At 70.5% G+C, this 113364-nt stretch carries 99 protein-coding genes and 8 tRNA genes (2 of these 107 running past the window's edge); 43 read left to right on the forward strand and 64 right to left on the reverse strand.

What is annotated here, in order from left to right:
- The 7 genes from QC818_RS07495 to QC818_RS07525 all read right to left on the reverse strand — a co-directional run.
- Positions 1-827, reverse strand: partial view of an NADPH-dependent 2,4-dienoyl-CoA reductase gene (locus QC818_RS07495; RefSeq protein WP_309652224.1) — the 5' end (the start) only. The gene continues 1186 nt to the left of window position 1, outside the view; only the first 827 of its 2013 coding nucleotides appear in the window; its start codon is at positions 825-827; its stop codon lies off the left edge, out of view.
- 159 nt (positions 828-986) lie between these two features.
- A tRNA-Asp gene (locus QC818_RS07500) sits at positions 987-1063 on the reverse strand.
- 3 nt (positions 1064-1066) lie between these two features.
- Positions 1067-1143 (reverse strand) — tRNA-Val (locus tag QC818_RS07505).
- 32 nt (positions 1144-1175) lie between these two features.
- Positions 1176-1252, reverse strand: a tRNA-Asp gene (locus tag QC818_RS07510).
- A 26-nt stretch (positions 1253-1278) separates the two neighbouring features.
- A tRNA-Asp gene (locus QC818_RS07515) sits at positions 1279-1355 on the reverse strand.
- A gap of 40 nt (positions 1356-1395) precedes the next feature.
- Positions 1396-1471 (reverse strand) — tRNA-Val (locus tag QC818_RS07520).
- Between the two features lie 86 nt (positions 1472-1557).
- Positions 1558-2304, reverse strand: a complete 747-nt coding sequence (locus tag QC818_RS07525; RefSeq protein ID WP_309652225.1) for an alpha/beta family hydrolase — start codon at positions 2302-2304, stop codon at positions 1558-1560.
- Between the two features lie 163 nt (positions 2305-2467).
- Between QC818_RS07525 and ccoN the strand changes: the two genes are divergently transcribed.
- From ccoN to fnr, 11 genes are all read left to right on the forward strand, one after another.
- Positions 2468-3892, forward strand: coding sequence for a cytochrome-c oxidase, cbb3-type subunit I (gene ccoN / locus QC818_RS07530; RefSeq protein ID WP_309652226.1), 1425 nt, complete (start codon positions 2468-2470; stop codon positions 3890-3892).
- Positions 3893-3914: 22 nt separating this feature from the next.
- On the forward strand, positions 3915-4523 hold the full coding sequence (ccoO, locus tag QC818_RS07535; protein WP_309652227.1) for a cytochrome-c oxidase, cbb3-type subunit II: 609 nt from the start codon (positions 3915-3917) through the stop codon (positions 4521-4523).
- A gap of 2 nt (positions 4524-4525) precedes the next feature.
- Positions 4526-4738 carry a cbb3-type cytochrome oxidase subunit 3 gene (locus QC818_RS07540; protein WP_309652228.1) on the forward strand — a complete coding sequence of 71 codons (213 nt, stop codon included), beginning with the start codon at positions 4526-4528 and terminating at the stop codon, positions 4736-4738.
- Positions 4735-5664: a cytochrome-c oxidase, cbb3-type subunit III gene (ccoP, locus tag QC818_RS07545; RefSeq protein ID WP_309652229.1), complete on the forward strand. Its 930-nt coding sequence runs from the start codon at positions 4735-4737 to the stop codon at positions 5662-5664. The genes QC818_RS07540 and ccoP overlap by 4 nt, the downstream gene beginning before the upstream one ends.
- Positions 5665-5797: 133 nt before the next feature.
- Positions 5798-7234: a cytochrome c oxidase accessory protein CcoG gene (gene ccoG, locus QC818_RS07550; RefSeq protein WP_309652230.1), complete on the forward strand. Its 1437-nt coding sequence runs from the start codon at positions 5798-5800 to the stop codon at positions 7232-7234.
- Positions 7234-7746, forward strand: coding sequence for a FixH family protein (locus tag QC818_RS07555; RefSeq protein ID WP_309652231.1), 513 nt, complete (start codon positions 7234-7236; stop codon positions 7744-7746). Before ccoG ends, QC818_RS07555 begins: the two co-directional genes overlap by 1 nt.
- Before the next feature lie 6 nt (positions 7747-7752).
- Positions 7753-10215: a heavy metal translocating P-type ATPase gene (locus QC818_RS07560; RefSeq protein WP_309652232.1), complete on the forward strand. Its 2463-nt coding sequence runs from the start codon at positions 7753-7755 to the stop codon at positions 10213-10215.
- Positions 10212-10436 carry a cbb3-type cytochrome oxidase assembly protein CcoS gene (gene ccoS / locus QC818_RS07565; protein WP_309652233.1) on the forward strand — a complete coding sequence of 75 codons (225 nt, stop codon included), beginning with the start codon at positions 10212-10214 and terminating at the stop codon, positions 10434-10436. Before QC818_RS07560 ends, ccoS begins: the two co-directional genes overlap by 4 nt.
- Positions 10436-11134, forward strand: a complete 699-nt coding sequence (locus tag QC818_RS07570) for a sulfite exporter TauE/SafE family protein (protein WP_309652234.1) — start codon at positions 10436-10438, stop codon at positions 11132-11134. Before ccoS ends, QC818_RS07570 begins: the two co-directional genes overlap by 1 nt.
- Before the next feature lie 88 nt (positions 11135-11222).
- The gene (locus QC818_RS07575) at positions 11223-12224 is read left to right on the forward strand and encodes a radical SAM protein (protein WP_309652235.1); all 1002 of its coding nucleotides are present in this window, start codon (positions 11223-11225) and stop codon (positions 12222-12224) included.
- A gap of 68 nt (positions 12225-12292) precedes the next feature.
- Complete coding sequence (gene fnr, locus QC818_RS07580) at positions 12293-13036, forward strand: fumarate/nitrate reduction transcriptional regulator Fnr (RefSeq protein ID WP_309652236.1); 744 nt, start codon at positions 12293-12295, stop codon at positions 13034-13036.
- 220 nt (positions 13037-13256) lie between these two features.
- Here fnr and ttcA read toward each other — a convergent pair whose 3' ends face one another.
- The 3 genes from ttcA to QC818_RS07595 all read right to left on the reverse strand — a co-directional run bounded on the left by ttcA (position 13257) and on the right by QC818_RS07595 (position 16743).
- On the reverse strand, positions 13257-14168 hold the full coding sequence (gene ttcA, locus QC818_RS07585) for a tRNA 2-thiocytidine(32) synthetase TtcA (protein ID WP_309652237.1): 912 nt from the start codon (positions 14166-14168) through the stop codon (positions 13257-13259).
- 94 nt (positions 14169-14262) lie between these two features.
- Complete coding sequence (locus tag QC818_RS07590; protein ID WP_309652238.1) at positions 14263-14886, reverse strand: exonuclease domain-containing protein; 624 nt, start codon at positions 14884-14886, stop codon at positions 14263-14265.
- A gap of 33 nt (positions 14887-14919) precedes the next feature.
- The gene (locus tag QC818_RS07595) at positions 14920-16743 is read right to left on the reverse strand and encodes a putative nucleotidyltransferase substrate binding domain-containing protein (protein WP_309652239.1); all 1824 of its coding nucleotides are present in this window, start codon (positions 16741-16743) and stop codon (positions 14920-14922) included.
- A 708-nt stretch (positions 16744-17451) separates the two neighbouring features.
- Between QC818_RS07595 and QC818_RS07600 the strand changes: the two genes are divergently transcribed.
- The 4 genes from QC818_RS07600 to QC818_RS07615 all read left to right on the forward strand — a co-directional run bounded on the left by QC818_RS07600 (position 17452) and on the right by QC818_RS07615 (position 24269).
- Complete coding sequence (locus QC818_RS07600; protein WP_309652240.1) at positions 17452-17712, forward strand: DUF4212 domain-containing protein; 261 nt, start codon at positions 17452-17454, stop codon at positions 17710-17712.
- A gap of 6 nt (positions 17713-17718) precedes the next feature.
- Complete coding sequence (locus QC818_RS07605) at positions 17719-19512, forward strand: sodium:solute symporter family protein (protein ID WP_309652241.1); 1794 nt, start codon at positions 17719-17721, stop codon at positions 19510-19512.
- Positions 19513-19606: 94 nt separating this feature from the next.
- Positions 19607-20122: a hypothetical protein gene (locus QC818_RS07610; protein WP_309652242.1), complete on the forward strand. Its 516-nt coding sequence runs from the start codon at positions 19607-19609 to the stop codon at positions 20120-20122.
- A gap of 202 nt (positions 20123-20324) precedes the next feature.
- Entirely contained in the window at positions 20325-24269 is a 3945-nt protein-coding gene (locus tag QC818_RS07615) for a hybrid sensor histidine kinase/response regulator (RefSeq protein WP_309652243.1), read from the forward strand.
- A gap of 149 nt (positions 24270-24418) precedes the next feature.
- Here the strand turns inward: QC818_RS07615 and QC818_RS07620 are convergent, their stop codons facing one another.
- The 3 genes from QC818_RS07620 to QC818_RS07630 form a co-directional block, all read right to left on the reverse strand.
- Positions 24419-25081 carry a response regulator transcription factor gene (locus QC818_RS07620; RefSeq protein WP_309652244.1) on the reverse strand — a complete coding sequence of 221 codons (663 nt, stop codon included), beginning with the start codon at positions 25079-25081 and terminating at the stop codon, positions 24419-24421.
- A 205-nt stretch (positions 25082-25286) separates the two neighbouring features.
- A complete protein-coding gene (gene acs, locus QC818_RS07625; RefSeq protein ID WP_309652245.1) occupies positions 25287-27236 on the reverse strand; it encodes an acetate--CoA ligase in 1950 nt (649 codons plus the stop codon).
- A 176-nt stretch (positions 27237-27412) separates the two neighbouring features.
- Entirely contained in the window at positions 27413-27961 is a 549-nt protein-coding gene (locus tag QC818_RS07630; RefSeq protein ID WP_309652246.1) for a SprT family zinc-dependent metalloprotease, read from the reverse strand.
- Positions 27962-28029: 68 nt separating this feature from the next.
- Between QC818_RS07630 and QC818_RS07635 the strand changes: the two genes are divergently transcribed.
- A complete protein-coding gene (locus QC818_RS07635) occupies positions 28030-28680 on the forward strand; it encodes a YecA/YgfB family protein (RefSeq protein ID WP_309652247.1) in 651 nt (216 codons plus the stop codon).
- 137 nt (positions 28681-28817) lie between these two features.
- On the opposite strand, the gene QC818_RS07640 is transcribed toward QC818_RS07635, so the two are convergent.
- Positions 28818-29939 carry a phospholipase D-like domain-containing protein gene (locus tag QC818_RS07640; RefSeq protein WP_309652248.1) on the reverse strand — a complete coding sequence of 374 codons (1122 nt, stop codon included), beginning with the start codon at positions 29937-29939 and terminating at the stop codon, positions 28818-28820.
- A 127-nt stretch (positions 29940-30066) separates the two neighbouring features.
- Here QC818_RS07640 and plsB point away from each other — a divergent pair, with 127 nt between their 5' ends.
- Positions 30067-32469, forward strand: coding sequence for a glycerol-3-phosphate 1-O-acyltransferase PlsB (gene plsB / locus QC818_RS07645; protein WP_309652249.1), 2403 nt, complete (start codon positions 30067-30069; stop codon positions 32467-32469).
- A gap of 11 nt (positions 32470-32480) precedes the next feature.
- Here plsB and QC818_RS07650 read toward each other — a convergent pair whose 3' ends face one another.
- From QC818_RS07650 to ampD, 6 genes are all read right to left on the reverse strand, one after another.
- On the reverse strand, positions 32481-33242 hold the full coding sequence (locus QC818_RS07650) for a class I SAM-dependent methyltransferase (RefSeq protein WP_309652250.1): 762 nt from the start codon (positions 33240-33242) through the stop codon (positions 32481-32483).
- On the reverse strand, positions 33239-33943 hold the full coding sequence (gene tsaB / locus QC818_RS07655; protein ID WP_309652251.1) for a tRNA (adenosine(37)-N6)-threonylcarbamoyltransferase complex dimerization subunit type 1 TsaB: 705 nt from the start codon (positions 33941-33943) through the stop codon (positions 33239-33241). Before tsaB ends, QC818_RS07650 begins: the two co-directional genes overlap by 4 nt.
- Positions 33944-34108: 165 nt before the next feature.
- Positions 34109-34765: an adenylate kinase gene (adk, locus tag QC818_RS07660; RefSeq protein WP_309652252.1), complete on the reverse strand. Its 657-nt coding sequence runs from the start codon at positions 34763-34765 to the stop codon at positions 34109-34111.
- Positions 34766-34994: 229 nt separating this feature from the next.
- Entirely contained in the window at positions 34995-36995 is a 2001-nt protein-coding gene (aceF, locus tag QC818_RS07665) for a dihydrolipoyllysine-residue acetyltransferase (RefSeq protein WP_309652253.1), read from the reverse strand.
- Between the two features lie 71 nt (positions 36996-37066).
- Entirely contained in the window at positions 37067-39736 is a 2670-nt protein-coding gene (gene aceE, locus QC818_RS07670) for a pyruvate dehydrogenase (acetyl-transferring), homodimeric type (RefSeq protein ID WP_309652254.1), read from the reverse strand.
- 341 nt (positions 39737-40077) lie between these two features.
- Positions 40078-40647, reverse strand: a complete 570-nt coding sequence (gene ampD / locus QC818_RS07675) for a 1,6-anhydro-N-acetylmuramyl-L-alanine amidase AmpD (protein WP_309652255.1) — start codon at positions 40645-40647, stop codon at positions 40078-40080.
- Positions 40648-40724: 77 nt separating this feature from the next.
- Here ampD and nadC point away from each other — a divergent pair, with 77 nt between their 5' ends.
- Positions 40725-41573 (forward strand): carboxylating nicotinate-nucleotide diphosphorylase, encoded by an 849-nt coding sequence (nadC, locus tag QC818_RS07680; RefSeq protein ID WP_309652256.1) that lies wholly within the window; start codon positions 40725-40727, stop codon positions 41571-41573.
- A gap of 11 nt (positions 41574-41584) precedes the next feature.
- Here the strand turns inward: nadC and QC818_RS07685 are convergent, their stop codons facing one another.
- Positions 41585-42115, reverse strand: a complete 531-nt coding sequence (locus tag QC818_RS07685; protein ID WP_309652257.1) for a GNAT family N-acetyltransferase — start codon at positions 42113-42115, stop codon at positions 41585-41587.
- 91 nt (positions 42116-42206) lie between these two features.
- On the opposite strand from QC818_RS07685, the gene tsaA reads away from it, so the two are divergent.
- On the forward strand, positions 42207-42935 hold the full coding sequence (gene tsaA, locus QC818_RS07690; protein ID WP_309652258.1) for a tRNA (N6-threonylcarbamoyladenosine(37)-N6)-methyltransferase TrmO: 729 nt from the start codon (positions 42207-42209) through the stop codon (positions 42933-42935).
- Between the two features lie 47 nt (positions 42936-42982).
- Here tsaA and purC read toward each other — a convergent pair whose 3' ends face one another.
- The 4 genes from purC to dapA all read right to left on the reverse strand — a co-directional run bounded on the left by purC (position 42983) and on the right by dapA (position 46481).
- Positions 42983-43696: a phosphoribosylaminoimidazolesuccinocarboxamide synthase gene (purC, locus tag QC818_RS07695; protein WP_309652259.1), complete on the reverse strand. Its 714-nt coding sequence runs from the start codon at positions 43694-43696 to the stop codon at positions 42983-42985.
- A gap of 41 nt (positions 43697-43737) precedes the next feature.
- Positions 43738-44538, reverse strand: a complete 801-nt coding sequence (locus QC818_RS07700) for an MBL fold metallo-hydrolase (protein ID WP_309652260.1) — start codon at positions 44536-44538, stop codon at positions 43738-43740.
- Positions 44538-45497 carry a lipoprotein-34 gene (locus QC818_RS07705; protein ID WP_309652261.1) on the reverse strand — a complete coding sequence of 320 codons (960 nt, stop codon included), beginning with the start codon at positions 45495-45497 and terminating at the stop codon, positions 44538-44540. The genes QC818_RS07700 and QC818_RS07705 overlap by 1 nt, the downstream gene beginning before the upstream one ends.
- 99 nt (positions 45498-45596) lie before the next feature.
- Entirely contained in the window at positions 45597-46481 is an 885-nt protein-coding gene (dapA, locus tag QC818_RS07710) for a 4-hydroxy-tetrahydrodipicolinate synthase (protein ID WP_309652262.1), read from the reverse strand.
- Between the two features lie 193 nt (positions 46482-46674).
- Between dapA and QC818_RS07715 the strand changes: the two genes are divergently transcribed.
- On the forward strand, positions 46675-47151 hold the full coding sequence (locus QC818_RS07715; RefSeq protein WP_309652263.1) for a peroxiredoxin: 477 nt from the start codon (positions 46675-46677) through the stop codon (positions 47149-47151).
- Between the two features lie 40 nt (positions 47152-47191).
- Here the strand turns inward: QC818_RS07715 and QC818_RS07720 are convergent, their stop codons facing one another.
- Both QC818_RS07720 and QC818_RS07725 read right to left on the reverse strand, forming a co-directional pair.
- Positions 47192-48304 (reverse strand): AI-2E family transporter, encoded by a 1113-nt coding sequence (locus QC818_RS07720; RefSeq protein ID WP_309652264.1) that lies wholly within the window; start codon positions 48302-48304, stop codon positions 47192-47194.
- On the reverse strand, positions 48301-48549 hold the full coding sequence (locus QC818_RS07725; protein ID WP_309652265.1) for a sulfurtransferase TusA family protein: 249 nt from the start codon (positions 48547-48549) through the stop codon (positions 48301-48303). Before QC818_RS07725 ends, QC818_RS07720 begins: the two co-directional genes overlap by 4 nt.
- Positions 48550-48691: 142 nt before the next feature.
- Between QC818_RS07725 and QC818_RS07730 the strand changes: the two genes are divergently transcribed.
- A complete protein-coding gene (locus tag QC818_RS07730; protein ID WP_309652266.1) occupies positions 48692-50197 on the forward strand; it encodes a M48 family metalloprotease in 1506 nt (501 codons plus the stop codon).
- A gap of 222 nt (positions 50198-50419) precedes the next feature.
- Here the strand turns inward: QC818_RS07730 and nadA are convergent, their stop codons facing one another.
- The 9 genes from nadA to QC818_RS07775 all read right to left on the reverse strand — a co-directional run bounded on the left by nadA (position 50420) and on the right by QC818_RS07775 (position 58054).
- On the reverse strand, positions 50420-51448 hold the full coding sequence (gene nadA, locus QC818_RS07735; RefSeq protein ID WP_309652267.1) for a quinolinate synthase NadA: 1029 nt from the start codon (positions 51446-51448) through the stop codon (positions 50420-50422).
- A 277-nt stretch (positions 51449-51725) separates the two neighbouring features.
- Positions 51726-51801, reverse strand: a tRNA-Lys gene (locus QC818_RS07740).
- 41 nt (positions 51802-51842) lie between these two features.
- A tRNA-Lys gene (locus tag QC818_RS07745) sits at positions 51843-51918 on the reverse strand.
- A gap of 118 nt (positions 51919-52036) precedes the next feature.
- Positions 52037-52888 (reverse strand): 23S rRNA pseudouridine(2605) synthase RluB, encoded by an 852-nt coding sequence (gene rluB, locus QC818_RS07750; RefSeq protein WP_309652268.1) that lies wholly within the window; start codon positions 52886-52888, stop codon positions 52037-52039.
- A complete protein-coding gene (scpB, locus tag QC818_RS07755) occupies positions 52888-53772 on the reverse strand; it encodes an SMC-Scp complex subunit ScpB (protein WP_309652269.1) in 885 nt (294 codons plus the stop codon). The genes rluB and scpB overlap by 1 nt, the downstream gene beginning before the upstream one ends.
- Positions 53769-54746, reverse strand: a complete 978-nt coding sequence (locus QC818_RS07760; protein ID WP_374710063.1) for a segregation and condensation protein A — start codon at positions 54744-54746, stop codon at positions 53769-53771. Before QC818_RS07760 ends, scpB begins: the two co-directional genes overlap by 4 nt.
- Positions 54747-54830: 84 nt before the next feature.
- Complete coding sequence (locus QC818_RS07765; protein WP_309652270.1) at positions 54831-56603, reverse strand: DEAD/DEAH box helicase; 1773 nt, start codon at positions 56601-56603, stop codon at positions 54831-54833.
- 53 nt (positions 56604-56656) lie between these two features.
- A complete protein-coding gene (locus QC818_RS07770; protein ID WP_309652271.1) occupies positions 56657-57448 on the reverse strand; it encodes an enoyl-CoA hydratase-related protein in 792 nt (263 codons plus the stop codon).
- Positions 57449-57538: 90 nt separating this feature from the next.
- Positions 57539-58054: an AmiS/UreI family transporter gene (locus QC818_RS07775; protein ID WP_309652272.1), complete on the reverse strand. Its 516-nt coding sequence runs from the start codon at positions 58052-58054 to the stop codon at positions 57539-57541.
- Positions 58055-58278: 224 nt separating this feature from the next.
- On the opposite strand from QC818_RS07775, the gene QC818_RS07780 reads away from it, so the two are divergent.
- Positions 58279-58494 carry a hypothetical protein gene (locus QC818_RS07780; RefSeq protein ID WP_309652273.1) on the forward strand — a complete coding sequence of 72 codons (216 nt, stop codon included), beginning with the start codon at positions 58279-58281 and terminating at the stop codon, positions 58492-58494.
- 64 nt (positions 58495-58558) lie between these two features.
- Here QC818_RS07780 and purL read toward each other — a convergent pair whose 3' ends face one another.
- A complete protein-coding gene (purL, locus tag QC818_RS07785; protein ID WP_309652274.1) occupies positions 58559-62497 on the reverse strand; it encodes a phosphoribosylformylglycinamidine synthase in 3939 nt (1312 codons plus the stop codon).
- A gap of 168 nt (positions 62498-62665) precedes the next feature.
- On the opposite strand from purL, the gene mltF (QC818_RS07790) reads away from it, so the two are divergent.
- Both mltF (QC818_RS07790) and QC818_RS07795 read left to right on the forward strand, forming a co-directional pair.
- Positions 62666-64129 carry a membrane-bound lytic murein transglycosylase MltF gene (gene mltF, locus QC818_RS07790; RefSeq protein WP_309652275.1) on the forward strand — a complete coding sequence of 488 codons (1464 nt, stop codon included), beginning with the start codon at positions 62666-62668 and terminating at the stop codon, positions 64127-64129.
- Positions 64130-64138: 9 nt separating this feature from the next.
- The gene (locus QC818_RS07795; RefSeq protein WP_309652276.1) at positions 64139-66118 is read left to right on the forward strand and encodes a GGDEF domain-containing protein; all 1980 of its coding nucleotides are present in this window, start codon (positions 64139-64141) and stop codon (positions 66116-66118) included.
- Here the strand turns inward: QC818_RS07795 and tadA are convergent.
- Positions 66098-66568 carry a tRNA adenosine(34) deaminase TadA gene (gene tadA / locus QC818_RS07800; protein ID WP_309652364.1) on the reverse strand — a complete coding sequence of 157 codons (471 nt, stop codon included), beginning with the start codon at positions 66566-66568 and terminating at the stop codon, positions 66098-66100. The genes QC818_RS07795 and tadA overlap by 21 nt on opposite strands.
- 90 nt (positions 66569-66658) lie before the next feature.
- On the opposite strand from tadA, the gene QC818_RS07805 reads away from it, so the two are divergent.
- From QC818_RS07805 to QC818_RS07815, 3 genes are all read left to right on the forward strand, one after another.
- Positions 66659-67468, forward strand: a complete 810-nt coding sequence (locus QC818_RS07805; RefSeq protein WP_309652277.1) for an acyl-CoA thioesterase — start codon at positions 66659-66661, stop codon at positions 67466-67468.
- 224 nt (positions 67469-67692) lie between these two features.
- Complete coding sequence (locus tag QC818_RS07810; RefSeq protein ID WP_309652278.1) at positions 67693-69012, forward strand: glycine cleavage T C-terminal barrel domain-containing protein; 1320 nt, start codon at positions 67693-67695, stop codon at positions 69010-69012.
- Between the two features lie 71 nt (positions 69013-69083).
- Positions 69084-69159 (forward strand) — tRNA-Thr (locus QC818_RS07815).
- 84 nt (positions 69160-69243) lie between these two features.
- Here QC818_RS07815 and QC818_RS07820 read toward each other — a convergent pair.
- From QC818_RS07820 to QC818_RS07850, 7 genes are all read right to left on the reverse strand, one after another.
- Positions 69244-70095: an IS3 family transposase gene (locus QC818_RS07820; protein ID WP_309652279.1), complete on the reverse strand. Its 852-nt coding sequence runs from the start codon at positions 70093-70095 to the stop codon at positions 69244-69246.
- The gene (locus QC818_RS07825) at positions 70059-70370 is read right to left on the reverse strand and encodes a DUF1153 domain-containing protein (protein ID WP_309651289.1); all 312 of its coding nucleotides are present in this window, start codon (positions 70368-70370) and stop codon (positions 70059-70061) included. The genes QC818_RS07820 and QC818_RS07825 overlap by 37 nt, the downstream gene beginning before the upstream one ends.
- Positions 70371-70613: 243 nt before the next feature.
- Positions 70614-71096, reverse strand: a complete 483-nt coding sequence (locus QC818_RS07830) for a hypothetical protein (protein ID WP_309652280.1) — start codon at positions 71094-71096, stop codon at positions 70614-70616.
- A 427-nt stretch (positions 71097-71523) separates the two neighbouring features.
- Entirely contained in the window at positions 71524-72720 is a 1197-nt protein-coding gene (locus QC818_RS07835; protein ID WP_309652281.1) for an N-acetylmuramoyl-L-alanine amidase, read from the reverse strand.
- Positions 72721-72750: 30 nt separating this feature from the next.
- Positions 72751-73956, reverse strand: coding sequence for a benzoate/H(+) symporter BenE family transporter (locus QC818_RS07840; protein WP_309652282.1), 1206 nt, complete (start codon positions 73954-73956; stop codon positions 72751-72753).
- A 59-nt stretch (positions 73957-74015) separates the two neighbouring features.
- On the reverse strand, positions 74016-75290 hold the full coding sequence (locus QC818_RS07845; protein ID WP_309652283.1) for a Y-family DNA polymerase: 1275 nt from the start codon (positions 75288-75290) through the stop codon (positions 74016-74018).
- Positions 75287-75745, reverse strand: coding sequence for a LexA family protein (locus QC818_RS07850; RefSeq protein ID WP_309652284.1), 459 nt, complete (start codon positions 75743-75745; stop codon positions 75287-75289). Before QC818_RS07850 ends, QC818_RS07845 begins: the two co-directional genes overlap by 4 nt.
- Positions 75746-75986: 241 nt before the next feature.
- Here QC818_RS07850 and betT point away from each other — a divergent pair, with 241 nt between their 5' ends.
- From betT to QC818_RS07865, 3 genes are all read left to right on the forward strand, one after another.
- Entirely contained in the window at positions 75987-78050 is a 2064-nt protein-coding gene (gene betT / locus QC818_RS07855) for a choline BCCT transporter BetT (RefSeq protein WP_309652285.1), read from the forward strand.
- 22 nt (positions 78051-78072) lie between these two features.
- Positions 78073-79770: a choline dehydrogenase gene (betA, locus tag QC818_RS07860; protein WP_309652286.1), complete on the forward strand. Its 1698-nt coding sequence runs from the start codon at positions 78073-78075 to the stop codon at positions 79768-79770.
- 94 nt (positions 79771-79864) lie between these two features.
- The gene (locus QC818_RS07865) at positions 79865-81151 is read left to right on the forward strand and encodes an MgtC/SapB family protein (protein ID WP_309652287.1); all 1287 of its coding nucleotides are present in this window, start codon (positions 79865-79867) and stop codon (positions 81149-81151) included.
- Between the two features lie 6 nt (positions 81152-81157).
- On the opposite strand, the gene QC818_RS07870 is transcribed toward QC818_RS07865, so the two are convergent.
- The 3 genes from QC818_RS07870 to pdxR all read right to left on the reverse strand — a co-directional run bounded on the left by QC818_RS07870 (position 81158) and on the right by pdxR (position 84100).
- Entirely contained in the window at positions 81158-81613 is a 456-nt protein-coding gene (locus QC818_RS07870; protein WP_309652288.1) for an aminoacyl-tRNA deacylase, read from the reverse strand.
- Positions 81614-81679: 66 nt separating this feature from the next.
- Entirely contained in the window at positions 81680-82468 is a 789-nt protein-coding gene (locus QC818_RS07875; protein WP_309652289.1) for a TIGR01458 family HAD-type hydrolase, read from the reverse strand.
- A 126-nt stretch (positions 82469-82594) separates the two neighbouring features.
- On the reverse strand, positions 82595-84100 hold the full coding sequence (gene pdxR, locus QC818_RS07880; protein WP_309652290.1) for a MocR-like pyridoxine biosynthesis transcription factor PdxR: 1506 nt from the start codon (positions 84098-84100) through the stop codon (positions 82595-82597).
- Between the two features lie 88 nt (positions 84101-84188).
- Here pdxR and QC818_RS07885 point away from each other — a divergent pair, with 88 nt between their 5' ends.
- Together QC818_RS07885 and QC818_RS07890 are read left to right on the forward strand one after the other, a co-directional pair.
- Entirely contained in the window at positions 84189-84659 is a 471-nt protein-coding gene (locus tag QC818_RS07885) for a GNAT family N-acetyltransferase (protein ID WP_309652291.1), read from the forward strand.
- Positions 84643-85278 (forward strand): FMN-binding negative transcriptional regulator, encoded by a 636-nt coding sequence (locus QC818_RS07890; RefSeq protein WP_309652292.1) that lies wholly within the window; start codon positions 84643-84645, stop codon positions 85276-85278. Before QC818_RS07885 ends, QC818_RS07890 begins: the two co-directional genes overlap by 17 nt.
- Positions 85279-85306: 28 nt before the next feature.
- Here QC818_RS07890 and QC818_RS07895 read toward each other — a convergent pair whose 3' ends face one another.
- From QC818_RS07895 to QC818_RS07905, 3 genes are all read right to left on the reverse strand, one after another.
- Positions 85307-87199: an ABC transporter ATP-binding protein gene (locus tag QC818_RS07895; RefSeq protein ID WP_309652293.1), complete on the reverse strand. Its 1893-nt coding sequence runs from the start codon at positions 87197-87199 to the stop codon at positions 85307-85309.
- A gap of 157 nt (positions 87200-87356) precedes the next feature.
- Complete coding sequence (locus tag QC818_RS07900; RefSeq protein WP_309652294.1) at positions 87357-87578, reverse strand: hypothetical protein; 222 nt, start codon at positions 87576-87578, stop codon at positions 87357-87359.
- A gap of 70 nt (positions 87579-87648) precedes the next feature.
- Positions 87649-88836: a M24 family metallopeptidase gene (locus QC818_RS07905; protein WP_309652295.1), complete on the reverse strand. Its 1188-nt coding sequence runs from the start codon at positions 88834-88836 to the stop codon at positions 87649-87651.
- Between the two features lie 136 nt (positions 88837-88972).
- Between QC818_RS07905 and QC818_RS07910 the strand changes: the two genes are divergently transcribed.
- Together QC818_RS07910 and QC818_RS07915 are read left to right on the forward strand one after the other, a co-directional pair.
- A complete protein-coding gene (locus QC818_RS07910; protein WP_309652296.1) occupies positions 88973-89692 on the forward strand; it encodes a YebC/PmpR family DNA-binding transcriptional regulator in 720 nt (239 codons plus the stop codon).
- 56 nt (positions 89693-89748) lie between these two features.
- A complete protein-coding gene (locus QC818_RS07915; RefSeq protein WP_309652297.1) occupies positions 89749-90816 on the forward strand; it encodes a GGDEF domain-containing protein in 1068 nt (355 codons plus the stop codon).
- Positions 90817-90869: 53 nt separating this feature from the next.
- Here QC818_RS07915 and QC818_RS07920 read toward each other — a convergent pair whose 3' ends face one another.
- The 4 genes from QC818_RS07920 to QC818_RS07935 form a co-directional block, all read right to left on the reverse strand.
- Complete coding sequence (locus QC818_RS07920) at positions 90870-91640, reverse strand: META domain-containing protein (RefSeq protein ID WP_309652298.1); 771 nt, start codon at positions 91638-91640, stop codon at positions 90870-90872.
- 73 nt (positions 91641-91713) lie between these two features.
- Entirely contained in the window at positions 91714-92154 is a 441-nt protein-coding gene (locus QC818_RS07925) for a DUF4399 domain-containing protein (RefSeq protein WP_309652299.1), read from the reverse strand.
- A 74-nt stretch (positions 92155-92228) separates the two neighbouring features.
- Positions 92229-95267: an EAL domain-containing protein gene (locus QC818_RS07930; RefSeq protein ID WP_309652300.1), complete on the reverse strand. Its 3039-nt coding sequence runs from the start codon at positions 95265-95267 to the stop codon at positions 92229-92231.
- On the reverse strand, positions 95268-96338 hold the full coding sequence (locus QC818_RS07935; protein ID WP_309652301.1) for a substrate-binding domain-containing protein: 1071 nt from the start codon (positions 96336-96338) through the stop codon (positions 95268-95270).
- A gap of 286 nt (positions 96339-96624) precedes the next feature.
- Between QC818_RS07935 and mltF (QC818_RS07940) the strand changes: the two genes are divergently transcribed.
- A complete protein-coding gene (gene mltF, locus QC818_RS07940; RefSeq protein WP_309652302.1) occupies positions 96625-98055 on the forward strand; it encodes a membrane-bound lytic murein transglycosylase MltF in 1431 nt (476 codons plus the stop codon).
- A gap of 6 nt (positions 98056-98061) precedes the next feature.
- Here mltF (QC818_RS07940) and QC818_RS07945 read toward each other — a convergent pair whose 3' ends face one another.
- Complete coding sequence (locus QC818_RS07945) at positions 98062-98679, reverse strand: LysE/ArgO family amino acid transporter (RefSeq protein WP_309652303.1); 618 nt, start codon at positions 98677-98679, stop codon at positions 98062-98064.
- A gap of 118 nt (positions 98680-98797) precedes the next feature.
- Between QC818_RS07945 and QC818_RS07950 the strand changes: the two genes are divergently transcribed.
- Together QC818_RS07950 and QC818_RS07955 are read left to right on the forward strand one after the other, a co-directional pair.
- On the forward strand, positions 98798-99667 hold the full coding sequence (locus tag QC818_RS07950) for a LysR family transcriptional regulator ArgP (RefSeq protein ID WP_309652304.1): 870 nt from the start codon (positions 98798-98800) through the stop codon (positions 99665-99667).
- 113 nt (positions 99668-99780) lie between these two features.
- Positions 99781-100107 carry a hypothetical protein gene (locus QC818_RS07955; protein WP_309652305.1) on the forward strand — a complete coding sequence of 109 codons (327 nt, stop codon included), beginning with the start codon at positions 99781-99783 and terminating at the stop codon, positions 100105-100107.
- An 81-nt stretch (positions 100108-100188) separates the two neighbouring features.
- Here the strand turns inward: QC818_RS07955 and QC818_RS07960 are convergent, their stop codons facing one another.
- The gene (locus tag QC818_RS07960; protein ID WP_309652306.1) at positions 100189-100530 is read right to left on the reverse strand and encodes a thioredoxin family protein; all 342 of its coding nucleotides are present in this window, start codon (positions 100528-100530) and stop codon (positions 100189-100191) included.
- A 103-nt stretch (positions 100531-100633) separates the two neighbouring features.
- Between QC818_RS07960 and QC818_RS07965 the strand changes: the two genes are divergently transcribed.
- Complete coding sequence (locus QC818_RS07965) at positions 100634-101521, forward strand: S66 peptidase family protein (RefSeq protein WP_309652307.1); 888 nt, start codon at positions 100634-100636, stop codon at positions 101519-101521.
- A gap of 479 nt (positions 101522-102000) precedes the next feature.
- Here QC818_RS07965 and QC818_RS07970 read toward each other — a convergent pair whose 3' ends face one another.
- A complete protein-coding gene (locus QC818_RS07970; protein ID WP_309652308.1) occupies positions 102001-104028 on the reverse strand; it encodes a TonB-dependent siderophore receptor in 2028 nt (675 codons plus the stop codon).
- Positions 104029-104191: 163 nt separating this feature from the next.
- Between QC818_RS07970 and QC818_RS07975 the strand changes: the two genes are divergently transcribed.
- A complete protein-coding gene (locus tag QC818_RS07975) occupies positions 104192-105244 on the forward strand; it encodes a helix-turn-helix transcriptional regulator (protein ID WP_309652309.1) in 1053 nt (350 codons plus the stop codon).
- A gap of 55 nt (positions 105245-105299) precedes the next feature.
- Positions 105300-106532, forward strand: a complete 1233-nt coding sequence (locus tag QC818_RS07980) for an MFS transporter (protein WP_309652310.1) — start codon at positions 105300-105302, stop codon at positions 106530-106532.
- A 35-nt stretch (positions 106533-106567) separates the two neighbouring features.
- Here QC818_RS07980 and QC818_RS07985 read toward each other — a convergent pair whose 3' ends face one another.
- Entirely contained in the window at positions 106568-107017 is a 450-nt protein-coding gene (locus QC818_RS07985) for a DUF6789 family protein (protein WP_309652311.1), read from the reverse strand.
- A gap of 123 nt (positions 107018-107140) precedes the next feature.
- Positions 107141-107692 carry a cytochrome P460 family protein gene (locus QC818_RS07990; RefSeq protein WP_309652312.1) on the reverse strand — a complete coding sequence of 184 codons (552 nt, stop codon included), beginning with the start codon at positions 107690-107692 and terminating at the stop codon, positions 107141-107143.
- A 112-nt stretch (positions 107693-107804) separates the two neighbouring features.
- Here QC818_RS07990 and QC818_RS07995 point away from each other — a divergent pair, with 112 nt between their 5' ends.
- Positions 107805-108737 carry an AraC family transcriptional regulator gene (locus QC818_RS07995; protein WP_309652313.1) on the forward strand — a complete coding sequence of 311 codons (933 nt, stop codon included), beginning with the start codon at positions 107805-107807 and terminating at the stop codon, positions 108735-108737.
- Positions 108738-108922: 185 nt separating this feature from the next.
- Entirely contained in the window at positions 108923-109129 is a 207-nt protein-coding gene (locus tag QC818_RS08000; RefSeq protein WP_309652314.1) for a cold-shock protein, read from the forward strand.
- A 224-nt stretch (positions 109130-109353) separates the two neighbouring features.
- Here the strand turns inward: QC818_RS08000 and yghU are convergent, their stop codons facing one another.
- From yghU to QC818_RS08015, 3 genes are all read right to left on the reverse strand, one after another.
- The gene (yghU, locus tag QC818_RS08005) at positions 109354-110229 is read right to left on the reverse strand and encodes a glutathione-dependent disulfide-bond oxidoreductase (protein WP_309652315.1); all 876 of its coding nucleotides are present in this window, start codon (positions 110227-110229) and stop codon (positions 109354-109356) included.
- Between the two features lie 204 nt (positions 110230-110433).
- Positions 110434-111390, reverse strand: a complete 957-nt coding sequence (locus QC818_RS08010) for a DNA glycosylase AlkZ-like family protein (RefSeq protein WP_309652365.1) — start codon at positions 111388-111390, stop codon at positions 110434-110436.
- Between the two features lie 6 nt (positions 111391-111396).
- On the reverse strand, positions 111397-111645 hold the full coding sequence (locus QC818_RS08015; protein ID WP_309652316.1) for a hypothetical protein: 249 nt from the start codon (positions 111643-111645) through the stop codon (positions 111397-111399).
- 492 nt (positions 111646-112137) lie between these two features.
- Between QC818_RS08015 and QC818_RS08020 the strand changes: the two genes are divergently transcribed.
- Positions 112138-112302, forward strand: a complete 165-nt coding sequence (locus QC818_RS08020; RefSeq protein ID WP_309652317.1) for a hypothetical protein — start codon at positions 112138-112140, stop codon at positions 112300-112302.
- Between the two features lie 468 nt (positions 112303-112770).
- Here the strand turns inward: QC818_RS08020 and QC818_RS08025 are convergent, their stop codons facing one another.
- A protein-coding gene (locus QC818_RS08025) for a hypothetical protein (protein WP_309652318.1) crosses the window boundary here: on the reverse strand, positions 112771-113364 show its 3' portion. The gene runs 177 nt beyond the window's last position; the window shows 594 of its 771 coding nt (coding positions 178-771); its start codon lies beyond the right edge, outside the window; its stop codon occupies positions 112771-112773.

A 113364-nucleotide genomic window follows, 5' to 3' on the forward strand; every position in this document is an offset into this window, starting at 1 on the left:
CGCCGGGTGACCTCGGCGAAGGCCGCCCGCGGCACGCTGGTGACGATGGTCGGCACCCGGGCCTCATGCCAGCCGATCCCGGTGTTGATGACGTCGGCGCCGGCGGCCTCGATGGCACGCCCCAGGGCCACCACCTCCTCGAAGGTGCTGCCCTCCTCCACCAGGTCGATCATCGACAGCCGGAAGATGATCAGGAAGTCCGGCCCCAGGGCCTCGCGGATGCGCCGCACGGCCTCCACCGGGAAGCGGATGCGTCCCTCGAAGCTGCCGCCCCAGGCGTCCCGGCGATGGTTGGTGCGCCGGCAGACGAACTGGTTGATCAGGTAGCCCTCCGAGCCCATCACCTCGACGCCGTCGTAGCCGGCCTCCCGGGCCAGGCTCGCGCAGCGCACGTAGTCGTCGAGGGTCCGCTCGATCTCCGCCTCCTCCAGCGCCCGGGGCGCGCGGGGGTTGATCGGCGCCTGGATCGCCGAGGGCGCCACCGGGGCGGCGGTGTAGGCATAGCGGCCGGCATGCAGGATCTGCAGGCAGATGTGCCCGCCCGCCTCGTGCACCGCCCCGGTGACCCGCCGGTGGTCGGCCACCTGTTCGGGACGCTCCAGGGTCGAGGCGCCCTCGAAGACCGCCCCCTCCGCGTTGGGGGCGATGCCGCCGCCGACGATCAGCGCGACGCCGGCGCGGACCCGTTCGGCATAGAAGGCGGCCAGGCGGGCGAAGCCGTCGGGGGCTTCCTCCAGGTTGGTGTGCATCGAGCCCATCAGGACCCGGTTGGGCAGGGTCAGGGGGCCGAGCGTCAGGGGGCGAAACAGGTGGGGATAGGCGGTCACGGCAGACTCCTCGAGGTCGGATGCCCAGAATTCAAACAACTGTATGATAGTTGTTCCGGATCCGCAAAGGGCCGCGTCCAGCATCCTCCAGGGCGTCGCGTCGGGCAACACGAAAAAGCCCCGAGGCGGAACCTCGGGGCTTTTGGAATTCGGTGCAGATGGCGGACCGGACGGGACTCGAACCCGCGACCTCCGGCGTGACAGGCCGGCATTCTAACCAACTGAACTACCGGTCCGCGTGGTGGGCGATACTGGACTCGAACCAGTGACCCCCAGCATGTGAGGCTGGTGCTCTAACCAACTGAGCTAATCGCCCACGCGTTACTGCATAGATTGTGTGCGTCATCGTGGCGGACCGGACGGGACTCGAACCCGCGACCTCCGGCGTGACAGGCCGGCATTCTAACCAACTGAACTACCGGTCCGCAAGATGATGCGGTGCAGAAAGCGCTGGCGGACCGGACGGGACTCGAACCCGCGACCTCCGGCGTGACAGGCCGGCATTCTAACCAACTGAACTACCGGTCCGCTTCCGCTTCTGCGACGTGATCGGGCCAGTGCGAGGCACTGGTGGGTGGTACAGGGATCGAACCTGTGACCCCCAGCTTGTAAGGCTGGTGCTCTCCCGGCTGAGCTAACCACCCCCGGTCACGTGGCGCTGCATTCTACAGGGGTCGGTGCCATTGTCAACGCGTTTTTTCATCTCGGCGATCGCGGAAGGCCAGGGCATTCATCCACTTGGCCGCGCCTGGCCGGCACCGTGAGCGGCCATGGCCTCGGCGATGCGCCGCGCGCCCTCGGCGATCAGCCCCGCCTGGTCGCGCCCCGAGGCGCGCCTCGGCTTCCAGTCGTGATCGCCATCCTCCAGCCAGTGCAGCTCGGCGCATCCCGGCAGGGCATAGCCGGCCACCTCGTCGCGGGTGCCGAAGGGATCGCGGGTCCCCTGCACCACCAGGGTCGGGCAGGCCAGCCGCGGCCAATGGTCGAGGCGCAGCGAATCGGGCTTGCGGGGCGGATGGAAGGGGTAGCCGCAGAGCACCAGGCCGGGGGCGCCGTCGCGGGCCGCCAGCAGGCTGGCGACCCGGCCGCCCATGGACTTGCCGCCCAGCCACAGGGGGGTGGGCGAGACCTGCGACACGCTGTCGCACCAGACGGCGAGTTCCTCGACCAGCCCCGCGACCTTCGGAGGGGGGCGACGGCGCCCCGCCTCGCGCATCCGCCGCAGGTAGTCGAACTCCACGGCCAGGGTCTGGACGCCGGCCCTCGCCAGCGCCCGGCGCAGGGCGAGCAGGAAGGGAGAATCCTGGCCAGCCCCGGCACCATGGGTCAGCAGCAGGCGTCCCGCGCTGCCGTCGCCCTGGAGGTCGAGCGGGCCGAGGCCCTCGACCTGCCAGGTGCCCGGGCGGCCTTCGCCGAGGTAGCGGCCCAGATCGGGAAGGGGGATGGGTGAAGCGAAGTGGTAACCATTATCGGACAACGGATTCATTCCTTGGTTCAACATCGGGGGGATCGCCAGTTCAGGTTGTCCCATCGCTGCGCTAGAATCCGGGGAGGTTTTTGACCTGCATCATCCTGTGGGAGGTCGTTTCGGGGCAGAATGCCGCGGGCCACCCCCAAACCGCGTTCGATGGGAACCTGACATGAGCACAGCATTGGAACACCCGACCTACAACTACAAGGTAGTTCGGCAGTTCGCGATCATGACGGTGGTGTGGGGCATCGTGGGCATGGCCCTCGGTGTCACCATCGCCGCCCAGCTGGTATGGCCGGAACTGAACCTGGGACTGCCGTGGACGAGCTTCGGCCGCCTGCGCCCCCTGCACACCAACGCCGTCATCTTCGCCTTCGGCGGCTCGGCGCTGTTCGCCACCTCGTACTACGTGGTGCAGCGAACCTGCCAGACGCGCCTGATCTCCGACAAGCTGGCCGCCTTCACCTTCTGGGGCTGGCAGGCGGTGATCCTGTCGGCGGTGGTGACCCTGCCCATGGGCTACACCACCACCAAGGAGTATGCCGAGCTCGAGTGGCCGATCAACATCCTGATCGCGGTGGTGTGGATCAGCTATGCCATCGTCTTCCTGGGCACCATCAAGCAGCGCAAGACCTCCCACATCTACGTGGCCAACTGGTTCTTCGCCGCCTTCATCCTCACCGTGGCGGTGCTGCATATCGTCAACAACGCCGCCCTGCCGGTGTCGGCGATGTACTCGATTTCCATCTACTCCGGCGCCATCGACGCCATGACCCAGTGGTGGTACGGCCACAACGCGGTGGGCTTCTTCCTGACCGCCGGCTTCCTGGGCATGATGTACTACTTCGTGCCCAAGCAGGCCGAGCGCCCGGTCTATTCCTATCGCCTGTCCATCGTCCACTTCTGGGCGCTGATCATGGTCTACATGTGGGCCGGCCCGCACCACCTGCACTACACCGCCCTGCCCAACTGGGCCCAGTCGCTGGGCATGATCATGTCGATCATCCTGCTGGCGCCGAGCTGGGGCGGCATGATCAACGGCATGATGACCCTTTCCGGGGCCTGGCATAAGCTGCGCACCGACCCCACCCTGCGTTTCCTGGTGGTGGCGCTGTCCTTCTACGGCATGTCCACCTTCGAGGGGCCGATGATGGCGGTGAAGACCGTCAACGCCCTGTCCCACTACACCGACTGGACCATCGGCCACGTCCACGCCGGCGCCCTGGGCTGGGTGGCGATGATCACCATCGGCTCCATGTACCACCTGATCCCGCGCCTGTTCGGCCGTACCGAGATGTACTCCAACGGCCTGATCGCCGTGCACTTCTGGCTGGCGACCATCGGCACCGTGCTGTATATCGCCGCCATGTGGGTCAACGGCATCCTGCAGGGCCTGATGTGGCGCGCCGTGAACCCCGACGGCACCCTGATGTACACCTTCGTCGAGTCCGTCGAGGCCAGCGGGCCGGGCTACATCGTGCGGATGATCGGCGGCCTGTGCTGGGTGGTCGGCATGCTGATCATGGCCTTCAACGTCTTCATGACCGTGCGCCGCCAGGAAAGCGTCCGGCAGCCGATTCCGCAGTCCGCCTGAGCCAACAGGGAACGAAACACCAATGAGACACGAGATAGTCGAAAAGAACGTCGGCCTGCTCGCCGTGCTGATCCTGGTGGTGATCAGTTTCGGCGGCCTCGCCGAGGTGGTGCCGCTGTTCTTCCAGAAGAAGACGACCGAGCCGGTGGAAGGCCTCGAGCCGCTCTCCGCCCTGGAACTGGCCGGCCGCGACGTCTACCGGCGCGAGGGCTGCGTCGGCTGCCACTCGCAGATGGTCCGTCCCTTCCGCGCCGAGACCGAGCGCTACGGCCACTACAGCGTGGCCGGCGAGTCGGTGTACGAGCACAACTTCCTGTGGGGCTCCAAGCGCACCGGGCCCGACCTGGCCCGGGTCGGCGGTCGCTACAGCGACGACTGGCACCGCGCCCACCTCTACAACCCCCGCGACGTGGTGCCCGAGTCGGTGATGCCGGCCTATCCCTGGCTGTTCGAGAACACCCTGGACGGCGAGCACATCGCCGACAAGATGCGCACCATGCGCAGCCTGGGCGTGCCCTACACCGACGAGCAGATCGCCAATGCGCGCGACGAGGTGCGCGGCGAGCGTGAGATCACGGCCCTGGTGGCCTACCTGCAACAACTCGGCACCGTGCTCAAGGACACGCGCTGACCATGGATATCGGGACCGTCCGCGGCATCATCACCGGCCTGCTGATCGTCGCCTTCCTGGGGCTCGTCTGGTGGGCCTACTCGAAGCGCCGCAAGCCGGACTTCGACGAGGCGGCGAACCTGCCCTTCGCCGACGAGGATGAGCGACCGAACCGTGACACGAGCGCCTCCGACGAGGCCGATTCCCGACAGAACAAGGGAGACAGGAACGCATGAATAATCTCTGGGGTGACTCCCTTTCCGGCTTCTGGAGCGCCTGGATCATCGTCATCACGCTGGGCACCATCGCCATCAGTGCCTGGCTGCTGTTCGCCAACCGCAAGACCGACAAGGCGCCGGACGCGGAGGGCAATGTCGAGACCACCGGGCACGCCGCCGACGAGATCGAGGAGTACGACAACCCGCTGCCGCGCTGGTGGTTCCAGCTCTACGTGGGGACCGTGATCTTCTCCCTGGGCTATCTGGTGCTCTACCCGGGCCTGGGCAACTTCGCCGGCCTGCTGGGCTGGACCCAGGAGGGCCAGTGGGAGAAGGAGGTGGCCCGCGCCGAGGAGCAGTACGCGCCGATCTTCGCCCAGTACGAGGAGGTGCCGATTCCCGAGCTGGCCCAGGACGGCGAGGCCATGCAGGTCGCCGAGCGCATCTTCCTCAACAACTGCGCCATCTGCCACGGCTCCAACGCCCAGGGCGGCTACGGCTTCCCCAACCTGACCGACGACGCCTGGCTCTACGGCGGCGCGCCGGAGAACATCGTCCAGACCCTGACCAACGGGCGTAACGGCCTGATGCCCTCCTGGCAGCAGCTCGGCGAGGAGAACATCGCCAACCTGACCCAGCACGTCATGTCGCTGTCCGGCCAGGCCACCGACGCCGAGCGGGCCGAGGAAGGCGCCGCGGTCTACGCCTCCGTCTGCGCGGCCTGCCACATGCCCGACGGCACCGGCAACCAGGCCCTGGGCGCGCCCAACCTGACCGACGACGCCTGGCTCTACCGCCGGCCCGGCCAGCCGCTGGACGAGGCCATCACCCAGACCCTGCGCAACGGCCGCAACGGCCACATGCCGGCCCAGGCCGCCTACATCGGCGAGGACAAGGTCCACCTGGTCGCCGCCTATGTGTACAGTCTGAGCCGTCAGGACTGACCCGCCCCATCCCGGGGTCGAGGAAGGGTGTGGCCCGGGGTCGCACCCTTTCTCGTTGCGGCCCCCGCTCGCTACAATCGACGCATCAGACAGGGGCCCACCCTGCCCTCTCCTTGCCTGCCGTGAGCCTGCCATGAGCGAGAAGATCCCGACCCGCGACGTCACCCCGGATCCCGTGCAACATCACGCGCCGGAGGCGACCGTCACCCAGGAGATGTACGCCAGCCGGCGCCACATCTATGTTCGCGAGATCAAGGGCGTCTTCCAGCGCCTGCGGCGCAGCGCCAACTGGGCCCTGATGCTGGCCTTCTTCCTGATCCCCTGGATTCCCTGGGGCGACCGCCCGGCGGTGTGGTTCGACCTGCCCGGCCGCGAGTTCCATATCTTCGGGGCGACCTTCTATCCCCAGGAGTTCATGCTGCTCTCCTGGCTGCTGATCATCTGCGCCTTCGGGCTGTTCTTCATCACGGTGTTCGCCGGCCGCGTGTGGTGCGGCTACACCTGCCCGCAGAGCGTCTGGACCTTCCTGTTCATCTGGGTCGAGCACCGCACCGAGGGCCCGCGCAACCGGCGCATCAAGCTCGACAAGCGCGGCCTGGACGCCGACAAGGCCCGGCGCAAGGCCGCCAAGCACCTCATCTGGCTGGCCATCGCCGCCGCCACCGGCCTGACCTTCGTCGGCTACTTCACGCCGATCCGCGAGCTGGTGGTGGAGCTGCCCACCCTGGAGGCCCACGGCTGGTCCTACTTCTGGGTGGGCTTCTTCACCCTGTTCACCTACCTCAACGCCGGCTGGCTGCGCGAGCAGGTGTGCATCTACATGTGCCCCTATGCCCGCTTCCAGTCGGTGATGTTCGATCGCGACACCCTTATCGTCTCCTACGACGCCGACCGCGGCGAGCCCCGCGGGCCGCGCAAGAAGCGCCTGAGCCACGAGGAGGCCCGCGCCGCCGGCCACGGCGACTGCATCGACTGCGACCTCTGCGTCCAGGTCTGCCCCACCGGCATCGACATCCGCGACGGCCTGCAGTACGAGTGCATCACCTGCGCGGCCTGCATCGACGCCTGCGACAGCGTCATGGACAAGATGGGCTATCCCCGCGGCCTGATCCGCTACACCACCGAGAACGCCCTGGAGGGCAAGCCGACCCATATCCTGCGCCCGCGCCTGCTCGGCTACCTGGCGGCGCTGCTGGTGATGATCGGCCTGTTCGTGTGGGCGGTGGGCGACCGCGCCGCGGTAGGCTTCGAGGTGGAGCGCGACCGCAACCAGCTGTTCCAGATGACGCGGGACGGCGAGATCAGTAACGTCTACACCCTGATCGTGCGCAACCTCGACAAGCAGGATCACACCTACCGCCTCGAGGGCTCCGGCCTGCCGGGTCTGGCGCTGGACACCGAGAGGGTCAGCGTCCCCGCCGGCGAGTCCCGCCAGCTGGTGATCGAGGCCACCGTGCCCCCCGCGTCCATCGAGTTGCCCAGCCACGAGATCCTGCTGCGCCTGGAGGCGGTCGACGATCCCGACATCCGCCTCGAGCGCGACAGCCGCTTCATAGGAGAGACCCGCTGATGACGGCGGAACACGAGTCCATCCCGCCCTGGTACAAGCAGTTCTGGCCCTGGTTCCTGATCGGCCTGCTGGGGTCCTCGGTGACCTTCAGCCTGGTCTACTTGGCCTTCTCGCTGCACTACTACGACGGCACCGTGGCCCAGGACTACTACAAGGAAGGCCTGGCCATCAACGAGCAGATCGCCAAGCAGGAGCAGGCCCAGGCGCTGGGCCTGGCGGCGACCCTGCGCGCCGACCCGGCCACCGGCGACCTGGTCGTCGACCTGGCCGGCGAGCAGCACCCGGAGCGCCTGGTGCTCAAGCTGATCTTCCCCACCGAGAGCGCCCGGGACCGCACCCTCGAGCTCGAGCACGTGCGCGCCGGGCGCTACGTGACCATGCTCGAGGAGCCACTGCGCTATCGCTGGTACCTGCATCTGCAGCCCGCCGAGGGCCAGCAGGCCGACTGGCGGCTGACCGGCGAGGCCCGCTTCCCCACCGAGGACGAGATCGCCCTGGTCCCCGGGATCTGACGCCCCATGACCACCACCACGCTCGCGGCCGACTCGGCCCCCGGCTGCTATCACTGCGGCAGCCGGGTGCCCGAGGACGCCCCCTGGACGATCACCCTGGACGACGCCGTCCACCCACTGTGCTGCCCGGGCTGCGAGGCGGTGGCCCACGCCATCGTCGACGGCGGGCTGGCCAGCTACTACCGCTTCCGCACCGAGCTCCCGGAGCGCCCGGACGACCGCCAGGCGGCCCGCGCCGAGACCTGGGCGGTGTTCGACGACCCGGGCCTGCAGGCACGCTTCGTCCACCCCGAGCCGGACGGCGGCGTCCACGCCACCCTGGCGGTGGAGGGCATCACCTGCGCGGCCTGCGCCTGGCTGATCGAGCACCGCCTCAACGCCCTGGCGGGGGTCACCGCCAGCGCCGTCAACCTCACCCATCACCGGGTGCGGGTCAGCTGGGATCCCGCCCGGCTGGCCTTCTCGCGGATCCTCGCCGAGATGGCCGCCATCGGCTACCAGGCCCAGCCCTACGAGCCCGACGCCGCCCAGCACCGCCTGCGCCGCGAGGAGCGCATGAACGTGCGACGGCTGATCGTCGCCGCGGTGGGGATGATGCAGGTGATGATGTTCTCCATCCCCCTCTACGTGGCCGGCGAGGATGGCCTGGGCGCCGACTTCGACGCCCTCTTCCACTGGCTGGCCTTCGCCCTGACCACCCCGGTGGTGCTGTTCTCGGCCCAGCCGTTCTTCGCCGGCGCCTGGCGCGACCTGCAAACCCGCCAGCTGGGCATGGACGTCCCGGTGTCGCTGGCCATCGGCTCGGCCTACCTGGCCAGCGCCTGGGCGGTGATCGCCGGCCACGGCGACGTCTACTTCGACTCGGCGGCGATGTTCACCTTCTTCCTGCTATTCGGGCGCTATGTGGAGATGCGCGCCCGGCGTCGCAGCGGGCGCGCCGGCAACGCCCTGGCCGACGCCCTGCCCCTCTCGGCCATCCGCCTCGCCGAGGACGGCGCGGAGCGCATCCTGCCGTCCAGCGAGCTCGCCGCCGGCGACCGGGTGCTGGTGCGCCCCGGCCACGGCGTGCCCGCCGACGGAGTCATCGAGAGCGGCGCGTCCAGCCTCGACGAGTCGATGCTCACCGGCGAGACCCTGCCGGTGACCCGCGGCGTCGGCGAGGCCGTCACCGGCGGCAGCCAGAACATCGAGAGCCCGCTCACGGTGCGTGTCACCCGGGCCGGCCGCGACGCCCGGGCGGCCAGCCTGGTGGACCTCACCGACCGCGCCTTCGCCAGCCGCCCGCGCATCGCCCGGGTCACCGCCCGCCTGGCGCACCACTTCGTGCTCCAGGTACTGCTGATCGCCGCCGCGGTGGCGCTGGCCTGGTGGTTCATCGACCCCGCCCGGGCCTTCTGGGTGACCCTCTCGGTGCTGGTGGTCACCTGCCCCTGCGCCCTGGCGCTGGCCACCCCCACCGCGGTGACCGCCGGCCATGGCCAGCTGCACCGCCGCGGCGTGCTGCTGACCCGGGCCGATGCCCTGGAGACCCTGGCCGGCCTCGACCGGGTGATCCTCGACAAGACCGGCACCCTCACCGCCGGCGAGATCAGCCTGGCCCGGGTGCGGCCCCTGGACGGCGGCGACGAGGCCCGCCTGGCGGCGGTGGCCGCCGCCCTGGAGGCCCACTCCGAGCATCCCATCGCCCGGGCCTTCCGGCCCTACCGGCGGGTCGGGCTGAACGCCGAGGACGTGGTCAGCCGCCCCGGCCGGGGCCTGGAGGGCCGCCTCGACGGCCGGGCCTGGCGGCTCGGCACGCCCGAGTTCGCCGCCCCCGAGGCCCGCCCGGCCCCGCCCGACGACGGCCACTGGCTGCTGCTGGCCGAGGCCGGCACGCCGCGGGCCTGGTTCGCCCTGCGCGATCGGCTGCGCGACGACGCCGCCGAGGCCATCGCCGCCTTCCGGGCCCGGGGCCTGGCGGTGGAGCTGCTGTCCGGCGACACCGAAGCGGCCACCCGCGCGCTCGCCGAGCGCCTGGGCATCGCGACATGGCACGCCAAGGCGAGCCCCGAGGACAAGCTCGACCGGCTGCGCGCCGCCCAGGCCGGCGGCGACCGGGTGGCCATGGTCGGCGACGGCATCAACGACGTGCCGGTGCTGGCCGGCGCCGACCTGGCCATCGCCATGAACGGCGCCACCGACCTGGCCCGCACCCGGGCCGACGCCGTCTTGCTGGGCCCGCGCCTCGCGCGTATCGTCGAGGCCATCGACATCGGCCGGGCCACCCGGCGGATCATCCGCCAGAACCTGGCCTGGGCGCTGATCTACAACCTGGCCGCCCTGCCGCTGGCCGCCATGGGCTGGGTGCCGCCCTGGCTGGCCGCCCTGGGCATGTCGGCCAGCTCACTGGTGGTGGTCGGCAACGCCCTGCGCCTGGCGCGCTGGACGCCCGAGGCCGCCGTCCCCGCTGGGAGAGCCGAGACCCCATGAAGATCCTCTATCTGCTGATTCCCCTGTCGCTGATCCTGCTGGGCCTGGCCGTCTGGGCCTTCTTCTGGGCGGTCAAGCACGATCAGTTCGAGGACCTGGAAGGGCCGGCCCACCGCATCCTCTTCGACGAGGACGACAACGACCTGCCCCCCGAGGAGCGCGCCCGGCGTCGCGGCGAGTCCGACGCGCCGGCCGACGACGAGGACCACCGGACGCGCTGATGGATCCCACCGGACTCGACCTGCCGCCGCTGGCCGCGGCCTTCGTCTTCGGCCTGCTGGGCGGCGCCCACTGCATCGGCATGTGCGGCGGCATCATGAGCGCCCTGACCTTCGCGGTGCCGCCCAGCATGCGCCACCCGGCGCGGCTGTCCGGCCTGCTGCTGGGCTACAACCTGGGCCGCATCGCCAGCTACATGGCCGCCGGCGCCCTGGTGGCCGGGCTGGGCACCCTGATCGGCGTCGCCCCGGGGGCGCGCCTGGCCTTGCAGGCCCTGGCCGCGGTGATGCTGATCCTGATGGCGCTCTACATCGCCGACTGGTGGAAGGGGCTGCTGCGGGTCGAGGCCCTGGGCCGGCGCCTGTGGCGCCACCTGGAGCCGCTCGGCCGGCGGCTGATGCCGGTGGTGAAGGTGCCCCAGGCGGTGGCCCTGGGGGCGGTGTGGGGCTGGCTGCCCTGCGGGCTGGTGTATTCCATGCTGGCCTGGAGCCTGGCGATCGCCGAGCCGGCCCGGGGGGCGGCGCTGATGGGCGCCTTCGGCCTGGGCACCCTGCCGGCGCTGCTGGTCACCGGCCTGGCCGCCCGCCAGCTCGGCGCCCTGATCCGCCATCCGGCCACCCGCACCCTGGCCGCCACCGCGATCATCGGCTTCGCGCTGTGGCAGCTGTGGGCCCTGCTGCCCGCCGCGGGCCATCACTGAGCCACGAACCGCGGCCCGCTTGATCCAGCGCAACGCCCGCCGGCTGCCGGGGCACTAGCATGAAGGCATTCCGACCCGGAGCCTCATCATGCCCGTTCGCGCCCCGCGCCGCTTCGGCGCCGACGATTTCGAGACCGCCCTGGCGGCCAGCAACGCCGTCGGCCGCCCCCTCTCGGTTCGCCTGGCCCTGCCGTTCTGCCGCCAGGCCTGCCGGCACTGCGCCCGGCCGGTCGCCGGCGACGCCACCGGCATCCCCGAGGCCTACCTGACACGACTCGACCGCGAGATGGTGCTGGTGCGCCGGCCACTGGATCCGGCGCGACGGGTCCAGGCCCTGCACTGGGGCGGCGGCACCCCGTCGCTGCTGCGCCTGGACCAGATGAGCGACCTCATCGACCGCCTGGCGGCCCGCTTCTCCCTGGAAAGCGGCCCGAGCCGGGACTTCGCCATCGAGCTCGACCCCCGGGAGGCCGATGTCCTCACCCTGCGCCACCTGGAGGCGCTGGGCTTCAATCGCCTGCGCCTGACGGTGCTGGACCTGACGCCCCGGGTGCAGGCCGCCGTGGGTCGCCCCTGCCCCCGGCCCCTGATCGAGCCGCTGCTCGACGAGGCGGACCGGCTGGGCTTCCGCTCGCTGGCCGTGGAGCTGGCCCTGGGCCTGCCCCACCAGAGCGGCGAACGCCTCGCCGACACCCTGAGCCAGGTGGCGGCCATGGCCCCACCGCGGATCCTGCTGCATCGCGCCTCGCCGCCGGTCGCCGGAGCGCCGGATGCGGACGACCTCGAGGCGAGGGCCGAGCGCCTGCTGGCGGAGGCCGGCTACGCGGCCTGGCGGCCGGGGCACTATGCCCGGCGCGGCCCGGCCCTCGACGACGCCCGCGCCCAGGCCGACCGCGAGGCGCGGCGCGATCGCCTGGGCCTGGGCGTGGGCGCCCACTCCCGGCTCCCCGATGCCGAGGCGCGCAACGCCACCACGCTGGCCGACTACGCGGCGGCCCTGGACGCCGGCCGACTGGCCACCGCCTCGGGGCAGTGGCGGTCGCGCCCCGTCGACCCGCCCCCTCACCGGGCCGACGGGGGTATCACCTAAGGGATGCTATGCCTCGACGCGGTTCATCCTCCATAATGTCGCCCAGAGTCGACATCAAGGAGGACACCATGGCCGATACCGCAGCCGGCCGGCGACGTTCGCTGTTGAACGAGACCCGCTGCCGGACGTGCAGCCTGAGCTCGCTGTGCCTGCCCCTGGCCCTCGAGCTCGAGGACATGGATCAGTTCGACGCCATCATCCGCCGCCGCGCGCCGCTCAAGAAGGGCGAGTCGCTGTTCCGGCAGGGCAGCCCCTTCACCAGCGTCTACGCGGTGCGCTCGGGCAGCCTCAAGCAGGTCACCAGCGAGGGCAGCGGGGCCGACCAGCTCACCAACTTCTACCTGCCCAGCGAGCTGGTGGGCCTCGACGGCATCGACGAGACGACCTACCCGGGGTCGGTGATCGCCCTGGAGACCACCACGGTCTGCGAGATCCCCTTCGATCGCCTGGACGCCCTCTCGGAGCGCCTGCCGGAGCTTCGCAACCAGCTGTACCGCAGCATGAGCAAGGAGATGCGCGACGACCGCCGCATGATGCGCCTGCTGTCGCGCAAGACCGCCGATCAGCGACTGGCCACCTTCTTCGCCAGCCTCTCCGACCGCTTCCGGCGCCGCGGCTACTCCCCCTACAGCTTCCGGCTCTCCATGTCCCGGGCGGACATCGGCAACTACCTGGGCCTGGCGGTGGAGACGGTCAGCCGTATCCTGAGCCGCTTCCAGCAGCAGGGCTTGGTGGCCGTGTCGGGGCGCGAGGTCAACATCCTCGACCTGGATGCCCTGGTCGAGCTGGCCGAGGAGGAAGGCTGCCGCTGACACGCTATCGCGTGAGCTGGAAGCTGGAAGCTGGAAGCTGGAAGCTGGAAGCTGGAAGCTGGAAGCTGGAAGCTGGAAGCTGGAAGGCAGCGTAAACCGAACCGCCCCTATGGCAAAAGCCTAGGGGCGGTTTTGCTTCCGGCTTAGGTCCGCGCAGCGTACGACCTTCCAACTTCCCGGCGAAGCCGGAGACTTCCAGCTTCAAGCTTATGGCTTACGGCTACTCGTTATGGAGCTCGATGCGGTCGGCCTGCAGGCGCGCCTGCTTGTCCTCGAGGCCGGCGAAGTCGAACAGCTCGCGGTCGGCCAGCTGGGACGGCGCGACGTTGGTCACCGCCTTGAACATGCTCTCGAGCCGCCCCGGGTGCTTGGCCTCCCACTCGGCCAGCATCTCCTTGACCACCTGGCGCTGGAGGTTCGGCTGGGAGCCGCACAGGTTGCAGGGAATGATCGGGAAGGCCATCTGCCGGGCGAACTCGGCGATGTCCGCCTCCCGGCAGTAGGCCAGCGGCCGGATGACGATGTTCTTGCCGTCGTCGGAGAGCAGCTTGGGCGGCATCGACTTGAGGCTGCCGCCGTAGAACATGTTGAGGAACAGCGTCTCGAGGATGTCCTCGCGGTGGTGGCCCAGGGCGATCTTGGTGGCGCCGATCTCCTCGGCGTAGCCGTAGAGGGAGCCGCGCCGCAGCCGCGAACACAGCGCGCAGGTGGTCTTGCCCTCCGGGGTCTTCTCCTTGACCACCGAGTAGGTGTCGCGCTCGAGGATGTGGTAGTCCACGCCGATGCCGTCCAGGTACTCGGGCAGCACGTGCTCGGGAAAGCCGGGTTGCTTCTGATCCAGGTTGACCGCCACCAGCGAGAAGTCCACCGGGGCGTTGCGCTGCAGGCTGCGCAGGATCTCGAGCATGGTGTAGCTGTCCTTGCCGCCGGACAGACAGACCATCACCTTGTCGCCGTCGCGGATCATGCCGAAGTCGATGATGGCGTTGCCGACCTGGCGCCGCAGGCGCTTCTGCAGCTTGTTGAACTCGCGCTTGGCCTTGGCGTCCGGGCCAGCGGTCGCGGAGGCCGACGTCTCGGCGGGGGGCGCGTCCTCGGCGGGACGGGGATCGAACATCATGGCGTCTTGCATGGTCGGGGCACTGCCAGGGCATCGGGAATGAACGGCCGCCCATCCTACCACCCTCGTCCGGCACTGGCGATGCAGGCCGCGCCAGCCGGGGCTCTCAGCCGCTCAGGGGCAGCTCGGCCCGACGCGCCATGCGCAGCTGCATCAGGGCCGTGGTCACCGCCTTGCCCAGGGCGCTCTGGCGCCCCATCAGCGGCACGCCGAGACGCTCGGCGACCTCGTCGAAGCGCGGCGAGGACATGAAGTGGGGATGCTGATGCCGCTGTCGGCGCTGGTAGCGCTGAGCCAGGTCGATGCCGGCGTTGGGCAGCGCGAAGCCGAGGTGGCGACGCAGCATGCGGTTGAGCAGCGCCAGGTCGCGATCCAGCCGCCAGCCGACCAGCGGCCGGTTGCCGACGAACTCCAGCAGCCGGCCCAGGGCCTCGTCCATCGCCAGGCCCTCGTCCAGGTCGATGCCGCGCAGGCCATGATGACGCACGGCGTCCCCGGCCAGCGTCTCCGGGCGCGCCAGCCGCAGCTCCAGGGACTCGCTGGTCAGCACCCGGTCCCCGCGCAGGCGCACCGCGGCGATGGCCAGCGGCTCGGCGTGGCGAGGATCCGGCCCGCTCGCCTGCACCGCGATCGCCACCATCTCCTCCCCCGTGTAGGGGCGGAAGAGCCAGCCGTAGCGGCCATGGGCATGGCGGTGGCGATCCACCACCCGGCGCAGGGTCTTGAGCATCCGAGCCTCCTCAGCTTGGCGGGGACGGGGCCCTCACGAGTATTCGAGGTGATAGCGATGAGACAGTCGCTGCTTGAAGTCCTTGACGATATGCAGCGCCTCACGCAGCAGATCGCGCTCCAGGGACGACAGCTCCTGGACCACGACGCGATCCGGGTCGTCCGCCTGCTGGCCGGTGCCGTCGAGGCGGGCCACCTGCTGCTTGAGACGCAGCTCGGTGAACAGCGACAGCGCCTCGCCCAGGTCCTCGGCGAAACGTGCCTCCAGCCGGCCGTCCTCGACCAGCGCATCCAGGCGGTCGAGGGTCCCGGTGGCGGCGATCCGCCGCTCCAGGGCCATCACCCGCACGCCGTGGACGATGGGGAAGATGCCGCCCTTCTTGATGTCGATGCCGTGCTGGGGCTTCTTCAGGGAGCCGAACAGGGTCAGCGGGGTGGAGAAGTGCAGCGCCGGCCGGGCGAAGTAGGACAGCAGCAGCTCGTCGCCGGAGGCCGCCTCGAACAGGGCCTCCCGGACCCGCTCGAGCAGGGCCGGGGCGCCGGCCACGGCATGGGCATCGAGCATGATCGCCAGCTTCATCAGGCTGTCGCCGTCGCGGCGCTCCAGCCAGCGCGCGATCCGCGCCTTCCACTGGCTCACCGTGCCCACCCAGTCGGGATTGGAGACCATGATGTCGCCGGGACAGCGCGGATAGCCCAGGGCCACCAGGGTCTCGGTGAACGCCTGCATCTGCTCGGCGCAGTCGGGCCAGTCCAGGGCGTCGTCGAGGATCAGGCCGTTGTCCTGGTCGGTCTTGAGGATCTGCTCGCCGCGCCCCTCGCTGCCCATCACCATCAGGCAGCTGTCGCGGCGATAGCGCTCGTCGATCCGGAAGCTCCAGGCCTTGTGGATGATGCGGCCGTTCAGCGCCGCCAGCAGGCCCATGGCGAAGCGCAGCTTGACGCCCTGAGCCATCAGCGCCCGCACCAGCTCCGGGGTGCGGCGGCTGGCGGCGGCCAGGGCCTCCAGGTCCTCGGCCTGCTCCACCTGCAGGCTGACCACATAGCTGCGGCTGGAGAAGTAGCTGAGCACGTCGGTGAGCTCGACCACCCCGCTCGGGGCCCCGTCGTCCATCACCACGACGCGCTCGACCCGATGACGGGTCATCAGCACCAGCACCTCGAAGAGATACTGGTCGGGCCGGGCCGTGATCAGCGAGAAGTGCGCTAGGTCCGACAGCACGGCGTCCTGGGGCTTCCCGGCGAGCACCAGGGCGTCGAGCAGATCGGTCTTGGTGATCATGCCCGGCCCCGCCTCGCCGCGCACCAGCAGGCTGTCGGCATGGCCGTCGTGCAGGGTACGCACCGCCTCGGCGACGGTGGCCGACCCCGGCAGGCACAGCGGCGGACGCATGCACTCCTCGACCCGCGCCAGCATGAAGCCGGCCATGGTCACCCCTCCGGCGGCGCGCTGCTCGGTCAGCAGCCGGGCCTTGTGGGCCAGGCGCTGGCGGAAGAACTCGGCGAAGGCCGGGTAGTCATCGCACAGCCGCAGGAAGAGCGCGCCGGGCATGAGATAGCAGAGGGTCTCCTCCTCGGCCCGGAAGCGATAGCGGCTCTTGCCGTTGAGCACGCTGATCGCGCCGAACAGGTCGCCGCCGGTGTAGTGCCCGATGCGCTCGCGGCTGCCCGGCTGGGTGGCGTCCAGCTCGGCCACCTCTCCCTTGTGGATGAGGTAGACGTACTCGCCGTCCTGGCCGGCCTCGAGGATGATCTCGTCGCGATCGAAGTAGGCGAGATCGATCCCGTGACGCACCCGATCGCGCCCAGCCTCGTCGAGGAAGCTGAAGGGCGGCTGGGAGAGATCGACGTCGACCATGGCGAGGTCCTCGTGTCGGGAGGGGCCCGTACCGGCATGCGCCGACCGCGACACGCGGCCGACGGCAGGGTACGGAACCGAAGGATCAATGGCAGAGTAGCAAAGCCCGCCCCCGGTCAAGAATCTAGACCATGGTTCAAGGTGACGCCCTCGGCTTCGCCACCCGCTCCGCCCATTGCGACCAAGGTCCCATGCGGATTCTCCCGGCGACAAGCCGCTTCGACTTTCGGCGGCATACCAAGGTCAAAACCGCGCCTCCCGGGTCATCAACCTCGCCGATAACCGACATAGACGATCGTCAAACCTTCGCGACCTCCTCCCGGCACCTATCCTTCATAAGTCTCACAAACCATTGTTTATAAAAAACAACTTACATCCGTTTGATTGCGTTTTCCGCTAATGATACGAAAGTCTGCGATGTTTTTTCGGGCATTGTTGACCAGCATTACCCAGGCGAGGCGAGCGACCTCTCTCGCCTGATGACGAGGCCATACAACAAGCACAAGGAGGGTGACCCGGACCCGGGAACGACCGTCGGCCAGTGCCGGCCGAACGCCAAGCCCCGCCGAAAGGCGGCCGCATGACGGATCGCTTCTCGAACGCCCGCCACCCACCACCTTTGCGCAGAACGGTCTGCCGGTCGGGGGAAGCCCTTGCGGTGACCTCGATGTGACTTCCCGATCCCAACAACAAGTGGAGAGCAACGCCATGGCAGAAGAGAACCCCAATGCCGAAGCCTACTGGGCGGCAAACCTGCGACTGATCGCCGGTTGCCTGGTGGTCTGGGCGGCCGTGTCCTACGGCTGCGCCATCCTGCTGCGCCCGCTGCTGGCGGGCATTCCCGTGGGCGGTACCGACCTGGGCTTCTGGTTCGCCCAGCAGGGCTCCATCCTGACCTTCATCGGCCTGATCTTCTTCTACGCCTGGAAGATGAACCGGCTGGACAAGCAATTCGGGCTCGGGGAGTAAGCCAGCATGAGTCAATTCGCCATCAACGTCCTTTTCGTGGGGGCCTCCTTCGCCCTCTACATCGGCATCGCCATCTGGGCGAAGGCCGGCTCCACCAAGGACTTCTACGTCGCCGGCGGCGGGGTGCACCCGATCACCAACGGCATGGCCATCGGCGCCGACTGGATGTCCGCCGCCTCCTTCATCTCCATGGCCGGCCTGATCGCGGCCGGCGGCTACGCCAACTCCACCTTCCTGATGGGCTGGACCGGCGGCTACGTGCTGCTGGCCATGCTGCTGGCGCCCTACCTGCGCAAGTTCGGCAAGTTCACCGTGCCGGAGTTCATCGGTGACCGCTTCTACAGCAAGCAGGCGCGCATGGTCGCGGTGATCTGCCTGATCGTGGCCTCGGTGACCTACGTCATCGGCCAGATGGCCGGCGCCGGGGTGGCCTTCTCGCGCTTCCTGGAAGTCGACGCCACCACCGGCCTGATCATCGCCGCCGTGGTGATCTTCTTCTACTCCGTGCTGGGTGGCATGAAGGGCATCACCTACACCCAGGTGGCCCAGTACATCGTGCTGATCATCGCCTACACCATCCCGGCGGTGTTCATCTCCCTGGAGCTGACCGGCAACCCGATTCCGGCGCTGGGCCTGTTCTCCGAGCACAGCGAATCCGGCATGCCGCTGCTGGCCAAGCTCAACGAGGTGGTCACCGCGCTGGGCTTCAACGAGTACACCGCGGACGTCGACAACAAGCTGAACATGGTGCTGTTCACCCTGTCGCTGATGATCGGCACCGCCGGCCTGCCCCACGTCATCATCCGCTTCTTCACCGTGCCCAAGGTCGCCGACGCGCGCTGGTCCGCCGGCTGGGCCCTGGTGTTCATCGGCCTGCTGTACCTGACCGCGCCGGCCGTGGCCTCCATGGCGCGCCTCAACATCGCGACCACCGTCTATCCCGACATGGCCGGGCAGGTGGAGAACGTCGCGGACGCCACCACCAACCCGATCCTCTACGAGGAGCGCCCCAGCTGGATCCGCACCTGGGAAGAGACCGGCCTGATCCAGTACGAGGACAAGAACGGCGACGGTCGCATCCAGATCTACAACGACACCGAGGCCTTCGCCCCGACCGCCGAGGCGCGTGGCTGGGAAGGCAACGAGCTCTCGGTCAACAACGACATCCTGGTGCTGGCCAACCCCGAGATCGCCAACCTGCCCGGCTGGGTCATCGGCCTGATCGCCGCCGGCGGTCTGGCGGCGGCGCTGTCCACCGCGGCGGGCCTGCTGCTGGCGATCTCCTCGGCGATCAGCCATGACCTGATCAAGGGCTCGATCAACCCCAACATCTCCGAGAAGGGCGAGCTGATGGCGGCGCGGATCTCCATGACCGTCGCCATCATCGTGGCCACCTACCTGGGGGCCAACCCGCCGGGCTTCGCCGCCCAGGTGGTGGCACTGGCCTTCGGCATCGCCGGCGCCTCGCTGTTCCCGGCGCTGATGATGGGGATCTTCTCCAAGCGGGTGAACAACAAGGGCGCCATCGCCGGCATGCTCACCGGCCTGGCCTTCACCCTGGTGTACATCTTCGTCTACAAGGGCTGGTTCTTCATCCCGGGCACCAACAACCTGGCGGACATCCCGGAGAACTGGGTGCTGGGCATCTCGCCGCTGTCCATCGGCGCGATCGGCGCGATCATCAACTTCGCCGTGGCCTTCGGCGTCTCCAAGGCGACCGATGCGCCGCCCAAGGAGATCCAGGACCTGGTCGAGAGCGTGCGCTACCCGAAGGGCGCTGGCATGGCCACCGACCACTGAGCCATAATCACCTGCCGGCGTCCCCGCGTCGCCGGCCCCAACCCCACGCATCGGGCTTCCCACGGGAAGCCCGATGGTCGTCAGGAAGCCCCTCATGATTTGGCACTTGATTGCGGCGATCTTCGCCGGACTGGGCGCGGCGGGCATCGGCCTGCTGCTGCGCACCCTGAGCCGGGGCCGACTGCCTCGCTGGATCGTCCCGGTGTTCGCCGGGCTCGGCATGCTCGGCTACCAGATCCACCACGAGTACACCTGGTTCGATCACAAGCGCACCCAACTGCCGGACTCGGCCCGGGTGGTCGCCAGCGAGCAGCGCCCCGCCTTCTGGCGCCCCTGGACCTATGCCTTCCCGCTGACCACGGCCTTCACGGTGATCGACGAGGACGGCCTGTCCCGTTCCCGCGCCGACGGCCAGCCGCTGGTCGAGTTCATCCTCTACCGCTTCGAGATGGGGGCGGCCGACCGGCTCGAGCATCGCCCCCACCTGCTGAACTGCGCCACCGGCGAGCTGGTGCCGCTCGACGGCGAGAGCGGCCGCCCGCAGACCGAGACCCTGCGCCGGCTCGACGACGGCGACCCGCTGCGCGAGGCGCTCTGCCCCGGCGCCTGAACGCCAACCCGACGGAGTATGCGGCGAGGCGCCGTGGACAAGCCGAGGCGGAGCGCCTGCGTCAGGGGCGAGGCGCCCGGGCTTGTCGACGGATCGGCCTCGCACCACATCGCCGCCCGCCGCATCCCCGGCATCCTCTCCACCGAGCATGGACAGCATCCCGCCTGGCCTTAGAATGGACGGGAACCCGAGGGAGAAGCTCATGTTCGCTGGCTGGCTGCTGATCGCCGTTTCGCTGCTGTATATCGCCGTGCTGTTCGCCATCGCCTGGCGCGGCGACCGCCTGGCGCGCCTCCACGGCGCCAGCCGCCGGCGGCCGGTGATCTACAGCCTGGCGCTGGCCATCTACTGCACCTCCTGGACCTTCCACGGCGCCGTGGGCCAGGCCGCCACCTCGGGCTGGTCCTTCGCCAGCATCTTCGTCGGCCCCATCCTCACGCTGCTGCTGTTCTGGCCGGTGCTGGCCAAGATGATCCGCGTCGCCAAGCACCAGAACGTCACCTCCATCGCCGACTTCATCGCCTCGCGCTACGGCAAGACCCAGTCGCTGGCGGCCTTCGCCAGCCTGGTGGCATTGATCGGCACCCTGCCCTACATCGTGCTGCAGCTGAAGGCGGTGGCCACCTCCTTCAGCGTGCTGACCGATGCCTCGGACATCACCCGGGCGCCGCTGTTCGGCGATACCGCCTTCTACGTGGCGCTGGTGATGGCGGCCTTCGCCATCCTCTTCGGCACCCGTCACACCGACGCCACCGAGCACCACGAGGGCCTGATCCACGCCGTGGCCTTCGAGTCGCTGGTCAAGCTGGCGGCCTTCCTGATCCTCGGCGCCTACGTCACCTGGGGGATGTTCGACGGCCTCGGCGACCTGCTGGCCTTCGCCGACATCCAGCTCGAGCTGCAGCGCCAGCTGGCCCAGCAGGACTTCGGCCAGAGCTTCTGGGCCCAGACCCTGCTGGCGATGCTGGCGATCCTCTGCCTGCCCCGCCAGTTCCACGTGGCGGTGGTGGAGAACACCCACCGCGACGACGCCGCCAAGGCCCGCTGGCTGTTCCCGCTCTACCTGGTGGCCTTCGCCTTCTTCGTGCTGCCGCTGGCCGCCGCCGGCCTGACGGTGTTCGCCGACGGCAGCGTCGATCCCGACAGCTACGTGCTGGCCCTGCCCATGGCCGCGGGCAGCGAGTGGCTGGCCCTGCTGACCTTCATCGGCGGCTTCTCGGCCTCCACCGGCATGGTGATCGTCGCCGCGGTAGCGGTGTCGATCATGATCTCCAACGAGATCGTGATTCCCGCGCTGTTCCGGCTGCGCTGGTTCGACACCAAGGCCCGCGACTACGGCCGCCTGGTGCTGCGCGCCCGACGCATCACCATCGCGGCGATCCTGGCCCTGGCCTACGGCGCCTACCAGCTGATCGGCGACTTCAGCTCGCTCGCCGCCATCGGCATGCTGTCCTTCGCCGCCGCCGCCCAGTTCGCCCCGGCGCTGATCGGCGGCCTCTACTGGAAGCGCGGCAACCGCCTGGGGGTGATCGTCGGCATGAACGCCGGCTTCGCCATCTGGGCCTACAGCCTGCTGATGCCGGCGATGATCTCCGCCGGGGTGCTGCCGGCGGCCTGGCTCGACGGCGGGCCGTTGGGCATCGGCTGGCTGTCGCCCACGGCGCTGTTCGGCCTCAACGTCGGCGATGGCTTCACCCACGGCGTGATGCTGTCGCTGGGGGTCAACCTGGTGAGCTACATCTTCGTCTCCCAGATGACGCCCCAACGGGTGGTGGAGCGCATCCAGGCCTCGCTGTTCGTCGACAGCGTCGAGACCCGCCAGACCTCGGTGAATCGCCCCTGGACCGGGGCCACCACGGTGGGCGACCTCAAGGTGCTGTGCGAGCGCTTCCTGGGCGCCGACCAGGTGGCCCGCGCCTTCGACGACTATGCCCGGCGCACCGGCACCCCGCTGGACGACAACACCCGGGCCTCGATCGACGTCATCCAGTTCACCGAGCGCTTCCTGGCCTCGGTGCTGGGGGCCTCCTCGGCGCGCATCGTCGTCAACTCGGCGCTGCAGGGCCGGGGGATCGGCATCTCCGACGTGATCTCGATCGTCGACGAGGCCTCCCAGGTGCTGGAGTTCAACCGCGCCCTGCTCCAGGCCACCATCGAGAACATCAACCAGGGCATCAGCGTGGTCGACCAGCACCTGCGCCTGGTAGTCTGGAACCAGCGCTACCTGGAACTGTTCCGCTTCCCCGACCACCTGATCCGGGTCGGCGCCCCGGTCGACCGCATCTTCCGCTACAACGCCCACAACGGCGAGTACGGCCCCGGCGACCCCGAGGAGCACGTCCAGCTGCTGCTCGACAACATCCGCGACGGCCAGCCCCACCGCTACGTGCGCTATCGCCAGGACGGCAGCGTGCTGGAGGTCCAGGGCAACCCCATGCCCGGCGGCGGCTTCGTCTACACCTACCAGGACATCACCCAGCAGAAGCGCACCGAGGAGGCGCTGATCCGCTCGGAGAACAACATCCGCATCTACACCGACAACGTGCCGGCGCTGATCGCCTACTTCGACAAGGACCGCCGCTACCTCTTCACCAACCGGGCCTACGAGCAGGCCTTCGGCATCGATCGCCACGCGGTGATCGGCCAGCCCATCCAGGAGGTGATCCCCGCGGCCCTGGCCCGGGAGCGCGAGCCCTGGATCGCCCGGGCCCTGGCCGGCGAGCGGGTCAGCTTCGAGGTCTCGCTCACCCTCGCCGAGGGCATCCGCTACATGCTGGTCACCTACACCCCGCACTTCGGCGACAGCGGCGCGATCCTGGGCTTCTTCGCCCTCTACCAGGACATCACCGAGCGCCGGCGCGCCGAGATCGCCCTCCAGGAGACCAACGAGACCCTGGAGGAGCGCGTGCGCGAGCGCACCCAGGCGCTGTCTGAGGCAAACGCCGCCCTGCGCCAGGAGAACCGGGTGCGGGCCGAGGCCGAGCAGGCCCTGCGCCAGGCCAAGCAGGTCGCCGAGGACGCCAACGCCTCCAAGACCCGCTTCCTGGCCGCGGCCAGCCACGACCTGCTGCAGCCGCTCAACGCCGCCCGGTTGTTCACCTCGGCGCTGTCCCAGGACATGCAGGCCGAGGAGATGCGCCGCACCATCGGCCATATCGACAACTCGCTGCAGGCCGCCGAAGAGCTGCTCGGCACCCTGCTCGACATCTCCAAGCTCGACGCCGGCGCCCTGACCCCGCGGCGCAGCCACTTCGCCCTGGCCGAAATCTTCCAGCCGCTGCGCGCCGAGTTCGAGGTGATGGCCGAGGAACGCGGCCTGGACCTGGTGGTGGTGCCGACCCGCGCCTGGGTCGACAGCGACGCCCAGATGCTCAGGCGCATCGTGCAGAACTTCCTGTCCAACGCCATCCGCTACACCCAGGAGGGGCGGGTGCTGCTGGGCTGCCGCCGGCGGGGCGAGCGGCTGTCGATCGAGGTCTGGGACTCGGGCCCCGGCATCCCCGAGGCCAAGCAGGCCGAGATCTTCCAGGAGTTCCGCCGGCTGGACCAGGCCTCGCGGCACAAGGAGAGCGAGAAGGGCCTGGGCCTGGGGCTGTCGATCGCCGACCGCATGAGCCGGGTGCTGGATCACCCCATCCGGGTGCGCTCCTGGGAGGGCGTGGGCACCGTCTTCGCGGTCAGCGTGCCGGTGGTGGCGGCCCGGCAGGAGGCCGCCCCGGAAGCGGCCAAGCCGCGGCGCGCCGGCAACAAGCTGGCCGGCAAGCGCATCCTGTGCATCGACAACGAGTCGCTGATCCTCGAAGGCATGAAGGCGATGCTCTCCGGCTGGGGCTGCGAGGTCTTCACCGCCACCTCCATCGGCGGGGCCAAGTCGGTGCTGCGCCATCTGGACGCCGATCCGGACGCGATACTGGCCGACTACCACCTGGACAACGAGGTCACCGGCCTGATGGCCATGGAAGCCCTCGCCGAGCGACTGGACGGTCCGGTGCCGGGCATCGTGATCACCGCCGACCGCACCGAGGAGGTCGCCGAGGAGATCAAGCGCGCCGGCTACCAGCTGCTGCTCAAGCCGGTGCGCCCCGCCGCCCTGCGTGCCCTGCTGACCCGCACCCTGCAGGCCAGCCGCGCCGTTCGCGAGCAATAAGCTGGAAGCTGGAAGCTGGAAGCTGGAAGCTGGAAGCTGGAAGCTGGAAGGCAGCGTAAATGAAACCGCCCCCACGGCAAGGCCATGGGGGCGGTTTTTCTTCCAGCTTCAAGCTTATGGCTTCAAGCTACTGAGCCGACTCCGCCGGCTCAGGATTCGACCTTGGGCGGCTCCACCTCGAGCTTCTGGGCGGCGATCACCGCCTGGGTGCGGGAATGCACGCCGAGCTTGCGCAGGATGGCGGTCACGTGAGCCTTGATGGTGGCCTCGGAGACATTGAGCTCGTAGGCGATCTGCTTGTTGAGCAGCCCCTCGGTGAGCATGTTGAGGACCCGGAACTGCTGGGGGGTCAGCGAGGCGATGGCCTCGGCGAAGCGGCTGTCCTCCTCGTCGGCCTCGCCCAGGGCGTCGGCCATCTCGGCGGGCAGCCACACCTCGCCGTCGAGGATCTCGCCCACCGCCTCGGCGATCAGCGGCAGCGACGAGGACTTGGGGATGAAGCCGGAGGCGCCGTAGTCGATGGCGCGGCGCACCACGTGCAGCTCGTCGCTGCCGGAGATCACCGCCACCGGGATGTCCGGCGTCTGGCCGCGCAGCTGGATCAGGCCGGAGAAGCCATGGGCGCCGGGCATGTGCAGGTCCAGCAGGATAAGGTCGGCGTCCGGGTGGCGGGTCACCACCTCGGTGGTGGCCTCCATGGTGTCGGATTCGACGATCTCGGCCTGGGGTGCCACCTGGCGCAGCGCCTGGGTCAGGGCCGCGCGGAACAGCGGATGGTCATCGGCGACGATGAATTTCTGGGCAAAGGCCATGGTATTCCTCCGGTTCCGGGAGCAGCGGGGCCGACCGCCGCCTGCGGGACGCTTTAGTCTTTTACGGCATGTTACCCCATGGCCGAGGCGATGCCCAAGCACCCGAGCGGCATTGTCGACAGCGAGGCACGGCGGACAAAAAAGCCGGCCCCTCGGGCCGGCTGGAATGTCCCTGACCAGGGGCCGTGCGGCCGGCCCCGAGCGATCACTTGTTGGCGCGATGCTCGATCAGATCCTCCACCACGGACGGATCCGCCAGGGTGCTGGTGTCGCCCAGGCCGTCGCACTCGTTGGCGGCGATCTTGCGCAGGATGCGGCGCATGATCTTGCCCGAGCGCGTCTTGGGCAGGCTCGGCGCCCACTGGATGACGTCCGGCGAGGCGATCGGCCCGATGTCCTTGCGCACCCACTGGGTGAGCTCCTTCTTGAGCGCGTCGCTGGGCTCGTGCTCGTCGTCCAGGGTCACGTAGATGTAGATGCCCTGCCCCTTGATGTCGTGGGGGAAGCCCACCACGGCGGCCTCGGCCACGGCCTCGTGAGCCACCAGCGAGGACTCGATCTCGGCGGTGCCCATGCGGTGGCCGGAGACATTGAGCACGTCGTCGACCCGGCCGGTGATCCAGTAGTAGCCGTCCTCGTCGCGGCGGCAGCCGTCACCGGTGAAGTACATCCCCTTGTAGGTGGAGAAGTAGGTCTGGATGAAGCGCTCGTGGTTGTTCCAGATGGTCCGCGCCTGGCCGGGCCAGGAATCCAGGATCACCAGGTTACCGTCGGTGGCGCCCTCGAGGATGTTGCCCTCGTTGTCGACCAGGGCCGGCATCACGCCGAAGAACGGCAGGGTGGCGGAGCCCGGCTTGAGGTCGGTGGCGCCGGGCAGCGGGGCGATCATGATGCCGCCGGTCTCGGTCTGCCACCAGGTGTCGACGATGGGGCAGCGCTCCTTGCCGATCACCCGGTAGAACCACTCCCAGGCTTCGGGGTTGATGGGCTCGCCCACCGAGCCCAGCAGGCGCAGGCTGTCCCGGGAGCTGGAGTCCATGACGTTGTCGCCATGGGCCATCAGGGCGCGCACCGCCGTCGGCGCGGTGTACAGGATGTTGACCTTGTGCTTGTCGACCACCTCGCCCATGCGGCCGTTGGTCGGGTAGCTGGGCACGCCCTCGAACATCAGGGTGGTGGCGCCGTTGGCCAGCGGACCGTAGACGATGTAGCTGTGGCCGGTCACCCAGCCCACGTCGGCGGTGCACCAGTAGACCTCGCCGTCCTGGTAGTCGAAGACGTACTGGTGGGTCAGGGCGGCGTGCAGCAGGTAGCCGCCGGTGGTGTGCTTGAGGCCCTTGGGCGCCCCGGTGGAGCCGGAGGTGTAGAGGATGAACAGCGGATCCTCGGCGTTCATCTCCTCGGCCGGGCACTCGGTGGCCTGCTGGTCGACCAGCTCGTGGAACCAGACGTCACGGCCGTCCTTCCAGTCGATGTCGCCGCCGGTGCGCTGCACCACCAGCACCTTCTCGGCGACCTCGGTGCCGTCGCGGGTCAGGGCCGCGTCGACGTTGTCCTTGAGCGGGACGTGCTTGCCGCCGCGCACCGACTCGTCGGCGGTGATCACCACCCGCGAGCCGGCGTCCTTGACCCGCTGGGCCAGGGCGTCCGGGGAGAAGCCGCCGAACACCACCGAGTGGATGGCGCCGATGCGGGCGCAGGCCAGCATCGCCATGGCGGCCTCGGGCACCATCGGCATGTAGAGGGTGACGGTGTCGCCCTTGCCGACCCCCAGCGCCTTGAGGGCGTTGGCCAGCTGGCAGGTGCGCTCATAGACCTGGCGATAGGTCAGGGTCTTGGAATCCTGGGGATCGTCGCCCTCCCAGATGATGGCGGGCTGGTCGCCGCGGGTCGCCAGGTGGCGATCCAGGCAGTTGACGCTGGCGTTGAGACGACCGTCCTCGAACCAGCGGATGTCGACCTGATGGGTATCGAAGACGGTGTGCTTGATCCTGGTGGGTGCCTGGAACCAGTCGAGGCGCTCGGCCTGCTCGGCCCAGAAGCCTTCCGGATCATCCAGCGAGCGCTGGTACATGGCCTGGTAGGTCGCCTTGTCGGCCCAAGCCTTGGCGGCGAAGTCCTCGCGTACCGGATGCAGGTGCGGTTGCTCACTCATGGAATTGCCTCTGTCCTCGGGGTGGCCCCTTCAGGTTGATGAAGCCGGTCGTCATTGTCGTTGGCTCGGCCGGCGCCATTAAGCTGAGTTCAGCATAAACCCCCGACGCCCCGCCTTCCCCTTAGACATTGGTATGAACAATTTTCTTTTTTATAACAATACCTTAAGAGGCATTTTCAAACACCGACCGAGCCCTGATAGACCAAGGTCTGAGCGCAGTGGCGGCAGCGATAGGCCCGTCCGCGGCGCGCCTGGGCATGGCGCCGGGCGCTGAAGGCATGCTCCCGGCAGGCGCAGCGGTAGCGATGCGGCGCCGGGCTCGACCGGGCGGTATCGAAGGCGTGGGTGGTGCGGGGGGCGATCCCGAACAGCTCGCGCATGACCGTGCGCCACTCGCGGCCGTGGGGCCGGGCCCGGTGCCCGTCCGCGAGGTGATGCACCAGCCAGTGGGCCATCTCGTGGGGCACCACCTCGACCAGGAAGGGATGGCGATTCTCGTCGTAGAGCACCGGGTTGAAGCGCAGCCCGCCGCGCCCGAAGTGAGCCTGGCCGGCGGCCTTGCCGCGCAGGTCCAGCCACACGGCCGGGCGCGGCAGGGTGTCGTGGACCTCGCGGCACAGCGACCAGGCCGCCTCGACCCGCTCGCGCAGCACCCGCTGGCTGGCCGTCCGGTCGAGGGCGGCCAGCCAGCGGGCATCGGGGTCGGGCAAGGCGGGGGACGTCATGGGGTGCTAGAATGGCGCCCCGTTGTGACGGCGTAAAGCCCCGCGCGAGACACCTGCGAGTGAGAGACATGTCAGACGACAAGCCCCAGCCCCACCCCCTGCTCGACGACGAGGCCCTGGAGCGGCTCGACGACTTCCTGGAGTCCGACCGGGTCGACGGCGACGCCCTGGACCTGATCGGGGCCCACGGCTTCCTGGTCGCCCTGGCCGTGGCCCCCCGGGACGTGGCCCCCGCCACCTGGGTGGCGGAACTCTTCCACGGCGAGCCCGCCTTCGACGACGACGCCGAGCGCGAGGCGATCCTGGCGCTGCTCGAGCGACTGCGCGGCAACGCCATGGAGGTCCTGGAAGGCGGCGGCCTGCCGGAGCTTCCCTTCGACCTGGAGCTCGGCGGCCTGGCCCCGGAGGAGACGCCCATCGGCGACTGGTGCGCCGGCTTCATGGAGGGCGTCTTCCTCGACGAGGCCGCCTGGTTCGCCGAGGACGAGGAGGCCGCGGCCACCCTGCTGCTGCCGTTCATGCTGCTCTCGGGGCTGTTCGCCGAGGAGCCGGACATGGCCGAGCTGGCCAGCGACGGCCAGCGCCTGGAGAGCCTGGTGGCCCAGCTCCCGGAGCTGGTGCTGGACCTCTACCTGCACTACCGGGTGCCCCCGGAGGCGCCCAAGCCCAAGCCGCGTCGCAAGAAGCCCGCCGGGCGGGGCGGCAAGCGCAAGAAGTAAGACGGAAGAGGGAAGAGGGAAGAGGGAAGAGGGAAGAGGGAAGAGGGAAGAGGGAAGACAGGCTATGTGCTTGTCTTCCGTCTTCCAGGCGCGAAGCGCCGATCTTCTCTCTTCAGCGGCGCAGCCGCGTTCTCGCGTCAGCGTAGGCGCGTCAGCAGCCCGTCCAGGGTGCCGTAGAGCCACTCCCTGAGCCGCTGCAGGCGCGGTCGACGCGCCCAGGCCGCGGGGTCGATCTCGCGGCTGGCCTCCAGGTTGCGGCGGAACAGCTCGGCCACCTCGGCGGCGAGCCGGGGGTCGTCCACCTCCTGATTGGCCTCCAGGTTCCACTGCAGGCTCCAGTGATCGAAGTTGCAGGAGCCCAGGCTCACCCAGTCGTCGGCCAGGGTGATCTTGGCATGCAGGAAGGAGGGCTGGAACTCGTAGATGCGCACCCCGGCGCGCAGCAGGCGGCCGTAGAAGCGCTGCCCGGCATAGCGGATGCCCGGGTGGTCGTGGCTGTCGCCGGGCAGCAGCAGGCAGACCTCCACCCCGCGGCGCGCCGCCCGGGCCAGGCGCCGGCGCAGGCCGAGGGTGGGCACGAAGTAGGGCGTGCAGATCCAGATGCGCTGCCGCGCGGCGAGGACCCGCCGCTGCAGCGAATGGCGGATGGCCTGGTAGCGATAGCCCTGCCCCCAGACCACCCGCCCGCGCATGCCGCGATAGTCGTCCCGGCGGCGGGGCGTCACCGCCAGGGCGTGCACCAGGTGAGCCTCGCCGGGCCCCCGGCTCATCGGCGAATCCCACAGGCTCGAGAACAGCCGCATCCAGTCGGCCACCACCGGGCCTTCGATGCGCATGGCCACCTCGTACCAGGCCTCCAGGAAGGCGTCGACCGCCCCGAAGCCGCCGGTGAAGGCCACCTCGCCGTCCACCACCACCAGCTTGCGGTGATCCCGGGTCAGGTTGCGCGCCAGCGAGTGCAGGCCCAGGGGATTGAACCAGCGCAGGGCCACGCCCCCCGCCTCGAGCCGACGGCGATCCTCCCCGGACAACCCCATGGCGCCATAGCCGTCGAGCAGCAGCATCACCGTGACGCCGCGGGCCGCGGCCTGGCAGAGCGCCTCGATCAGCGCCGAGGCCAGGCGCCCGGATTCCATCAGGTAGAGCTCGACCAGCACCGAGCGGCGCGCGCCCTCCACCGCCTCGAACATGGCCGGCAGGAAGCGCGCCGCCTCGGGCAGCAGCGCGAAATGATTGCCGTCTCGCCACATCCCGTCCATGACGCCTCCCTGGCCGCGATGACTGGGCTCATTGACGCACGTTTGCCGCCCCGGGAAAAGCCGCTGCCCTGCCCCGCGCGCCCCGTCCCGGTATACTGGGGACTCACTCGACCGCTGGGGCAACTGCATGGCTTCCCCGCTCGGCACATGGCGTGCGCCGCTGCGCCGGCTGCTCGCCGCCTGGGTCCGGGTGCGGCGCATCGAGCCGCCCCCGGCCTCGCGGCCGCTGGCCCGCGACCTGCCCACGCTCTATGTGCTGCCCCGCGCCGCCCTCTCCGACCGCCTGCTGCTGGAGCACCTGACCGGACGCGACGGCCTGCCCTCCGCCGCGGCCCGCCACCGCCTGGGGGATCGCGAGGTCGACGCCCTGCTGGCGCTGCCCTCGCCGCGCCGCCGGCGCCGCACGCCCCTGCGCGGCCTGCTCGAGGCCGGCGACGACGCCCAGCTGATCCCGGTCAGCGTCTTCTGGGGCCGCGCCCCGGGCAAGCGCTTCGGCCTCTGGCACCTGCTGGCCGCCGACGGCTGGCGCTTCACCGGCCGGCTGCGCCGGGCGCTCGCCGTGCTGCTCAACGGCCGCGACCTGGAGGTCCACTTCGGCGCGCCGCTGCGCCTCTCCGAGCTGGCCGACGGCCGCGAGGCGGCCCTCCTCGAGCGCAAGGCCGCGCGCCTGCTCAGGGTGCATTTCCGCCGGGTGCGTGGCCGGGTGCTCGGCCCGGACCTGTCCCATCGTCGCACCCTGATCGACGGCGTGGTGGCGAGCCCCGAGGTCGAACGCGCCATCGGCGAGCTGGCCGGCGACGACGCCCGCGCCAGGGCGCGGCTGCGGCGCCGGGCTCACCGGCAGGCCCGGGAGATCGCCGCCAGCATGAGCTATCCGGTGCTGCGCTTCCTGGACGGCCTACTGGGGCGAGTGTGGCACCGCCTCTACGACGGCATCGAGGTCCGCGGCCTGGCCCGGGTCAAGGCCCTGGCCGGGCACCACACCCTGGTCTACGTGCCCTGCCACCGCAGCCATATCGACTACCTGCTGCTGTCCCACGTGCTCTACGCCGAGGGCCTGATGCCGCCGCATATCGCCGCCGGCCGCAACCTGGACATGCCGCTGGTCGGCCCCCTGCTGCGTCGTGGCGGCGCCTTCTTCATGCGCCGCAGCTTCCGCGGTCAGCCGCTCTACGCGCGGGTCTTCGAGGAGTACCTGCACCGCCTGCTGTCCCGGGGCCACAGCCTGGAATACTTCATCGAGGGCGGCCGCTCGCGCAGCGGCCGCCTGCTGCCGGCGCGCCCGGGCATGCTGGCCATGACCCTGGACTCCTTCCTGCGCCGCGGCCCCGGCGGCCGCCCGCTGTCCTTCGTGCCGGTCTACCTCGGCTACGAGCGCATCCTCGAGGAGGCCAGCTACCAGCAGGAGCTGGCCGGCGGGGCCAAGCGCCGGGAGAGCCCCCTGGCCCTGCTGCGCGCGCTCGGCCGGCTGCGCCAGCCCCAGGGCCGGGTGGCGGTGAACGTCGGCGAGCCGTTGTCCCTCGAGGCCTTCCTGGACCGCGAGCACCCGGGCTGGCGGGCCGACGCCGGCCGGGCGAGGCCCGCCTGGCGGCGGGCGGCGGTGACCCGGCTCGGCGAGACCCTGTGCCGGCGCATCAACGCCGCGGCGACGCTCAACCCGGTCAACCTGGTCGCCCTGGGGATGCTGGCCACCCCCCATGGCGCCATCGAGGCGGCGCTGCTGGAACGCCAGCTGGCGCTACTCGCCGACCTGCATCGCCCCGCCCCCGGCGCCCCTCAGCAGGACCTGCCGGCCGGCACGCCCCGGGACTGGATCGACCGGGCTCGGGCCCTGGGGCTGGTCGACTACCGCCCCCATCCGCTGGGCGACCTGGTCGGCGTCGATGCCGACCAGGCCGCCCGCCTGGCCTGGTACCGCAACAATGTCCTGCACCTCTATGCCCTGGCGGGGCTGGTCGCCTTCGCCTTCCGCCACCAGCCGCGCCATGACCGCGGCTCGCTGGAGCGTCTGCTGGCCCCCGGCTGGCCACTGCTGGTGCGGGAACTGGCCCTGCCGCCCATGCCCGATCTGGGCGAGGCCCTGGACGGCGTCCTGGCGCGCCTCGCCGGCGCCGGGCTGCTGGTGGGCGACGGGCGGGGCTGGCGGCGGACGGACGCCCTGGTCGAGGAGGAACAGCTGCGTATGCTGGGGCGGCTGATGCAGCCGCCGCTGGAGCGGGCCTACCTGCTGCTCGCCACCCTGCTCGGCGAGGCGCCGGGCCACTTCGACCGCGCCGCTCTGGCCGACCACGCGCGCCAGCTGGCGGAGCGACTGGCTCGACTCACCGGCCGGGAGACCCCGGAGTTCTTCGATGCGCGACTGTTCGACGGCCTGGTGGAGAGCCTGAGAGCCGAGGGCTGGGTGACGATACGGGAGGAGCGCCTGCACTACGGCCCGGCGCTGCGCGAGGCGGCCCTGCGCGGCCAGGCGCTGTTCGACCCGGCGCTGCGCCACCGCCTGGAGCGGGTGATCGCCCGCCGCCCCGCCTGAGCGGTGCCGACTCAGGGGGTCAGCGCGCGGTGCACATAGAGGTCGTAGCGGCTGGTCTTGCCCTCCAGGACATGCCGCGGCGCCGGGCCGTCGATGGGCGGTGCCTTGCGCGGCCGCTTGACCACCACCCGATGGGTCGCCACGTCCAGGGCCGCCTCCAGCAGCCGCGGGGCATCGGCGTCGTCGCCGGCCAGGGTGCGGAACAGTCGCATCTCCTTCTTGACCAGCGCCGACTTCTCGCGATGGGGGAACATGGGATCCAGGTGCACGACCTGGGGCGCCACCCCGGCCTCGGCCACCAGGGCGGCGAGCTCGGTGCCGGCGTCGCCGTGCGCCAGGCGCAGGCGCGCGGCGATCGGCGCGGTGTCGGCGGCGGCCCGAGCGCGAGCCAGGCCGTCTTCCAGCAAGGCGGCGATGGCCGCCACCCGCTCGACCATCAGCACCTCGGCCCCCAGGGTCGCCAGCACGAAGGCATCGCGGCCGAGTCCCGCCGTGGCGTCCACCACCGAGGGCGTCACGCCCTTGCCGAGCCCGCAAGCCCTGGCGATCAGTTGGCCCCGGCCGCCGCCGAAGCGCCGCCGGTGGGCGGCCTTGCCCTCGACGAAGTCCACCGCCAGGGGCTTGCCGTAGGCCTTCGGATCGCCGGCCAGGACCAGCCGACCGGCCTCGTGGCCTAGGATCAGCGGCGCCTCGGCCGCGCCCGGGGCGTCGCGCTCGGGCAGCCCCCAGCGTCGCGCCAGGGCCGGGTCGTCGGCGACGGCGACCGCGCTCATCGGCCCTTCTGCCAGGCGACCCGGTCGCGCAGGTAGACCGGCTGGACCTCGGCGGCGGGCCGCCCCTCGCCGGCGGCGAGGGCGTCGGCGGCCAGCAGCGCCATGTCCTCGGCGGCCGGCTCCGGCTCGGTCAGGCACAGGCCCATGCCGGCCTGGACCTCGGCCGACATGGCCTCCCACAGCGTCCAGCCGGAGCCCACGCCGACCCAGTCGTGCTCGGCGTGCCCGGGCGGCAGGCGCAGCCGCTCGGGGGGCAGGACCGCCTCCTCGGTCAGCGTCTCGACCCGGCCGCGATCGCACTGCCAGGCGGCGGCATAGATCTCGCCCATGCGCGCGTCCAGGGCGGTGATCAGGTGGCGGTAATGGTGCCGGCGATGGGCGCCCAGCGCCAGCGCCTGCAGGGTCGAGACGCCGAGCAGCGGCCGGTCCAGGCCGAAGGCCAGGCCCTGGGCGGCGCCGGCGGCGATGCGCAGCCCGGTGAAGGAGCCCGGGCCGCGGCCATAGGCCAGCGCGTCGAGCTCGGCCGGGGCCACGCCGGCCTCGGCGAGCACCTCGTCGACCATCGGCATCAGCCGGCGGGTGTGGGCGCGGGGAGTGAGTTCGAAGCGGGAAACGAGAACGTCGTCGGCGCCCTCGCGGCGGCACAGCACCGCGGCGGAGCAGGCGCTCGAGGAGGCATCCAGGGCCAGCAGGATCGGCATGGGACTCTACAGGGTGGCAGCAAGTGTCGGGGCATTATACGCCAACGGCCCGCAGGATGCGGGCCGTTACCGGGATGAAGAAAAGCGCGGGATTCCATCGCGAGCGAAGGCGGGTGGGGCCGCCTCCGGAGCGCAGAAGCGAGCGCAGAGGAAACCCGCCTTTTCTCAGCCCTCGAGGGCGGCGATCACCTGATTGGTGATGTCGTCGACGCTGCCCACGCCGTCCACCTTGTGGTAGGCCGGCGCCGCCTCGGGCTCCTCCTGGGCCCAGCGCTGGTAGTAGTCGACCAGCGGCGCGGTCTGGTCATGGTAGACCGACAGGCGGTTGCGCACCGTGGCCTCGCTGTCGTCGTCGCGCTGGATCAGCGGCTCGCCGGTGACGTCGTCCTTGCCCTCTTCCTTCGGCGGGTTGTGATCGACGTGATAGACGCGGCCGGAGGCCGGGTGCACGCGGCGGCCGGCCAGGCGGTTGACGATCTCCTCGTCGGGCACGGCGATCTCGAGGACATGATCGAGCTTCACGCCGGCCTCCTTCATGGCATCGGCCTGGGGGATGGTGCGCGGGAAGCCGTCGAACAGGAAGCCGTTGGCGCAGTCGGGCTGGGCGATGCGCTCCTTGACCAGGGCGATGATGATGTCGTCGGACACCAGGCCGCCGGTGGTCATGATCTCCTTGACCTTGAGCCCCAGTTCGCTGCCTTCCTTGACCGCGGCCCGCAGCATGTCACCGGTGGAGATCTGCGGGATGCCGTAGCGCTCGCAGATGAACTGGGCCTGGGTGCCCTTGCCGGCGCCCGGCGCCCCCAAGAGGATCAAACGCATCGAACTTGCTCCTTGAAATGGGATGGATCACAGAGACGAGGAATCGAGAGTAGCGAACGATACCGGGGCCACCGCCACCACACAAGCGGCGCGGCGACGCAGGCCGGGGCGGCGCGCCGAAATTGCCTTGGGGTCAAGCAGTTGGAAGGCCTAGCACTTTGGTCTTCCCGGGGCGGGAAACGCCGACGGCGCCTCGCGGCGCCGTCGGTCGTGGCTCGGCCTGCTCCGCTCAGAGCAGCAGGCGACGGATGTCCGTCAGCACCTGGCCGAGGAAGGCGGTGAAGCGGGCCGCGTCGGCGCCGTTGACCGCCCGGTGGTCGTAGGACAGCGACAGCGGCATGGTCAGCCGCGGCTGGAAGGCCGCGCCGTCCCACACCGGCTTCATCGAGGCCTTGGAGACGCCGAGGATGGCGACCTCCGGGGCGTTGACGATCGGCGTGAACGCAGTGCCGCCGATGGAGCCCAGGCTGGAGATGGTGAAGCAGCCGCCGGTCATCTCCTCGCGCTTGAGCTTCTTCGACTGCGCCTTGCCGGCCAGCTCGACGCTCTCCTTGGCCAGATCGATCAGCGACTTCTGGTCGGCGTCGCGGATCACCGGCACCATCAGGCCGTCCGGGGTGTCCACGGCGATGCCGATGTGCACGTACTTCTTCTGCACCAGGGTCTCGCCGTCGCTCTTCAGGCTGACGTTGAACTGCGGGAACTTGCGCAGCGCGAAGGCGCAGGCCTTGATCAGGAAGGGCAGCGGCGTGAGCTTGGCGCCCTGGGCCTCGGCCTCGGCCTTCATCGACTTGCGGAAGGCCTCCAGCTCGGTGATGTCCGCCTCGTCGAACTGGGTGACGTGGGGCACGTTGAGCCAGCTGCGATGCAGGTTGGTGGCGCCCATCTTCATCAGGCGGCCCATGGGCTTCTCTTCCACCTCGCCGAACTGGCTGAAGTCCTGATCGGGGATCGGCGGGATGCCCATGCCGCCCTCGGCGGCGGGCGCGGCGGCCGGCGCCTTGGCCTGGCCGGCCATCACCTGCTTGACGTAAGCGTGGACGTCCTCCTTGAGCACCCGGTCCTTGGGCCCGCTGGGCTTGACCAGGCCGAGGTCGACGCCGAGCTCGCGAGCCAGCATGCGTACCGCCGGGCCGGCGTGGACGAGCTTGCCGTCCCGCGGCTTGTGGGCGGCCATCTGCGCCTCGGGGCTGGGACGCCCCGCGGGGGCGGCGGCCGGGGCCGCGGGCTGCTCGGCCGGGGCCTTTGCCTTGGGCGCGTCCTGCTGCGGCGCGGCCTGGGGCGCCGGGGCGGCGCCCGCGGTCTCGATATAGCCGATCAGGTCGCCCTCGGAGAGGGTATCGCCTTCCTTGACGGCCAGCTCGACCAGCTTGCCCTTGTAGGGGCTCGGCACGTCCATGGAGGCCTTGTCGGACTCCAGGGTGACGAGGGTGTCCTCCTCGTCGAGCTCGTCGCCCTCGGCGACCGCCACCTCGATGATCGGCACGTCGCTGGAACCGCCCAGGTCCGGCACCCGCACCTCGCGGCGCTGGGGCTCGCCGGACGCCGCCGGGGCGGCGCTCGGCTCGGGCTCGGCGGCCGGAGCCGGCTGCTCGGCGGGCGCGGCCTCGGCCGGCGCCTGGTCGCCGCCGCCGGCGATCTGCATGCTGCCGATGACGTCGCCCTCGGAGACGGTGTCGCCCTCCTTGACGGTCAGGCTGGCGATCTTGCCGGCGTGCGGGCTCGGCACGTCCATGGAGGCCTTGTCGGACTCCAGGGTGATCAGGGTGTCCTCTTCGGCCACCTCGTCGCCCTCGCCCACGGCCACCTCGATGATCTCGACATCGCTGGAGCCGCCCAGGTCGGGCACCTTGATCTCCACGGTCTGGCTGCCGCCGGCGGCCGGCTTGGCGGCCGGCTTGGCGGCCGGCGCGGGCTCGGGGGCGGCCTGGGGCTCGGCGGGGGCGTCCGCCGGGGCCTCGTCGGCCGCCTCGGGCTCGGCGTCGCCGCCGCCCTCGGCCTCGAGCTCGACGATGTCGTCGCCCTCGGAGACGGTGTCGCCCTCCTTGACCAGCACCTTGAGGACCTTGCCGCCCTTGGGCGCCGGCACGTCCATGGAGGCCTTGTCGGATTCCAGGGTGATCAGGGTGTCCTCGGGCTCGATGACGTCGCCTTCCGACACCGCGATCTCGATGATTTCCACGTCGGTGTCGCCACCGATGTCGGGCACTTTGATGATTTCGCTACTCAAGGTCGCGCTCCTTCAAACTCTTGACGGGGGCGGGCCCTCGGGCCCGCCATGCCACCGGGTCGGTCGACGCCTCACACCTCGAGCGGGCTCGGCTTGTTGGGGTCGATGCCGTACTTCTCGATGGCCTCGCCGACGACCTTGCGATCGATCTCGCCGCGGTCGGCCAGCGCCTTGAGCGCGGCCACGGTGACGAAGTAGCGGTTGACCTCGAAGAAGTGGCGCAGCTTCTCGCGGGTGTCGGAGCGGCCGTAGCCGTCGGTCCCGAGCACATGGTAGTCGGTCGGCATCCAGGCGCGCACCTGGTCGGCGAACAGCTTCATGTAGTCGGTGGCGGCGATGGCCGGACCCTGGCGGCCCTCCAGGCAGGCCGTGAGGTGCGGCTTGCCCGGCTCGTCGGCCGGCTTGAGGAAGGCCTGGCGATCGATCTCCAGGGCCTCGCGGCGCAGCTCGTTGAAGCTGGTGACGCTCCAGATGTCGGCGCCCACGCCCCACTCCTCGGCGAGCATCTCGGCGGCCGCCTCGACCTCGCGCAGGATGGTGCCGGAGCCCATCAGCTGCACGCGCTTGTCGCCCTGGGTCTCGCGCAGCAGGTACATGCCCTTGATGATGTCCTCGGCGGGCACTTCCTCGAGGGCCGGCTGCTCGTAGTTCTCGTTCATCACCGTCAGGTAGTAGAAGCAGTTCTCCTTGTCGGCGAACATCCGCTTCAGGCCGTCCTGGACGATGACCGCGACCTCGTGGGCGTAGGTCGGATCGTAGCTGCGGCAGTTGGGGATCATCGACGCCTGCAGGTGGCTGTGGCCGTCCTGGTGCTGAAGCCCCTCGCCGTTCAGGGTGGTGCGCCCGGCGGTGCCGCCGACCAGGAAGCCGCGCGCCTGCATGTCGCCGGCGGCCCAGGCCAGGTCACCGATGCGCTGGAAGCCGAACATCGAGTAGTAGACGTAGAACGGCAGCAGCGTGGTGTTGTGGTTCGAGTAGGAGGTCGCGGCGGCGATCCAGGCGGACATGGCGCCGGCCTCGGTGATGCCCTCCTCGAGGATCTGGCCCTGCTGATCCTCCCGGTAGTACATGATCTGGCCCTTGTCCACCGGCTCGTACTTCTGGCCCTCGGAGGTGTAGATGCCGAGCTGGCGGAACATGCCCTCCATGCCGAAGGTGCGCGCCTCGTCGGGGATGATCGGCACCACCCGCTTGCCGATCTGCTTGTCCTTGACCAGGCCGTTGAGGATGCGCACGAAGGCCATGGTGGTGGAGACCTCGCGGCCCTTGGAGCCGCCGGTCTGGGAGGCGAAGGTCTTGTCCTCCAGGGCCGGGATCGGCAGGGCCTCGAAGTCGCTGCGACGCTGGGGCAGGTAGCCGCCCAGGCGCTCGCGCTGGAGATGCATGTACTTCATCTCCGGGCTGTCGTCGTCCGGCTTGTAGTAGGGCACGTCCTTGAGCTGCTCGTCGGACAGCGGAATGCCGAAGCGGTCGCGGAACTTCCTCAGCGCCTCGTATTCCATGGACTTGACCTGGTGGGCCTCGTTGGCGGCCTCGCCGTCGCCGCCGCCCATGCCGTAGCCCTTGACGGTATGCGCCAGGATCACGGTGGGCCGGCCGTTGGCGTTGTTCACCGCCTCGTGATAGGCCGCGTAGACCTTGAACGGGTCGTGGCCGCCGCGGTTGAGCTTCCAGATGTCCTCGTCGGACATGTCCTTGACCAGCTCGGCGGTCTCCGGGTACTTGCCGAAGAAGTGCTCCCGGGTGTAGGCGCCGCCGTTGGCCTTGTAGTTCTGGTAGTCGCCGTCGACCGCCTCGTCCATGCGCTTCTGCAGGACGCCCTTGGTGTCCTTCTCGAACAGCGGATCCCACAGGCGGCCCCAGACCACCTTCTGGACGTTCCAGCCGGCGCCGCGGAACACGCCCTCGAGCTCGTCCATGATCCGCGAGTTGCCGCGCACCGGGCCGTCCAGGCGCTGCAGGTTGCAGTTGATGACGAAGATCAGGTTGTCCAGCTTCTCGCGGCTGGCCAGGTGGATGGCGCCCAGGGATTCCGGCTCGTCGCACTCGCCGTCGCCCATGAAGCACCACACCTTGCGGTCGTGCATCTCCTTGAGCTGGCGGGAGTCCACGTACTTCATGACGTGGGCCTGGTAGATGGCCTGGATCGGGCCGAGGCCCATGGAGACGGTGGGGAACTGCCAGAAGTCCGGCATCAGCCAGGGGTGCGGGTAGGACGACAGGCCGTCGCCGTCCACCTCCTGGCGGTACTTGTCCATCTGCTCCTCGGTGAGGCGGCCTTCCAGGTAGGCGCGGGCGTAGATGCCCGGCGCCACGTGGCCCTGGATGTAGACCAGGTCGCCCTCGAAGTCGCCGTTGGGGGCGCGGAAGAAGTGGTTGAAGCCCACGTCATAGAGAGTCGCCGAGGACATGAAGCTGGCGATGTGCCCGCCCAGCCCGGGATTCGCGCGGTTGTTGCGGATCACCTGGGCGATGGCGTTGTAGCGGATCACCGAGCGGATGCGGCGTTCCATGAAGAGATCGCCCGGCATCGGCGCCTCGCGGTGCACCGGGATGGTGTTGCGATGCGGCGTCGTCACCGAGAACGGTACCTGCATGCCGTCGCGGCGCACGCGGTCGGCCAGGCGGGTCATCAGGTACCGGGCGCGTTCCTCGCCCTCGCGATCCAGAACCGATTCCAGAGAATCCAGCCATTCCGTGGTTTCGACCGGATCGAGATCTTCTCTTGTCTCAAGACTCATAGACGTCTCTCCGAATGACGTTGGGGGCAACAGCCCCGAAGCAAGGGGGTGTGGCGCTTGATTGGCGGTCATGGGGGGATCGCCCCCATGCCGGGATTCCAGGTTGTAGTCGTTTTACAAGTCGGCGCGACCGTCGTCGGCGGGTGCGCCGACGATACCGCAAACGCTGCTGGCTGCCAATTGAAGCAGATCTGGAAACCATTTTCAAAACCGGAAAACGCCTCCGCATGTCGCGCCTGGCGGCGTTTCGCGGGCATTCGCGACCGGATGCCGCCGACTCGCCCACCGCTCGCGCCCCTTCGCGACACGCGACACCTCCCGAGGCGCCATGGAATGTTTTTTTACGCGGAAATGCCGGCACCGGCCAGGCACTGCCGGAAATAGGCCCAGTCGAAAGCCGGCCCGGGATCGGTCTTGCGTAGCGGCGCGACATGGGCGTGGCCGGTGATGCGCTCGGGGGTCAGCGCCGGATAGCCCGCCAGCAGCGCCCGGGTGGCCGCCACCAGGGCCCGGTACTGGGCGGCGGTGTAGGGCGAGACCTCGTCGCCCTCCAGCTCGATGCCCACCGCGAAGTCGTTGAGCCCGACGCGCTCGGCATCGCCGTCCCGCCAGCGCGAGCGCCCGGCGTGCCAGGCCCGCTCGTGGAAGGGCACGAACTGCACGCACTCGCCGTCGCGGCGGATCAGCAGGTGCGCCGAGACCTCGAGCCCGGCGATCGCGGCGAAGAAGGGATGCGCGGCGGGGTCCAGGCGGTTGGTGAACAGCCGCTCGATGGCGTCGCCGCCGAAGCGGCCGGGCGGCAGGCTGATGGAGTGCAGCACCAGCAGCGAGACCTCGCCGGCCGGCCGGGCGTTGCGGTTGGGCGACGGGACGCGACGTGCGCCCGCGAGCCAGCCCTGGTGTATCGACATGTCTCCCCCTGACGTCTGGCGTGGCGTTTCCCCTATAATGAACGCCCCAAGCCTCCCATCACAGAGATCACGCCACCATGCACTATCAGGATGCCCTCGCCGAAGAGATTCGCGACAGCGCCGCCCGGCTGCTGGCCGAGGACGTCGGCCCCGGCGACATCACCGCCGAGCTGATTCCGGAGAAACAGTGGGCCCGGGCCCGGGTGATCACCCGGGAGGACATCGTGCTGTGCGGCGTGGCCTGGGTCGACGAGCTGTTCCGGCGCCTGGACCCGCGGGTGGTGCTCCACTGGCAGGCCGCCGACGGCGATCGCCTGGCCGCCGGCGCCGTCCTGCTCGAGCTGGAGGGCCCGGCACGCGGCCTGCTCACCGGCGAGCGGGCGGCGCTGAACCTGCTGCAGACGCTGTCCGCGACCGCCACCCGCACCCGCCACTACGTGGACCTGCTCGACGGCACCGGGGTACAGATCCTGGACACCCGCAAGACCCTGCCCGGCCTGCGCCTGGCCCAGAAGTACGCGGTGACCTGCGGCGGCGGGCACAACCACCGCATCGGCCTCTATGATGCCTTCCTGATCAAGGAGAACCACATCGCCGCCTGCGGCGGGATCGCCGCCGCGGTCGAGGAGGCCCGGCGGATCGCCCGGGACCTGCCGGTGGAGGTGGAGGTGGAGACCTTCGAGGAACTCGACCTGGCGCTGGGCGCCGGCGCCGACGTGATCATGCTCGACAACTTCTCGCTTGCCGACATGCGCGAGGCGGTGCGCCGCACCGACGGCCGCGCCACCCTGGAGGCCTCCGGCAACGTCGACGAGACCACCCTGCGGGCCATCGCCGAGACCGGGGTCGATCGCATCTCCAGCGGCGCCCTGACCAAGGACGTCAAGGCCATCGACCTGTCGATGCGCATCGTCGAGCAGGCCTGAGGCCTGAGGCCTCAGGCCTGCTGCGGCGCCAGCGGCTTCTCCAGGTGGCGGCGCGCCAGCCGCTGGCCGCCGCGCTCGACCCATTCCTCACGGACCCGGCGCCAGCCGCGCCGCTCCAGGCCGTCGGCCATCACCAGGCTGGCGTCAATGCTCAGGCGATCGCCGCCCGCCTCGCGCACCAGGCGTTCGGCGTGGCCCAGCAGGTCGCCGCCGATGCCGCGCCGGGCCAGCGACGGCCAGACGTAGAGCGACTCCACGCAGCCGCGGCGGGGGTCGAGCTCCAGGAAGGCCACGCAGCGGCCGTGGCAGGTCGCCACCAGGGTGGTGTAGAGGGCCTGGCGCGCCACCCAGGCGCTGCCCTCCCGGGGCAGCACCGCCGCCCACGCCTCCCGAGCGGCCAGGTCGTAGTGGCCGGCGGCGCCCTGCATCACGGCGTGATGGAAGACCTCGGCCTGGTCGGCGCCGTCCGAGGCCTTGGCCTCGCGATAGAGGATGCGGGGCGGGGTGTCGGCGGTCGCGTGATCGATGTCGATGTGACCCATGCGGGCTTCCCGAGACAGTGAAGACGCCAAGAGACTACCGAAGCGATGGCGCCCCGCCAATGCCCCGTCGCGCCGCCAGCAGGAACCCACGATGAGCGACACTCCCGATGCCTTCCCGCTCTCGGCCATCGGCCGCCTCGAGAGCGACTATCCCGACAAGTTCGGCATTCCCCGTCAGCCGGGCCTGGCCGACGCCGCCCGGGCGACCCTGGTGCTGACCCCGCCCTACGACGACCCGCTGGCGGTGCGCGGCCTGGACGCCTTCAGCCACCTGTGGCTGACCTTCGTCTTCCACCTGAGCCCGGCGCGCTGGACCCCGCTGGTGCGCCCGCCGCGCCTCGGCGGCAACGCCAAGGTCGGGGTCTTCGCCAGCCGCAGCACCCACCGCCCCAACCGGCTAGGCCTGTCGCTGGTGGAGCTCACGGGCATCGACACCGAGGGCGGCGTGCGCCTGCACCTGCGCGGCGCCGACCTGGTCGACGGCACCCCGGTGCTGGACATCAAGCCCTACCTGCCCTGGGCGGAGGCCCGCCCCGAGGCCCGGGCCGGCTTCGCCCCGGCGCCGCCGGAGGCCCTGCCGGTGCGCCTGGCGCCGATGGCCGAGGCGGCGCTGGCCGCCCGCCCCGACGCCGCCAGCCTGCGCCCCCTGATCCACCAGGTGCTGGCCCAGGACCCGCGTCCCGGCTATCGCCGCGGCGCCGAGGAGCGGGTCTACGGCGTCCGCCTGCGCGACCTGGACGTGCGTTTCCGCGCCGTGTCGGCCGACGACGGCGCCACGGCCCTGGAGGTCGTCGAGATCGTGGCGGTCCAGGGGGCATGAACGACGAAGGGCCCCGCAGGGCCCTTCGTTCGGCATGGCCGTCGTCTTCAGCTGAAGTCGACGCCGATCCGCTTGCCCACCTCCTCGTAGGCCTCGATCACGCCGCCCAGGCCCTGGCGGAAGCGATCCTTGTCGAGCTTCTCGCGGGTCTCGGCGTCCCACAGGCGGCAGCCGTCCGGGGAGAACTCGTCGCCCAGCACGATCCGGCCCTGGAAGACGCCGAACTCGAGCTTGTAGTCCACCAGCAGCATGCCGCCGTCGGCGAACAGTTGCTTGAGGACCTCGTTGACCTGGAAGGTCAGGGCCTTCATCTCGGCCAGCTGCTCCGGGGTCGCCCAGCCGAAGGTCTCGGCCAGGGACTCGTTGATCATCGGATCGTGGAGGGCATCGTTCTTGAGGAACAGCTCGAAGGTGGGCGGGGCCAGCTCGCTGCCCTCCTCCACGCCGAGCCGCTTGACCAGGCCGCCGGCGGCGATGTTGCGCACCACGCACTCCACCGGGAGCATGTCCAGGTTCTTGACCACGCACTCGGTGTCGGAGCGCAGGCCCTCGAAGTGGGTGGGAATCCCGGCCTCGGCGAGCTTGCCCATGATGAAGGCATTGAAGCGGTTGTTGACCATGCCCTTGCGCGCCAGAGACTCCATGCGCTCGCCGTCGAAGGCGCTGGTGTCGTCGCGGAAGTGCAGGATCAGGCGATCCGGGTCGTCGGTGGCGAAGACCGACTTGGCCTTGCCGGCGTAGAGTTCTTGGCGCTTTTCCATGGGAGCCTCCACAGGCAACAGTCAGATGGAATTCTGGAATCTCAGGTGATCGCCTGCCAGTCCAGCCCCTGATCCTGGGCTGCCACCGTCAGGCGGGAATCATCGCCGTCGAGCAGGGGCGACAGGGCCTCCAGGGCCAGCTCGGGGCGGTTGTTGTGCTCGGAGAGGTGTGAGCAGACGATGCGCTGCAGGCGATCCAGCCCCAGGCGCTGCAGTAGCCAGGCGGCCTGGGCGTTGGCCAGGTGCCCCCAGCGGCCGCCGACGCGGCGCTTGAGGCTCGGCGGATAGGGGCCGGTCTCGAGCAGATGGACGTCGTGGTTGCACTCCAGGACCAGGGCGTCGCAGCCCCGGAAGGCCTCGACGACGTGCGCGCTGGGATGCCCCAGGTCGGTGAGCAGGCCGAGGCGACGCCCCGCGGCGGCCAGCCGGAACTGCACCGGCTCCCGGGCGTCGTGGGGCACGGTGACCGGGTCGATCTCGACGCCCTTGACGCTGAAGGGCGACTGGGGGGTGATCCAGTGGCGGTGCGGCACTTCGCCCAGCTTGCCCGACAGCCAGGTGCCCGGCGTGAGATGGACCGGCACCTTGTGGCGCCGGGCCAGCGGGCCCACGCCGCGGATGTGGTCGCCGTGCTCGTGGGTGACCAGCACCGCGTCGAGCTGGCGGGGGTGCAGCCCGAAGCGCGCCAGGCGCCGCTCGGTCTCCTTGAGGCCGAAGCCGCAGTCGACCAGCAGGTGGGTCTCGCCGTCGCTGACCAGGGTGGCGTTGCCCTTGCTGCCGCTGCCCAGGGAGGCGAAGCGCAGGCGCCCCTCGGCCGACGGCCGCGTGGCGGGCGCCGTCATCAGCCCAGCAGGCCCGCCACCCGCTCCAGGAGCTCGCGGCGGTCGTCGGCGGAGAGCTCGGCATCGTCGGCCGGCCGGGCCCGCAGCACGCTGCGCTCGGGGCCCTGGGGCTCCAGCACCAGGCGGATCCGCCGCGGGGCCTCGCCGCCCAGGCTGGTCAGGGTGCCCAGCAGGCCCTCGCTGCGGTCGCCGAGGGTCAGGTAGTCCACCAGGAAGACCCCGGCCTCGGCGTCCCGGGCCAGCAGCTCGCGACGCCCCGCCACGGCGAAGTCGCTCTCGAGCTGGTAGCTGAGCTCCGCCCAGGTCCGCTCGCGGTCGAAGGGCAGCACTAGGTGCCACTCGCCGCCCTCCCGGGCGAGCCGCGGCCGGGCGCGGTCCTCGGGCCGCTGCACCGCCAGTGAGGAGGCGCTGGCGGTGGCGCCGCGGGCCTCGAAGCGCCGCTCCAGGGCGCGCAGGCAGCCTTCCACCGGGGCGCCGCCCTGCTCGCAGCGCAGCTCGCTGGATCCGCGCTGCAGGCCGGGGCGGACGCTGAGGCGAGCCTGGTCGGTGACCAGCACGCCCTCGGCGGCATTCCGGCTGGTGACTCGCAGTCCGCGCTCGGCGGCGAAGCGCTCGAGCTCGGACCAGGCGGCGCTGGGCTCGGCCCCGACCACCAGCCAGCGCCGGTCGCCGGCCTCGCGACGCGCGACCTCCCCCGGGGCCACGCCGCTGCCGGCCCCCAGGGCGCGGGGCGGCGGCGCCCGGAAGTCCTCGCCCTGGGCGACGAAGCGCCCTTCCGCCCGGGGCACCGGCATGGCATCCCGGTAGCGTCGGTCGTCGCGGCTGTCGGGCAGCACCAGGGGGGCGCTCGGCTCGGCCTCGGCATAGTCGACGGCACGGTCATCGTAGTAGCCGTCGCGGGCACAGCCGGCCAGGGCCAACGCCGCCACCAGCGGCATCCATTTCAGCGCAGAGGTCATGCGTCCACCTTGCTCCAGTTGTCCAGGTCGCGCCGCCGGGCGGCGCCTCGGGCGTCTTGCCCCGGGCGGCGCGAGGCGCCCGGGGCACGGGATGACGCCTCAGTCGTCGGTCACACCGGCCAGCTGCAGCGCCTCGCTGACGGTGGAGTGGTACTTCTCCGAGAGCCAGGTCAGCGGCAGCCGGATGCCGGCCTCGGCGAGGCCCATGCGGTTCAGGGCCCACTTGACCGGGATCGGGTTGGCCTCGATGCCCAGGTTGGTATGCAGGGGCATCAGGCGGGTGTTGATCTGGTGGGCCTTCTCGCTGTCGCCGGCCACCGCGGCGGCGCACAGGTCGTGCATGGCCCGGGGCGCGACGTTGGCGGTCACCGAGATGTCGCCGTGGCCGCCCATCAGCATGAAGTCGCAGGCGGTGCCGTCGTCGCCGGAGTAGAGCATGAAGTCGCTGCCCTCGAGCCGGGAGATCAGGTCCTCGGCGCGCTCCAGGTTGCCGGTGGCGTCCTTGAGGCCGACGATGTTGTCCACCTCGGCCAGGCGCAGCACGGTCTCGTTGTAGAGGTCCGAGCAGGTGCGCCCCGGCACGTTGTAGAGGATCACCGGCAGGTTGCTGCCCTCGGCCACGGCCTTGAAGTGCTGGTAGAGGCCTTCCTGGGTCGGCTTGTTGTAGTAGGGGCACACCGACAGGCAGTAGTCGGCCCCCACCTCGCTGGCGTAGCGGGCCAGCTCCACCGCCTCGGAGGTGGCGTTGGCGCCGGTGCCGGCGATCACCGGGATCCGGCCGCCGACCTCCTCGACCACGGTGCGGATCACGTCGAAGTGCTCGGCGAACGACATGGTCGTCGGCTCGCCGGTGGTCCCGGCCGCGACGATGGCATCGGTGCCGTTGTCCAGGTGGAAGTTGACCAGGGCCCGCAGGGCCTCCCAGTCGATGTCGCCGTTGACCTTCATCGGTGTCGCCAGCGCGACGATGCTACCCGTGATCATCCTCTTCTTGTCCTCTCGCTGCCTGCCGGGCGACCGCGGGCCCGGGCCGCCATGGAAACACCCGCCCTCGCCTGCGGGCTCGATGCCAGGGGACAAATGGTACTCAGGCCTCGAGAGCCTGTACAGCGGCGACTTTACAGCGACGCGCGGGTTGCGTGTAATCGGGCCTTTCACCCCGACCGGAGGACTCCCCATGAGCGTCAGCCTCGGCCAGCCCGTGCCCGATTTCACCGCCACCGCCACCGGCGACACCACCCTCACGCTCTCCGAGCTGCGCGGCCGCCAGGTGGTGATCTACTTCTACCCCAAGGCCAGCACGCCCGGCTGCACCACCGAGGGCGGCGACTTCCGCGACCGCAAGGCGGACTTCGACGCCGCCAACACCGTGATCGTCGGCGTGTCCCGGGACGGCATCCGCGCCCAGGAGAACTTCAAGGCCAAGCAGGGCTTCAACTTCACGCTGCTCTCCGACAAGGACGAGGCGGTGTGCCGGCTGTTCGACGTCATCAAGCTCAAGAAGCTCTACGGCAAGGAACACCTGGGGATCGAGCGCAGCACCTTCCTGATCGACGCCGAGGGCAAGCTGGCCCGGGAATGGCGCAAGGTGAAGGTCAAGGGCCACGTGGACGAGGTCCTGGAGGCCGCCCAGGCGCTGCACGCCGGCCAGTGACCGCCGGGGCCGCCGCCGCGATCCGGCCCCGGCGGCGGCCTCAGGCCTCCTCGGCCGCCTCGCGATCCTGGTGGGCGGCCTCCTCCCGGCGACGCTGCTGGATGCCCCGGGGCCAGGCATAGACCAGCGCCTTGAGCAGCGTGGCCAGGGGAATGGCGAAGAAGATGCCCCAGAAGCCCCAGACGCCGCCGAAGAACAGCACCGCCAGGATGATCGACACCGGGTGCAGGTTCACCGCCTCGGAGAACAGCACCGGCACCAGGACGTTGCCGTCCAGGGCCTGGATCACCCCGTAGGCGATCAGCACGTAGAGGAACTGGTCGCCGAGGCCGAAGTGGAAGCCGGCGACGGCCGCCACCGGCACCGTGGCCACGGCGGCGCCGATGTAGGGCACCAGCACCGACAGCCCCACCAGCACCGCCAGCAGCGCCGAATAGGGCAGCCCGAAGAAGGCGAAGGTGAAGAAGGCCACGGTGCCGACGATCACGATCTCGGTCGCCTTGCCGCGCACGTAGTTGGCGATCTGGGCGTCCATCTCCTGCCAGACCCGGGTCATCAGGCCGCGCTGGCGCGGCAGCAGCGAGACCGCGAAGCCCACCAGCCGGTCGCGGTCCTTGAGCATGAAGAACACCAGGATCGGCACCAGCACCAGGTAGACGATCAGCCCCACGATGTTGCCCAGCGAGGCCAGCGACAGCGACAGCGCCCGCTGGCCGATCTGGGTCACCTCGCGGCCGGCCATGGCGATCCAGTTCTGGATCTGGTCGGGGGTCACCAGCTGGGGATAGCGGGCCTGGAGGTCGTCGAGCAGCTGCTGGCCGCTGGCGAACATGCGCGGCGTCTCCTGGACCAGGTTGACCAGCTGGGTCCAGATCAGCGGCAGCAGGATCAGCGCCATGGCCAGCAGCACGCCGAGGAAGGCCAGGTAGACCAGCATCACCGCCAGGAAGTGCGGCACGCGCCGGCGGGTCAGGGCGTTCACCCCGCCCTGGAGCAGGAAGGCGATGACCAGGGCGGTGAGGAAGGGCGCCAGCATCTTGCCCAGCCAGATCACCACCGCGAAGCCGAGCACCAGGACGACCAGCAGGATCACCGCCTCCTCGTCGGAGAGGTAATGGTCGACCCAGCTGCGCAGGACGGCGCGCAGGGTCATGATCCCGTCTCCCCGCCCTTGCGGATCCAGTAGTGATAGACCTCGCCGCGCGTCTCGCGCGCCGGCATCTCATGGGGGCTCTGGGCGACGAAGGTCTCGAAGTCCCGCCAGGAGCCGGCATCGGTGGCCATCACCTCCAGCAGCTGGCCCGGAGCCAGCCGGGACAGCGCCTGCTTGGCCTTGAGCAGGGGCAGCGGACAGGGAAGCCCCCGTGCGTCGAGGACGTCGTCGGGTTGCACGGCCATGTTGTCTCCCGGGAGAATGCCTGGGCTTGTCGGTCGCGGTCGCCGCCGCGACCGACACGAATGCCATGGATTTAAAGGCACTTTCCGGGACGAATCAATGTCGGAAGGGTTCGGTTCCCGCTTCGCCCCGACGAGGAAGGCCATGCTGCGTCGACTCCTGCCCTGTCTCCCCGCCCTCGCCCTGAGCCTGGCGACCGCCGCTCCCGCCCTCGGCCAGGACCTGGCGCTCGACCTGCCGGACAGGGCGACGACCGCCTTGACCTCCGACCGCCAGCCGTCGGCGGGGCTGCCGTCCCTGATCAGCGGCGGCACCCAGGCGGTGAGCGGCGAGGAGGTCCGCCTGGGGCGTGCCTGGCTGCGCCAGTTCCGCGCCCAGGCTCCGCTGTGGCAGGACCCCATCGCCCAGGACTACCTGGAATCGCTGGTGGCGCGGCTGCTGCCCCACACGCCCCTCGGCGGGCTCGAGCCGGTGCTGACCCTGGTGGCCAGCGACCGCCTCAACGCCTTCGCCGTGCCCGGCGGGGTGATGGGCGTCAACGCCGGCCTGTTCGCCTTCGCCGAGGGCGAGGCGCCGCTGGCCTCGGTGGTCGCCCACGAGCTCGGCCACCTGGCCCAGCGCCACTATGCCCGCGGCCTGGAACGCGCCGAGCAGACGCGCCTGCCGGCCATGGCCGCCATGCTCGCCGGCATGCTGATCGCCGCCGGCGGCGGCGGCGACGCCGGCATCGCCGCCGCCATGGGCTCCCAGGCCGCCCTGCTGCAGGATCGGCTGGCCTATTCGCGGCGCTTCGAGCGCGAGGCCGACCGGCTGGGCCTGCAGACCCTCGCCGACGCCGGCTATGACCCCGAGGCCATGGTCGAGATGTTCCGCACCATGCAGCGCATGGTGGCCCTACAGGGCGGCAATCCGCCGGAATTCCTGCTGACCCACCCGGTGACCGAGTCGCGGATCAGCGATGCCCAGGCTCGGGCCGCTCAGCTGCGGGTCGACTCGCCCCGCGACACCGACATCGAATACCAGCTGGTGCGGGCCCGGGCGCTGCTGGCCATCCACGACCAGGCACCGCGCCAGGCGATGACCCGCCTGGCGCGCGGCGAGGCCTCGGAGGAGGCCCGCCGCTACCTCCAGGCGCTGATCGACGCCCGGGGCGGCCGCACCGAGGCCGCGCTGTCCGCCCTGGACGGCCTGGCCGATCGCCTGCCGGACCTGGCCCTGCTGCCCGCCTCGGCGGTCGAGGTCGCCCTGGAGGCCGGTCGGGTGGACGAGGCCATCGCCCGGGCCCGCCGGCTGCTGCGGCTGATGCCCGGGCAGGTGCCGACCCGGCTGTGGCTCGGCGAGGCCCTGCTGCAGCGCGATCCCGACGCGGCCTACGGGGTGCTGCGCGAGCTGGCCGCGCAGCGTCCGGAGGATCCCCAGGTGTTCACCCTGCTGGCCGAGGCCGCCGGACGCAGCGGTCGCGAGGCCTGGGGGCACCTGGCCCGCGCCGAGCACCTCCAGTTGACCGGTCGCATCGACCGCGCCATCCGCCAGCTCGAGGTCGCCGAGGAGGTGGCCGAGGCGCAGGACGACGCCAACGCCGCCGGACGCATCGCCCAGCGGCGCGAGGCCTTCCTCGAGTACCGGGAGACGATGGAGAAATTTCGCTGACGGCTGCGGGCTGCGGGCTGCGGGCTGCGGGCTGCGGGCTGCGGGCTGCGGGCTGCGGGCTGCCATGATAGGAAAGCAAGAGCCCGTGACATGCGTCACGGGCTCTTGCTCGAAGCTCTTGCTCGAAGCTCTTGCTCGAAGCTCTTGCTCGAAGCTCTTGCTCGAAGCTCTTGCTCGAAGCTCTTGCTCGTAGCTCGTAGCTCGTAGCTCGTAGCTCGTAGCTCAGGAATTGAAATCCAGCATCCGCGTGAGCGGCTTGAGGGCGGCCTGGCGCAGCGCCTCGTCGACGTGGATCTCGCCCGTGCCCTCGCGCAGCGCGCCGGCCAGGTTGTCCAGGGCGTTCATCGCCATCCACGGGCAGTGGGCGCAGCTCCTGCAGGTGGCGCCGTTGCCGGCGGTGGGCGCCTCGAACAGGGTCTTCTCGGGCACCGCCTGCTGCATCTTGAAGAAGATGCCGCGATCGGTGGCCACGATCAGCTTCTCGTGGGGCAGCTCCTTGGCGGCCTTGATCAGCTGAGAGGTGGAGCCCGCCACGTCGGCCAGCTCGACCACCGATTCCGGCGATTCGGGGTGTACCAGCACCGCGGCCTCGGGGTACAGGCCCTTGAGGTCCTCGACGCCCTTGGCCTTGAACTCCTCGTGGACGATGCAGGCGCCGTCCCACAGCAGCATGTCGGCGCCGGTCTGCTTCTGGATGAAGCCGCCGAGGTGCTTGTCCGGCGCCCAGAGGATCTTCTCGCCGCGAGCCTGGAGGTGCTCGATCACGTCCACCGCGATCGACGAGGTCACCACCCAGTCGGCCCGGGCCTTGACCGCCGCCGAGGTGTTGGCATAGACCACCACGGTGCGATCGGGATGGGCGTCGCAGAAGGCGCTGAACTCGTCGGCCGGGCAGCCCACGTCCAGCGAGCAGGTCGCCTCCAGGGTGGGCATCAGCACGCGCTTCTCCGGGGAGAGGATCTTGGCCGTCTCGCCCATGAAGCGCACCCCGGCCACCACCAGGGTGTCGGCCGGGTGACGGGCGCCGAAGCGCGCCATCTCAAGGGAATCCGCCACGCAGCCGCCGGTCTCCTCGGCGAGCTGCTGTATGGCGTCGTCGGTGTAGTAGTGGGCCACCAGGACGGCGTTGTGAGCCTCGAGCAGACGCTTGATCTCCTCGATGCGGGCCTCGTCCTCGGCGGGAATGCGCGTGGGGCAATAGGAACGTGCCAGCTGGTCGCGCAGCTCGGCACGGGAAGTCATGATCGTCATCGTGTCTACCACTGTGACCGGCAGGGGCTCCCCCTGCGTTTCAACAGGTGCCGACATCCGTGCGCTCCGCACGGCGCGACACGCCGAGGGTCAACCGTCGCGTCTTCCGCCGTGGTCGACCCGCTGCCTTCCGGGGCCGGCGCGGCCGGCGTCCGGAAAGTGACATGTCTTGATCATGACGCCGTCATGATCGCCTTGCAAGGCCCGCGACCGGTCGGATCGCATCCGGCCGTGCACGAAAAACGCCCCTGCCTCGGGGAGGCAGGGGCGTCGAATCTGGTGGGTCGTGTAGGATTCGAACCTACGACCAATTGGTTAAAAGCCAACTGCTCTACCAACTGAGCTAACGACCCGTGATGCATGGCGGCTCAGTCGCCATGGATCCAGGCTCGGATGGTGGGTCGTGTAGGATTCGAACCTACGACCAATTGGTTAAAAGCCAACTGCTCTACCAACTGAGCTAACGACCCGTCCGAACGGGTGCAGATAATACGGATATGCCCCCGGCCTGGCAAGCGATTTTTTTGCCTTTCGGCGTATTCCCCTGCCGGCGCGGCGACGCTCGCCGCCGCCGCCGCGCCGGCCCCCTCAGCGGCGCGGCTTGGGCTTGCGCATCGCCTGCACCGGGCGGCGCTTGTGCTTGTCGCGGCTCCAGCGGTTCTTCTCGTCGGGGGTCAGCTCGGGCACCTTGCGCGACGCCAGCCCGGCCATCTCGGCCAGGTCGTCGACCTCCTCCTGGCTGAGCTCCACCCACTCGCTGGCGCGGGCGCGCTTGTCGAGGAAGATGTTGCCATAGCGCACCCGCTTGAGGCGGCTGACGGTCAGGCCCTGGGACTCCCACAGCCGGCGCACCTCGCGGTTGCGCCCTTCCATGATCACCACGTGGAACCAGGTGTTGATGCCCTCGCCGCCGAACTCCTGGACGTCGGTGAAGCGCGCCGGGCCGTCGTCGAGCATCACGCCCTCGACCATCGCCTTGACCTGGTCGGGCTGGACCTCGCCCATGACCCGCACGGCGTACTCGCGCTCGATCTGGGTGGAAGGGTGCATCAGGCGGTTGGCCAGCTCGCCGTCGGTGGTGAACAGCAGCAGGCCGCTGGTGTTGATGTCGAGGCGGCCGATGGCGATCCAGCGCTCGCCCTTCAGCCGCGGCAGGCGGTCGAAGACGGTGCGCCGCCCCTCGGGATCCTTGCGGGTGCACAGCTCGCCCTCGGGCTTGTTGTACATGATCACCCGGCGCGGCACCTCCTCGGCGGCGCGCAGGGTCACCGCGCGGTCGTCGAAGGCGACCCGGTCGCGGGTCTCGACGCGATCGCCCAGGGTCGCCACCTGGCCGTTGACCTTGACCCGGCCGTCGGCGATGGCGGCCTCCATCTCGCGGCGCGACCCCAGGCCCGCCCGGGCCAGGACCTTCTGCAGTTTCTCGGTGGTGGTGCTCATCAGTCGTCTGTCTCGCTGGTAGTGGGTTCCGCCCCCGGGGCAGCGTCATCCTCGACGCGGCTCCGGGCGCGTTCGGACAGGCGAGCCTCGAGATCGGCGAAGCTCAGGCCCGTCCGCTCGGACGCCGTCCCGGCGTGGTCGTCGTCGGCCGTCCCGGCCGTCGTCTCGCTGGCCGCCGCCGGCTCCGGTGCCGCGGCGGCCGCCTCGCCCTCGGTGGGCGCGGCCGTGTCGTCGGAGGCGGTGCCGTCGGCCGCCTCCTCGTCCCCGTCGAGCGGGGCATCCGCCTGGGCCAGCAGCTCGTGCTGGGGCGGCGGCGGGGTGTCCTCATCGAGCTCTTCGGGCTCGCCGAAGCCCTTGAGCTCGTGCATCGGCGGCAGCTCGTCCAGGGTCTTCAGGCCGAAATCGTCGAGGAAGGCGCGGGTCGTGGCGTAGACCGCCGGCCGGCCCGGCACGTCCCGATGCCCCACCACCCGCACCCAGCCCCGCTCGGTCAGGGTGCGCATGATCGAGCCGCTCACCGAGACTCCGCGCACCTCCTCGATGTCGCCGCGGGTCACCGGTTGACGATAGGCGATCAGCGCCAGGGTCTCCAGCAGCGCCCGGGAATAGCGCTGCGGGCGCTCGTCCCACAGCCGCGACACCCAGGGCGACAGCCGCGGCCGGATGCGCAACTGGTAGCCCGAGGCGGTCTCCAGCAGCTCCATGGCGCCGCGCTCGTGGCGCACCTCGACGCGCCCCAGGGCCTCGCGCAGCGCCCGCCGCGGCGGGCGCTCGTGGTCGTCGAACAGCGCCTCGAGGCGATCCACGGACAGCGGCTCCCCGGCGGCCAGCAGGGCCGCCTCGAGGATCTCGTCCAGGGCATCGGGGAATTCCATGGCGGTCATGCCGGCGCGCTCCCTTCCTCGTCGTCGTCCGCGGTGGCGAAGGGGCTCTCCCCCTCGGCGTCGTCCTCGTCGAAGGCCTCCGCCTCGTCGCCCGCCTGCGGGGCGCTGCGCGCCCGCACATGGATCGGCGACAGCGGGGCATTCTGCACGATCTCGATCATCGCCTCCTTGGCCAGTTCCAGGATCGCCATGAAGGTCACCACCACCCCGGCGCGCCCCTCCTCGAGGCTGAACAGCGCCTCGAAGGGGGTGTAGTGCCGATGGTGCAGCTTGTCCATGATCGCCAGCATGCGCTCCCGGGTGGACAGCACCTCGCGGCTGATCTGGTGCGACTGGTTGAGCTCGGCGCGGCGCAGGATGCCGGCCAGCGCCCCGAGCAGCTCGTCGAGGTCCACGTCCGGGTGCACCACCCGGCTCTCCAGGGGCGGCAGGGCGGCCCGGGCGGGAAACCAGTCGCGCCCCAGCCGCGGCAGCTCGGCCAGGGCCTCGGCGGCGTTCTTGAGCCGCTCGTACTCCTGGAGGCGGCGGATCAGCTCGGCCCGCGGGTCCTCTTCCTCGTCGTCGTCGCCCTCCCGGGGCGGCTTGGGCAGCAGGGTCCGCGACTTGATCTCGGCGAGCATCGCCGCCATCAGCAGGTACTCGCCGGCCAGCTCGATCTGCATGGCCTTCATCAGCTCCACGTACTCGATGTACTGGCGGGTGATGGCGGCCACGTCGATGGCCAGGATGTCCAGGTTCTGGCGCCGGATCAGGTAGAGCAGCAGGTCCAGCGGCCCCTCGAAGGCCTCGAGGAAGACCCTGAGCGCCTCCGGCGGGATGTACAGATCCTCCGGCAACTCGGTGATCGGCTCGTCGAACAGCCGGCCCAGCGCCTCGGCGGTCTGCTCGGCCGCCCGGCGCTCGACGTCGTCCGCCCCGGGGGAGTCCGGGGCGGCGGCATCGGGCGCAGGGGGGGACGAGGGCGTCTCGCTCACGCGGGCCAGGCCTCCGGGGTGATGGGTCGGCGAATGATCGACCGCACAGTCTACCAAGCGGCGCGGTTCAGGGTAAGCCGCGGCTTAGCCGGCCTCGGCGGCGCGCCGGTAGCGACCCGTGTAGTCGAACAGCTTGCGCTTCACCTGCCAGTGGCGGCCGACCCGGCGGCCGATGACGAAGTCCGGGGCTCGCAGCCGGCGCTGCTCGCGGATCACCTCCTCGGGCGTGGTCGGCGACCAGCGGCTGCCCGGCGCGCGCAGGTGCTCGCGCAGGAAGGCGGCGGCGAAGGCGCCGCGCTGGGCCCGGGTCTCCAGGGCGAACCATTCGGCCAGGGTGGCGCCGTCCTCGTCATGGTAGACGACCTTGAGCCGCGGCAGGCCGCGGCCGTTGACGGTGGCCTCGAGCTGCATGCCGGAGACCCGCAGCACCCGGGCGTCGCGCAGCTTGAGCGCCTCGCGCAGCTTGTCGTCGGCATCGACCAGCAGCGCCTGGCAGCCGTGACAGCGCCGCGCGGCGGTGTCGTTCTCGGCGCCGCACCGGTCGCAGACCTTGAAGCGAAAGCGGAAGCTGCACTGGACGCCCTTCCCCTCGTCCTCCCCGCTCTCCACCAGCCCCTGGCAGCGCCGGCCGAAGTGCTCGACGACCAGCTCGCCGTCGCGCCGCCCCCAGAACAGGTTGGCGTGGCCGCACTGCGGGCACTCGACCTGCACCGGCTCGGTGTCCGACGCGGGGCGAGGGCTGCCCACCTCGGGGGCGTAGAGGTCCCAGGGGTTGCCGGCGTAGTCGAGGATCAGGCAGTCGGTCTTGCCCGGGGCCAGGCGCAGGCCGCGGCCGACGATCTGCTGGTAGAGCCCGACCGACTCGGTGGGCCGCAGGATCGCGATCAGGTCCACGTGGGGCGCGTCGAAGCCGGTGGTCAGCACCGCCACGTTGACCAGGTACTTCACGCTGCGCGCCTTGAAGGCGGCGATGATCGCCTCGCGCTCGGCGGCGGGGGTGCCCCCGGTGATCAGCGCCGCCTCGCCCGCCGGCAGGTAGCCGAGGATCTCCTCGGCATGGGCCACGCTGGCGGCGAACAGCATCACCCCGGCGCGCTCGGCGGCGTGGCCGATCACCTCCTCGATGATCGCCGGGGTCGCGCGGTGGCCGGCGGTGACCCGATTCAGCTCCGCCTCCTGGAAGAGCCCGCCGCTGCCCGGCTCGAGCGCCGAGAAGTCGTAGCGTTCCACGGCGGCGTCGACCAGCCGCGGCGCGGCGAGATAGCCCTGCTTGACCATCAGCCGCAGCGGCTGCTCGAAGACGCAGTCGCGGAAGAAGCAGTCGTCGTCGCCGCGCACCATGCCGTGATAGTGGCGGTGATAGAGGAAGCCCTGGCCCAGCCGGTAGGGGGTGGCGGTCAGGCCCAGCACCTTGAGCCGCGGATTGCGCGCGCGCAGGTGGGCGATCACCCGTCGGTAGCTCGAATCCTCGTCCAGCGAGACCCGGTGGCACTCGTCGATCACCAGCAGGGTGAAGGCGCCGTCGTCGAAGGCGTCCAGGTTGCGGACCACCGACTGCACCGAGCCGAACACCACCTGCCGCCCGGCCTCCTTGCGGCCCAGGCCGGCGCTGAAGATGTCCGCCTCGAGCCCGTAGGCCCGGTACTTGGCGTGGTTCTGCTCGACCAGCTCGCGCACGTGGGCCAGCACCAGCACCCGGCCCCGCGCCAGGCGCGCCAGCTCGGCGATCACCAGCGACTTGCCGCTGCCGGTGGGCAGCACCACCACGGCGGGCTCGTCGCCGGCCCGGAAGTGCTCGACCACCCGGGTCACCGCCTGCTGCTGGTAGGGACGTAGGCTGGGCGGGGCGCTGGACATGGCGGGACCTCGAGACGCTGGGGGCGCCATCTTACCGGCCGGCGCGCCCGGCGTCAGGGGAAGCGCGGCGCCCGGCCGGCCAGGCGCGCCGCCACGGCCTCGCGCTGCTCCTCGCCGCCCAGCAGCTGGCCCTGCAGCCGCGCCTCCAGGGCCAGCCGCTCGTGCTCGTCGAGCCCCGAAGCCCGGCGCAGCAGGGTGTCGAAGGCAGCCACCGCCCGGGGCGAGCGGGCGGCGATGGTCGCGGCCAGCTCGGCGGCCGCCGCCTCGGGGCGCTCGGCCAGCCGGGTCGCCAGCCCCAGGGCCACGGCCTCCTCGCCGCCCACCCGGCGACCGCTCCAGGCCAGCTCGCGCAGCGTGTCCGGGCGCAGGCCGGCGCCGCTGACGCTGATGCCCATGTCCGGGATGATGCCCCAGTCGAGCTCCAGCAGGGCGAGGCTCGCCTCGGGGTGGACCAGGCGCAGGTCGGCGCCCAGCGCGATCTGCAGTCCCCCGCCGTAGACATGACCCTGCAGCGCGGCGATCACCGGCGCGCCGGCGTCACGCCAGCCGAGCGCCAGGCGCTGCACGGGATTGCGGCCGTCCTCCCCGGCCTCGAGCAGCCCCGGCAGGCGCTCCGGGGCGGCCAGGATCGCGGCCATGTCGAGGCCGGCGCAGAAGCTCGGGCCCTCGCCCCTGAGCACCACGGCGCGCAGCCCGCTCAGGCCGGTCAGCCAGCGCTGGGCCTCGAGCAGGCCGTCGATCATCGCCCAGTCCAGGCCGTTGTGGCGATCGGGCCGCGACAGGCCGATCTCGGCCACGCCGGCCTCGACGGTCGCCGTGACCCGGTCGGCAAAGCGGTGCGTCATGGTGGCTCTCCTGCTCGGCGCATGGGGCCTCGAGTGTGGCCCGGGCCGGGCGGAATTTCAAACAACCGTTTCGTCGCGGCGCGGTGCCGCTCAGGCCAGCAGGCCCTGCAGCAGCAGGTAGCCCGGCACCCAGGCGGTCACCAGCCCCTGGGCCAGGGAGGTCCGCGCCATCAGCGGCTGCAGGCGGGGCCGATGGCAGAGCATCAGGTAGAAGCCGAACCACAGCGCCGACCAGGCCAGCCAGTTGAGGCCGGACCACCAGCCCCACAGGCCCTGGGCCGCGGCGAGCTGCAGCAGCCCGGTGGGCAGGGCGGTGAGCGCCACGAACAGGCAGAAATAGCCCAGGCCGTGGCCGGAGCTGCCGTTGCGCCGATTGATCGCCACCCACAGGTAGGTGAAGGCGAACAGCAGGGTCATGGCCGCCGTGCGCACGCTGCCGGCATCGGCCCCGGGCCCGAAGGCCGCATAGGCGGCCACGGCGAGGCTCACCCCGCCGGCGAAGTAATTGATCACCTGGATCTCGCGGTCCTCGATGCGGCCCAGCATCCACAGGCCGTTGAGCACCAGCACCGCGCCCACGTACAGCAGGCTCAGCCCTTCATGCATGGTCGTCGTTCTCCGTCATGCGGGCGTCCGCCCCCATGCCGGTCGCCCGAGGCGTCCTGTATAGCCGCCTCGGACGAGGAGCGCAACGGATTGTGGAAAGATTTTCCATGACAAGCGTGACGCCAGCGTCCGGGCCGCGACTTGACCCGCACCGGCACAGCCATGATACCTAGAAGAGTAACGGGACGACCGGAACGCCCTCTGCCGAGACAGGAGACGCCTCTATGAAAGTGAAGACCTCCCCCGAATGCCCCAAGTGCGGCAGCCGAACCAAGCGGTTCCCGCCGGGCCGCGAGGATCAGTATCACGTCTACTGCGACGACTGCGGTCACGACTTCGGCCGCTACGACCACCTGCAGGCCCAGTTCCGCCATGTCCTCGACGACGTGGAGGCGCACCTGAAGGGCGAGACGCCGACCGGCGACGGCGCCGCCTCCTGAGCCCTCCCGCAGACGACGACGCCCGGGTCATGGCCCGGGCGTCGTCGTTCGGCGGGGCGCCGGCTCAACCGAGCCAGGTCCGGGCGTTGCGGAACAGGCGCATCCAGGCGCCGTCCCGGGTCCACTCGGTGGGACGCCAGGAGTTGGTCACCGCCCGCACCACGCGCTCGGGGTGCGGCATCATGGCGGTGACCCGGCCGTCCGGCGTGGTCAGGCCGGTGATGCCCGAGGGCGAGCCGTTGGGGTTGGCCGGGTAGCGAGTGGTCACCTGGCCGTAGTTGTCCACGTAGCGCAGGGCCACCTGGGCGCTGCCCTGCATCCGGCGCAGGTGGGCGCTGTCGCGGAACTCGGCGCGGCCCTCGCCGTGAGCCACGGCGATCGGCAGCAGCGAGCCTTCCATGCCGGAGAGCAGGATCGAGGGGCTCTCCTCGACCCGGACCATCGCCACCCGAGCCTCGAACTGCTCGGACTCGTTGCGCACGAAGCGCGGCCAGTCCTCGGCGCCGGGGATCAGCTCCTTGAGCTGGGCGAGCATCTGGCAGCCGTTGCACACCCCCAGGGCGAAGCTGTCGTCGCGGCCGAAGAAGCCGGCGAACTGTTCCCGGGCCCGGTCGTGGAACAGCACCGACTTGGCCCAGCCGCCCCCGGCGCCCAGCACGTCGCCGTAGGAGAAACCGCCGCAGGCCACCAGGCCCTTGAACTCCTCCAGGCCGACGCGGCCTTCGAGGATATCGCTCATGTGCACGTCCACGGCCTCGAAGCCGGCATGATCGAAGGACCAGGCCATCTCCAGGTGGCCGTTGACGCCCTGCTCGCGCAGCACCGCCACCGCCGGCCGGGCGGTGTTCACGAAGGGCGCGCTGACGTCCTCGTCGACGTCGAAGCTCGGCTGGGCGGAGAGGCCCGGGTCGCGACCGTCGAGCAGGCCGTCGAACTCGCTCTTGGCGCACTCGGCGTTGTCGCGCAGGGCCTGCATCCGGTAGCTGGTCTCGGCCCAGGTGCGCTGGGCCAGCAGGCGGGTGGTCTCGAGCAGCGGCTCCTCGAACAGGGTCACGCGGACCTGGTCGTCGTAGCGCGGCCGGGCGATCACACCGCAGGTCTCGAGGCCCGCGCCGGCGAACTGGGCCAGCACCTCCTCGGTATGCTCGCGCGGCACCTGGATCACCGCCCCCAGCTCCTCGGCGAACAGCGCGTTGAAGGCCTCGGGCGTCTCGTCGATCAGCCAGTCGAGCTTGATCTCCAGGCCGGCGTGGGCGGCGAAGGCCATCTCCAGCAGGGTCACCAGCAGGCCGCCGTCGCTGCGGTCGTGATAGGCCAGCAGCTTGCCGTCGGCGTTGAGCCCCTGGATCACCGAGAAGAAGGCCTTGAGGTCCTCCGGGTCGTCCAGGTCCGGGCACTCGTCGCCCACCTGGCCGTAGACCTGAGCCAGCGCCGAGCCGCCCAGGCGGTTCCGGCCGCCGCCCAGGTCGACCAGGATCAGGTCGGACTCGTCCTGGGTCAGGTCGATCTGCGGGGTCAGCGTCTTCATGGCGTCGGTGACCGGGGCGAAGCCGGTGGTCACCAGCGACAGCGGCGCGGTGACGCTCTTCTCCTCGACCTCGCCCTTGTCGTTCTCGGCCTCCCAGGCGGTGCGCATGGACATGGAGTCCTTGCCCACCGGCACGGCGATGCCCAGCGCCGGGCACAGCTCCATGCCCACGGCGTGGACGGCATCAAACAGCGCCTGGTTCTCGCCCGGGTGGCTGGCCGCGCTCATCCAGTTGGCGGAGAGCTTGATGTCGCCGAGCCTGGCGATGGGCGCGGCGGCCAGGTTGGTGATGGTCTCGGCCACCGCCAGCCGGGCGCTGGCCGCCGGATCGATCAGCGCCACCGGCGGCCGCTCGCCCATGGCCATGGCCTCGCCGGCGTGGGTGTCGAAGGTGGCGGTGGTCACCGCCACGTCGGCCACCGGCACCTGCCAGGGGCCGACCATCTGGTCGCGGGCCACCTGGCCGGTGATCGAGCGGTCGCCGATGGTGATCAGGAAGCTCTTGGAGGCCACCGCGGGCAGGCGCAGCACCCGGTCCATGGCCTCGCGCAGGTCCAGGTTGTCGAGCATCACGCCCGGCAGCTCGCGGGTCTCGCGGGTGAACTCGCGCTGCATCCTGGGCGGCTTGCCGAACAGCACGCTCATCGGCAGGTCCACCGGCTGGCTCTCGAAGTGGCCGTCGCGGACCTCCAGGTGGTGGGGCTCGGTGGCCTCGCCGACCACCGCGTAGGGGCAGCGCTCGCGGGCGCACAGGGCGTCGAAGGTGTCGAGGTCCTCCGGGGCCACGGCGAGCACGTAGCGCTCCTGGGCCTCGTTGCACCAGATCTCCAGCGGGCTCATGCCCGGCTCGGCGTTGGGCACCTCGCGCAGCTCGAAGCGCCCGCCGCGCTCGCCGTCCTTGACCAGCTCCGGCAGGGCGTTGGACAGGCCGCCGGCGCCCACGTCGTGGATGAAACGAATGGGATTGTCGTCGCCCAGCGCCCAGCAGCGGTCGATGACCTCCTGGACGCGGCGCTCGATCTCGGGGTTGTCGCGCTGCACCGAGGCGAAGTCCAGGTCGGCGCTGGAGGCGCCGGAGGCCATGGAGGACGCCGCGCCGCCGCCCAGGCCGATCAGCATCGCCGGGCCGCCCATCACGATCAGCTTGCCGCCCACCGGGATCTCGCCCTTCTGGACGTGATCCTCGCGGATGTTGCCGTAGCCGCCGGCGAGCATGATCGGCTTGTGGAAGCCGCGGCGCTCGATGCCGTCGGCGCCCAGGGCGTCCTGCTCGTAGCTGCGGAAGTAGCCGGCCAGGTTGGGGCGGCCGAACTCGTTGTTGAAGGCGGCGCCGCCGATCGGGCCCTCGAGCATGATGTCCAGGGCGCTGACGATGCGCTCGGGCTTGCCGTAGTCGAAGGCCTCCCAGGGCTGAACGAACTCGGGGATGCGCAGGTTGGAGACGGTGAAGCCGGTCAGCCCCGCCTTGGGCTTGCCGCCGATGCCGGTGGCGCCCTCGTCGCGGATCTCGCCGCCGGCGCCGGTGGCCGCCCCGGGGTGCGGGGCGATGGCGGTCGGGTGGTTGTGGGTCTCCACCTTCATCAGGATGTTCACCGGCTCCCGGTGGGTGCCGTAGACGGCACGCTCGGCGGCGGCGCCGGTCAGCGGCGCGGCGAAGAAGCGCCCCGCCTCGGAGCCGCGGATCACCGCGGCGTTGTCGCTGTAGGCGGAGAGGATGTCGTCCGGCGAGGCCTCGAAGGTGTTCTTGATCATCTTGAACAGCGAGTGCGTCTGCGGCTCGCCGTCCACCACCCAGTCGGCGTTGAAGATCTTGTGGCGGCAGTGCTCGGAGTTCGCCTGGGCGAACATCATCAGCTCGACGTCGGTGGGATTGCGCTCGAGGCCCGCGAAGGCCTCGCAGAGGTAGTCGATCTCGTCCTCGGCCAGCGCCAGACCCAGCGCGACGTTGGCCTCCGCCAGGGCCGGGCGGCCGCCGCCGAGGACGTCGACCCGACCCAGCGGCGCCGGCTCGTGGTGGGCGAACAGCCTGGCCGCGTCGGAGGCGTCGAACAGCACCGACTCGGTCATGCGGTCATGCAGCGCGGCGAGCACCGCCTCGAAGGCCTCCTCGGAGAGCTCGCCGGCGAAGCGCACCCGGTAGGCCACGCCCCGCTCCAGGCGGCGGACCTTGGTCAGGCCGCAATTGTGGGCGATATCGGTGGCCTTGGACGACCAGGGCGACTGGGTGCCGATGCGCGGCACCACCAGGAACAGCCGCCCCTCGACGGCGCCGGCCTCGGCCTCGCGGCTCGGGCCGTAGTCCAGCAGCCGCTCGAGCAGGCGGCGCTCCTCGTCGGTCAGCGCCTCCGCATGATCGACGAAGTGCACGTAGTCGGCGTCGAGCGCTTCGACCTGGGGCGCCACGGCGTGCAGAGCGTCCAGCAGCTTGGCATGACGGAAGGCGGATAGGGCGGGCGCGCCACGCAGTTCGAGCATATCCTGGGGCCTCTGAAACAAGCAGAATGCGAAGAAGAAGACGGGGCCGCGGCCGGCGGCAATGAGCGCACATGATACTGGAAAGCGCCGGCCGCGAGAAATCGGCGTGGATGACAGCCGCGGGGCGGCTGGGTAAGGTGACACCACTCATCGCATCCCGACATCGCTATGCTGGCATCCGCGCTTCATCACCTGCGTCGCCGTCGACGCGGCTACGCCGCCCTGTGCGTCACCCTGGCGCTGGGACTCGTCCCCGCGTGGCCGGACCGCTCGCCGGGCCCGGGGCTGGCCGCGGTGCTCGAGCGAGACTTCCTCAGCGTCCAGACCCGCAACACCCCCACCACCTACTACGAGGGCCGCCAGGGGCCCACCGGCTTCGAGTACGAGCTGATGCGGCGCTTCGCCGATCACCTGGGGGTCAGCCTGACCCTGGACGCCGACCACAACATCGCCGAGGTGCTCGAGGCCGTGCGCGCCGAGGGCGACCTGGGCGCCGCCGCCCTGCCCCTGGACCCGACCCTCGACGGCCTGATGTTCAGCCGGCCGATCATGCCGCTGCAGCCGCTGCTGGTGTATCGCCGCGGCCTGCCGCCCCCCGAGGAGGTCGCCGACATGGAGGGGCTGGAGATCGGCACCCTGGCCGGCACGGGGACCGACCGGGTGATGCGCGAGCTGCAGGCCGATCACCCCTGGCTGAGCTGGAAGGAAGCCGACGACATCGAGGTGGCCGCCCTGCTCGGCCAGGTGGCCGAGGGCGACCTGGACGCCGCCGTGGTCTTCGAGCACCAGTTCCGTCTCAACCGGCTGTTCTTCCCCGAGGTGGAGGACGGCTTCCCCCTGGGGCGGCCGCTGTCGCTGGCCTGGGCCTTCCCCGCCGACCAGGGCCTGGGCCTGGTGCGCGAGGCCAACCGCTTCCTGGCCGGGCTCCAGGACAACGGCCTGCTCGAGCGGCTGGGCACGCGCTACTTCGGGCGCGACGACTACCTGGAGTACGTCGGCGCGCGCACCTTCATCGGCCATGTCCACGAGCGCCTGCCGGAGTATGCCGGCCTGTTCCGCGAGGCCGCCCGCCACAGCGGCTTCGACTGGAAGCTGCTGGCCGCGGTGGGCTACCAGGAGTCCCACTGGCAGCCCGAGGCCACCTCGCCCACCGGGGTCCGGGGCCTGATGATGCTGACCAACGCCACCGCCTCGGACCTGAACGTCGACAACCGCCTCGACCCCGCCCAGAGCATCGACGGCGGCGCCCGCTACCTGCGCGAGCTCAAGGAACGCCTGCCGGCGTCGATAACCGGAGAGGATCGCCTGTTCATGGCCCTGGCCGCCTACAACGTGGGGCTCGGCCATCTCTATGACGCCCGGCGCATCGCCGAGATGCGCGGCGGCGATCCCGATGCCTGGGCGGACGTGCGCGAGGCCCTGCCGCTTCTGCAGAAGCGCGAGTGGCACAGCAAGACCCGCTACGGCTATGCCCGGGGAGGCGAGCCGGTGATCTACGTCCGCAACATTCGCCGCTATTACGAGATCCTCGCCTATGTGGACCGCAGCCAGCAGCAGTTCCACCGGCTCAGCGCTCGCCCGCCGGACACCCCGGCGGAGGGCGCCTTCGACCGGGTGCCGCCGAGCGGCTGAGGCCGGCGCATGACCCAGCGCCTGGCCGCCCTGCCCGCCACCGCCGCCGCCCTGCTGCTGCTGGCCCTCGGCCTGGTCGCGGCCGGCACCCCGTCGATCGCCGACGCGGCGGGCTCGGCGCTGATCGGCCTGGTCGCCGTCGGCCAGCTGGTCTGGCACCTGCGCCGGCTGCGCCTGGCGCGGCTGCTGCTCGCCCCGGCCCTGGGCTGGCTGGCGCTGTGCCTGCTCAGCTACCTGCTGCCCGAGCACTGGATCGCCCATGCCACCTGGAACCGCCTCGCCGCGGCCCTGGCCCCGGGCAGCCACGTCAACGACTGGCGCCCGCCGCTGCTGGTGGTGGCGACCCTGACGCTGCTGGCGCTGGGGCCGCTGACCCGCACCCGGGCGAACCTCGGCGCCCCCCTGCTGCTGGCCAGCGCCGCCCTGGGCCTGGCCGGCCAGCTGCTGGAGCACGCCCATGCGCACACCCTGCTGCCCCAGGCCACGGACGGCATCCGCACCACCGCCCTGGCCTGCCTGCTGATCGGCCAGCTGATCGACACCCTGGGCGGCTGGCGCGCCACCCGCGGCAGCGTACGCCGCGCCCTGTGGCCATCGCTGCTGCTGGCCCTCCTGGCGATGGCCTTCTGGCACCACCAGCGCGCCCTGAGCGACCACCAGCTGCGCACCGAGGTCGAGGCCCAGGGGCAGCGGCTGGCCGACCGGCTGTCGGACGAGATCGGCGCCCACCTGGCCGCCATGCAGCGCTTCGCGGCGAGCTGGGAGTGGCACGCCGTCCCCCCTCCCGACGCCCAGTGGCAGCGGCAGGCCGCCCTCTACCACCGGGACTTCGGCTACTTCCTCAACATCGCCTTCATCGATGCCGACAGCCGGATCCGGCGCGTCCACCCGCTGACGGCCCTCAATCGCGGGGTGATCGGCACTCGCCTGTACGAGGCCCAGCCCGCCGGCCGCCAGGCGCTGGGCCACGCGCTGGCCGGCGAGGGCATCGGCAGCACCGAGATCATCGGCCTGCTCCAGGGACAGCCGGGGATCGTCCACTACCTGCCCGTGCGACGCCCCGACGACGGGGACGTGATGGGCGTGGTGGGCATGGTGGTGGGCCTGCAGTCGCTGGCCGACACCCTGTTCCGGCGTGTCGATCCCCGCGCCGTCGCCCTCACCCTGCGCGACGGCGAACGCCTGCTGGCCCACCAGGGGCCCACCGAGCGCCAGGGGCCCTGGCGGCACGCGACCACGCTGACCATCGGCGCGAAGGCGCTGACCCTGACCAGCCGGCCGACGCTCGACGCGCTGCTCGCCCGGCGCTCGCGGCTGCCGGCGATCAGCCTGACGGCGGGCCTGACCCTGGCCTACCTGCTGTACCTGGCGCTGTTCGCGCGCCACCGCATGGTCCTCCAGCACCGCCAGGTGCGACGCTCCAATCGCGAGCTGCGCCGCGAGGTGCGCAGCCGCACCCGGCTGCAGCAGGAGGTCGAGTGGCTCGCCGAGCACGACGAGCTGACCCGCCTGCCCAATCGCCGCCGCTTCCTGCAGGTGCTCGCCGAGCAGGCCGCGACCCGGCCGCTGAGCGTGCTGCTGTGCGATGTCGATCACTTCAAGCTGGTCAACGACCGGCTCGGCCATCTGATGGGGGATCGCTACCTGGCCGAGCTGGGGCGCCAGGGGCAGGCGGTGATCGGCGAGGCGGGCGGGGTCTTCGCGCGCTTCGGCGGCGAGGAGTTCGTCGCCTGCCTGCCGGGCCGGGACGCCGACGCCGCCGCGGCGGTCGCCGAGCGCTTCCGGGCCCGGCTGGCCGGCGCCGGCCTGACCCACGAGGACGGCACGCCGATCACCCTCAGCGTGGGCATCGCCAGCCTCACCGAGGGGCCGCTGGTGGAGGACGAGCTGCTCCAGGCCGCCGACGACGCCCTCTATCGGGCCAAGTCCCGCGGGCGGGATCGGGTCGAGATCGCCCCGCCCCGCGCCCTACCCTGCGCCGGAGCCTGACCGCCGCTCGGCGAAGAAGGCCTTGAGCCGCTTCGAGATCCGGGTGGCCAGCACCCCGCCCTCCACGGCGACCCTGTGGTTGTACCAGGGCTGGGCGAAGAGATTGGCCCGGGACTCGACCATGCCGGTGCGCGGCTCGGCGGCGCCGTAGACCACCCGCGCGAGGCGGGCGTGGATGATCGCCCCGGTGCACATCAGGCAGGGCTCCAGGGTCACGTAGAGGGTGCAGCCGTCGAGCCGGTAGTTGCCCAGGCGGGCCCCGGCGTCGCGCAGGGCGCGGATCTCGGCATGGGCGCTGGGATCGTGGCCGGCGATCGGGGCGTTGAAGCCGGCGCCGACGATCTCGCCGGCGGCATCCACCACCACCGCCCCGACGGGCACCTCGCCGGCCGATGCGGCCCGCTCGGCCTGCTCCAGGGCCCGGTGCATGTAGAACTCGTCGCTGCGCATCGCCGCCGACTCCCGTAGACTGATCACCATGAAACATGCGTATGACGCCGCGGCCCGCTGCCCGGCCGCGGCCCCTGGAGGATACCCGGAATGAGCGCTGCCCTGAACGCCCTGGTGGACCTGCTGGCCCTGGAGCCCCTGGAGGAGAACCTGTTCCGCGGCCGCAGCCAGGACCTGGGGCTGCCCCAGCTGTTCGGCGGCCAGGTCCTGGGGCAGGCCCTGTCCGCCGCCACCCATACCGTGACGGCCGAGCGCCGCGTGCACTCCCTGCACGGCTACTTCCTGCGTCCCGGCGACGCCACCCGACCGGTGGTCTACCAGGTCGACGCGGTGCGCGACGGCCGCAGCTTCACCACCCGGCGCGTCACCGCCATCCAGAAGGGGCGGCCGATCTTCTTCTGCAGCGCCTCCTTCCACGGCGACGAGCCCGGCCCCGAGCACCAGCCGAGCATGCCCGAAGTGGTGGCGCCGGAGGACCTCGACGACGCCAGCCTCGCCATGCGCTTCCCCGGCCACCCCATCGAGTTCCGCCACGTCCACGACCAGGCCGAGCCGGGCCATCCGGCCCGCAAGCGGCTGTGGTTCCGGCTCGCCGGCACCCTGCCCGATGACGCCGCCCTGCATCGCTACCTGCTCGCCTACAGCTCCGACTTCAACCTGCTGACCACCGCCCTGGTGCCCCACGGCATCGCCTTCGGCGACCCCGGCCTGCAGATCGCCAGCCTCGACCACGCCCTGTGGTTCCACCGCGACGTGCGGGTCAACGACTGGCTGCTCTACGACATGGACAGCCCCTGGGCCGGCGGCGGCCGGGCCTTCACCCGAGGCAGCATCTACGACCGCCAGGGGCGGCTGGTGGCCTCCAGCACCCAGGAGGGCCTGACCCGCCGCCGCGACTGACCCCGTGTCGTGTCGCCACCGGGAATTCCGGCGTCGCGGCGGGGATGGTGGCCCTCGACACCCCTCCTACCTTGGACAGTAAGGCGACGGTGCCTCCGGCAGGCCGTCGCCGCGGGCGCCGCGGCGCGCCCGCTCGCACGGGTCAGGGTGGGGCAATGCGAGGGGCCGTCTCCTCGCCACCCTAGAGCCGACACCGGCCATGAACGGGTGAGGAGTGCCGAGCCATGTCCAACCGCGACAACGTCAACTACCAGCAGTCCATCGACCAGGGCGAGCGCCTGGTGCCGGTCAACCTCCGCCAGACCGGCGATCCCGGCATCCAGATGCTGATCTCCAACCGCGTGCGCAAGTCCCCCTACTGGCATCTCTCGGTGGAGGCCGGCTGCTGGAAGGCCACCGTCTACAACCGCATGTACCACCCCCGGGCCTACGTGCGCCCGGAGGACGGCGGCGCCATGGAGGAATACCGCGCGCTGGTCAACGACGTGACCCTGTGGAACGTCGCCGTCGAGCGGCCGATCCGCGTCAAGGGCCCCGACGCCGAGGCCTTCTGCAACTACGTCTGCACCCGCGACGTGACCCGGGTGCCGCCGATGATGGGCCGCTACGTGGTGCTGTGCGACGAGCAGGGCCATGTGCTCAACGACCCGGTGATGCTGCGCGTGGCCGATGACGAGTTCTGGTTCACCATCAGCGATTCCGACCTGGCCTACTGGTTCAAGGGCATCAACCACGGGCTGCGCTACGACGTGAGCATCGACGAGATCGACGTCAGCCCGCTGCAGGTCCAGGGACCCAAGTCCGAGGACCTGATCGCCGATCTGGTCGGCGAGGGCGTGCGCGAGGTGCCCTACTACGGCCTGATGGCGGCGACCATCGAGGGCGTGGAGGTGCTGATCTCCCAGACCGGCTTCTCCGGCGAGAAGGGCTACGAGGTCTACGCCTACGACTCCACCCTCAACGCCGAGACCGTGTGGAACGCCATCCTCGCCAAGGGCGAGAAGTACGGCCTCAAGGTGATCGCCCCGGCCCACCACCGCCGCATCGCCGCCGGCATCCTGTCCTACGGCCAGGACCTGGACCACGAGACCAATCCCTTCCAGTGCAACCTGGGGCACATGGTGCCCAAGGCCAAGGAGGCCGACTACATCGGCCGCGACGCCCTGGAGCGCACCCGCGAGCGGGTCAACGCCGGCGACCCGCCGTTCAGCCACCAGTTGGTCGGCCTGCGGATCGGCGGCCGCCCCATCGAGGACTACGCCCCGGACTTCTGGCTGGTCGGCCACGACGCCGGCAGCGACCCCTGCGGCTGGATCACCTCGCCCTGGTACTCGCCGGAGCTCGGCACCAACATCGCCATGGCCTACGTGCCGGTGAGCGTCGCGGTGATCGGCACCCCGCTGGTGGCCTGGCTGCCCGACGAGTTCCTGGACATCCCCGGCCAGCCGGTGGACGCCGTGGTCTGCGAGATGCCCTTCCGCGCCTCGGTGAACCCCAGTTCCCGGGAACGGGCCAAGGCCGCGGGACGCGACTTCGCCTACTGAGCTCGACGCCCGGGCCGGCGGCCCGGGCGCCCCTTGGCAGCCCGGCGCCCGGGGCTTATGATGCTCGACGCGCCGGTGTAGCTCAGCTGGTAGAGCAACGCACTCGTAATGCGTAGGTCGGTGGTTCGAGTCCACTTACCGGCACCAGAAAGACCAATAGAAACGGCCACTTAGCGAATCTTCGCGGTGGCCGTTTCTCATAGTGTAATGACCCCCTGGTTTCTACACACCCTACGCGGCTAATGCTGGGTGTGCTCGGGGTGCCACATAGTCCAGAGACTGATGTGGCCGCTCGTCGTTGTAGTACCGGATCCAGCGATCGATCACGACCCTGGCTTGCCCCAGCGACTCGAAGCGATGGAGCCAGATGCATTCTTCCTTCAAGGTGCGGAAGAAGCGCTCAACGAGGCCGTTCTGCTCCGGCGTATATGGCGTCGTGAACTCCTGGGTCAGGCCATACGCCTTCACCGTGCTCGTGTAGTGGCGACTGCTGAAGACCAGGCCGTTGTCGGAGCGTAGTGTTAGCGGTTGCTGAACGCGTCCCAGCGCTCCCAACCGATAGATCAGCGCCTCCTCCAGGGCAGCCTCCGCTGTCTTGCTGCTGCCATTGTCCGATAATCGCCAGCCGAGGATCTCTCGCGTACAGCAGTCGATGATCACCGCCAGGCTGGCCCGCCGATCCTTGCCGCACCACACGTGCGTGAGATCGGTGGCCCATCGCTCGTCAGGCCGTGACGCGACGGACGGAAGGCTCTTGGCACGCGGTCGAAAGCCTTGTGGCCGCTTGCGTACCTGCCAGCCTTTGAGCTGCAGGATGCGCTGGATCGGCTTGCGGTTCTCCCCCAGGACGCACGCCAGGCGCCGATAGCCGTAGGTGGGGAACCGCTCCAGGGCCAGTTTCACCCGCGCCGCCAAGTCGGCATTGATAACACGCTGCCGCGCCTTGGGCCGGTAGTACAGGCTTCGCCGGGGGAATCCCAGCCAACGACAGAGTTTGACGAGTGATACCACATGGCCTTCCTCGGCCAGTTGCGCCTGCAGCGACCTTACGAGTTCTCGTCCTCGTCGAGCAGGCGGCGCCACTTTTTTAGCGCATAGATCTGCAGATGGGCCTCGCCCAGTGCCTCCTTGGTCTCCCGGAGCTCAGACTCGTACTGCTCACGGATGTCCTTGGGGCGGGCCTTGAACCCGTTTTCCATGCTGCGCTGGGCCTCATCGATCCAGCCCTCGACCTCGGAGACGGTGAGGTCGTGCTGGCGGGCCACCTCAGCGGCCGTGGTCTTGCCCTTGAAAATGTCCATGACCACGGCCGCCTTGCGCTTGGCGGTCCATCGCTTGATCGGGTTGTCGTCGCTCATCCTGTCCTCCTGATGGCTGCACTATACCCTGTGCAGCTATGGAGGGGGTCACTTCAATAGCAGGTTGCGATGGCTGACTATGTGGAAGCGTCTGTAATGCCTCCCCCCTGATTGCTGCACACCCTACGCGGCTAATGCTGGGTTTGCAGCAATCAGGGGTCATTACAGGGTGGCCGCGGCTTTTAACTGCCAACTTCCTAAAACGTCTGGTTAACAGAAGGTAAAAATCTATTTTTGCAAAGCTTACAAAATACCAAACATACCTCCCGAAAAATCACTAAACATAGAAGAACCCATCTTAAAAATAAAAAACAATGCTGCAAAAAACGTCATACCCATAAAAACAACTTCCACGTAAAATTTTCTCTTTTTCTCATTACCAATGTTTTTGCCGGCCAACTGGAGGCAGCGCGCTGTTACAATCGCCACCATTCCGGCCAACATCAACACTTTAGACAACCCACCATGTAAGACGCCAAAGGAAAAAGAATAAGCGCCACATGCATAAACCGGGATTGAAAAAAAACCGCCGCGATGTAAGATCGCATCCCCAAGCACCTTGAAACGATTGACCTCATAAATTTTTAAAGATAAATACTTAACACCAATAACCAATATAAAGAAAAGAAAAACCACACCTGCAAGGTCAACAATCCGAGCATCTATTTCACTGCCTCCGCAACCAGTCAGCAAAAAAGGAATAGAGGAGAAAACCACTTTCTTCACTTTTCTTTCCTTGAGAAAAAAGTCTTTATCCTCTCTGCAAAAGGGAGCAGGAAGGTGCTTATTATTACAGCAAAGCCAATTCCGACCCCAAGGCTAAAAAACGTCCCATCGCCAAGCTGGTAGCCAAAAAAGCCACCTATAATTGCTGAAACCCCCATCGCAATTATAACCACGACAGGAATAAAACCCCGTTGCCTTGAAAACCTCATCATAACACCAATTTACCTCTTATTTTCCTATACTTACATCCATATCACTATTATTTCGTCCAAAAAAACAGAACTTTAGCGAACGGATCGCCAGATCCCTCCCTACTGCTGCCGCTCAGAACAGACAGCGCTTGAAGGTATCGGCAGGCACCAGCACTGCTTTAGAAAGGCTCAATATATTACCGATAAGGGCGGATCCCTCAAGCTGGTGGGCCACCTCACGGAACCGCTCTCCGTGCCAGCAGGGTGCCCGCCGGCGGGTTGGCGCGGAAATGCGCCTCCAGGCCGGTGAAGATCGCCTCGGCCAGGGCGTCCTGGTGGCCGGCGCTCTTCAGGCGCCGCTCCTCGCCGGGGTTGGAGATGAAGCCGGTCTCGACCAGCAGCGAGGGGATGTCCGGTGACTTGAGCACCACGAAGGCGGCCTGCTCCACCCGCCGCTTGTGCAGGTCATTGGTGCGCGCCAGGTGCTCCAGGATGCGCTCCCCGGCGGCCAGCGACTGGTTGAGCGTGGCGTTCATCGACAGGTCGAGCAGGGCGCTGCGGGTCGCCATGTCCTGCTCGGCCAGGGCGATGAAGGCCTCGTCGTCGGCGATCACCGCCCGGTTCTCGCTGTTGGCCAGCCAGCGGGCGGATTCCGAGGTGGCCCCGCGAGTGGAGAGCGCGTAGACCGAGCTGCCATGGGGCCCCGGCCGGGCCACGGCGTCGGCGTGGATGGAGACGAAGAAGTCGACGCGATGCTCCCGGGCGATGGCCGTGCGCCGCCGCAGCCCCACGTAGACGTCGCGATCCCGGGTCAGCACCGCGCGGAACCCCGGGGCATCGTTGACGCGTCGCGCCAGCCGCCGCGCCAGGGCCAGCACCACGTCCTTCTCGTGGGTGCCGCTGGGGCCCACGGCGCCGGGATCCTTGCCGCCGTGACCGGCATCGATGGCGATCACGATGTCGCGCCCGGAGGGCCTGGCCGGCGTCGCCGGGGCGCTCGCGGCCGGCGACGGGGCCTCGGCCGCGGGCCCGCTCATGTCGATCACCAGGCGGTGGCCCTGGAGGCCCGCCGGGGCCAGCGCATGGTGCTCGACGCTCACCGGCCCGGCGAGGTCCAGCACCACGCGGGTGCCCTCGCCGCGCGCCCCGGTACGGATCCCGGTGATCGGGCTGCCGTCCAGGGCCGCATCGGCCAGCGAGCCGGCGAGCCGGCCGCGGGGCAGGTCGATGACCAGCCGATCCGGGCCGTCCAGCGAGAAGATCTTGGGCTGCATGGCCTCGGAGACATCGAGCACCACCCGGGTCTCGTCCCCCGCGGCGCGCAGCCGCAGGTCCTGGATCTCGCCGCCCAGGGCCGCGCCGGCCAGGACCAGCCCGCCCGCCAGCAGCCCGCTCAGCCAGCGGCCGATTGCCGTCTTGCCCTCGTTGCCCACCTGCGCCTTCCTCCGCGTCGATCCCGACGGTTATCGGCCGGCTCGGGGCCGGCTTGAATCGGCGCGCCGTGACGACAGCGGGTGATGCAGCAGCAGGTGGGCGACGCCGCCGATCACCACCCCCCAGAAGGCGGCGCCCAGCCCCAGGAAGCTGACGCCGGAGGCCGTGGCGAGGAAGGTGATCACCGAGGCCTCCAGGTGCTCGCGCTCGGCGGCGAAGGCGCGGATGTTGCTGGCGATGGCGCCGACCAGCGCGAGGCCGGCCAGCACCGCGATGAAGGTGTCGGGCAGCGAGGTGAACAGCAGCACGATGCTGCCGGCGAAGCAGGCCCCGACCAGGTAGAAGCCGCCGCAGGCGACCCCGGCCAGGTAGCGCCGCTTCGGGTCGGGATGGGCCTCCTCGCCGGTGCAGATCGCCGCGGTGATGGCGGCGATCACCGTGGTGATGCCGCCGAACCAGGCGGTGAACAGCGAGATCAGCCCGGTCACGGCGACGATCGGCCGGGCCGGGGTGCGATAGCCGGCGGCACGCAGGATCGCCATGCCCGGCAGGAACTGTCCGGTCAGGCTGACCAGCACCAGCGGTATCGCCAGGCTGAGCGTCGTGTCCCAGCGCCACTCCGGATGGATCAGCCGGGGCGTGGCCGTCTCCAGCGCCACGCCTTCGAGGCTCGCCCCCTCCAGCCCCACCGCCAGGGCGATGCCGACGATCAGCAGCACCACCAGGCAGTAGCGGGGCGTCAGGCGCCGGAACACCAGGTAGGTCAGCAGCATGCCGAGCACCAGCCCCGGCACCGCGGGCAGCGCGGTGAAGACGCCGACGCCGAACTGGAAGAGGATGCCCGCCATCATGGCGCTGGCGATGCCCGGCGGGATGGCCCGGATGATGCGGTCGAAGGAACCGGTCACGCCGATCACCAGGATCACCGCCGCCGCCACCAGGTAGGCGCCCACCGCCTCGTTCAGTGACAGCTCCGGGAACAGCGTGACCAAAAGCGCGGTGCCCGGCGCCGACCAGGCGGTGATCACCGGCACCCTGAGCCACAGGCTGAGCCCGATCCCCGAGACGGCGGCGCCGAGGGAGATCGCCCAGACCCAGGAAGTCAGCATGGCGTCCGAGATACCGGCGCTCTGCCCGGCCTGGAAGACGATGGCCAGCGGTCCGGCATAGGACACCAGCACCGCGACGAAGCCGGCGACGATGGCGGGAATGAGGCCGTCCGTATGGCGTGACATGCAAGGCATCCTCGAGCGGGGGCGGCCCCCGAGCCTAGCATCCGAGGCCCCCGCCCGGCTCAACGCAGCTTGACGCGCATCAGCTCGTCCCAGCGGGTGGTATAGCGTGCGGTGAGCCGCTCGCAGCGCAACGGCCAGGCGGCGTGGCGCCCGGGCAGGCCGAAGCGCACGGTATCGCGGCCCATCCGGCCGTTGAGCGCATCCAGGGCACCCATCAGCCGCTGCCCGCGGCGGCGCCCGGCCTCGTCGCCGGGCGCCAGCAGGGACAGCTGATGGCGCTCGGCATCCACCAGGTCCAGCAGCATCACCCCGCACTTCTGGTAGCGTACGCCCTCGAGGAAGATCGCCGACAGCCCGCGCCCGGCGGCGCCCAGCAGCTCGCGGGTATCGGCGCTGGGCCCGGGCAGCGGCACCACCACGCTGTTGCGGTACTGGCGCTCGCCGAGGCGGTGCGGGTCGCTGCGCACGAACACCAGCACGGCCCGCGCCAGGCTGCCCTGGCGCCGCAGCTTCTCGGCGGCCCGGGCCGCGTGCTGGCGAAGCGCCGCCCGGAGCTCGTCGAGCGAGCCGGTCAGCCGGCCGAAGGAGCGCGACACCATGATCCGCTGGCGCGGCTCGCCCAGGTCCTCGTGGCCGATCGCCGGACGCCCGCGCAGCTCCCAGACGACCCGCTCCAGCACCACCGAGAAGGTGCGACGAACCTGCTTGGGGTCGGCCTGGCGCAGCTGCCAGGCGGTATGGATATCCTGCAGGGCCAGCCGCTCGGCGCTGCGCCGGGCCACGCCCCAGAGCTCGTGCACCGGCAGCGCCTCGAGCACCCGGCGCGTCTCGGGGCCCTCGGCCGCCAGCCGGCAGACGCCGTCGCGCCCGGGCTGGCGCTTGGCGACGCGGTTGGCGGTCTTGGCCAGCACCCGGGTGGGGGCCAGCCCCACGCAGGTCGGGATGCCGGTATCCCGGCGCACCGTCTCGCGCAGCTCGCGGGCCTGGGCCTCCGCCGCGCCGGGCGTGTCGTCGTCGAGGCCGACGAAGCTCTCGTCGATGGAGTAGGCCTCCACGTCCGGCGAGAAGTCGCCCAGCACCCGGTTGACCCGCCGGCTCATGTCGCCGTAGAGCGCATAGTTGCTGGACAGCAGCGTCGCGCGGCGCCGCACCGCGGGGGGCAGCAGGTGCAGGGGCGTGCCCATGGCCACGCCCAGCGCCTTGAGCTCCGCCGAACGCGCCACCACGCAGCCGTCGTTGTTGGACAGCACGCCCACCGGCCGGCCTTCCAGCCGCGGATCGAAGACCCGCTCGCAGCTGACGTAGAAGTCGTTGCTGTCGACCAGGGCGATCACGACGACGCCCCCGGCAGGGCATGCAGCACATGGGTCACCACGCCCCATACCTGGCACTCCCGGCCCGCCAGGGGGATGGGCGCGAAGCGCGGGTTGCTGGCCTCCAGCACCGGCCGGCCCCCGCGTCGGACCAGCCGCTTGACGGTCGGCTCGCCGTCCACGGCGATGATCACCACGCGGCCGGGGCACGGCTCCAGGCTGCGATCCACCACCAGCAGATCGCCGTCGTGGATGCCGTCGCCGAGCATGGAATCGCCCTCGGCGCGCACGAAGTAGGTGGACGCCGGACGGCGCACCACGTGGGCATGCAGGTCGAGCTCCACGTCCAGGTGATCGTCGGCGGGGCTGGGGAAGCCGGCCCGCACCCGGCAGCCCAGCAGCGGCTGGCCCGAACCGGCCGGCGCCGGCCTGGCGCGGGCCGGCAGGCGAGCGAGAGACGGCCGCGGCGACGACATGGCATCCTCCTCGAAAACTGTATTTATACACAGTATCCGACAGCCTCGCCCGGGTGACAAGTCGCCCGGGGCCCGCCGGGGCGTCACTTGACGCCCGCGCCGGGGCCTACCTATACCCAGATAGCCCCTCCGCCTCCCGCCACGGACGCGGAGCCCACGTCACAGCCAGCGGCAGCCGCCGGCGCCGGGCCGACCATGGAGAGCGCCCCGACACGCCCGAGCGGCCCGCGAGGAGTCCGACATGGCGCCTGCTTCCGACCGCGATTCCGCCGCTCGCCGCGATCGCATCAACCCGGTGGTGTTCTACGGCTCGGCCATCGGCATCGTCGCCTTCGCCCTCTGGACCATGGCCTTCACCGAGGCCGCCGGCGCGGTCATCAACACCGTGCTGGCCTGGATCTCGGACAGCTTCGGCTGGTTCTACTTCCTCGCCGTGGTCGCCTACCTGGTGTTCGTGATCGTCATCGGCGCCTCCCGCTACGGCAAGGTCCGGCTGGGCCCCGCCCACTCGACGCCGGATTTCAACGTGGTCACCTGGGCGGCCATGCTGTTCTCCGCCGGCATCGGCATCGACCTGCTGTTCTTCTGCATCGCCGAGCCGGTCACCCAGTTCCTGGCGCCGCCCACGGGCGAGGCCGGCACCGCCGAGGCGGCGCGCCACGCCATGGAGCTGACCTTCCTGCACTGGGGCATCTCCGGCTGGGGCATCTACACCCTGGTGGGCATGTCGCTGGCCTTCTTCAGCTATCGCCACGGCCTGCCGCTGACCATCCGCTCGGCGCTCTATCCGATCTTCGGGCGCCGCATCCAGGGCCCCATCGGCCACGGGGTCGACATCGCCGCGGTGCTGGGCACCGTGTTCGGCATCGCCACCAGCCTGGGCATCGGCATCATCCAGCTCAACTTCGGGCTGCACTACATGTTCGGCGTGCCGGAGAACACCCTGACCCAGGCGGCGCTGGCCATCCTGATCGTGATCTTCTCGGCGATCTCGGCGGTGACCGGGGTCGACAAGGGCATCCGCCGCCTGTCCGAGTTCAACATGCTGCTGGCGCTGCTGCTGATGCTGTTCGTGCTGTTCAGCGGCCAGACCCTGTTCCTGCTCAATGCCCTGGTGATGAACGTCGGCGACTACCTGACCCACTTCATCGGCCTGTCCTTCAACACCTACGCCTTCGATCCGCCCACCGACTGGCTGAACGCCTGGACGGTGTTCTTCTGGGCCTGGTGGATCGCCTGGGGGCCCTTCGTGGGCCTGTTCCTGGCGCGCATCTCGCGGGGGCGCACCATCCGCCAGTTCGTCGCCGGCACCCTGATCCTGCCGCTGACCTTCATGATGGCCTGGATGTCGATCATGGGGAACAGCGCCATCGACCTGGTGATGAACGACACGGCCAGCATCGCCGGCTTCGGCGAGCAGGCCATGAACAACCCCGGCTCGGCCATCTATCTCTTCCTGCAGAGCTATCCCTGGGTGGGGCTGACCACGGTGGTCACCACCATCCTGGCCATCGTGTTCTTCGTGACCTCCGGCGACTCGGGCTCGCTGGTGCTCTCCAACCTGACCTCGGTGCTCACCGACCCCAACCACGACGCCCCCTCCTGGATGCGCATCCTGTGGGCCGCCATCATCGGCGTCCTGACCCTGGCGCTGCTGATGGCCGGCGGCCTCGGGGCCCTGCAGAGCACGGTGGTGATCATGGGGCTGCCCTTCGCCTTCGTGCTCTTCCTGATGTGCATCGGGCTGTTCAAGGCCCTCAAGGTCGAGGGGCTCAAGGAGGACAGCCTGCGCGGCAGCATCGCCGGCCATCTCTCCGGCCGCCTGCCCGGCGAGGGCAGCGGCCACCACTGGCGGCGGCGGCTGTCCCGGGCCATGCAGTTCCCCGGCCACGAGCAGGCGCGGCGCTTCCTCGACGAGACCGTGCGCCCGGCCATGGAGGAGATCCGCGAGGTGCTCGGCGAGCAGGGCGTCAGCGCCGCCCTCGTCGAGGGCGAGGCCGAACACCTGGAGCTCAACGTCGACCTCGGCGGCGAGCCGAACTTCACCTACCAGGTCTGGCCCCATCGCTGCGCCATGCCCGCCTTCTCGATCCGCGCCACCCATGCCGGCACCCACTACTACCGCCTGCAGGTGCATATCGGCGAGGGCGGCCAGGACTACGACATCTACGGCTACACCCGGGAGCAGGTCATCGCCGACATCCTCGACCAGTACGAGCGCCACCTGTTCTTCCTGCACACCCAGCGGGAGCTGCCCGGCGGCGAGGCCATCATGCCGGACACCCCCGCCGCGGGCGGCGACTGACCACGAGACGAGGAGCGACGCCATGAACGATGCCACCTTCGACCGGGTCGCGGACTACGTGATCGTCGGCTCGGGCTCGGCCGGCTCGGTGCTGGCCGACCGGCTGAGCGAGGACGGCCAGCATCAGGTGCTGGTGCTGGAATTCGGCGGCAAGGACAACTCCATCTACATCCAGATGCCCATCGCCTTCTCGATCCCGCTCAACAAGCCGCGCTTCGACTGGGAGCTGTACACCGAGCCGGAGCCCGGCCTCGGCGGCCGGCGCATCCACCAGGCCCGCGGCAAGGTGATCGGCGGCTCCTCCTCGATCAACGGCATGGCGTACGTGCGCGGCTGCGCCGGCGACTTCGACGAATGGGCCGAGCGCGGCGCCGAGGGCTGGAGCTACGCCGAGGTGCTGCCCTACTTCAGGCGCGCCGAGGACTGCCTCTACGGCGAGGACGACTATCGCGCCAGCGGCGGCCCGCTGGGGGTGTGCAACGGCAACGACATGGCCAACCCCCTGTACCGGGCCTTCATCGAGGCCGGCCGCCAGGCCGGCTACGGCGAGACCGCCGACTACAACGGCTATCGCCAGGAAGGCTTCTGCCGCATGGACATGACGGTGCGCGACGGGGTGCGCTGCTCCACCGCCAACGCCTACCTCAAGCCGGCGCTCGCGCGCGACAACCTGGCACTCGAGATGCACGCCCTGACCACCCGGGTGCTGATGGACGGCAAGCGCGCGGTGGGCGTCGAATACCGCCAGCGGGGCAAGACCGTGCGGGTGCGGGCGCGGCGCGAGGTGATCCTCTCGGCCAGCGCCTTCAACTCGCCCAAGCTGCTGATGCTGTCGGGCATCGGCCCCGCCGAGCACCTCCGCGAGCACGGCATCGAGGTGGTCCACGACCTGCCCGGCGTGGGCGAGAACCTCCACGACCACCTGGAGGTCTGGGTCCAGCAGAGCTGCACGCAGAAGATCACCCTCAACGGCTGGCTCAACCCGCTGGCCCGGCTGTGGATCGGCGCGCGCTGGTTCTTCTTCAAGCGAGGCCTGGGCGCCAGCAACCAGTTCGAATCCAACGGCTACATCCGCAGCCGCGAGGGGCTGCGCTATCCCGACATCCAGTACCACTTCCTGGCCGGCGCCATCGCCTACGACGGCTCCAGCGCCGCCGAGGGCCACGGCTTCCAGGTCCACCTGGGGGCCAACAAGCCGCGCAGCCGCGGCCAGCTGCGCCTGACCTCCGCCGACCCCGCGGCGCCGCCGTCGATGCGCTTCAACTACCTGCAGGAGGAGGCCGACAAGGAGGACTATCGCCGGGCCCTGCGCCTGACCCGGGAGATCTTCGCCCAGCCCGCCTTCGACCCCTACCGCGGCGAGGAGCTCTCCCCCGGCCCCGGCGTGCAGAGCGACGCCGAGATCGACGCCTGGGTGGCCGAGACCGCCGAGACCGCCTACCACCCCTGCGGCTCCTGCCGGATGGGCACCGACGCCATGGCCGTGGTCGATCCCCAGTGCCGGGTCCACGGCATCGAGGGGCTGAGGGTGATCGACTCCTCGATCATGCCCAGCGTCACCAACGGCAACATCAACGCGCCGACCATCATGATCGGCGAGAAGGGCGCGGACCACGTGCTCGGCCGCGACCCGCTGCCGCCCTCCACGGCGCCGGCCTTCTCGCTGGAGGCCTGGCAGGTCAAGCAGCGCGAGGCCCCGCCCGAGCGAACGCCGGACTGAGGGCGCCCGGCCTGCCGGCCGCCGACGCCTCGACAGCGGCCAGACGGGGCGCCAGACTCGAGATGTCGATCGCGGACGAGGGAGCGCGCGGGACATGGACGAAGTGACCACCCAGTTCCTCACCGGCAACGAGGCCGCCCTGCGGCTGACCGTGGCGCTGCTGCTCGGCGCGCTGATCGGCATCGAGCGCGGCTGGGTGGCCCGTGAGAAGAAGGCCGGGGAGCGCATCGCCGGGATCCGCACCCATGCCCTGGTGGGCCTGCTCGGCGGCCTCGCCGCGCTGCTCTCCGAGGCCGTCAGCGAGTGGGCCTTTCCCTTGCTGCTGCTGGCCGTGGCCGGGATTTCCCTGGTCGCCCAGCGCGCGCGCATGCCCCACAGCCGGGACTACAGCATCACCAGCCTGATCGGCTTGCTGCTGACCTTCTGCTTCGGCGCCGTGGCGGTGGCCGTCGACCTGGCCCTGGCCGCCGCCTGCGCGGTGGTGACGGCGCTGATCCTCGACAACAAGCGCGAGATCCACGGCCTGCTCAACAAGCTGCAGGCCCACGAGATGGACGCCGGCCTCAAGCTGCTGCTGATCACGGTGGTGATGCTGCCGCTGCTGCCCGACCGCGGCCTGGGGCCCGGCGACGCCCTGAACCCCCACGAGATCTGGTGGATGGTGGTGCTGATCGCCTCCATCTCCTTCATCGGCTACTTCGCCATGCGCCTGGGCGGCGCCGAGAAGGGCATCCTGTTCACCAGCCTGTTCGCCGGGCTCAGCTCCTCCACCGCCCTGACCCTGCACTTCGCCCGCCTGTCGCGGCAGAACCGCGAGCTCTCGCCGCTGCTGGCGTCCGGCATCCTGATCGCCTGCGGCACCATGTTCCCGCGCATCCTGCTCTACTGCCTGGTGATCCAGCCCGCCCTGCTGCCCCGGCTGGTCCTGCCGATCGGCGTGATGGGCGTGCTGCTCTACGTGCCGGCCCTGGTCATCTGGCGCGGCCATCGCCGGGACACCAAGGTGGACCGCCCCGAGCGCCACCAGAACCCCCTGGAGCTGCGCATGGCCCTGCTGTTCGGGGTGCTGCTGGCGGTGATCATGGTGCTCGGCCAATGGCTCAAGGAGTGGCTGGGCGATGCCGGCATCTACCTGCTGGCGGCCTCGTCCGGCGTGGCCGACGTGGATGCCATCACCCTGTCGCTGACCCGCATGTCCCAGGGCACCATCGACCTGTCAACGGCGGTGCTCGGGATCATCATCGCCGCCTCGGTGAACAACGCCATCAAGGCCGCCATGGCGGCCGGCCTGGGTGGGGCGGGGCTGGGGCGGCGCGTCGCCCTGCCCATGGCGCTGTCGCTGCTGGCGGGCCTGGGGCTGGCCTGGGGGCTGTCCGGCTGACGCCGGCTACATGGCGACCTCGGCCGGCTCGACCAGCCGGGCGAAGACGCCGTAGGCCAGCTGCATGACCTCGTGATGGTTGCCGGCGTTGAAGGCGATCATGTCGGCCTCGGCCAGGTGCGGCGAGACAAACACCTCCAGCTCGAAGAGGTTGCCGAAGGGCGGCATGGCGCCGGGCTCGCAGTCGGGAAAGCGGCGGCTGAAGTCGTCTTCCGGCACCAGGTCGACGGCGCCGGCGCCCACGGACTGGGCCAGCCGCGGCAGGTCCACGCGATCGGTGGCCGGCAGCACCACCAGGGCGAGGCGGCCGTCGATGTCGACCATCACGCTCTTGGCGAAGTGGCGACCGGGCACGTGGGCGGCCTCGGCGATCTCCTGGGCGGTGTAGGCCGGGGAATGCTGCTGGATGACATATTTCACGCCGTTCTCGTCGAGAAAGCGCTTCACGCGTTCCATGGACATGGGGGCACCCTCCGAGGATGGTTCAAGGGCCGGAACCCCGGGAAGCGGCGGGCTCCTGAAAAAAGCCTAGCAGCCTTTTCCGCGCCCGCGCCGCCCCGCCCGGCCGTCGCCGAAGCGCCGGGCCACCAGGCTCGCCAGGTCGTCCTCGCAGTCCGCCCCGGGCGCCCGGGCCTCGTCGCCGTCGCGGTACTTGCCGGTACGCACCAGGCAGGCCTCCAGGCCCAGCGCCCGGGCGGCGGCCACGTCGCACTCGACGTCGTCGCCGACCATCAGCGCCTCTTCCGGCGACACCTCGGCGTCGGCCAGCACGGCGCGGAAGAACCCCTCGGCGGGCTTGCCGAGCACCACCGCCTCGATGCCGGCCGCATATTCCAGGGCCCGCACGAAGGGCCCCGCATCCAGATGCAGCGCGCCGTCACGGCGAAAGTAGCGGTTGGTGCCCACCGTCAGCAGCGGCGCGCCGCGCTGCAGCAGCTGGAAGGCGGCGTCCAGGCGGTCATAGTCGAGTCGCTCCGCGGCATCGCCGAGCACCACGGCATCGGGGGCGTCGCTCGCCAGGTCGGCGAACTCGGGGTCGAGGTCGGCATGGATCAGCAGGTAGGGCCGCAGGCCATGGCGACGCAGGTGCGCCTTGATCGCCGCCGGTGCGGTGAAGATCTGCGCCGGCTCCACCGCGAAGCCCAGCTCGCGCAATTCGGCGTGGACCCGCTCGCCGGTCTTGCGCGAGGTATTGGTGACGAAGCGCAGTGCCAGCCCTGCCGCCTGCAGCCGGGCCACCGCCTCGACGGCCCCGGGCAGGGCTCGGCCGTCTTCATGGAGCACGCCGCCGATATCGAGCAGTACCGCCTTGAGCATGAGGCACCTCCGCCGCCGTCAGCGACGGCGTCGGGCGCGTCGACGCCGCCGGTTCTCTCCGGGCCGCCCATGCGGGCGGGCTCGGACATCAGGATAGCGAATGCCGCGCGAGGCGTAGCCCCCGCTTCAGCCGGACGCCGCCGCCTCGCCCCGCGACAGCCAGGCCTCCGCCAGCCAGCACCCGGCGCGCAGGATCTCGTCGTCGCGGGTGCCGGCATAGCCCAGCACCAGCCCCGGCCGCCCCGGCGCCTCGAGATAGTGGCTCGACAACGGCGACAGGGTGATGCCATGGGCCGCGCCGCGCTCAACCAGGGTCGCCTCGAGGTCGAGATCGTCCAGCCAGGCCACCAGGTGCATGCCGGCCTGCCCCTCCGACAGCGTGAGCCCCCGCGCCACGGCCGGCGCCAGCGCACGGCGCAGCAGCGCCTGGCGCCGCCGGTAGCAGTCGCGCATCCGGCGCACGTGCCGCGCGAAGTGGCCGGCGGCGATGAACTCGGCCAGCGCCGCCTGGACCGGGTACTGCGCCTCGCGATGCAGGCGGGCATTGGCGCGCCGGAAGGGCTCCACCAGCGCCTCGGGCAGCACCAGGTAGCCGAGCCGCAGCCCCGGATACAGCACCTTGCTGAGGGTGCCGACATAGATCACCCGCGCCGCCTCGGCGAGCCCCTGGAGGGCGGCGACGGGACGCTGGCCGTAGCGGAATTCGCTGTCGTAGTCGTCCTCCACGATCCAGGCGCCGTGTCGCTCGGCCGCCTCGAGCAGCGCCAGGCGACGGGCGAGGCTCATGGTCACGCCACTGGGATACTGGTGGGAGGGCGTCACGTAGATCAGCCGTGGGGCGGCGTGGCCGGCCGGCACGCGTCCGGGATCCAGGCCCTCGCCGTCCACGGGGACCGGCACCGCCTCCAGGCCGGCGGCATCGAAGCAGGCCCGGGCGCCGCCGTAGCCGGGCTCCTCCATCCACACCGCGTCGCCGGGGTCGCCCAGCAGCCGCGCGACCAGCTCGAAGCCCTGCTGGGCGCCCTGCACCACCAGCACCTGTTCCGGCCGGCAGCGCACCGAGCGCGACAGCCGCAGGTAGTCGCACAGCGCCTCGCGCAGCGCCGCCACGCCGCCCTCGGCGCGGTAGTCCAGCCAGGCCTCGGGCAGGCGCCGCTGGTGACGCCTGAGCAGCCGCTGCCAGAGCTCGCGAGGAAAGCGGTCGAGGGCGGGCACCCCCGGCGGGAAGGCCTCGTGATGCCCCTGCGACGCGCCACAGGCGCGCAGCAGGCGCTCGCCCCGCGCCGACAGCGAGACCGACGCGGCCTTCTCCGGAGAAGCCTCCGGAGGCGTCTCGACGCCGCCGAACGGCAGGTCGGCGACGAAGGTGCCGGCGCCGGGGCGGGTCAGCAGGAAGCCCTCGGCGACCAGCTGATCGATGGCGTCCAGCACCGTGTTGCGCCCCACCCCCAGCTCCCGGGCCAGGCGGCGCGACGACGGCAGGCGGCTGCCGCTGGCCAGGCGTCCCGCCTGGATCCAGGCCCGCAGCGCCCGGTACAGGCGGCGCGTCAGCGGCAGCGCGGAGGGCTCGCTCAACTCGATGCCCAGCGCCTCGCCGAGCCAGTCGGCATGTGCGACGGCAACCGGTTCCATGATTTTCCTCGAGACTGGTCCTTATCAGGGAACCACTATGCCGACAGACTCCGGGACTGTCATCGCCGATCCGCCCAGGGAGGTCACCATGCCCATCCGCCATGCCCGGCTCGCCGACATCGAGCCTCTCGGCGCGCTGCTCGACGGCTACCGCGTCTTCTACGCCCAGGCCAGCGACCCGCACGCCGCCCGCCGCTTCGTGGCCCGGCGCCTGGAACAGGGTGACTCCCACCTGCTGGTGCACGAGGACGACGACTTGTTGACGGGCTTCGTCCAGTGCTACCCGCTGTTCAGCACCGTGCGGCTGGCCCGGCAGTGGCGGCTCAACGACCTCTTCGTGGCGCCCGAGGCCCGCGACCGGGGCATCGGCCGCGCCCTGATGCGGGCCGCCGCCGACCAGGCCCGGGCCGAAGGCGTCCACCAGTTGACGCTGGCCACCGGCGCCGACAACCGGGTCGCCCAGGCCCTCTACGAATCGGAGGGCTGGCGGCGCAACGAGGCCTTCCATCACTACGCCCTGAGCCTCGATGGCGGGAGGCGCCATGCACCGTCCGCATGACACCCGAATGTCGCTTGCCGAGGCCCAGGCGCTGATCGACGCCCACGGCTTCGCGACGCTCACCGATGACCGCCTGCGGGTCAGCCATCTGCCCCTGGTGCTGGCCCGCGACGAAGGCCCGCTGGGCAGCCTCTACGGCCACTTCGCCCGCGCCAACCCCCACTGGCACGGGCTGGAGGGCCGGCGGGTGCTGGCCGTCTTCCAGGGGCCCCACGCCTACGTCTCCCCGCGCTGGTATGTCACTCGGCCGGCGGTGCCGACCTGGCACTATGTCGCCGTCCACGCGCGCGGCGTCCTCGAGCGGCTCGACGATGCCGCCACCCTGGCGTCCATGGAGGCGCTGGTGGCCCACCATGAGCCCGGCCTGCGGGAGGACACGGCGCTCGGCGACGCGGCCTACCGCCGCCGGTTGCTGGCGGGGGTCGTCGGCTTCCGCATCCGCCTGGACGACCTGCAGGGCAAGGCCAAGCTCGGCCTGCACCGCTCGAGCGCCGATCAGGCCGGCGTACTGGCCGGGCTGGACGCCAGCGGCGATCCGCTGGCCCGGCGGCTCGGGCGCTATACGCGACGCTGCCTCGAGGACATGCCCGGCTCGGAGGGAGAGGAGGCCTGTCGGTAGCGCCGGCGCCGTGGCGACGAGGCGTGGCTCAGGAGTCCGAGGCCGAGACGGACGGCGCCGCCTCGGCCTCGCCGTCGCACTCGAGCCCCAGGAAGCCGCCGGACTGACGCCGCCACAGCGCCGCGTAGAGGCCGTCGCGGGCCAGCAGCTCGCGGTGGCTGCCGACCTCGACGATGCGCCCCTCGTCGACCACCACCAGCCGGTCGAGCATGGCGATGGTCGACAGCCGGTGGGCGATGGCGATCACCGTCTTGCCCGCCATCAGCGCGTAGAGCTGCTCCTGGATGGCCGCCTCGACCTCGGAGTCCAGCGCCGAGGTGGCCTCGTCGAGCACCAGGATCGGCGCGTTCTTGAGCAGCACCCGAGCGATGGCGATGCGCTGGCGCTGGCCGCCGGAGAGCTTCACGCCGCGCTCGCCGACGTGGGCGTCCAGGCCGCGCCGCCCCTGAGGATCGACCAGCTCGTCGAGGAAGGTGTCGGCATGGGCCTGGCGCACCACCCGCATGATCGCCTCGTCGTCGGCCTCTGGGCTGCCGTAGCGGATGTTGTCACGCACCGAGCGGTGCAGCAGCGAGGTGTCCTGGGTGACCATGCCGATGTGGCGGCGCAGCGACTCCTGGGTGACGCCGGCGATGTCCTGGCCGTCGATCAGGATGCGCCCGCCCTGCAGGTCATAGAAGCGCAGCAGCAGGTTGGCGAGCGTCGACTTGCCGGCCCCGGAGCGGCCGATCAGCCCGACCTTCTCGCCCGGGGCGATGGTCAGGTCGAAGCCCTCGAAGACGGGCCGCGAGGGCGCCGCCGCGGGCCGCTCGTAGCCGAAGCGCAGCGCCTCGAAGCGGATCTCGCCGCGCGACACCGCCAGCTCGCCGGCGTCCGGCGCATCCTGCACCGCCGGCTCCCGCGCGATGGTGTTGATGCCGTCCTGCACGGTGCCGATGTTCTCGAACAGGCTCGCCACCTCCCACAGGATCCAATCGGACATGAAGCGGATGCGCATCACCAGCGCGATCGCCACCGCGATCACTCCCAGCGACACCAGTTCCAGGTACCAGGCGCCGATGGCCAGCGTCGCCACCGAGGCCAGCAGCAGCGAGTTGAGCGCCGTCAGCGACACCGACAGCCAGGTGGCCAGGCGCATCTGGCGATGCACCGTGGCCATGAACCCCTCCATGGCGTCCCGGGCGTAGGCCTGCTCGCGCCGGCGGTCGGCGAACAGCTTGATGGTCTGGATGTTGCTGTAGCTGTCGACGATGCGCCCGGTCATCTGCGCCCGGGCATCGGCCTGGGCCATGGAGACCGCCCGCAGCCGCGGCACGAAGAGCCGCATCAGGGCGACATAGCCGGCCAGCCACAGCACCAGCGGCACCACCAGCCAGGGCTCGGCGCGGCCCAGCAGCCACATGGCGCCGACGAAGTAGACGGCCACGTAGACCAGCAGGTCCATCAGCTTCATGACCGTCTCGCGGATCGCCAGCGCCGTCTGCATCACCTTCTGCGAGACCCGCCCGGCGAACTCGTCCTGGAAGAAGGCCATGCTCTGAGCCAGCATCTGGCGATGGGAGAGCCAGCGGCCGAGCATGGGATAGTTGCCGAAGATGCCCTGGTAGGTGAACAGCGAACGCAGCAGCACCAGCAGCGGCAGGCCCACCAGCACCAGCGCCGCCAGCCCCGCCAGGCGCCAGCCGTGGACGGCGAAGAAGATCGTCCGGTCGGCGTCGCTCAGCCAGTCGACCAGCTGCCCCATGCTGTGGAAGAACACCAGCTCCACCGCCGAGACCAGCCCCGAGACCACCGACATGGCCACCAGCAGCCACGCCACCGGTCGCGAGTAGTGGCGGATGAAGGCCAGCAGCCCGCGCGGCGGCACGCCCAGCTCGCGCTCGGGATAGGGGTCCACCAGGGTCTCGAAGAAGCGGAACATCGGCATCTCCCGAGGCAACGCAAAATGGCAACGCCCTCAGCATGCGCGCGCCGCCGACACCCGGCAAGGGCGCGGCGGCGCATGCATTGCTCGGCGCGATAGAGGGGCGTCGGGGCACCCGAGCCGCCCACCTCGATGACGTGTCGACGCCGGCGGCTCATCCCCCCTCGTAGGGTCGCGACCAGAGCTGCGTCGGTTCGTGGCGGCCGAGCACTTCCTCGACCTCGCGCCGGCCCTCGTCGGGAATGATCACCTTGACCTCCCCGCGCTCCTCGTCGAGGAACAGCGACTCCCGGGGAAGGCCGTCGGCGACGAGCTCGTCGAGGGCGTTGCGGGCCTTGAGGCGGTCCGGGTAGGCCGCCGTGAGAGTCTGGGTCATGACCGGCTCCTTGCGGTTGGGGACTCCCCCTCAGCATGGTCCCGAAGGCCGCGCCGCGACAACGTCGACATCAATCGCGCTCGTGCAGACGCCAGTCGTTGTCGGTGAGCGGCTCGCCGCCTTCGGGGGTGACCCGCACCGTGTCGCTGAGGCCGATGCCGAAGCGCCCCGGCAGGCGCAGGCACAGCGGCAGGTGGAAGACCATGTCGGCCTCGAAGGCGCGCTCCTGGCCCCGGGCGATGTAGCCGGTGCCCTCCACCCAGCTGGGCGGGAACTGGGCGCCCACCGCATAGCCGAACACCCCGGAGAAGAAGGCCCGATCGGCCAGCGGCGCCAGGGCCGCCTCCCCGGCGCGGGCCGCGTCATCGAAGGTGTTGCCCGGCCGCATGGCCGCGCACAGCGCCTCGAAGATCGCCCGACAGGCGTCGCGCAGCGCGCGCATCTCGTCGTCGGCCCGCCCCGCCACGGCGGTGCTCATCATCGGCGCGGTATAGCGCTGCCAGGCCGCGCCGAACTCCAGGAACACCGGCTCGCCCGCGCCGATCGCCCGGCGCTTGTGGTTGACGTGGATGGTCCCCGAACGCGCCCCGACGGTGACGATGGGCTGCAGGCTCATGAACTCGCTGCCCGCCGCCAGCATCGCCCGGGCGCCCTCCGCCGCCACCGCGTCGTCGGTGACGCCGGGGGCGATGGCCCGACGGGCGGCGCGGATGCCCAGCCCGGTGATCCGCGCGCTCTCGCGCAGCCAGTCGAGCTCCAGCGGGCTCTTGACCAGGCGCAGCGCATCGACCAGCGCGCCGCCGTCGTCGCGGAAGCGCTCGGCGCCGAGCCGCGCCTGCAGCGGCGCCAGCACCCCGGGACGCAGACCGGCGCTCATCGGGTCCAGGCCGATGCGCCGGCACGGCGCCAGTCGCTCGGCCAGCGGCTCGATCACCTCGCCGGGGTTCTCCCAGCGGTAGCCGATCACCTCGTCCACCCGGGCGGTGACCACCGCCGGGCCGGTCTCGATGGACGGCACCTGGAGGACCAGGCGCTCGGCGGTGACCACCAGGCAGGCGTGCACCGACACCTCGAAGGTGTGGTAGCCGGTGAGGTAGTGGAGGTCCGCCGGATCGGTGAGCAGCAGGCCCTCGAGGCCGGCCGCCGCCATGGCCTCGCGCAGGCGGCGGCGGCGCGCGGCCAGCTCGGGCTCGGGGAAGGGCACCTCGCTGCCGGCGAGGCGCTCGGCCAGGGCCTGACGATAGGCGTGATGATCCATGCGCGCGCTCCTGCCGGGGGGCCTCCGGCCAGTGTAGCCGGGGGCCGCCGCCCCGCGACAGCGGAAAACAGGGCTGTTACGGCGGCACGCGGTTACGTAGAATTCTGGCCCGATATTCGTCGAACAGGACAGTGCAATGGGCAGGGCCTTCCAGAACCGCAAGGAATCCATGGCCAAGACGGCCGCCGCCAAGACCAAGGTCTACAGCAAGTACGGCCGCGAGATCTACGTCTGCGCCAAGCAGGGCGGGGTCGACCCCAACAGCAACCTGGCGCTGCGCGGCCTGATCGAGCGCGCCAAGAAGGACCAGGTGCCGTCCCACGTGATCGACAAGGCGCTGGACAAGGCCAGCGGCGTCGGCGGCGAGGACTACGCGCCGGCCCGCTACGAGGGCTTCGGCCCCGGCAGCGCCATGGTCATCGTCGAGTGCCTGACCGACAACCCCAACCGCACCATCGGCGACGTGCGCACCTGCTTCACCAAGACCAAGAGCAAGCTGGGCACGCCGGGCAGCGTCAGCCATATGTTCGACCACTGCGCCATCCTGGCCTTCGCGGGCAGCGACGAGGACGCCGTGCTCGAGGCGCTGATGGAGGCCGACGTCGACATCACCGACATCGAGAACGAGGACGGCCGGATCACCGTCTTCGCGCCGCACACCGAGTACGCCAAGGCCAAGCAGGCCCTGATCGACGCCTTCGGCGAGCTGGAGTTCGAGGCCGACGAGATCCAGTTCCTGCCCCAGACCACCACCCCGGTGGAAGGCGACGACGTGGCGCTGTTCGAGAAGCTGCTGGACATGCTCAACGACCTCGACGACGTTCAGAACGTCTACCACAACGCCGAGCTCGACTGAGGCCGACGCCTCGCCCCTCCCGGCGAGGCGCCCCGGCCCCCGAGCCGCAAGGGGCCATGATGCGACGCCGCCGCTTCGTCATCCAGGCGCGGCCTCACCGGGTCGCGGCGCGGCACTACCGCCGATACGTCATGCTGTGGCTGTCCACCCCGCTCGGGGCCGCCGTGCACGCGGCCTTCGTCCCCCTGCTGGCGGGGCTGGACCTGCCCCGGCTGGCGGCCGCCCATGCCGCCGGGGCGGCCGCCTGGGCGCTGGCCTTCGTCGCCAACCACCGGGGGCGCCACACCCTCGCCGCCGCCCTGGCCGGCCTGGATGCCGCGGCGCAGGCCCTGCTCGCCGACCTGTGGCTGGGCCCCGCCGCCGGCTTCCATTACTACCTGTGGCCGGTGGCCTGCCTGGCGGTGCTCGCGCCGCGCATGCGGCCGCGCTTCTCGGCGCCCTTCGGCCTCGGCCTGCTGGGCCTGTTCACGGCCCTCGAGCTCGCCCCCGGCGGCCCGCCGTCGCCGCTGGCGGCGCCCTGGCCGACGGCCCTGGCCGCGCTCAACATCGGCCTGTCGGCCGCCGGGCTGGTGATGCTGGGGCTGGTGGTGCGCAGCGTCAACGAGTCCCAGGAGCGCAACCTGACCGAGCAGGCCACCCGGGATGCCCTCACCGGCCTCTACAACCGCCACTTCGCCACCGACTTCCTGCGCCAGCTCGGCGAGCGCAACCGGCGCACCGGCGAGGCCAGCACCCTGGCGCTGGGCGACCTGGACCACTTCAAGGCGATCAACGACCGCCATGGCCACGACGTCGGCGACGACTGCCTGATCGCCGTCGCCGAGCGCCTGCAGGCCCACTTCCGGGCCTCGGACTGCCTGTGCCGCTGGGGCGGCGAGGAGTTCTTGATCGTGCTCCCCGGCACCACCCCGGCGGAGGCCCGGAGCGTCCTCGAGCGCTTCGCCGCCGCCCTGCGCGGGACGCCCGATGTCGCCGGCACGCCGATCCGCCTGACCATGAGCTTCGGCGCCACCCTGCTGGCGCCCGGGGAAGCCGTCGAGCGCGCCCTGGAGCGCGCCGACCGGCTGCTCTACCGGGCCAAGGCGCTGGGGCGCGACCGGATCGTCGGCGATGACGCCCCCTGAACGCACGCGGCCGGCCCCGAGGGGCCGGCCGCGTGGCGTCATCGGCATCCCCCTCAGGTCAGGTGGCGCACCTCGAAGCGCGCCAGCACCTCGCCCCGGGCATCGTAGAACTCCAGGCGATCGGCCAGCACGCGATAGCGGTCGACCCGCTCGAGCATCGCCAGGAAACGCGACTCCAGGCGCATGGCATCGGCGCAGGCCATGCGGGTGCTGGCCAGCGCCCCGAAGCTCAGCGTGCTGGCGTCCCGCTGGTAGCTGCCGGTGAGGCGGTTGCAGCCGGTGGCCCCGGCCACCCGACCCTCGCTGGGGTGGAAGACCAGGTGCGGCTCGCGGCCCGCGTCGACGGCCGGCACCGGCGCGCCGTCCAGCTCGATCAGCTTCCAGTAGGTGTTTTCCAGGGATTCGGTCACGAAGGCCTCGGTACGCTTCAGCCGATAATCCAGCTCGGAGTCGATCCGCCGCCCCTCGAGGTCGAGCATCTCCAGGGTCCGGGCATCCTGCACCCGCCATTGCCGCGGGCCCTGATCGCCGCCCGCCAGGGTCAGGGTGCGGCCCGCGCCGTCCAGCGACCACTGGCCCTGCTCGTGGAAGCGCCGGCGCTCGCCCTCGCCCAGGTAGTCGGTCTTCAGGGTGTAGACCCCGTCCGGGAACAGCGACAGCCGGTAGCGGATGCCGGCGCAATCGGCGCAGGGCAGCTCGCCCTGGAAGCTCGCCGGCAGCTCGCCCAGGGCGACCTCGGGATCCGAGGCACGCTCCAGGGCCGCACAGCCCGCCAGCCAGAGCGCGGCGAACAGGAAAAAGGAAAGATGGAAGATCCGTTTCATGGCAATTCATCCCGATATTCGAAGGCAAGTCGATAAATCGACCTCAGGATGAGCGAAAGGTTCGGACCGCGCCTCACTCCACGCGAATCGTGATCGCCTCGGAGACCACCGGGGGATCGAAGCTCAGGTGGCGATGGTCCATGAACAGCAGCTGCAGGGTATGCTCGCCGGGCGGCAGCGACAGGGTGGTCTGGGTCTGGCCGCCGCCGAAGTGGCGGGTCTGCTCGGTGGCCGGCAGCGGGGCGCCCAGGTCCACCTCCGCCAGGGGGGTGTCGATCAGCAGGTGATGGTGGCCGGTGGCCTCCCGCTCGACGCCGGCCGGCGCCACGCCCATGCCCTCGAGGCCCATGCGCACGGTGACCGGGCCGCTCACCGTGGCGCCGTCCGCCGGCGAGATGAAGTAGACGGCGGCGTCCTCCGGCGGCGCCGCGGGCGCCATCTGGGCCAGGGCCGAAGACGCCAGCAGGACGCTGCCGACCAGCAGCCCCGGAATACCGAACGTGACGAATCGCATGCCGATACCTCCTGTATCCGTGATATCAAGGTGCCCGGCCGCGGGCACGCCCCCGCAGTGTAGCAGCGGCGCGCTCAGGAGCGCGGAGGGGAGGCCCGCCGGTCGCGGTCCAGCTCGGCCCGCAGCCGCGCCCCGCGCTGGGGCCGGCCGAGCAGGAAGCCCTGCAGCTCGTCGCAGCCCAGGTCGGCCAGGAAACGCCGCTGGCGCTCGGTCTCGACGCCCTCGGCGACGACCCGGAAGCCCAGTCTGTGAGCCATGTGGATGATCGCCTCGAGCAGGGCCTCGTCGTCGGCGTCGCCGGGCACGTCGGCCAGGAAACCGCGATCGATCTTGAGCAGCTCGATGGGCAGCCGCTTGAGGTAGGTCAGCGAGGAATAGCCGGTGCCGAAGTCGTCGATGGCCAGCCCCACCCCCATGGCACGGATCTGGTGCAGCACCGGCAGCATCTGGTCGACGTTGTCCATCAGGTGCGTCTCGGTGATCTCCAGCTCGAGCCGGTGAGGCGCCAGGCCCGCGTCCGCCAGCGCCGCCTGGATGTCGCGGATCAGGTCGGGCTCGTGGAGCTGGCGCGGCGAGAGGTTGACCGATACCGGCACCGCCCGCGACGCCTCGCCCCAGGCCGCGGCCTCGCGGCAGGCGGCCTCGAGCACGAAGCGGCCGAGCTCGACGATCAGCCCCGAGTTCTCGGCGATGGGAATGAAGGTCCCCGGCGGCACCGAGCCGTGCGTCGGGCTCTCCCAGCGCAGCAGGGCCTCGGCGCCGACCACGCGCCGGCCGGCGATGTCGAAGCGCGGCTGATAGAGCACGTAGAGCTCGTCGTTGGCCAGTGCCTGGCGCAGGCTCGCCTCGTAGCGCAGCCGCAGCCGGTGGCGCTCGTCGATGTCCGGATCGAAGATCAACACCCGCTCGCGACCCCGGGCCTTGGCCTCGTACATGGCCTGGTCGGCGCAGCGCAGCAGCGCCTCCGAGGTCCGGCCGTGCCGCGCGGCGAGGCTGATGCCCAGGCTGGCGGTGGCGAAGCAGCAGAGCACTCCGAGGTCGTAGGGCTCGCCCAGGACCCGGAGGATGCGCCGAGCCACGGACATCACCAGGTCCTCCCGGGACAGGCCGCGCAGCATGATGACGAACTCGTCGCCGCCGAAGCGTGCCACGGTGTCCCGGGGCTGAACGCAGCTACGCAGGCGATCGGCCACCCGGCACAGCAGCTCGTCGCCCAGGGAGTGGCCATGGGTGTCGTTGATGTCCTTGAAGCGATCCAGATCGACGAAGACCACCGCGGTGGCCGCGCCGTCCTCGGCCTGGAGCGCCTCTTCCAGGCGCAGCGCGAACAGGCTGCGGTTCGCCAGCCCGGTCAGGGCATCGTACCAGGCCAGCCGCTCGAGGCGCTGTTCGGCCACCTTGAGCGCGGTGATGTCGCTGAACAACAGCATGTGTCGGCGACGTCCCTGGCGGTCCGACGACAGGGTGGTCGCCGAGACCAACACCGGCAGGCCCTCGCCGTCGCCCCGCGGGAACTCGCACTGCCCCTGCCAGCGCTGCCCCTCGGTGAGCGCATGGGTGACCTCGGGGTGGTGCAGCAGGAAGTCGCGGATCGCGGCGGTGTCCCGGCCTCCCTCCCGGCCGCTCAGCTCGGCGAAGGCGCGATTGGTCATCTGCGCCCGGTGGCGATCGTCGAGGACCGCGATCGCCTCGTCGGTCTCGGCGAACACCTGATGGGTCAGCTCGAGCTGATCCTGAACCTGGCGCAGGTCGGTGATGTCGGTGGCGACGCCGCCGATCAGATAGGGGCGCCCCGCGTCGTCGAGGATCGGGAACTTGGTGATGCGATAGCGGCGGGCGCCGTCCGGGGTGTGCAGGGTGGCGTGATAGGTGACCGGCCCCTGGCGCTCGAGCAGCTCGTCGTCCGAACGGGTGGCCCGCGCCATGACCTCCTCGTCCAGGGCCTCGTCCACCGCCACACCGTCGAGGGCGTCCGGGGTGGTGCCGAGTGCCCAGGCATAGCGCCGGTTGACCAGCCGGTAGCGCCCCGCCAGGTCCTTGACGAAGATCAGGTCCGGGGCGTGCTGGATGATGCCCTCCAGGTACTTGTCGCGCTCCCGGATGCGCTCCAGCATGGTCTCGAAGGCCTTGCCCACGCGGTTGAACTCGCGGAAGCGCCCGCCGCGGAAGGGCCGCGGTCGCCCGCTCTCGGGCACGGCCTCGGCATAGCGCACCAGGCTGTCCAGGGAACGGGCGGTGAAGCGGCGCAGCACCAGCATCATCCCCACCCCGGCGGCCACCACCAGCAGGGTGGCATAGAGCAGGCTGGCGACCTGGGTATTGCGCAGGGCCAGCAGGCCGTCGTCGGGCAGCAACAGCCCGACCCGGTAGACGTCGCTGTCGCCGATGCGCAGCGGATGGGAGTGGAAGACGCCCTCGTCGGTCAGCATCACCGGGCGCTCCGGCACCGGCAGGCGCGGCGCGCGACCGTCGGCCAGGCGGGCATCCAGCAGGCGCCCGTCCAGGCTGAGCGTCGTCGCCCGGGCGCCGAACAGGCCCTGCAGGGCATTGGTGATCCAGAAGCTGTCGTCGAGGACCACGAAGCTGTGCAGGCGCCCGATCACCCGGCCCAGCGTCGGCTCGACGATCGGCAGGCTCAGCCGCAGCAGGTTATAGGGCCGCCCCTGGTGCTGCGCCTCCAGCGAGGTCCAGGTGGCCAGCGGGCCGGGGGCGCGGCTCAGCTCGCCGAGCGGCAGCGGGGTCCCCAGCAGGCTGACGCTGGCCAGGGCGCGGCCGTCCTCCCCCGAGACCACCAGGGCATCGACCTGTTCGCCGTGGAGCTCGCCCAGCATCTCCCTCAGCACGCCCTGGAGGCGCGCCGGCGGGGCCTCGCCCAGGGCCGCCACCAGGCGCGCCTCGTCGGCGATGCTCTCGCTCTGGCGCTGGATGCCCTCGAAGTGCGTCGAGATCACCCGCTCGAGGATGCGCTGGTTCTGGCGATGCGCCTGCTCGGCGCCCTCCCAGAGGGCCTCGCGGGCGCCCAGGTAGGCGGCCGACAGCAGGATCAGCGACACCACGGCCAGCAGCGCCAGCAGCAGCGCCAGCACCAGCCGGGAGAAACGCCAGACCCGCACTCAGTCCTCCTCCGGAATGCCGCTGAGGCGGAAGGCGCGGCGCTCGAGGCGGGCGATCTCCGCCGCCGGGGTGTCCCGGGTGACCAGGGCGATATCACCGGCGAAGACCCGCGGCACCCGGTCGGCCTGGTCGATCAGCGCCAGGCGTATCGCCTCGGCCATGGCCACGCCGTTGTCATCGTTGATGCGCATGGCCGTCACGTCCAGGCCACCGTCCTTCAGGGCCTCGAGCTCCGCCGCGCCGCCGCCCCAGCCGTTGAGCAGCACGTCCAGGCGATCGGTCTCGCGCAGCGCCCGCAGCGCCCCCAGCGCCACGTCGGTGGAGTTGGCGAAGATCATCTTCAGGTCGGGATGGGCCTCGAGGGTCTCCAGGGTGGCGCGGTAGGCCGTCTCGGCATCGCCCCCGGTATAGTAGGCGGCCGCCTGCTCCACCTCGGGGTAACGGGCGGCCTCGGCGGCGAAGGTCCCGCCGCGCATGCGGCTCACGTAGCCGGGCGAGAAGTACAGCATCAGGTACTTGCCGTGATGGCCGGCCCGCTCGAGCATCCACTCGGCGATGCGCCGCGTGCCCTGGGCATGGTCGAAGCCCACGTAGAGGAAGGGCGGCTCGTCCTCCCAGGCGGCCAGGGGGGTGGTGATGTTCTGCAGGATCAGGCGCGGATCGCCCAGCGCCAGTATCCGCTCGATCATGCGCCGATGCGAGACCGCGTCCAGGGTGAACGCCAGGTAGTCGGGGCGCCATTGCAGGGCCGAGGTCAGCTGGCGCGCCTGCAGGTCGATGTCCACCGAGGGCCGCGACATGAAGGTCCGCAGCTCATAGGGGATATGCAGCGCGTCCAGGCGCGCCTCCAGGGAGGCCAGGCTGCGTCGCCAGTAGTCCGAGGCCTGCAGCCCGGGGTAGATCACGGCGATGCGCTGCACCCGCCGCGGCGAGGCGGCCAGCGGCATGGGCGGCGACTGGACGCGATCGGCGAAATCCGCCATCAGGGCCTGCTGGCCGGGGTGGCGGTCGAGGAACCGCTCGAGGCGCACGTAATCGTCCGCCGCCCGGGCCTCCGCGAGGAACGTCACGAGGGTTATCAGGGCGCTCGCCAGGCAGGCGAGCCGGGACAGCGATCGGCATCCAGCCATCGATCCTTCCTTCCATCCTGGAACTCCATCGGCCACGGTCATGCCGGGCCCCGAGGGTCCACTGTACCGTACGGCGGCCCGGCTGCCGATGCCGAAGGCTCGCCGAGGCTGCGTGGATGGCAGTTAAGCCGAGCATGGGGGAAAGCGCAACATCCGGCGGCGCTCACGCGCGACCAACGCCCTCGGCTGTTAGGGTGGGCGATGAACCGCCAGGAGATGCGCCCCGTTGCGATTACGACTCCAGCCGCCCCTCAAGCGTCTGTCAGGCCTCGCCCTCGTCGTCCTGCTCGGCCTCGCCGCCTGGTTCGGCGGCGCCGGGCCGCGCCTCGCCCCGCCCGGGGAGAGCGGGGTGCTCGAGGTGGCGACTCGCAACGCCGCCACCACCTACTACCTGGATCGCCACCGCACGCCCGCCGGTCCCGAGCACGACCTGGTCGAGCGCTTCGCCGAGGCCAACGGCTGGCGGGTCGAGTGGTCGCTGCACGACACCACCGCCGAGGTGCTGGCGGCGCTGGACGCGGGCGAGGTGCACCTGGCCGCGGCCGGCCTCACCCACCTGCCCGAGCGGGATGAACGCTTCGCCCGGGGGCCCGCCCACACCGAGATCGTCGAACAGCTGGTCTGCCATCGCGACGCCCGCCCCCTGCCCCGGCGGCTCGACGCCCTGGCCGGTCGCGAGATCCGCGTCACCGCCCGCTCCAGCTACGCCACGCGGCTCAAGGCCCTGGTCAACCGCCACAGCGGGGTCCGCTTCCGGGAGGATCCGCGCAGCACCGAGAGCCTGCTGCGGGCGGTGGCCGAGCGGGACATCGACTGCACCGTGGCCGACGCCAACATCGTGCGCATGGCCCGGCGCCACTTCCCCCACCTGGAAGTCGCGCTCAACCTGACCGGCCGGGAGTCGCTGGGCTGGTACCTGGCCGACGACCAGCCGGCCCTGGCCGAGGCCGCCCGCGACTGGATGGCCGGCGACGCCGGCCGGGCCGCCCGGCAGGACGTGCAGGCCCGTTACTACGACTACCTGGGCGAGTTCGACTTCGTCGACCTGCGGGCGCTGAACCAGCGCATCGAAAAGCGCCTGCCGCGCTTCCTCGACCTCTTCGTGGCGGCCGAGCGGCGCACCGGCATCCCCGCGGACCTGCTCGCCGCCCTGGCCTACCAGGAATCCCACTGGGATCCCCAAGCCGTGTCGCCCACCGGGGTGCGCGGCATCATGATGCTGACGCGCAACACCGCCAAGTCGCTGGGCGTGACCGACCGCCTGGACCCGGCCGCCGCCATCGAAGGCGGCGCCCGCTACCTGGCCGATCGCCGCCAGCGCCTGCCCGAGGCCATTCCCGAGCCCGACCGCACCTTCCTGGCGCTGGCCAGCTACAACATCGGCCGCGGCCACGTGCTGGACGCCCAGCAGCTGGCCCGGGAGCTGGGCAAGGACCCGCACTCCTGGGCCGACATGAAGGAGGTCCTGCCGCTCAAGGCGGACCGCCGCTACTACCCCCGCACCCGTTACGGCTATGCCCGCGGCTACGAGCCGGTGCACTACGTGGAACGCATCCGCAACTACCGCGACGTGATCCGCCACGCCCTGGAGGCCTCGCCGGCCCTCGAGGCCGACACCGCCCAGGCCCGCGCGGACGGCGGCCCGGCCAGCGGCTGAGCCGCCTCAGGCCAGCCCGCCCAGGGAGCCCCCCGCCAGCTGCGCGGCGATGCCCGCCATCATCAGCCCGATGGCGCCGTCGATGGCTCGCCAGGCGCCGGGCCGCGACAGCCAGGGCGAGAGCAGCGCCCCGCCCCAGGCCAGCAGGCTGAACCACAGCACCGAGGCGCTGCCGGCCCCGGCCACGAAGGCCGCGGCGCTCTCCTGCTGAGCCCCGACGGACGGGATCAGCAGCAGGGTGTCCAGGTAGACCTGGGGATTGAGCACGGTCACCGCCAGGGTGGCCAGCAGCACCCGCCCGCGGCCCCGCTCGCCGCCCCCGCCGGTCTCCAGGCCCCCGCGCCCGGTGCCGGCCCGGTACAGCGCCTGGGCGGCCAGCCAGCCGAGGAAGGCCACGCCCAGCCAGCGCAGCGCCTCCAGCGCCCCCGGCACGGTCAGCAGCACCGCGCTCATGCCGAACATCCCCGCCGCCACCAGCAGCAGGTCGGTGCCCATGCACAGCCCCGCGGACCACCAGTGGTGCTCGCGCCGCACGGCCAGCCCCAGCACGTAGGCGTTCTGGGCGCCGATGGCGACGATGATGCCGCCGCTCACCACCAGCCCGATCAGGTAACTCTCCAGCATCTCGCCCTCCTCCATGAACGCGCCTCGCGGGGCGGGCGCCTGAACTGCCGAGACGCCAGCCTAGCGCCGCTCCGTTATACTGAAAAATCATCCTCCTAATGCCACATCAGTTTTGCTTATGCTCGACTACAAGCTGCTCGAGGCCCTGGCCACGGTCGTCGAGTGCGGCGGCTTCGAGCGGGCCGGGGCGGAGCTCGGCCTCTCCCAGTCGGCCGTGTCGCAGCGCATCAAGGCCCTAGAGGTCCGCCTCGGCCAGCCGGCGCTGATCCGCCACCCGCACCTGGAGCCGACGCCCGCCGGCCGCCGCCTGCTCACCCACTACCAGCAGGTCCAGCTGATGGAACGCGAGCTGCGCACCGCCCTGCCGACCCTGGACGCCGCCTCGTCGCGCCTGCGCATCGCCATCAACGCCGACAGCCTGGCCACCTGGTGGGCCGAGGCCATCGGCGCCTTCTGCCGCGACGAGGGGCTGCTGCTGGACCTGGTGATCGAGGATCAGGACGTGGGCCTGCGGCGGCTGCGCGACGGCGACGTGGCGGCCTGCCTGTGCGCCGGCGACCAGCCCATCGCCGGGGCCCGCTGCGAGCCGCTGGGCAGCATGGTCTACCACCCCTACGCCACGCCGGCCTACATCGCCCGCCACTTCCCCGAGGGCCTCACCGAGGACGCCTTCCGCCGCGCCCCGGCCATCGTCTACGGCCCCCACGACCAGCTGCAGCATCGCTTCCTAGCCCAGTGCGGCTATCACGGCGCCTTCCCCTACCACCTCTGCCCCTCCTCCGAGGGCTTCGTGCGGCTGGCCGCCGCGGGCATGGGCTACGGCATGATGCCGCGCCGGCAGGTGGCGGACCTGGTCGCCGACGGCCGCCTGGTCAGCCTCGCCCCGGGGCGCGCGCTGACGGTGCCGCTGCACTGGCACTACTGGCGCCACAGCGGCGCCCTGCTCGAGCGCATGACGAGCGTGCTGCGCCGGGTGCGACTAACCTGAACTCGTTAGCCGACTGGCATGTCCCCGGAAAATCGGTAGGATACCGGGCCATCCCACCACCGACGGAGGCCGCAGCACGATCGATCCACATTCCAAGCCAGAAGGAGGTTCCCATGAAGGTCTACAAGCCCGAATGGCGATGCACGCTGAGCGTGACCGAAGGCGCGGAAGATTCGACCGACTGGAAGACGCGCATGGCCTGGCGTCTGCGCCGGATGGCCGACCGCCTGGAAGGCGGAGGAAGAACGATCAAGCTCGACTGCCAAGTCAGCCCGGAGGTCGCCAGGGAGGACGTCGACGACTGCCTGGGCAAGGGCTTCGCGGTGAGTCAGCGCCTGCTCACCGAGCTCGCCCAGCAGGCCGCCTGCGAGGACGTCATGCGCGACGCCAAGGCGGAACTCTTCGAGGAGCAGGAGACCGCCGCCGAACCCAAGCACTGACGGCGACACCCCCGACGCCCCGCGGCCCCCGGCCCCGGGGCGTCTCGCCTTCCGCCCCGGGGCGAGCGAGCGCTCGCCGACTCAGTCCCCGTCGCCGAACAGGGCCGCATAGGGGCGCCGGATCATCTCGCGCACCTCGCCCAGGGCGAAGACCCGCCCCCGCTCGTCGAAGGGCTGCCCCGCGAACCACAGCCGCACCACCGGCAGCGAGAAGACCCGCTGCTGAGCGCACAGCGCGGCGGCCTCCCCCTGACAGTCGACGTAGAAGGCGCGCAGACGCGGGAACTCCTCGGCGAGCATCGCCGAAAGCGGCGGCGCCAGGGCGTGGCAGACGCCGCAATGGCGGCCGCCGAACAGCACCAGCACCGCCGGATGGTCGGCCAGGGCCGCCGCGAGGGCCTCGGGGGACGTCAGGGTCTGCATGCATCGGGCTCCGGGCGGGGACAGGAAGGCGAGCGGGTGACAGCATGCCGCATCCCGCCGACAATGCCAGCTCCGCCCCTCGACATCGCAAGGATCGCTCGCCATGCCGTTCGCCGTCAGCCTGATCGCCCCCTCGTCGTTCACCGCCCCGGAAGCCGTGGCCGACGGCATTCGCGGGCTCGAGGCCCTGGGCGTGACGGTCAGGGTGGCGGAGCCGCTGCATGCCCCGCGGCGCTACCTGGCCGGCAGCCGCGCACACCGCCTGGCCCAGCTGCACGCCGCCTTCGACGACCCCGAGACCCGGGCCGTCTGGGCGGTGCGCGGCGGCTACGGGGCCGCCCAACTGATCGACGGCATCGACTGGCCCCGCCTGGCCCGCCGGGCCAAGCCGCTGATCGGCTATTCCGACGTCACCGTGCTGCTCGACCACTGCCACCGCCACGGCCTGCCGGCCATCCACGGCCCGGTGGCCAAGGCCGCCGGCGGCCTGCTGAGCGGCGCCGACGCCGAGCGGGCGGTGGTGCGCCGCCAGTTCGAGGAGACCCTGGCGCTGATCCAGGGGCCGACATCCCTCGACTACCCCCTGACGCCCTACGCGGACGCCCCGGCCAGCCTGGAAGGGCCGGTGGTCGGCGGCAACCTGGCCACCCTGGCGAGCCTGGTCGGCACCCCGGCGGCGTTCGTCGCCCCGCCCGGCGCCCTGGTGATCCTCGAGGACGTGGGCGAACCCTACTACCGCCTGGAACGCGCCCTCTGGCAGCTGGTCCACGGCGGCGCCCTGGAGCGGGCCGGCGCGGTCTGCCTGGGCACCTTCGAGGGCTGCGCCCCCTACGGCGATAGCTCCCTGGAGGCGATCGTCGCCGAGACCCTGGCGCCGCTGGGCGTGCCGCTGTTCTCCGGCCTGCCGGTGGGCCACGGCCTGCACAACCGCCCCTGGCGCTACGGCGCCACCGGGCGCATCGAGTGCGGACGACTGAGCATCGCCGGATAGCGGCCTCGCCTGGGGCAGGCACCGACCAGGCGTTCGGCGGGGAGGTAGCGCCGGATTACCGATAGACCAGCGTGGCCTTCTCCACGATCACATCCGCCCGCCGTCCCCTGTCTCGGCTCGCCGTGACGAACTGGCAACTGGCTGATCGGTTCCCGGTAGAGCTCGTCGGTGGAGTGATGAATGGGCAGGACCCTGCCGGAGTCGATTCGCCATGCGCATCGCGTCGTACGCCCCCATGCCGATCTGCCCAAGGAGCCGCTGGTGCCGACCCGCCCCATATGCGGCACCAGGATATCGAGCTCGCCGAGCGAGCCGGTCTGGCGGACACCGCAACGCCCGGCGGCGAGCTGAGCGCCACCGGCCAGGCGCCGGGATGGCGTCTCCCGACGCGAACGAGGCTTCCCTGGAGCCCACGCCAGGGAAGCCTCGTCGGATCGCTCGCCCCGGGGCAGCCGCGAGGGCCGCCTCGGGGGCTCGGCTCAGAACCGGTAGGCCGCGGAGAGCTTGACGTTACGGCCCGGCTCGAAGTCGTCCAGCGTGAAGCCGCGCGCGGTGCCGGTGCGGGAGGCGTGGGAGACGTACTGCTCGTCGAACAGGTTGTCCACCCCCAGGGTCAGCACCAGGCCGTCCATCTGGACCGGCGCCCACTGGGCATAGAGCCCATGCACGTTGTAGCCCTCCTTGACCGGCGCATCGGGCAGCACGTTGTCCTCTTCCAGCACCCACCGTGACTGCCAGCCCATTTCCAGGCCCAGGTCATACAGGGCATAGCCCAGGTCCAGGGTGATCACGTCTCCCAGGTCGGCACTGCGGCCGTTGGCGTCCTGGGCCGGGGTGTCGTGGGTGCGGTTGTCGGCATCGGAACGGGAGTAGCTCAGCTTGGCACTGAAGGCCTCGTAGCCGTAGAGGGCGCTGGCCTCGAAGCCCTTGAGGCGCACGTCCCCGTCGTTGACGATGTCGTACTGTCCCGCGTTCCAGACCGCCCGGATGGAATCGTCGATATCGGTCTGGAACAGCGTGAGGTTGGAAGCGAAGCGGTGCGGGCCGTGGTCGTAGCGGTAACGGGCGCCGATCTCCGAGTTCAGGCCGGTCTCGGGCTCGATGTCGTCCGCCAGGAACGCCTGCTCCTGGTAGCGGATGAAGCTCTCGAACAGGGCCGGCGCCTTGAACAGCTCTCGGGCGCTGGCGAACAGGGTGAGGTTGTCGGTGAGCGCGTAGTCGGCGGCCAGGGCCCAGCTGACCTCGCTGAAGCTGTCATCGCCGGTCACCGCGTCGCGCTCGAAGTGGTCATAGCGCACCCCAGGAGTCACGGCGAACGCATCGGTGAGCTGCAGCCGGTCTTCCAGGTACAGCGCGGTGGTGACGCCCTCTTCCTCGAGCCAGGGATCGCTGCCGTACCTGGACCGGCTCTCCTGGCGATTGAGGTCCAGGCCATAGGTGAACCGGTGATCGAGCGGGCCGGTGGCCAGGCGGGAGACGGCCCGCACGTTGGCACCGGTGTTGATGTTCTCGGCGGTATTGTCGGACAGCCGGTTGGCAGGCCAGCGAATGTCGATCTGCGACTCGTCGCGGTTCAGCTCGATCTGGTTGCGGTAGAGGCCCGCTTCCAGCTCCAGGGCCGGGCCCAGGTCGTAGGCATAGTTCAGGGCCAGGGTGTCGCGGGTGTACTCGGTGGGCAGCACCAGGTCACCGGACAGGCCGTCGTTGGCGGGCCCACCCATGTCGGGCCGCGGGCTGTAATCGCCCTCGTCCTGATAGCGGTCATAGCTGAGTTGCAGGCGCTGCGCGTCCCCCGGCTCCCAGCCCAGCTTGACCAGCATGTTGCCGACCTCGCCGTCGGAGCCGATGGTCTCGTTGCCCTCGCCATCCTCGAAGTTGTCGCGATCGATCTGGTAGCCGTACAGCAGGCCATCGACGGAGTCGGTGAGCTGGCCGTAGAGGGTGGCGGAGCCCTGCCGATAGGCGTTGCTGCCATAGCCGGCGTAGAGGCGGGCCCCGAACCGCTCACCCGGTCGCAGCATGTCCCGGCCGCTCTTGGTCTCGAAGTGCACCGAACCGCCGAGGCCGCTGTTGGTGACCGAGTTGTTGCCCACCTGCACGTCCACGGACTGGATGATGTCCGGGTTCAGGGTCAGGTTGCCGATATGGTGGAACATGCTGGCGTACTGGGAAGCGCCGTCCAGGCGGATGTCCAGGTCGGTCTCATCGAGGCCGCGGATATTGATCCGCTGGGTGACCGAGTGGGTGCCCCCCACGTCCACGCCGGGGATGTCGCGCAGCAGGTCGGACAGGTGATCGGCCTGCTTGATCTCGATGTCCTGCCCGCCCAGGTATTCGGACGAACTGGTGACCCTGGCCCCCCAGACCTGCATCGTCTCGAGTTCGCCCGGCTCGCCTTCGCTCTCGGCCAGGAGCGGGGTCGAGGCGAGCGCGGCGGCGACGGCCAGACTCAGCGGCGTCAGGCGGAACGGGAGAGGACGGGAGGGGGACCAGCGACGGTGAACCATAGGTGAGCATCCTGCGCGAACCGATCATCAGACGATCGAGAATGAGTGAAATGATATTGATTCTCGATTATGGTACCGCCTGCTCAGACGAATCAGAAGACAGGATGATGCTGCCGAATCGGCTCAGCATTATGTTGAAACGGCCGATTGCCCCAGGATGCCCATGAACGCTCGCCACCCCGCCCCCTCCATCGCCTCTCCCCCCGACGACCGGGCCGCCGCAGTGCTCGCCAGGCGGGTGGTGCTCACCGAGCTGGTCGAGGACGACCGGCGCCAGGCGATCGTCGCCCGCAACGCCGATCCACGCCGGGTGCTGGTGAGTGGTCGCTTCCTGTCGGAGCGCTATGCGTCCGGCCTCTGCGTCGAGGCCGGGCACAGCGAGGAGATGACCGATGCCCAGATCGTCGCCACGGCCCCGCCCGGCCTCTTCCTGACGGTAGTGCTCAACGGCGAGGTGCATTTCGGGTTCGATGGCGAGGCGTACGTGCTGCGCAGTCCTCGCAACTCGGAGCCGGGCGGTCACCGGGCCATGGCCGTCAACCTGCGCCGGCAGGCCACCTTCCGGCGCCGGGTGCGACGCGGCGAGCGCGGCCTGAGCAAGGTGCATATCCGGGTGCGCTCGGAGTGGTTCGCCCGCGGCGACAGCGCCACCCTGCAGCGTCTGAACGCCCGCCTGCTGGGCCACCATCTGGCCAAGGCCTACTGGCAGCCCTCCTCCCAGGCCCTGGCGCTGTGCGAGCGGATCCTCGCCCTGCGCGACGAGCCGGACGCCCTGCTACGCAGCCTGCGGGCCGAGACCCTGGCGACCCAAGTGCTCTGCCAGTTCATCGAGGACCTGCTCCAGGAAGCCCCGGCGCCCGCCGACGCTTGCCCGCCTGCTCCCCGCAAGGAAGAGCCGCTGGCCATCGCCATGGCCTTCCTGGAGACTCACCTGCATTGCGACCTGCGCCTGGAGGAGGTCGCCCGAGCCGCGGCCATGAGCGTCAGCGCCCTGCAGCGCCGCTTCAAGCGCGAGACCGGCATCACGGTCTTCGACTACGTGCGCCAGCGGCGCCTGGAGAAGGTGCGCGACGCCCTGCGCCAGGACAACCTGAGCATCAGCGAAGCCGCCTACATGGCGGGCTACAACCACACCTCCAACTTCATCACCGCCTTCAAGCGGCGGTTCGGCATGACCCCCGGAGACATGATCGACAACGATTCTCATTCATTGTAAGGCTCGAGCCGCTCGGCTAAGATGCCGCGCTCCTTCCCCAGCCCCTCGGGTCACCATGCCGAACTCCACGCCCAGTCACACCCCGCTGGTCGCGCTCAACCTGGCGCTGCTGATCAACACGCTGTCGATCGGCAGCCTGATGATGGCCATGCCCCTGGGGGCGGACTTCGTCGCGCCGCTGGGCATGCGCCCGGAACACATCGGCTACATCAGCGGCACGGCCACCCTGGCGGCGGCCGCCGCCAGCCTGCTGGCCGCGCCCTGGCTCGACCGCTGCCCCCGCAAGCACGCCCTGGTGGTGCTGGTGGCGCTGCGCTTCCTCACCCTCGGCGCCTGTGCCCTGGCCCGGGACGGCACCGACCTGCTGCTGCTGTTCGTGATCGCCGGCGCCCTCTCCGGCCCTCTCGGCGCAGTGCTGATGGCCGCCATGCTGGACCTGATCCCGCCCGCCGAGCGGGGCCGCCGGCTGGCCTACGTGGCCATGGGCTTTTCCCTGGCCGCCATCGTCGTGGTGCCCTTCGCCCTCAGCGTGTCCCAGTACCTGGACTGGCGGAGCCCCTTCCTGATCACCGGCGCGAGCGGCCTGCTGCTCGCCGGTGCCACCGCCTGGTGGTTCCCGCCCCTGGGCGCCGCCAGCCGACGGCCCCGCCAGTGCCTCACCACCCTGCTGCGCCATCCGCTGTGCCGAGTGGCGATGCTGGTGGCTGCCGTGCAGATGGCCGGCCACGCCGGCCTGGTGCCGCATTTCGCCAGCTTCTTCCAGTTCAACCTGGGCGTTGCCCGCGCCGACATCCCCGGCCTCTACCTCGCCGGCGGGCTCGCCAGCATCGTCGCCATGCGGCTCGGTGGCCGGCTCATCGACCAGGGCCACGGCCTGCTGGCCGTGGCCGGCAGCAACCTGACGCTGATCGCCGTTACCCTGGCGGGGTTCGCCCTGCAGTGGCCGCTGCCGCTGCTGCCGGTCTTCACCCTGTTCATGGCCATGAGCTCGGCCCGCTTCAGCGCGACCCAGGCCATCGTCTCGGCGATTCCCGCCCCGGATCAGCGGGCCGCCTTCATGGCCCTGCAGAACACCATGGTCAGCGTGGCCTCCGGCGCCGCCGGCATCGCCAGCGCCGCCTACCTGGGCTCCGCCGCCGACGGCGCCCTGATCGGCTTCGACCGCCTGGCCTGGCTGGCCGCCGGCGGCATTCTGTTCGCCCTGGGTGGCATGGTGTTCATCCTCCGCCGGCTGCGCGCAACGGACGCGGCCTCGGCCACGCCGGCCGAGGTGCCAACCGGCGGCTAGGGTCGTACAGGCATGGGGCCCCTGTCGGAGATCGCCTACAGCACGCCGCGTCGCAGCCAGGCGTAGGTGGCGCCGATCACCGCCCCGAAGACGATATGCGCCAGCAGGGTCGACAGCGGCGCGATCAGCCCCAGACCCAGCCCGAACAGCCCGGAACCGGCCAGGGGGAAGACCGTGACCATCACCACCAGCCAGCTGGCCACGCCGAACTCCAGGCCGCGGCGGGTCTCGGTGCGCCCCGGCAGGTGGGGCACCAGCAGGGCGAACAGCAGCCCCCAGATCAGGGTGCCCACCACGTAGTGGATGCCCCATGCCACCAGCCGGCTGTCCGCCGTGCCGAGCAGGTCCTGGGCGGCCAGGTTCATGACCTCGATGGGGTCGTACCAGGGCATGACGCCCGCCGCCAGACGCAGGATCAGGATCATGGAGATGACGAAGGTGGCCACGAAGCCGGCCAGCATCCCCCTTACCAGACGAGTGCCCATGGCGCATCTCCCGGCTGCCGTTGTGACTCCCAGTGTAGAAGCTCGCCGGGGCACGGCTCCCCGGGTGGCCAGGCCCACCGCCCGGGCCCGGAGCTCATGCGCTCCTGCCGACCCGCCGTCGGCTCATCGCAGCGTCGGATAGCCCTCGACGAAGACCCAATCGGTCTGCTGCGCCGGAACGTGACAGCCCTTGCAGGTGGCTTCGAAGCTCTCCGACACGTTCTGGTCCGGGGCGTCGGCCTTGAACAGCGCCCAGCCCCAGCCATTGCTCCAATGGGGGCCGTCGAACCGCCCCCGGGCGTCCTTGACCATCACGAACCAGACCTGCGGCTCGCCGGCCCACAGCGCCGGCCCGGTGGTCTTCTCGCCGGACTCGATCCCGCGAATCTCCTTGATGAGCACGGTGCCATCGGCGAACTCGCCGCTGTCCCGGTAAGCCCGGGCGGCCTCGGGCTGGGTGTACACATCGTGGAAGCCGGCGCCCGGGGCGTCGGCGTCATCGACCGCCCAGGAGCCCAGATGCACCCAGCCGGCCCGGGCATCCGCCGGCAGCGAGATGTTGCCCTCGCCGTCCACGTGCTCCCGGAAGGTCGTCGTCGCCAGGTCGGCGGCGAAGGCGGGGGCAGCGGTCAGGGCCAGCAGGGCCGCCAGCCCCAGGGCGTTGGTCGTCGTCATGTCCCGTTCCTCCTGTTCAGCTGACGTTTCGCGCGCCTGCGATTGACAGTGTAGGAGGCGGAATAGACGATTGGATTCCAGATGTCTTTAAAGTGCGTCCAGGAGTCTCATCATGGACCGGCTCGCCGCCCTGCTCGACCACTTCCATCTCGCCGCCAGCGTGTTCAATGCCGGCCCGCTGTGCTACAGCTCACGCCATCCGGCCCAGGCGGGCACCGGCTTCGTCCATATCCTGACCGGGGGAACGGTGCAGCTGGAACTGGCGGACGGCTCGCAGCGCCGCTTCGATGAGCCGGTGCTGATCCTGTTGGCCGCCGGCGATGCCCATCGGTTCGGGCCGGGCCCGGAGGGGGCCGAGACGCTGTGCGGGTCGTTTCGCTTCGGGGCCGGCAACCTCTGCCCGATCCATCGCGCCCTGCCGCCGCTGCTGGCGATTCCCCTGCAACGGCTGAGCGGCATGTCCGGGCTGCTGGCGCTGATGCTCGAGGAGATGCGGGAGGCGCGCTGCGGCCGGCAGGCGAGCCTGGACCGGCTGTGCGAGCTGCTGGTGATCCGCTTGCTGCGCTACCTGATGGATGCCGGCGAGGTGGATTCCGGGCTGTTGGCGGGCATGGGGCATCCCAAGCTGGTCAAGGCGCTGATCGCCATGCACGACCGGCCGGCCGCCGACTGGTCGCTGAGCGGGCTGGCCACCGCGGCGGGCATGTCACGCGCCCGCTTCGCCAGCGTCTTCCGCGACACGGTCGGCCAGCCCCCGGCCGAGTACCTGGCGCAGTATCGGCTCAGCCTGGCCAAGACCCTGCTGCGAGACGGCGTGGCGCTGGACGCCATCGCCGACCGGGTGGGCTACAGCAGCCCCTCGGCCCTGGCCAAGGCGTTCCGGCGCCGCACCGGCTACTCTCCGCTGGAGTGGCGCCGGGCCGACGCCGAGGCATCGATCCCCCAGGAGGCGCCCGAAGGCATGGCAGACGCTCGGCTCGGTCCCGGCGCAGGAGGAGGCAATCGGGAACGCTCAGGGGCAGCCCCAGCGACGTCAAGGAAATAAAACACGAAAGTCTTTGACCCACGCCGCCAGGCGTGACACCGTGGCGTCAGTTGGTTGGCAAGTCGCATGGTTCCAGCAGCTTTCGAATCCTTTCGATCGCCTGTAATTGTATTTCTTGTTTTACCCGCTGCTCATCTGGGTGATACCAGAAACTTTACAAGGCGCTAAGCGCGAGAGGTTTATTCATGGCTACTGGCACCGTCAAGTGGTTCAACGATTCCAAGGGTTTCGGCTTCATTTCTCCTGCCGATGGCAGTGACGACGTGTTCGCCCACTTCTCCGAAATCCAGGCTGAAGGCTTCAAGTCCCTGCAGGACGGTCAAAGCGTCTCCTTCGACGTGACCCAGGGCAAGAAAGGCCTCCAGGCCTCGAATATCAAAGCGATCGCCTGATCCCAGGATCACGCACGCTTTCGAACCTCAACGGTTCGATGATCAGGGCCCGCCTAGCGGGCCCTGATGCGTTGTATGCCCGCCAAACCTACCGGCACCCGACACGCAGCCGTCCCGAATCCCCGGGCGACGGCAGCGCTGGCGGAGCATGGCCGGCCCGCCCGGGACGCCTACGCGAAAGGGGGAGACGGCCCGCGTCTCCCCCTTCCCTGCCCCGGCGCGAGTCACGATGAGGTCTCGAGCCTGTCCTGGGTCTTCGTCTCGAAGTCGCCGGCGTCGTGGCGCTCGTGGAGCTGCAGCGCCGGGTCGCCGAAGGTGCGGTTGACCATGCGGCCGCGCTGCACCGCCGGGCGGGCGTCGATCGCCCTGGCCCAGCGCAGCACGTGCGCGTACTCGTGCACGCTCAGGAACTCGGCGGCGTCGTAGAGCCGGCCCAGCACCAGCTGGCCGTACCAGGGCCAGGCGGCCATGTCGGCGACGGTGTAGTCGTCGCCGGCGAGATACTTCGTCTCGGCCAGGCGGCGGTTCAGCACGTCCAGCTGGCGCTTGGTCTCCATGGCGTAGCGGTCGATGGGATACTCGAGCTTCTCCGGCGCATAGGCGTAGAAGTGGCCGAAGCCGCCGCCGACGAAGGGCGCGCTGCCCATCTGCCAGAACAGCCAGTTCAGGGTCTCGGTGCGCCCGGCCAGCTCGCCGGGCAGGAACTCCTCGAAGCGCTCGGCCAGGTAGAGCAGGATGGCGCCGGACTCGAACACCCGGATCGGCTCGGCGGGGCCGTGATCGACCAGCGCCGGGATCTTGGAGTTGGGGTTGATCTCGACGAAGCCGCTGCCGAACTGGTCGCCCTCGCCGATGCGGATCAGCCAGGCGTCGTACTCGGCGTCCCGGTAGCCGAGCTCGAGCAGCTCCTCGAGCATCACCGTGACCTTCACCCCGTTGGGCGTGCCCATGGAGTAGAGCTGGAAGGGATGCTCGCCCACCGGCAGCGCCCGCTCGTGGGTCGGCCCGGCGACGGGGCGGTTGACGCCGGCGAAGGTGCCGCCGCTGGCCTTCTCCCAGGTCCAGACTCTCGGCGGGGTGTAGTCGTTGCCTTGGCGCATGCGGCCTCCTCGATGGCGAATGGCGTGGCTCGGCCTGTCGGGTGGTGACAGATTAGCGTCCTATCAACCTCTCGCCAGACCATAGCCCGTCACGGCGGCGCGGGAAACCATCGAGACGATAGCCGGGCCCTATCGCGGCCCTGCTGCCCGAGACGATGGCCGGACGCGTCACGCACTGAGCGGGGCGACGGCGCCCCTCCCGCCTCAGCGGGCCGCCCGCTGCCAGGCGCGGCGCGCCTCGCGACCGAGGCCCCGGGGCAGGACGAGGCGCGTGGCGCCGAGGTAGCCGAGAAACGCACCAGCGGCCGACTCGAGCGCCTCGGCCAGGCCCTCGGGCAAGCGAGCCGGCGAGATGTCGGGCTCCCAGTGCCAGGCGAGGATCGTCAGGGTGCCCTGCTGGCACTTGGCGTCGAAGCGGGCCACGAAGCGCTCGCCCCACAGCACCGGGAGCACGTAGTAGCCCCAGCGGCGCCGGGCCTGGGGCTTGTAGACCTCCCAGACGTAGTCGAAGGCGAACAGCCGGGCGACGCCGCCGCGGTCCCACATCAGCGGATCCAGCGGCGCGAGAAAGCGCACCTCCCGCGCCGGGGCGGCCGCCGAGTCGGGCGCTTCCTCCAGTGCCGCGAGGGCCTCGGGGGTCGTCCAGTAGGTCGTGCCCTCCACGTCGAGCGCGACCAGCTCACCCCGGGCGATCGCCCGGGCGGCGATGCGATCGCGCTCCGCACGGGGACACGGCAGCGACCAGACGGCGCCATCGGCGGCGGGGCGCAGCAGGCCGGCGGCCTGCACGCGCCGCACCACCAGCCGATGCAGGGCCTCGTCGTCGGCGACGTCCGCCGCGCCTGCCCCCTGGGGCAGCACCCGCTCGGGCAGGTCGTAGGCATGGCGGCCGCCGACGCGATGGTGGGTCATCAGGTGCCCGGCATCCCACAGCGCCTTGAGCAGGTGCCGCGAGCGCTTGGGGCCGTACCAGCTGCCGCGCAGGGCGGGATCGGCCCGCTGGTCGCCGAGCTCGAGGCTGGTCGAGGGCCCCTGGCGCTCGACCTGCGCCACCAGGGCGCGGGCCTCCGGCGCGTCGACGTCCACGCCCCGCCGCTGCCAGCGCCGGGCGAACCAGCGGTGGAACGGCGCCTGGGCCCACCACTCCGCGGGACGGATCAGGCTGGCCTACTTGTCCCAGCCGTCGACCAGCCACCGCAGCCCGTAGGCCGCCTGCTGCCAGTCGCCCTGGCGATAGCCGGGCACCCGGGCCTGCAGCACCAGGTCCGGGTTGGTGCCGACCGGCGCCAGGGGATCGAACTGGATGGTGCCCAGCCGGTGGATGACGCTCGCCAGCGGCGCCGGCCGGCAGTGATAGCGCACCAGCAGCCGGCGGGCGTCGACGCGCGTCAGGGAGAGGCGTTGGGGGGCGGTCATCGGCAATCCTTGTCCCGGCATCGTCGCGAAAGTTCGCCCATCCTAGGGGAAAGCGCGGTGTTTGGCTCGGGCATGCTCGCACCTCCCTACCCGGCCAACCGGCATCGACACGAGACGCAGGCCTGCCCCAGGCTCCCATTGACATCCCTGCCTCAGCTGCATACGTTGACCGTAGCGCCGATTTGACCCTCAGCTTGCGGGCGCTCTACAAGTTCCGCTAAAGCGATCGCCACGGGCCCGCCTTAGCACAAGCTGAGCGGGCTTTTTTGTTGCCCGACATCCGGGCCACCGCCGATTTAAGCACCAACTTGCGGGCGGGATAGAAATGCAGCTAAAGCGGCGCACGGCTCCTCTCCCCTGGGTCGGCGTCTGCCGTCCACCGCAGGGGATACGGAGACCGACATGAATCCTCACCTTCATTCTGCACAAGGGGGGCCGCGCCCCGCCTCCATCGACCGCCCTCTCACCGGCTCCCGCCGTCAGGCGGCTGGGTTGCTGGACAGCCTGGCAGAGGATGACCTCGTCCGCCCGGAGCTTCGCAATGACGCCATCCTGGCGTCGGCGCGGCGCACCGCGACCGGCACGCCGCGTGCCACGCTCCACCAGGCGGCCGGTTCGCGGCCCCTCGATGCTCGCTTCGAGGAGGAAGAAGCGTGAGCGCCGAGGCGCCGACCAGCAAGGTCACCACGGGCAGACGCCGCTCGATCCAGTAGTCCAGCAGCGCCGCCGCCCGGGCCGAGCCCGGCGCCGTGGCCGAGTGCCACTCCGCCAGGGTGCCGAGCTCCCGGACCCGGGCGCGGATCAGCCGCATCAGCCGGGCGGCGACGGCACGGGGCACCACGGCGTCGAACAGCGCCACCTTGTTCGGTTAGCAGCGGTAGAGGTTGCAGGCGGAGAGGCCAGCCTCGCGTCCCCTGGATTGGCAACGGCTCGCCGAACTGCCCTGGAGTCTGCCGCCCCCCATCAATTGCGGGAGGCGTCGGCGTACGGTTGCTGCACGCAGAGAGCGCCTCCGAAGCACAAGCGCGTGGTGAGGTAGAGCTCCTCAACTGGTGCTCGACGATTCGCCCCGCTCGTCGCTCGAGATCCTTCGCTGTGCGATACCGGAGCCTTGCCCACAGCCCCCTAATCCGTGCGGTATCCCACCTCGATATGCGTCTTGCCCGACAACCGATAGATCGCGACGTGCTCGTGCATTGGTAGGGACTTCATCCAACGGCGAAAGTCGGATGGTGTAACGTCGTCCGGCATTCCCCTGGCAAAGGTGGCATCGTCCGCCGCCGCCCTGTACAACGTGAATCCGTCCAACCGGTTCCGATAGAAGGCCGCGACATCTTCGACAGTATCTGAGGTAGTCATCATGACGACGGATACCGCTCCTTCCCCTAGCGGCTCGCCGTCGATCCCGGGAAGGCCGCTCGTATCCTGGTGGTGCGCCGTCAGTTCATGATCCGGATATAACGGGAGGGTCACCTCGTCCCGCGTCGCTTCGGCGTCCTGAGCCATGACGGCCTTGGCGTCCTCGAGCCTACGCATCGCCTCCTCGGGAGCGGGGGCAGGCGTTGCGCCATCGGCATGGGACTGGCACGACTGCAACTCGGCCTCCGATACGCCGGTGCGCTGTCGGGTCTGGCGACCGATGCAATCGCCGAAGGCGGCCATATGCTCTTGCTCTGCTGGGGCGAAGTGTTCCGCACAGGCTTGCACCACCTCCTCCGC

The sequence above is a fragment of the Halomonas koreensis genome, assembly GCF_031451675.1.
Taxonomy (GTDB): Bacteria; Pseudomonadota; Gammaproteobacteria; order Pseudomonadales; family Halomonadaceae; genus Halomonas; species Halomonas koreensis.

Coding starts and splice junctions, on each gene's coding strand:
- QC818_RS07980 (WP_309652310.1), top strand. CDS start 105,300: ATGCCGAACTCCACGCCCAGTCACACCCCGCTGGTCGCGCTCAACCTG.
- mltF (WP_309652275.1), top strand. CDS start 62,666: ATGCTGGCATCCGCGCTTCATCACCTGCGTCGCCGTCGACGCGGCTAC.
- QC818_RS07870 (WP_309652288.1), bottom strand. CDS start 81,613: ATGTCCATGGAACGCGTGAAGCGCTTTCTCGACGAGAACGGCGTGAAA.
- QC818_RS07765 (WP_309652270.1), bottom strand. CDS start 56,603: ATGTCCAGCGCCCCGCCCAGCCTACGTCCCTACCAGCAGCAGGCGGTG.
- QC818_RS07890 (WP_309652292.1), top strand. CDS start 84,643: ATGCACCGTCCGCATGACACCCGAATGTCGCTTGCCGAGGCCCAGGCG.
- ccoO (WP_309652227.1), top strand. CDS start 3,915: ATGAGACACGAGATAGTCGAAAAGAACGTCGGCCTGCTCGCCGTGCTG.
- QC818_RS07810 (WP_309652278.1), top strand. CDS start 67,693: ATGTCCAACCGCGACAACGTCAACTACCAGCAGTCCATCGACCAGGGC.
- QC818_RS07985 (WP_309652311.1), bottom strand. CDS start 107,017: ATGGGCACTCGTCTGGTAAGGGGGATGCTGGCCGGCTTCGTGGCCACC.
- ccoN (WP_309652226.1), top strand. CDS start 2,468: ATGAGCACAGCATTGGAACACCCGACCTACAACTACAAGGTAGTTCGG.
- QC818_RS07600 (WP_309652240.1), top strand. CDS start 17,452: ATGGCAGAAGAGAACCCCAATGCCGAAGCCTACTGGGCGGCAAACCTG.
- QC818_RS07960 (WP_309652306.1), bottom strand. CDS start 100,530: ATGCAGACCCTGACGTCCCCCGAGGCCCTCGCGGCGGCCCTGGCCGAC.
- plsB (WP_309652249.1), top strand. CDS start 30,067: ATGGCTTCCCCGCTCGGCACATGGCGTGCGCCGCTGCGCCGGCTGCTC.
- nadC (WP_309652256.1), top strand. CDS start 40,725: ATGCACTATCAGGATGCCCTCGCCGAAGAGATTCGCGACAGCGCCGCC.
- QC818_RS07825 (WP_309651289.1), bottom strand. CDS start 70,370: ATGAGCGACGACAACCCGATCAAGCGATGGACCGCCAAGCGCAAGGCG.
- betA (WP_309652286.1), top strand. CDS start 78,073: ATGAACGATGCCACCTTCGACCGGGTCGCGGACTACGTGATCGTCGGC.
- tsaB (WP_309652251.1), bottom strand. CDS start 33,943: ATGCCGATCCTGCTGGCCCTGGATGCCTCCTCGAGCGCCTGCTCCGCC.
- QC818_RS07995 (WP_309652313.1), top strand. CDS start 107,805: ATGGACCGGCTCGCCGCCCTGCTCGACCACTTCCATCTCGCCGCCAGC.
- QC818_RS07615 (WP_309652243.1), top strand. CDS start 20,325: ATGTTCGCTGGCTGGCTGCTGATCGCCGTTTCGCTGCTGTATATCGCC.
- tsaA (WP_309652258.1), top strand. CDS start 42,207: ATGAGCGACACTCCCGATGCCTTCCCGCTCTCGGCCATCGGCCGCCTC.
- QC818_RS07700 (WP_309652260.1), bottom strand. CDS start 44,538: ATGACGGCGCCCGCCACGCGGCCGTCGGCCGAGGGGCGCCTGCGCTTC.
- fnr (WP_309652236.1), top strand. CDS start 12,293: ATGGCCGATACCGCAGCCGGCCGGCGACGTTCGCTGTTGAACGAGACC.
- QC818_RS07635 (WP_309652247.1), top strand. CDS start 28,030: ATGTCAGACGACAAGCCCCAGCCCCACCCCCTGCTCGACGACGAGGCC.
- QC818_RS07795 (WP_309652276.1), top strand. CDS start 64,139: ATGACCCAGCGCCTGGCCGCCCTGCCCGCCACCGCCGCCGCCCTGCTG.
- QC818_RS07590 (WP_309652238.1), bottom strand. CDS start 14,886: ATGCTCAAGACCCTGCGCCGGGTGGTGGATCGCCACCGCCATGCCCAT.
- QC818_RS07640 (WP_309652248.1), bottom strand. CDS start 29,939: ATGGACGGGATGTGGCGAGACGGCAATCATTTCGCGCTGCTGCCCGAG.
- QC818_RS07850 (WP_309652284.1), bottom strand. CDS start 75,745: ATGTCGTCGCCGCGGCCGTCTCTCGCTCGCCTGCCGGCCCGCGCCAGG.
- QC818_RS07725 (WP_309652265.1), bottom strand. CDS start 48,549: ATGGCCGTGCAACCCGACGACGTCCTCGACGCACGGGGGCTTCCCTGT.
- QC818_RS07915 (WP_309652297.1), top strand. CDS start 89,749: ATGATGCGACGCCGCCGCTTCGTCATCCAGGCGCGGCCTCACCGGGTC.
- QC818_RS07970 (WP_309652308.1), bottom strand. CDS start 104,028: ATGGTTCACCGTCGCTGGTCCCCCTCCCGTCCTCTCCCGTTCCGCCTG.
- QC818_RS07885 (WP_309652291.1), top strand. CDS start 84,189: ATGCCCATCCGCCATGCCCGGCTCGCCGACATCGAGCCTCTCGGCGCG.
- QC818_RS07920 (WP_309652298.1), bottom strand. CDS start 91,640: ATGAAACGGATCTTCCATCTTTCCTTTTTCCTGTTCGCCGCGCTCTGG.
- QC818_RS07730 (WP_309652266.1), top strand. CDS start 48,692: ATGCTGCGTCGACTCCTGCCCTGTCTCCCCGCCCTCGCCCTGAGCCTG.
- QC818_RS07925 (WP_309652299.1), bottom strand. CDS start 92,154: ATGCGATTCGTCACGTTCGGTATTCCGGGGCTGCTGGTCGGCAGCGTC.
- QC818_RS07610 (WP_309652242.1), top strand. CDS start 19,607: ATGATTTGGCACTTGATTGCGGCGATCTTCGCCGGACTGGGCGCGGCG.
- dapA (WP_309652262.1), bottom strand. CDS start 46,481: ATGATCACGGGTAGCATCGTCGCGCTGGCGACACCGATGAAGGTCAAC.
- QC818_RS07705 (WP_309652261.1), bottom strand. CDS start 45,497: ATGACCTCTGCGCTGAAATGGATGCCGCTGGTGGCGGCGTTGGCCCTG.
- nadA (WP_309652267.1), bottom strand. CDS start 51,448: ATGACGATCATGACTTCCCGTGCCGAGCTGCGCGACCAGCTGGCACGT.
- scpB (WP_309652269.1), bottom strand. CDS start 53,772: ATGACCGCCATGGAATTCCCCGATGCCCTGGACGAGATCCTCGAGGCG.
- QC818_RS07805 (WP_309652277.1), top strand. CDS start 66,659: ATGAGCGCTGCCCTGAACGCCCTGGTGGACCTGCTGGCCCTGGAGCCC.
- rluB (WP_309652268.1), bottom strand. CDS start 52,888: ATGAGCACCACCACCGAGAAACTGCAGAAGGTCCTGGCCCGGGCGGGC.
- QC818_RS07895 (WP_309652293.1), bottom strand. CDS start 87,199: ATGTTCCGCTTCTTCGAGACCCTGGTGGACCCCTATCCCGAGCGCGAG.
- acs (WP_309652245.1), bottom strand. CDS start 27,236: ATGAGTGAGCAACCGCACCTGCATCCGGTACGCGAGGACTTCGCCGCC.
- pdxR (WP_309652290.1), bottom strand. CDS start 84,100: ATGGAACCGGTTGCCGTCGCACATGCCGACTGGCTCGGCGAGGCGCTG.
- QC818_RS07775 (WP_309652272.1), bottom strand. CDS start 58,054: ATGCATGAAGGGCTGAGCCTGCTGTACGTGGGCGCGGTGCTGGTGCTC.
- QC818_RS07900 (WP_309652294.1), bottom strand. CDS start 87,578: ATGACCCAGACTCTCACGGCGGCCTACCCGGACCGCCTCAAGGCCCGC.
- QC818_RS07540 (WP_309652228.1), top strand. CDS start 4,526: ATGGATATCGGGACCGTCCGCGGCATCATCACCGGCCTGCTGATCGTC.
- QC818_RS07965 (WP_309652307.1), top strand. CDS start 100,634: ATGCCGTTCGCCGTCAGCCTGATCGCCCCCTCGTCGTTCACCGCCCCG.
- purC (WP_309652259.1), bottom strand. CDS start 43,696: ATGGAAAAGCGCCAAGAACTCTACGCCGGCAAGGCCAAGTCGGTCTTC.
- QC818_RS07875 (WP_309652289.1), bottom strand. CDS start 82,468: ATGCTCAAGGCGGTACTGCTCGATATCGGCGGCGTGCTCCATGAAGAC.
- QC818_RS07840 (WP_309652282.1), bottom strand. CDS start 73,956: ATGTCACGCCATACGGACGGCCTCATTCCCGCCATCGTCGCCGGCTTC.
- ampD (WP_309652255.1), bottom strand. CDS start 40,647: ATGTCGATACACCAGGGCTGGCTCGCGGGCGCACGTCGCGTCCCGTCG.
- QC818_RS07650 (WP_309652250.1), bottom strand. CDS start 33,242: ATGAGCGCGGTCGCCGTCGCCGACGACCCGGCCCTGGCGCGACGCTGG.
- QC818_RS07905 (WP_309652295.1), bottom strand. CDS start 88,836: ATGGATCATCACGCCTATCGTCAGGCCCTGGCCGAGCGCCTCGCCGGC.
- QC818_RS07715 (WP_309652263.1), top strand. CDS start 46,675: ATGAGCGTCAGCCTCGGCCAGCCCGTGCCCGATTTCACCGCCACCGCC.
- betT (WP_309652285.1), top strand. CDS start 75,987: ATGGCGCCTGCTTCCGACCGCGATTCCGCCGCTCGCCGCGATCGCATC.
- QC818_RS07770 (WP_309652271.1), bottom strand. CDS start 57,448: ATGACGCACCGCTTTGCCGACCGGGTCACGGCGACCGTCGAGGCCGGC.
- purL (WP_309652274.1), bottom strand. CDS start 62,497: ATGCTCGAACTGCGTGGCGCGCCCGCCCTATCCGCCTTCCGTCATGCC.
- QC818_RS07945 (WP_309652303.1), bottom strand. CDS start 98,679: ATGCTGGAGAGTTACCTGATCGGGCTGGTGGTGAGCGGCGGCATCATC.
- QC818_RS07990 (WP_309652312.1), bottom strand. CDS start 107,692: ATGACGACGACCAACGCCCTGGGGCTGGCGGCCCTGCTGGCCCTGACC.
- QC818_RS07865 (WP_309652287.1), top strand. CDS start 79,865: ATGGACGAAGTGACCACCCAGTTCCTCACCGGCAACGAGGCCGCCCTG.
- ttcA (WP_309652237.1), bottom strand. CDS start 14,168: ATGCAAGACGCCATGATGTTCGATCCCCGTCCCGCCGAGGACGCGCCC.
- QC818_RS07575 (WP_309652235.1), top strand. CDS start 11,223: ATGCCCGTTCGCGCCCCGCGCCGCTTCGGCGCCGACGATTTCGAGACC.
- QC818_RS07720 (WP_309652264.1), bottom strand. CDS start 48,304: ATGACCCTGCGCGCCGTCCTGCGCAGCTGGGTCGACCATTACCTCTCC.
- QC818_RS07950 (WP_309652304.1), top strand. CDS start 98,798: ATGCTCGACTACAAGCTGCTCGAGGCCCTGGCCACGGTCGTCGAGTGC.
- ccoG (WP_309652230.1), top strand. CDS start 5,798: ATGAGCGAGAAGATCCCGACCCGCGACGTCACCCCGGATCCCGTGCAA.
- QC818_RS07780 (WP_309652273.1), top strand. CDS start 58,279: ATGAAAGTGAAGACCTCCCCCGAATGCCCCAAGTGCGGCAGCCGAACC.
- QC818_RS07685 (WP_309652257.1), bottom strand. CDS start 42,115: ATGGGTCACATCGACATCGATCACGCGACCGCCGACACCCCGCCCCGC.
- QC818_RS07955 (WP_309652305.1), top strand. CDS start 99,781: ATGAAGGTCTACAAGCCCGAATGGCGATGCACGCTGAGCGTGACCGAA.
- yghU (WP_309652315.1), bottom strand. CDS start 110,229: ATGCGCCAAGGCAACGACTACACCCCGCCGAGAGTCTGGACCTGGGAG.
- QC818_RS07605 (WP_309652241.1), top strand. CDS start 17,719: ATGAGTCAATTCGCCATCAACGTCCTTTTCGTGGGGGCCTCCTTCGCC.
- QC818_RS07555 (WP_309652231.1), top strand. CDS start 7,234: ATGACGGCGGAACACGAGTCCATCCCGCCCTGGTACAAGCAGTTCTGG.
- QC818_RS07570 (WP_309652234.1), top strand. CDS start 10,436: ATGGATCCCACCGGACTCGACCTGCCGCCGCTGGCCGCGGCCTTCGTC.
- QC818_RS08000 (WP_309652314.1), top strand. CDS start 108,923: ATGGCTACTGGCACCGTCAAGTGGTTCAACGATTCCAAGGGTTTCGGC.
- adk (WP_309652252.1), bottom strand. CDS start 34,765: ATGCGTTTGATCCTCTTGGGGGCGCCGGGCGCCGGCAAGGGCACCCAG.
- QC818_RS07595 (WP_309652239.1), bottom strand. CDS start 16,743: ATGGTCGACGTCGATCTCTCCCAGCCGCCCTTCAGCTTCCTCGACGAG.
- QC818_RS07975 (WP_309652309.1), top strand. CDS start 104,192: ATGAACGCTCGCCACCCCGCCCCCTCCATCGCCTCTCCCCCCGACGAC.
- QC818_RS07910 (WP_309652296.1), top strand. CDS start 88,973: ATGGGCAGGGCCTTCCAGAACCGCAAGGAATCCATGGCCAAGACGGCC.
- aceE (WP_309652254.1), bottom strand. CDS start 39,736: ATGAGTCTTGAGACAAGAGAAGATCTCGATCCGGTCGAAACCACGGAA.
- QC818_RS08015 (WP_309652316.1), bottom strand. CDS start 111,645: ATGACCGCCCCCCAACGCCTCTCCCTGACGCGCGTCGACGCCCGCCGG.
- QC818_RS07560 (WP_309652232.1), top strand. CDS start 7,753: ATGACCACCACCACGCTCGCGGCCGACTCGGCCCCCGGCTGCTATCAC.
- tadA (WP_309652364.1), bottom strand. CDS start 66,568: ATGCGCAGCGACGAGTTCTACATGCACCGGGCCCTGGAGCAGGCCGAG.
- QC818_RS07620 (WP_309652244.1), bottom strand. CDS start 25,081: ATGGCCTTTGCCCAGAAATTCATCGTCGCCGATGACCATCCGCTGTTC.
- ccoS (WP_309652233.1), top strand. CDS start 10,212: ATGAAGATCCTCTATCTGCTGATTCCCCTGTCGCTGATCCTGCTGGGC.
- QC818_RS07630 (WP_309652246.1), bottom strand. CDS start 27,961: ATGACGTCCCCCGCCTTGCCCGACCCCGATGCCCGCTGGCTGGCCGCC.
- ccoP (WP_309652229.1), top strand. CDS start 4,735: ATGAATAATCTCTGGGGTGACTCCCTTTCCGGCTTCTGGAGCGCCTGG.